At 64.1% G+C, this 111,787-nt stretch carries 105 protein-coding genes (1 of these 105 cut by a window edge); 48 read left to right on the top strand and 57 right to left on the bottom strand.

The genetic code is table 11. The features are described from left to right. Both ACQ4WR_RS09765 and ACQ4WR_RS09760 read right to left on the bottom strand, forming a co-directional pair. On the bottom strand, positions 1–1,018 hold the 5' portion of the coding sequence (locus tag ACQ4WR_RS09765) for a LacI family DNA-binding transcriptional regulator (RefSeq protein WP_102294066.1). Its footprint begins 77 nt before the window's first position; 1,018 of the gene's 1,095 nt are visible here — the first part of the coding sequence; it begins with the start codon at positions 1,016–1,018; its stop codon lies beyond the left edge, outside the window. Then, positions 1,002–2,915, bottom strand: a complete 1,914-nt coding sequence (locus ACQ4WR_RS09760) for a glucokinase (RefSeq protein WP_436486911.1) — start codon at positions 2,913–2,915, stop codon at positions 1,002–1,004. The genes ACQ4WR_RS09765 and ACQ4WR_RS09760 overlap by 17 nt, the downstream gene beginning before the upstream one ends. 345 nt (positions 2,916–3,260) lie before the next feature. Here ACQ4WR_RS09760 and ACQ4WR_RS09755 point away from each other — a divergent pair, with 345 nt between their 5' ends. From ACQ4WR_RS09755 to ACQ4WR_RS09735, 5 genes are all read left to right on the top strand, one after another. Further along, complete coding sequence (locus ACQ4WR_RS09755) at positions 3,261–4,559, top strand: maltoporin (RefSeq protein WP_436486909.1); 1,299 nt, start codon at positions 3,261–3,263, stop codon at positions 4,557–4,559. Positions 4,560–4,928: 369 nt separating this feature from the next. Beyond that, positions 4,929–6,182 (top strand): ABC transporter substrate-binding protein, encoded by a 1,254-nt coding sequence (locus tag ACQ4WR_RS09750; RefSeq protein WP_102293991.1) that lies wholly within the window; start codon positions 4,929–4,931, stop codon positions 6,180–6,182. Between the two features lie 138 nt (positions 6,183–6,320). After that, positions 6,321–7,205 (top strand): carbohydrate ABC transporter permease, encoded by an 885-nt coding sequence (locus ACQ4WR_RS09745; RefSeq protein ID WP_102293992.1) that lies wholly within the window; start codon positions 6,321–6,323, stop codon positions 7,203–7,205. Then, positions 7,202–8,071: a carbohydrate ABC transporter permease gene (locus ACQ4WR_RS09740; RefSeq protein ID WP_436486907.1), complete on the top strand. Its 870-nt coding sequence runs from the start codon at positions 7,202–7,204 to the stop codon at positions 8,069–8,071. Before ACQ4WR_RS09745 ends, ACQ4WR_RS09740 begins: the two co-directional genes overlap by 4 nt. A 9-nt stretch (positions 8,072–8,080) precedes the next feature. Beyond that, positions 8,081–9,190, top strand: coding sequence for an ABC transporter ATP-binding protein (locus ACQ4WR_RS09735; RefSeq protein ID WP_102293994.1), 1,110 nt, complete (start codon positions 8,081–8,083; stop codon positions 9,188–9,190). A gap of 66 nt (positions 9,191–9,256) precedes the next feature. On the opposite strand, the gene ACQ4WR_RS09730 is transcribed toward ACQ4WR_RS09735, so the two are convergent. From ACQ4WR_RS09730 to ACQ4WR_RS09720, 3 genes are all read right to left on the bottom strand, one after another. Further along, a complete protein-coding gene (locus ACQ4WR_RS09730) occupies positions 9,257–10,915 on the bottom strand; it encodes a ParB-like protein (RefSeq protein WP_436486905.1) in 1,659 nt (552 codons plus the stop codon). A gap of 80 nt (positions 10,916–10,995) precedes the next feature. Further along, on the bottom strand, positions 10,996–12,033 hold the full coding sequence (locus ACQ4WR_RS09725) for a ParB/Srx family N-terminal domain-containing protein (protein ID WP_436486903.1): 1,038 nt from the start codon (positions 12,031–12,033) through the stop codon (positions 10,996–10,998). An 89-nt stretch (positions 12,034–12,122) separates the two neighbouring features. Next, a complete protein-coding gene (locus ACQ4WR_RS09720; protein WP_436486901.1) occupies positions 12,123–12,767 on the bottom strand; it encodes a TetR/AcrR family transcriptional regulator in 645 nt (214 codons plus the stop codon). Between the two features lie 121 nt (positions 12,768–12,888). Between ACQ4WR_RS09720 and ACQ4WR_RS09715 the strand changes: the two genes are divergently transcribed. Further along, positions 12,889–14,256, top strand: coding sequence for an MFS transporter (locus tag ACQ4WR_RS09715; RefSeq protein ID WP_436486899.1), 1,368 nt, complete (start codon positions 12,889–12,891; stop codon positions 14,254–14,256). Between the two features lie 2 nt (positions 14,257–14,258). Here ACQ4WR_RS09715 and ACQ4WR_RS09710 read toward each other — a convergent pair whose 3' ends face one another. Continuing rightward, a complete protein-coding gene (locus ACQ4WR_RS09710; protein ID WP_436486897.1) occupies positions 14,259–15,476 on the bottom strand; it encodes a hypothetical protein in 1,218 nt (405 codons plus the stop codon). A 245-nt stretch (positions 15,477–15,721) separates the two neighbouring features. On the opposite strand from ACQ4WR_RS09710, the gene ACQ4WR_RS09705 reads away from it, so the two are divergent. Both ACQ4WR_RS09705 and ACQ4WR_RS09700 read left to right on the top strand, forming a co-directional pair. Beyond that, on the top strand, positions 15,722–16,060 hold the full coding sequence (locus ACQ4WR_RS09705; protein WP_374755236.1) for a type II toxin-antitoxin system RelE/ParE family toxin: 339 nt from the start codon (positions 15,722–15,724) through the stop codon (positions 16,058–16,060). Continuing rightward, positions 16,057–16,404 (top strand): helix-turn-helix domain-containing transcriptional regulator, encoded by a 348-nt coding sequence (locus ACQ4WR_RS09700; protein WP_102293999.1) that lies wholly within the window; start codon positions 16,057–16,059, stop codon positions 16,402–16,404. The genes ACQ4WR_RS09705 and ACQ4WR_RS09700 overlap by 4 nt, the downstream gene beginning before the upstream one ends. A 15-nt stretch (positions 16,405–16,419) precedes the next feature. On the opposite strand, the gene ACQ4WR_RS09695 is transcribed toward ACQ4WR_RS09700, so the two are convergent. The 3 genes from ACQ4WR_RS09695 to ACQ4WR_RS09685 are packed head-to-tail and all read right to left on the bottom strand — an operon-like array spanning position 16,420 to position 19,316. Next, a complete protein-coding gene (locus tag ACQ4WR_RS09695) occupies positions 16,420–17,442 on the bottom strand; it encodes a Gfo/Idh/MocA family oxidoreductase (RefSeq protein ID WP_436486894.1) in 1,023 nt (340 codons plus the stop codon). Between the two features lie 28 nt (positions 17,443–17,470). Further along, positions 17,471–18,457, bottom strand: a complete 987-nt coding sequence (iolG, locus tag ACQ4WR_RS09690) for an inositol 2-dehydrogenase (protein ID WP_436487318.1) — start codon at positions 18,455–18,457, stop codon at positions 17,471–17,473. After that, positions 18,450–19,316 carry a MurR/RpiR family transcriptional regulator gene (locus ACQ4WR_RS09685; protein ID WP_034757651.1) on the bottom strand — a complete coding sequence of 289 codons (867 nt, stop codon included), beginning with the start codon at positions 19,314–19,316 and terminating at the stop codon, positions 18,450–18,452. The genes iolG and ACQ4WR_RS09685 overlap by 8 nt, the downstream gene beginning before the upstream one ends. 248 nt (positions 19,317–19,564) lie before the next feature. Between ACQ4WR_RS09685 and ACQ4WR_RS09680 the strand changes: the two genes are divergently transcribed. The 15 genes from ACQ4WR_RS09680 to recD all read left to right on the top strand — a co-directional run bounded on the left by ACQ4WR_RS09680 (position 19,565) and on the right by recD (position 45,010). Then, positions 19,565–20,614, top strand: a complete 1,050-nt coding sequence (locus ACQ4WR_RS09680; protein WP_102294003.1) for a sugar ABC transporter substrate-binding protein — start codon at positions 19,565–19,567, stop codon at positions 20,612–20,614. 166 nt (positions 20,615–20,780) lie between these two features. Beyond that, positions 20,781–21,914 (top strand): ABC transporter permease, encoded by a 1,134-nt coding sequence (locus tag ACQ4WR_RS09675; RefSeq protein ID WP_436487316.1) that lies wholly within the window; start codon positions 20,781–20,783, stop codon positions 21,912–21,914. A gap of 3 nt (positions 21,915–21,917) precedes the next feature. Continuing rightward, positions 21,918–22,703 (top strand): ATP-binding cassette domain-containing protein, encoded by a 786-nt coding sequence (locus ACQ4WR_RS09670; RefSeq protein ID WP_436486892.1) that lies wholly within the window; start codon positions 21,918–21,920, stop codon positions 22,701–22,703. Between the two features lie 8 nt (positions 22,704–22,711). Continuing rightward, on the top strand, positions 22,712–24,658 hold the full coding sequence (locus ACQ4WR_RS09665) for a bifunctional 5-dehydro-2-deoxygluconokinase/5-dehydro-2-deoxyphosphogluconate aldolase (RefSeq protein WP_436486890.1): 1,947 nt from the start codon (positions 22,712–22,714) through the stop codon (positions 24,656–24,658). Then, on the top strand, positions 24,655–26,496 hold the full coding sequence (gene iolD, locus ACQ4WR_RS09660) for a 3D-(3,5/4)-trihydroxycyclohexane-1,2-dione acylhydrolase (decyclizing) (protein ID WP_436486889.1): 1,842 nt from the start codon (positions 24,655–24,657) through the stop codon (positions 26,494–26,496). The genes ACQ4WR_RS09665 and iolD overlap by 4 nt, the downstream gene beginning before the upstream one ends. After that, positions 26,493–27,413 carry a myo-inosose-2 dehydratase gene (gene iolE, locus ACQ4WR_RS09655; RefSeq protein WP_102294008.1) on the top strand — a complete coding sequence of 307 codons (921 nt, stop codon included), beginning with the start codon at positions 26,493–26,495 and terminating at the stop codon, positions 27,411–27,413. Before iolD ends, iolE begins: the two co-directional genes overlap by 4 nt. After that, positions 27,410–28,210, top strand: a complete 801-nt coding sequence (gene iolB, locus ACQ4WR_RS09650; protein ID WP_436486886.1) for a 5-deoxy-glucuronate isomerase — start codon at positions 27,410–27,412, stop codon at positions 28,208–28,210. The genes iolE and iolB overlap by 4 nt, the downstream gene beginning before the upstream one ends. Positions 28,211–28,220: 10 nt before the next feature. Beyond that, positions 28,221–29,720: a CoA-acylating methylmalonate-semialdehyde dehydrogenase gene (locus tag ACQ4WR_RS09645; protein ID WP_436486884.1), complete on the top strand. Its 1,500-nt coding sequence runs from the start codon at positions 28,221–28,223 to the stop codon at positions 29,718–29,720. Positions 29,721–29,808: 88 nt separating this feature from the next. After that, entirely contained in the window at positions 29,809–30,447 is a 639-nt protein-coding gene (locus ACQ4WR_RS09640; protein WP_436486882.1) for an ANTAR domain-containing response regulator, read from the top strand. A gap of 96 nt (positions 30,448–30,543) precedes the next feature. Beyond that, positions 30,544–31,734 (top strand): CmpA/NrtA family ABC transporter substrate-binding protein, encoded by a 1,191-nt coding sequence (locus ACQ4WR_RS09635; RefSeq protein ID WP_436486880.1) that lies wholly within the window; start codon positions 30,544–30,546, stop codon positions 31,732–31,734. Between the two features lie 24 nt (positions 31,735–31,758). Beyond that, the gene (gene cobA / locus ACQ4WR_RS09630) at positions 31,759–32,529 is read left to right on the top strand and encodes a uroporphyrinogen-III C-methyltransferase (RefSeq protein WP_436486878.1); all 771 of its coding nucleotides are present in this window, start codon (positions 31,759–31,761) and stop codon (positions 32,527–32,529) included. A 307-nt stretch (positions 32,530–32,836) separates the two neighbouring features. Continuing rightward, positions 32,837–35,878: a CHASE domain-containing protein gene (locus tag ACQ4WR_RS09625; RefSeq protein WP_436486876.1), complete on the top strand. Its 3,042-nt coding sequence runs from the start codon at positions 32,837–32,839 to the stop codon at positions 35,876–35,878. Positions 35,879–35,953: 75 nt separating this feature from the next. Next, positions 35,954–39,370: an exodeoxyribonuclease V subunit gamma gene (recC, locus tag ACQ4WR_RS09620; RefSeq protein WP_436486874.1), complete on the top strand. Its 3,417-nt coding sequence runs from the start codon at positions 35,954–35,956 to the stop codon at positions 39,368–39,370. Further along, positions 39,367–43,038: an exodeoxyribonuclease V subunit beta gene (gene recB / locus ACQ4WR_RS09615; RefSeq protein WP_436486872.1), complete on the top strand. Its 3,672-nt coding sequence runs from the start codon at positions 39,367–39,369 to the stop codon at positions 43,036–43,038. The genes recC and recB overlap by 4 nt, the downstream gene beginning before the upstream one ends. Continuing rightward, the gene (gene recD / locus ACQ4WR_RS09610) at positions 43,028–45,010 is read left to right on the top strand and encodes an exodeoxyribonuclease V subunit alpha (protein WP_436486870.1); all 1,983 of its coding nucleotides are present in this window, start codon (positions 43,028–43,030) and stop codon (positions 45,008–45,010) included. Before recB ends, recD begins: the two co-directional genes overlap by 11 nt. A gap of 9 nt (positions 45,011–45,019) precedes the next feature. Here recD and ACQ4WR_RS09605 read toward each other — a convergent pair whose 3' ends face one another. After that, entirely contained in the window at positions 45,020–45,448 is a 429-nt protein-coding gene (locus ACQ4WR_RS09605) for a DoxX family protein (protein WP_436486868.1), read from the bottom strand. 274 nt (positions 45,449–45,722) lie between these two features. Here ACQ4WR_RS09605 and ACQ4WR_RS09600 point away from each other — a divergent pair, with 274 nt between their 5' ends. Further along, a complete protein-coding gene (locus tag ACQ4WR_RS09600) occupies positions 45,723–47,657 on the top strand; it encodes a methyl-accepting chemotaxis protein (protein ID WP_436486867.1) in 1,935 nt (644 codons plus the stop codon). Between the two features lie 26 nt (positions 47,658–47,683). On the opposite strand, the gene ACQ4WR_RS09595 is transcribed toward ACQ4WR_RS09600, so the two are convergent. After that, positions 47,684–48,607, bottom strand: a complete 924-nt coding sequence (locus tag ACQ4WR_RS09595; RefSeq protein ID WP_436486865.1) for a LysR family transcriptional regulator — start codon at positions 48,605–48,607, stop codon at positions 47,684–47,686. Between the two features lie 110 nt (positions 48,608–48,717). Here ACQ4WR_RS09595 and ACQ4WR_RS09590 point away from each other — a divergent pair, with 110 nt between their 5' ends. Continuing rightward, on the top strand, positions 48,718–49,650 hold the full coding sequence (locus tag ACQ4WR_RS09590; protein ID WP_436486863.1) for a DMT family transporter: 933 nt from the start codon (positions 48,718–48,720) through the stop codon (positions 49,648–49,650). Positions 49,651–49,715: 65 nt separating this feature from the next. Here the strand turns inward: ACQ4WR_RS09590 and ACQ4WR_RS09585 are convergent, their stop codons facing one another. Then, positions 49,716–50,594 carry a serine hydrolase gene (locus ACQ4WR_RS09585; RefSeq protein ID WP_102294032.1) on the bottom strand — a complete coding sequence of 293 codons (879 nt, stop codon included), beginning with the start codon at positions 50,592–50,594 and terminating at the stop codon, positions 49,716–49,718. Here ACQ4WR_RS09585 and ACQ4WR_RS09580 point away from each other — a divergent pair. The 4 genes from ACQ4WR_RS09580 (at position 50,542) to ACQ4WR_RS09565 (ending at position 53,529) form a co-directional block, all read left to right on the top strand. Next, on the top strand, positions 50,542–50,853 hold the full coding sequence (locus tag ACQ4WR_RS09580) for a hypothetical protein (RefSeq protein ID WP_180979364.1): 312 nt from the start codon (positions 50,542–50,544) through the stop codon (positions 50,851–50,853). The genes ACQ4WR_RS09585 and ACQ4WR_RS09580 overlap by 53 nt on opposite strands. Positions 50,854–51,041: 188 nt before the next feature. Next, complete coding sequence (locus ACQ4WR_RS09575) at positions 51,042–52,316, top strand: sensor histidine kinase (RefSeq protein ID WP_102294021.1); 1,275 nt, start codon at positions 51,042–51,044, stop codon at positions 52,314–52,316. Beyond that, positions 52,313–53,062, top strand: a complete 750-nt coding sequence (locus ACQ4WR_RS09570; protein WP_102294022.1) for a LytR/AlgR family response regulator transcription factor — start codon at positions 52,313–52,315, stop codon at positions 53,060–53,062. The genes ACQ4WR_RS09575 and ACQ4WR_RS09570 overlap by 4 nt, the downstream gene beginning before the upstream one ends. Positions 53,063–53,100: 38 nt before the next feature. Further along, entirely contained in the window at positions 53,101–53,529 is a 429-nt protein-coding gene (locus ACQ4WR_RS09565) for a DsrE family protein (protein WP_436486860.1), read from the top strand. Positions 53,530–53,588: 59 nt separating this feature from the next. Here the strand turns inward: ACQ4WR_RS09565 and ACQ4WR_RS09560 are convergent, their stop codons facing one another. Continuing rightward, positions 53,589–53,807, bottom strand: a complete 219-nt coding sequence (locus tag ACQ4WR_RS09560) for a TOBE domain-containing protein (RefSeq protein WP_034757699.1) — start codon at positions 53,805–53,807, stop codon at positions 53,589–53,591. A 172-nt stretch (positions 53,808–53,979) separates the two neighbouring features. Between ACQ4WR_RS09560 and ACQ4WR_RS09555 the strand changes: the two genes are divergently transcribed. From ACQ4WR_RS09555 to ACQ4WR_RS09545, 3 genes are all read left to right on the top strand, one after another. Beyond that, on the top strand, positions 53,980–54,471 hold the full coding sequence (locus tag ACQ4WR_RS09555) for a hypothetical protein (RefSeq protein WP_436486858.1): 492 nt from the start codon (positions 53,980–53,982) through the stop codon (positions 54,469–54,471). Positions 54,472–54,678: 207 nt separating this feature from the next. Then, entirely contained in the window at positions 54,679–55,473 is a 795-nt protein-coding gene (locus ACQ4WR_RS09550) for a hypothetical protein (RefSeq protein WP_436486856.1), read from the top strand. A gap of 75 nt (positions 55,474–55,548) precedes the next feature. Next, positions 55,549–55,872, top strand: coding sequence for a hypothetical protein (locus ACQ4WR_RS09545; protein WP_436486854.1), 324 nt, complete (start codon positions 55,549–55,551; stop codon positions 55,870–55,872). A gap of 43 nt (positions 55,873–55,915) precedes the next feature. Here ACQ4WR_RS09545 and ACQ4WR_RS09540 read toward each other — a convergent pair whose 3' ends face one another. Next, positions 55,916–56,872 (bottom strand): sulfate ABC transporter substrate-binding protein, encoded by a 957-nt coding sequence (locus ACQ4WR_RS09540; protein ID WP_436487315.1) that lies wholly within the window; start codon positions 56,870–56,872, stop codon positions 55,916–55,918. A gap of 400 nt (positions 56,873–57,272) precedes the next feature. On the opposite strand from ACQ4WR_RS09540, the gene ACQ4WR_RS09535 reads away from it, so the two are divergent. Then, positions 57,273–57,803: a GNAT family N-acetyltransferase gene (locus tag ACQ4WR_RS09535; RefSeq protein ID WP_102296919.1), complete on the top strand. Its 531-nt coding sequence runs from the start codon at positions 57,273–57,275 to the stop codon at positions 57,801–57,803. A 66-nt stretch (positions 57,804–57,869) separates the two neighbouring features. Here ACQ4WR_RS09535 and ACQ4WR_RS09530 read toward each other — a convergent pair whose 3' ends face one another. Continuing rightward, the gene (locus ACQ4WR_RS09530) at positions 57,870–58,682 is read right to left on the bottom strand and encodes a class II glutamine amidotransferase (RefSeq protein ID WP_436486852.1); all 813 of its coding nucleotides are present in this window, start codon (positions 58,680–58,682) and stop codon (positions 57,870–57,872) included. A gap of 233 nt (positions 58,683–58,915) precedes the next feature. Between ACQ4WR_RS09530 and ACQ4WR_RS09525 the strand changes: the two genes are divergently transcribed. Together ACQ4WR_RS09525 and ACQ4WR_RS09520 are read left to right on the top strand one after the other, a co-directional pair. Next, positions 58,916–59,752 carry an EAL domain-containing protein gene (locus ACQ4WR_RS09525; protein ID WP_102296924.1) on the top strand — a complete coding sequence of 279 codons (837 nt, stop codon included), beginning with the start codon at positions 58,916–58,918 and terminating at the stop codon, positions 59,750–59,752. Positions 59,753–59,862: 110 nt separating this feature from the next. Beyond that, positions 59,863–60,612: a YcbK family protein gene (locus ACQ4WR_RS09520; protein WP_436486850.1), complete on the top strand. Its 750-nt coding sequence runs from the start codon at positions 59,863–59,865 to the stop codon at positions 60,610–60,612. Positions 60,613–60,756: 144 nt separating this feature from the next. Here ACQ4WR_RS09520 and ACQ4WR_RS09515 read toward each other — a convergent pair whose 3' ends face one another. Continuing rightward, positions 60,757–60,960: a DUF3460 family protein gene (locus tag ACQ4WR_RS09515; RefSeq protein ID WP_436486848.1), complete on the bottom strand. Its 204-nt coding sequence runs from the start codon at positions 60,958–60,960 to the stop codon at positions 60,757–60,759. Between the two features lie 80 nt (positions 60,961–61,040). Between ACQ4WR_RS09515 and ACQ4WR_RS09510 the strand changes: the two genes are divergently transcribed. Beyond that, the gene (locus tag ACQ4WR_RS09510) at positions 61,041–61,934 is read left to right on the top strand and encodes a LysR family transcriptional regulator (protein ID WP_102296931.1); all 894 of its coding nucleotides are present in this window, start codon (positions 61,041–61,043) and stop codon (positions 61,932–61,934) included. Here the strand turns inward: ACQ4WR_RS09510 and ACQ4WR_RS09505 are convergent. Further along, positions 61,898–62,377: a PACE efflux transporter gene (locus ACQ4WR_RS09505; RefSeq protein WP_436486846.1), complete on the bottom strand. Its 480-nt coding sequence runs from the start codon at positions 62,375–62,377 to the stop codon at positions 61,898–61,900. The genes ACQ4WR_RS09510 and ACQ4WR_RS09505 overlap by 37 nt on opposite strands. 182 nt (positions 62,378–62,559) lie before the next feature. Between ACQ4WR_RS09505 and ACQ4WR_RS09500 the strand changes: the two genes are divergently transcribed. Beyond that, positions 62,560–63,012, top strand: a complete 453-nt coding sequence (locus ACQ4WR_RS09500; RefSeq protein ID WP_102296936.1) for a hypothetical protein — start codon at positions 62,560–62,562, stop codon at positions 63,010–63,012. A gap of 116 nt (positions 63,013–63,128) precedes the next feature. After that, complete coding sequence (locus ACQ4WR_RS09495) at positions 63,129–65,294, top strand: putative bifunctional diguanylate cyclase/phosphodiesterase (protein ID WP_436486844.1); 2,166 nt, start codon at positions 63,129–63,131, stop codon at positions 65,292–65,294. On the opposite strand, the gene ACQ4WR_RS09490 is transcribed toward ACQ4WR_RS09495, so the two are convergent. The 13 genes from ACQ4WR_RS09490 to flgB all read right to left on the bottom strand — a co-directional run bounded on the left by ACQ4WR_RS09490 (position 65,279) and on the right by flgB (position 76,487). Then, positions 65,279–66,370, bottom strand: coding sequence for a glycosyltransferase family 9 protein (locus ACQ4WR_RS09490; protein ID WP_436486842.1), 1,092 nt, complete (start codon positions 66,368–66,370; stop codon positions 65,279–65,281). The two genes, ACQ4WR_RS09495 and ACQ4WR_RS09490, sit on opposite strands and share 16 nt — an antisense overlap. 111 nt (positions 66,371–66,481) lie before the next feature. After that, complete coding sequence (locus ACQ4WR_RS09485; RefSeq protein ID WP_102296941.1) at positions 66,482–67,531, bottom strand: hypothetical protein; 1,050 nt, start codon at positions 67,529–67,531, stop codon at positions 66,482–66,484. A gap of 5 nt (positions 67,532–67,536) precedes the next feature. Continuing rightward, positions 67,537–68,448 (bottom strand): flagellar hook-associated protein FlgL, encoded by a 912-nt coding sequence (gene flgL, locus ACQ4WR_RS09480; protein ID WP_102296943.1) that lies wholly within the window; start codon positions 68,446–68,448, stop codon positions 67,537–67,539. A 10-nt stretch (positions 68,449–68,458) separates the two neighbouring features. Then, the gene (flgK, locus tag ACQ4WR_RS09475; RefSeq protein WP_436486840.1) at positions 68,459–69,820 is read right to left on the bottom strand and encodes a flagellar hook-associated protein FlgK; all 1,362 of its coding nucleotides are present in this window, start codon (positions 69,818–69,820) and stop codon (positions 68,459–68,461) included. 81 nt (positions 69,821–69,901) lie between these two features. Continuing rightward, positions 69,902–70,309: a rod-binding protein gene (locus ACQ4WR_RS09470; RefSeq protein WP_436486838.1), complete on the bottom strand. Its 408-nt coding sequence runs from the start codon at positions 70,307–70,309 to the stop codon at positions 69,902–69,904. 108 nt (positions 70,310–70,417) lie between these two features. After that, positions 70,418–71,530: a flagellar basal body P-ring protein FlgI gene (locus tag ACQ4WR_RS09465; RefSeq protein WP_436486836.1), complete on the bottom strand. Its 1,113-nt coding sequence runs from the start codon at positions 71,528–71,530 to the stop codon at positions 70,418–70,420. Between the two features lie 9 nt (positions 71,531–71,539). Continuing rightward, a complete protein-coding gene (gene flgH, locus ACQ4WR_RS09460; protein WP_102296950.1) occupies positions 71,540–72,214 on the bottom strand; it encodes a flagellar basal body L-ring protein FlgH in 675 nt (224 codons plus the stop codon). Then, complete coding sequence (gene flgG / locus ACQ4WR_RS09455; protein WP_167468652.1) at positions 72,214–73,002, bottom strand: flagellar basal-body rod protein FlgG; 789 nt, start codon at positions 73,000–73,002, stop codon at positions 72,214–72,216. The genes flgH and flgG overlap by 1 nt, the downstream gene beginning before the upstream one ends. A gap of 32 nt (positions 73,003–73,034) precedes the next feature. Further along, positions 73,035–73,763 carry a flagellar basal body rod protein FlgF gene (locus ACQ4WR_RS09450; protein WP_102296951.1) on the bottom strand — a complete coding sequence of 243 codons (729 nt, stop codon included), beginning with the start codon at positions 73,761–73,763 and terminating at the stop codon, positions 73,035–73,037. 26 nt (positions 73,764–73,789) lie between these two features. Further along, positions 73,790–74,986: a flagellar hook protein FlgE gene (locus ACQ4WR_RS09445; protein ID WP_102296953.1), complete on the bottom strand. Its 1,197-nt coding sequence runs from the start codon at positions 74,984–74,986 to the stop codon at positions 73,790–73,792. Between the two features lie 56 nt (positions 74,987–75,042). Further along, complete coding sequence (locus ACQ4WR_RS09440; RefSeq protein ID WP_436486833.1) at positions 75,043–75,696, bottom strand: flagellar hook capping FlgD N-terminal domain-containing protein; 654 nt, start codon at positions 75,694–75,696, stop codon at positions 75,043–75,045. A 3-nt stretch (positions 75,697–75,699) separates the two neighbouring features. Beyond that, complete coding sequence (gene flgC, locus ACQ4WR_RS09435; protein ID WP_102296958.1) at positions 75,700–76,116, bottom strand: flagellar basal body rod protein FlgC; 417 nt, start codon at positions 76,114–76,116, stop codon at positions 75,700–75,702. A gap of 8 nt (positions 76,117–76,124) precedes the next feature. Next, a complete protein-coding gene (gene flgB / locus ACQ4WR_RS09430) occupies positions 76,125–76,487 on the bottom strand; it encodes a flagellar basal body rod protein FlgB (protein WP_102296986.1) in 363 nt (120 codons plus the stop codon). A gap of 308 nt (positions 76,488–76,795) precedes the next feature. Between flgB and flgA the strand changes: the two genes are divergently transcribed. Then, the gene (gene flgA / locus ACQ4WR_RS09425) at positions 76,796–77,389 is read left to right on the top strand and encodes a flagellar basal body P-ring formation chaperone FlgA (protein WP_436486830.1); all 594 of its coding nucleotides are present in this window, start codon (positions 76,796–76,798) and stop codon (positions 77,387–77,389) included. Between the two features lie 18 nt (positions 77,390–77,407). Here the strand turns inward: flgA and ACQ4WR_RS09420 are convergent, their stop codons facing one another. The 17 genes from ACQ4WR_RS09420 to fliE form a co-directional block, all read right to left on the bottom strand. Then, positions 77,408–78,169, bottom strand: coding sequence for a glycoside hydrolase family 73 protein (locus ACQ4WR_RS09420; protein ID WP_436486828.1), 762 nt, complete (start codon positions 78,167–78,169; stop codon positions 77,408–77,410). Beyond that, positions 78,156–78,596, bottom strand: coding sequence for a flagellar export chaperone FlgN (gene flgN, locus ACQ4WR_RS09415; RefSeq protein ID WP_436486826.1), 441 nt, complete (start codon positions 78,594–78,596; stop codon positions 78,156–78,158). Before flgN ends, ACQ4WR_RS09420 begins: the two co-directional genes overlap by 14 nt. After that, complete coding sequence (gene flgM, locus ACQ4WR_RS09410; RefSeq protein ID WP_102296968.1) at positions 78,593–78,883, bottom strand: flagellar biosynthesis anti-sigma factor FlgM; 291 nt, start codon at positions 78,881–78,883, stop codon at positions 78,593–78,595. Before flgM ends, flgN begins: the two co-directional genes overlap by 4 nt. A 16-nt stretch (positions 78,884–78,899) precedes the next feature. Then, positions 78,900–79,904 (bottom strand): flagellar motor protein MotB, encoded by a 1,005-nt coding sequence (locus tag ACQ4WR_RS09405; RefSeq protein ID WP_258003108.1) that lies wholly within the window; start codon positions 79,902–79,904, stop codon positions 78,900–78,902. After that, positions 79,888–80,802: a flagellar motor stator protein MotA gene (gene motA, locus ACQ4WR_RS09400; RefSeq protein WP_034757817.1), complete on the bottom strand. Its 915-nt coding sequence runs from the start codon at positions 80,800–80,802 to the stop codon at positions 79,888–79,890. The genes ACQ4WR_RS09405 and motA overlap by 17 nt, the downstream gene beginning before the upstream one ends. Positions 80,803–80,881: 79 nt before the next feature. Next, positions 80,882–81,625, bottom strand: coding sequence for a FliA/WhiG family RNA polymerase sigma factor (locus tag ACQ4WR_RS09395; RefSeq protein ID WP_102296988.1), 744 nt, complete (start codon positions 81,623–81,625; stop codon positions 80,882–80,884). A gap of 39 nt (positions 81,626–81,664) precedes the next feature. Continuing rightward, entirely contained in the window at positions 81,665–82,129 is a 465-nt protein-coding gene (locus ACQ4WR_RS09390; protein ID WP_436486823.1) for a flagellar basal body-associated FliL family protein, read from the bottom strand. 11 nt (positions 82,130–82,140) lie between these two features. Continuing rightward, entirely contained in the window at positions 82,141–83,337 is a 1,197-nt protein-coding gene (locus ACQ4WR_RS09385; protein ID WP_436486821.1) for a flagellar hook-length control protein FliK, read from the bottom strand. After that, positions 83,334–83,600 (bottom strand): hypothetical protein, encoded by a 267-nt coding sequence (locus tag ACQ4WR_RS09380; protein WP_258002985.1) that lies wholly within the window; start codon positions 83,598–83,600, stop codon positions 83,334–83,336. The genes ACQ4WR_RS09385 and ACQ4WR_RS09380 overlap by 4 nt, the downstream gene beginning before the upstream one ends. A gap of 43 nt (positions 83,601–83,643) precedes the next feature. Then, a complete protein-coding gene (gene fliS / locus ACQ4WR_RS09375; protein WP_102294770.1) occupies positions 83,644–84,033 on the bottom strand; it encodes a flagellar export chaperone FliS in 390 nt (129 codons plus the stop codon). 50 nt (positions 84,034–84,083) lie between these two features. Continuing rightward, on the bottom strand, positions 84,084–85,493 hold the full coding sequence (fliD, locus tag ACQ4WR_RS09370; protein WP_102294768.1) for a flagellar filament capping protein FliD: 1,410 nt from the start codon (positions 85,491–85,493) through the stop codon (positions 84,084–84,086). 89 nt (positions 85,494–85,582) lie between these two features. Next, complete coding sequence (fliJ, locus tag ACQ4WR_RS09365; RefSeq protein WP_102294766.1) at positions 85,583–86,020, bottom strand: flagellar export protein FliJ; 438 nt, start codon at positions 86,018–86,020, stop codon at positions 85,583–85,585. Positions 86,021–86,028: 8 nt separating this feature from the next. Beyond that, positions 86,029–87,339, bottom strand: a complete 1,311-nt coding sequence (gene fliI / locus ACQ4WR_RS09360) for a flagellar protein export ATPase FliI (RefSeq protein ID WP_102294764.1) — start codon at positions 87,337–87,339, stop codon at positions 86,029–86,031. Next, the gene (gene fliH, locus ACQ4WR_RS09355; RefSeq protein ID WP_102294762.1) at positions 87,336–88,025 is read right to left on the bottom strand and encodes a flagellar assembly protein FliH; all 690 of its coding nucleotides are present in this window, start codon (positions 88,023–88,025) and stop codon (positions 87,336–87,338) included. Before fliH ends, fliI begins: the two co-directional genes overlap by 4 nt. After that, entirely contained in the window at positions 88,022–89,062 is a 1,041-nt protein-coding gene (locus ACQ4WR_RS09350) for a flagellar motor switch protein FliG (RefSeq protein WP_102294761.1), read from the bottom strand. Before ACQ4WR_RS09350 ends, fliH begins: the two co-directional genes overlap by 4 nt. Next, positions 89,040–90,773 (bottom strand): flagellar basal-body MS-ring/collar protein FliF, encoded by a 1,734-nt coding sequence (gene fliF, locus ACQ4WR_RS09345; RefSeq protein WP_102294759.1) that lies wholly within the window; start codon positions 90,771–90,773, stop codon positions 89,040–89,042. Before fliF ends, ACQ4WR_RS09350 begins: the two co-directional genes overlap by 23 nt. A 60-nt stretch (positions 90,774–90,833) precedes the next feature. Beyond that, positions 90,834–91,172 carry a flagellar hook-basal body complex protein FliE gene (fliE, locus tag ACQ4WR_RS09340; protein ID WP_436486817.1) on the bottom strand — a complete coding sequence of 113 codons (339 nt, stop codon included), beginning with the start codon at positions 91,170–91,172 and terminating at the stop codon, positions 90,834–90,836. A gap of 571 nt (positions 91,173–91,743) precedes the next feature. Here fliE and ACQ4WR_RS09335 point away from each other — a divergent pair. The 7 genes from ACQ4WR_RS09335 to ACQ4WR_RS09305 are packed head-to-tail and all read left to right on the top strand — an operon-like array spanning position 91,744 to position 98,028. Further along, on the top strand, positions 91,744–92,592 hold the full coding sequence (locus ACQ4WR_RS09335; protein ID WP_436486815.1) for a FliM/FliN family flagellar motor switch protein: 849 nt from the start codon (positions 91,744–91,746) through the stop codon (positions 92,590–92,592). A gap of 1 nt (position 92,593) precedes the next feature. Further along, positions 92,594–92,959, top strand: coding sequence for a FliM/FliN family flagellar motor switch protein (locus ACQ4WR_RS09330; protein WP_102294755.1), 366 nt, complete (start codon positions 92,594–92,596; stop codon positions 92,957–92,959). Then, positions 92,956–93,726 (top strand): flagellar type III secretion system pore protein FliP, encoded by a 771-nt coding sequence (gene fliP / locus ACQ4WR_RS09325; RefSeq protein ID WP_102294753.1) that lies wholly within the window; start codon positions 92,956–92,958, stop codon positions 93,724–93,726. Before ACQ4WR_RS09330 ends, fliP begins: the two co-directional genes overlap by 4 nt. Before the next feature lie 3 nt (positions 93,727–93,729). Further along, positions 93,730–94,002, top strand: a complete 273-nt coding sequence (locus tag ACQ4WR_RS09320; protein WP_102294752.1) for a flagellar biosynthetic protein FliQ — start codon at positions 93,730–93,732, stop codon at positions 94,000–94,002. Between the two features lie 12 nt (positions 94,003–94,014). After that, entirely contained in the window at positions 94,015–94,815 is an 801-nt protein-coding gene (locus ACQ4WR_RS09315) for a flagellar biosynthetic protein FliR (RefSeq protein ID WP_102294750.1), read from the top strand. Next, positions 94,805–95,944 carry an EscU/YscU/HrcU family type III secretion system export apparatus switch protein gene (locus ACQ4WR_RS09310; protein ID WP_102294748.1) on the top strand — a complete coding sequence of 380 codons (1,140 nt, stop codon included), beginning with the start codon at positions 94,805–94,807 and terminating at the stop codon, positions 95,942–95,944. Before ACQ4WR_RS09315 ends, ACQ4WR_RS09310 begins: the two co-directional genes overlap by 11 nt. Further along, positions 95,941–98,028: a flagellar biosynthesis protein FlhA gene (locus ACQ4WR_RS09305; RefSeq protein ID WP_102294747.1), complete on the top strand. Its 2,088-nt coding sequence runs from the start codon at positions 95,941–95,943 to the stop codon at positions 98,026–98,028. The genes ACQ4WR_RS09310 and ACQ4WR_RS09305 overlap by 4 nt, the downstream gene beginning before the upstream one ends. Positions 98,029–98,091: 63 nt before the next feature. Here ACQ4WR_RS09305 and ACQ4WR_RS09300 read toward each other — a convergent pair whose 3' ends face one another. The 6 genes from ACQ4WR_RS09300 to ACQ4WR_RS09275 all read right to left on the bottom strand — a co-directional run bounded on the left by ACQ4WR_RS09300 (position 98,092) and on the right by ACQ4WR_RS09275 (position 104,343). Continuing rightward, the gene (locus tag ACQ4WR_RS09300; RefSeq protein ID WP_102294745.1) at positions 98,092–99,192 is read right to left on the bottom strand and encodes a hypothetical protein; all 1,101 of its coding nucleotides are present in this window, start codon (positions 99,190–99,192) and stop codon (positions 98,092–98,094) included. Between the two features lie 59 nt (positions 99,193–99,251). Beyond that, the gene (locus ACQ4WR_RS09295; RefSeq protein WP_102294743.1) at positions 99,252–100,130 is read right to left on the bottom strand and encodes a flagellin N-terminal helical domain-containing protein; all 879 of its coding nucleotides are present in this window, start codon (positions 100,128–100,130) and stop codon (positions 99,252–99,254) included. Between the two features lie 180 nt (positions 100,131–100,310). Beyond that, entirely contained in the window at positions 100,311–101,189 is an 879-nt protein-coding gene (locus ACQ4WR_RS09290; RefSeq protein WP_102294741.1) for a flagellin N-terminal helical domain-containing protein, read from the bottom strand. A gap of 199 nt (positions 101,190–101,388) precedes the next feature. After that, positions 101,389–102,240 (bottom strand): flagellin N-terminal helical domain-containing protein, encoded by an 852-nt coding sequence (locus ACQ4WR_RS09285; RefSeq protein WP_102294740.1) that lies wholly within the window; start codon positions 102,238–102,240, stop codon positions 101,389–101,391. 220 nt (positions 102,241–102,460) lie between these two features. Beyond that, positions 102,461–103,312, bottom strand: coding sequence for a flagellin N-terminal helical domain-containing protein (locus tag ACQ4WR_RS09280; protein ID WP_436486810.1), 852 nt, complete (start codon positions 103,310–103,312; stop codon positions 102,461–102,463). A 179-nt stretch (positions 103,313–103,491) separates the two neighbouring features. Beyond that, entirely contained in the window at positions 103,492–104,343 is an 852-nt protein-coding gene (locus ACQ4WR_RS09275; RefSeq protein WP_102294736.1) for a flagellin N-terminal helical domain-containing protein, read from the bottom strand. 256 nt (positions 104,344–104,599) lie between these two features. Here ACQ4WR_RS09275 and ACQ4WR_RS09270 point away from each other — a divergent pair, with 256 nt between their 5' ends. Beyond that, complete coding sequence (locus ACQ4WR_RS09270; RefSeq protein WP_102294734.1) at positions 104,600–105,259, top strand: NeuD/PglB/VioB family sugar acetyltransferase; 660 nt, start codon at positions 104,600–104,602, stop codon at positions 105,257–105,259. 19 nt (positions 105,260–105,278) lie between these two features. Here ACQ4WR_RS09270 and ACQ4WR_RS09265 read toward each other — a convergent pair whose 3' ends face one another. From ACQ4WR_RS09265 to ACQ4WR_RS09255, 3 genes are all read right to left on the bottom strand, one after another. Next, entirely contained in the window at positions 105,279–105,989 is a 711-nt protein-coding gene (locus tag ACQ4WR_RS09265) for an LbetaH domain-containing protein (RefSeq protein WP_436486808.1), read from the bottom strand. A gap of 88 nt (positions 105,990–106,077) precedes the next feature. After that, a complete protein-coding gene (locus tag ACQ4WR_RS09260) occupies positions 106,078–108,687 on the bottom strand; it encodes an O-linked N-acetylglucosamine transferase family protein (RefSeq protein ID WP_436486807.1) in 2,610 nt (869 codons plus the stop codon). A 233-nt stretch (positions 108,688–108,920) separates the two neighbouring features. Further along, positions 108,921–110,597 (bottom strand): electron transfer flavoprotein-ubiquinone oxidoreductase, encoded by a 1,677-nt coding sequence (locus tag ACQ4WR_RS09255; RefSeq protein WP_436486805.1) that lies wholly within the window; start codon positions 110,595–110,597, stop codon positions 108,921–108,923. A 264-nt stretch (positions 110,598–110,861) separates the two neighbouring features. Between ACQ4WR_RS09255 and ACQ4WR_RS09250 the strand changes: the two genes are divergently transcribed. After that, positions 110,862–111,638 (top strand): SDR family oxidoreductase, encoded by a 777-nt coding sequence (locus ACQ4WR_RS09250; RefSeq protein WP_436486803.1) that lies wholly within the window; start codon positions 110,862–110,864, stop codon positions 111,636–111,638. On the opposite strand, the gene ACQ4WR_RS09245 is transcribed toward ACQ4WR_RS09250, so the two are convergent. Next, positions 111,604–111,787: hypothetical protein (locus ACQ4WR_RS09245; RefSeq protein ID WP_436486801.1), on the bottom strand; the 184-nt coding region annotated here is incomplete at its 5' end. The two genes, ACQ4WR_RS09250 and ACQ4WR_RS09245, sit on opposite strands and share 35 nt — an antisense overlap.

Raw genomic sequence — 111,787 nt, 5'->3', positions numbered from 1 at the left:
GATGGTGCGTGGCGGGCGCCGTTTCTCCCGCGCGGCGCTGGCGGATCTCGTCGATCACCAGGGTGACGGCGGCGCGCGCCATGTCGGCGATGGGCTGGTGGATGGTGCTCAGTTCCGGCCACACGGTGGTGGCGACGGGTGTGTCGTCGAAGCCGCACACGCTGATATCCTGCGGTACCTGCAAACCCATGCCATGCGCCACGGCCAGGGTGGCGGCCGCCATGTCGTCATTGCTGGCGAAGATGGCGCTGGGGCGCGGATCGGCGGCCAGCAGCTGGCGTGCCGCGTCGAGGCCCGAGCGGTAAGTAAAATAGCCTTGCGCCACGCGCTGCGGCGGCACGGGCAAGCCCGCCTCGCGCATGGCGTCTTCGAAGGCCTGGCGGCGCAGCAGGGCGGGCGTGTGCTCCGGATCGCCTTCGATGAAGCCGATGTCGCGGTGGCCCAGGGCGATCAGGTGGCGCGTCATGGCCAGCGCGCCTTCGTAGTCGTCGATGCGCACGGCCGACACGTCGGGCGAAGGCCGCGCCGTGGCCACGGCGATGGCGGGGATGCCCATCTGATTCAGTTGCGCCAGCACCTGCGGCGAGTCGCACAGGGGCGGCGGCACGAGGATGCCGTCCACGCCGGCCGCCACCAGGCAGTCGATAGCGGCGCGCTGGCTGGCCAGGTCGCCGCAGCGTTCCAGCAGCAGCTGGCCGCCGCCCTGGCGGCACTGGTCCATGGCGCCGACGAGGAATTCGCTGAGGAAGGCCGCGCTGGGGTTGCTGTACAACAGGCCGATGCGCAGGGTGCCCGTGCGCGCCGCCCTGGCCGCCAGGTTTGGCTGGTAGTGCAGGCTGGCGATCGCCGCCTCGACCTTGCCGCGCGTGGCGGCGCTGACGCTGGCGCGCCCGTTGATCACGCGCGACACTGTCATGGCCGACACGCCGGCCACGCGCGCCACGTCGTGCACGGTGGCGCCGCTGCTGCTGTCGATGGTGGCGGGCGCGCCTGGCGCCGCCTTATTCGAGGTGGCCACCGAATTTCAGCTTGCCGCTGATGCGCATGCCGTGCAACTGGCCTTCGTCCAGTTCGGCGGGGCTGGTGCGCTGCGCCGTGTCGCGCCGCGCCAGTCCCACCGACAGGATATCGAGCATCATCAGCTGCAGCAGGCGCACGATCATGGGCACGAAATTGAGGTTGCCTTCCGGATGGTTCAGGGTCAGCAGCACGTCGGCCAGCTTGGCCAGCGGCGAGCCACTGGCCGTGATCGCCAGCACGCGCGCGCCGCAGCCCTGCGCCACCTTGACGGTGCGCAGCAGCTCGGGCAGGGCGCCGGAACGGGAAATGACCAGCGCCACGTCGCCTGGTTTGAGCATGGCGGCGCTCATTTCCTGTGCCTGCTGGTCGGCAAAGAAGCTGCTGACGATGCCCAGGTTGAGCAGCTTGTGCTGCATGTCGTCGGCCACCACGCGGGCGCTGCCCACGGCCAGCAGTTCCACGCGCTGCGCGCCGCGCAGCAGCTCGATGGCGGCCGTCAGCGCTTTCACGTCGAGCATGTCGCGCAGGGCCAGCGCGGCCGAGGCGTTATTGCCCAGCACCTTGCGCGCCAGCTCCGCGTCGGAATCCGATATCTCCACGTGGCAGTGCGCCACCGTGATGGCGCCGCCCGTCAGGCCGGAAGCCAGCTTGAGCTTGAAATCGGCCAGGCCCTGCACGCCGATCGAGCGGCAAAAGCGCATCACCGTGGGCTGGCTCACGCCGACCCGCTGGGCGATTTCCGCGATCGGCAGGGTCAGCATGGCGTTCGGTTCCTTCAGCACCCAGTCGGCCACCTTGCATTCGGATGGGCTCATGCGCCCGCGCGCCTGGCGCACGGATTCGAGCACGGGCGCGCCGGAATGCGCGCGCTTGAGTTTTTGCGCCAGGATGGCGGCGATGCCAAGGAATGTCGGCAGTTCGGCCGTGATCAGAAAGGTGGGAATCTGTGCCAGGTATTCGTTCAGGCGGCCCTTCTGCTCGAAACGCGCGCGGAACTGCGACTGCTCGAACAGGGGGCCCAGGCGCGGCACGATGCCGCCGCCGATATAGATGCCGCCCAGCGCGCCCAGGGTCATGGCGACGTTGCCGGCGATGGAGCCGAGGATGGCGCAGAAGCAGTCCACCGCCTCGAGGCAGACGTCGCATTCGTTGTTCAGGGCGCGGCTGGTGATTTCCGCCGCCAGCAGGGGCAGGGCGTCGGGCTGGCCGGCGCGCTCGGACAGGGCGCGGAAGATCAGTTCCAGGCCCCGTCCCGAAGCGAGGCGTTCGGCCGAGACGTGCGACAGTTCGCGCCAGGCGAAGGACAGCACGTCCATCTCGCGCTGGTCGCACGGTGCGAAGCTGACATGGCCGCCTTCGCTGCCCAGCGCGATCCAGCGGTCTTCGGCCGGGATCATGCCGGACACGCCCAGGCCCGTGCCCGAGCCGAGCAAGCCGATGACGCTGTCGGCGCGCGCCATGCCGCCGCCGATCTGCAGGCGCTGGTCGGGCCGCAGATAGGGCAGGGCCATGGCCAGCGCCGTGAAGTCGTTTACCACCAGCAGGGTGTCGAGGCCCAGCGCTGCGCGCATCGCCTCGATCGAGAAGAACCAGTGGTGGTTCATCATGCGGATATTGTCGTCGTCGATGGGGTTGGCGATGGCGATGGCCGCATGGCGCACGCGCGCCGAACCGGCGGCGCGCGCTTCGGCGCTATCCATATAGGCGGTGATGGCGTCGAGCAGCGAAGCGTAGTCGTCGCAGGGCAGCACGGCCACGGCTTCCAGGTGGCCCTGGCGGGTCTCGAGCACGAAACGGGCATTGGTGCCGCCGATGTCGGCCAGCAGGCGCGGCCCGTCGCTGAAGCGTTCCGCCGGATCGCTGCCTGCTACTTCCATTTTTTCATCAATTTTCATGGCGCTGCTTAGTCTCGTCTGCGTGCGCTGTCGTGGCGGCGCACTGTCGTTATGGGCAAAAACCAAGGATTTTAATTCGTATACGTCCCGCGTGCCGAAAAATGCGGGGCCGCCTTTCAAATGCTTGCCTGCGGCCGCAGAAACCGCGGATGCGGGTTAAAAAACGCTGCGATAAAACGGCAAATGCGGGTGCAAATAAAGTGTCGCAGAGTAGTCGTAGGATTACAACATAATATGTTGATATTTGTTCGTAGTATAGTTACTATGTCTCTGCTGGAAAGAATTCTGGCCAGTACATTCGGCCACGAATGACTAGATAAAAACAAATTACTGAGGAGACTTACCATGCTGCATCGCACCATGTTGAAGGCCGTGTTGAAGACACTGCCAGCTGCCATCGTCTTGGCCATCGCCAGCGGTTCCGCTATTGCCGACCCGATGTACCCCTCCGACGCCGAAGGCTTCCACGGCTACCTGCGCGCCGGCGCCGGCAGCAATACCTCCGGCGACGGCGGTTCGCAAGGCTGCTTCGGCCTGGGCGGCAACACCATGAAATACCGTCTGGGCAATGAGTGCGACGCCTACACGGAATTCGGCTACACCAAATCCATCGCCAAGTCCGGCGGCGTGAACTACCTGGCCACCATCTGGGTCAATGCCTACGCACCGAACTCCGATTTCGGCGACAACAAGCTGGGCATCGTCAAAGCCTACGTCGAAGCACAGGGACTCGATTTCCTGGGCGGCGGCACGGCCTGGGTCGGTAAACGTTTCTACTACCGTCCCGACATCCACATGCTGGATCTGCAATACATCAACATGAATGGTACCGGTGCCGGCCTGGACCGCATTCCTGTCGGCCCGGGTAAATTCTCGTATGCCTTCTTCAAGGATAACGACATCAATGCCCGCGATCCGAACACGGGCGCCATCCTTGGCACCCGTTCGGCCGTGCGCCAGAACTTCATCTACGGCGAAATTCCCGTCAACACCAACGGTACCCTGGACCTGGCCGCCACCATCATCACGGCAGAAGGCAAGGACACCGATATCTACGGCCCGAAACATAACGGCTGGCAACTGTCGGCCTTCCACCGTCAAGGCAAGGTCTTTGGCGGCGGCAACACCTTCGGCGTGCAGTACGGCGTCGGCCCAGGTGTCGGCGGCGACGGCAACGGCCAGTTCGGTGCTTCGGGCAACACGGCCTTCGGTTCGGACCGCAAGCGCACGCGCGTCTTCAATGACATGGCGATCCAGCCGATGGAAAACTTCGGCATGGAATTTGTCGCCCTGTGGCAAAAAGACGAGTCGAACGCCACCGGTTCCTCGACCTGGACCTCGGTCGGCGTGCGTCCTGTGTACGCGTTCACCAACAACTTCAAGCTGGTGGGCGAGCTGGGTACGGACCGCGTGACGCAAGCGGGCGGCCTGCCGGCCAAGCGCCTGACCAAGCTGACCATCGCGCCGACGATCTCGGCCGGCCCTGGCCTGTGGTCGCGTCCAGAACTGCGCGCTTTCGTGACGTACGGCAAATGGAACGATGCGGCCACCGCTTCGGTCAATGCGTCGAACAACGGCGGCCCGATCTACAACAACAATACCAGCGGCACGTCGTATGGTTTCCAAGTAGAAACCTGGTTCTAAACACAGGGACTTGAACTGTCGCGCGCCATGTGTGCGGCCGGCCATGCGCACCGACTGGGTACCCCCTTGTCCAGTACGGTTGCTCTGGCGGCCACCCACCGCTGCCGCTCGCGACGGTTTTGTCCGGTGTTGATGTTGCCAAGTGCAGATCAACCTGGCGCATCCTTCGCGGATGCGTTTTTGGCGCCGTCCCGTGATATAAATGCAATGTAGTCATGTCATGGATCACGGCGCCGTCTTTATACCAAGATGATGCCCGTTCGCAAGCGGGTCTGAGCACAAGAGCGCCGGTACAGGCGCAGATTTCACCTTTTTCGGCCCCCGTATGCCGAAGCCCCCTAAAAGCTTGATCAAAAAAGGAATGTGGAGATGAAACTGAAATTCAAGATTACCCAACTGGCCGCATTGACCACCCTGGCATTCGCCGGCAGCGCATTCGCGACCGACGTGGAAGTGCTGCACTACTGGACGTCCGGCGGCGAAGCCAAGTCCGTGGGCCAGTTGCAGCAAATTGTGAAAGAAAGCGGCTTTGGCTGGAAAGACTTCGCCGTGGCTGGTGGCGCTGGCGAAAACGCCGCGACCGCACTGAAGACCCGCGTCATTTCCGGCAATCCGCCAACGGCCGCCCAGATCAAGGGCCCGTCGATCCAGGAGTGGGGCGCGGAAGGCGTGCTGGCGAATATCGATGATGCCGCCATTCCAGGCAAATGGGATGCCGTGCTGCCGAAAGTCGTCGCCGACATCATGAAATACAAGGGCCACTACGTTGCCGCGCCAGTCAACGTCCACCGCGTCAACTGGATGTGGGTCAACCCGGAAGTGCTGAAAAAAGCCGGCGTGACGACCACGCCAACGACCTGGCCTGCCTTCTTCGAAGCGGCCGAGAAGATCAAGAAATCGGGCGGCATCGCGATCGCCCACGGCGGCCAGCCATGGCAGGACGCCACCGTGTTTGAATCCGTCGCGCTGGGCGTGGGCGGCACGGAGTTCTACAAGAAAGCCATCCTCAAGCTGGACCAGAAGGAATTGACCGGTCCGACCATGATCAAGGTGTTCGACACCCTGGGCAAGGTCAAGACCTACATCGACAAGGATGCTGCCGGCCGCGACTGGAATTTGGCGACCGCCATGGTCATCAACAACAAGGCCGGCTTCCAGTTCATGGGTGACTGGGCCAAGGGCGAATTCACGGCCGCCGGCAAAGTGCCGGGCAAGGATTACCTGTGCGTCGCCGCGCCAGGCACGGAAAAAGCCTACACCTTCAACATCGATTCGTTTGCCATGTTCACGCAAAAGGATGCGAATGCGAAGAAAGGGCAGATCGCCCTGGCCAACGCCATCATGAATCCGAAGTTCCAGTCGATCTTTAACCTGAACAAGGGTTCCATCCCTGTGCGTTCCGGCGTATCGAAGGACAAGTTCGACGCTTGCGCCCTGAAATCGATGGAAGACATGGACGCCACCAACAAGACGGGCGGCCTGCTGCCATCGTTCGCGCACGGCATGGCGCTGCCATCGGCCACGCAAGGCGCCGTGTTTGACGTCGTCGCCAAGTTCATGAACACCAACATGAGCTCGAAAGACGCGGTTGCCGAACTGGCCAAAGCGGCAAAAGTGAAGTAATCGGCACGGGCGCCCGCTGGCGCGCGCAGGGGAAACTGTCGCAGCTTCCCCTGCGCGCGCCAGCGCGGCGCCTTGCTGCAGCTTGGCGGTCGCCGGTTACGCCGGCGCCACTCACCGTTCTACTTCTACGGCTGTCCTATGTCCTTACGCAAGCATTTCGACCGATGGATACCACAGATGGTACTGGGCCCCACGCTCATCGCCAGCCTGATCTTCGTCTATGGTTTTATCTTTTTGACCGGTTGGCTCTCGCTGACCGAATCGCGGCTGATGCCGAACTACGAGTTCGCCGGCCTGGTGCAATACGTCGAGCTGTTCGACAATGAGCGCTGGTGGACCTCGCTCAAGAACCTCGGCATCTTCGGTGTCCTGTTCATCGGTTGCAGCATCGCCATCGGCCTGTTCCTGGCGATCCTGCTGGACCAGAAAATCCGCGCCGAAGGCGCGCTGCGCGCCATCTACCTGTATCCGATGGCGCTGTCCTTTATCGTCACCGGCACGGCCTGGAAATGGATGCTCAATCCCAGCCTGGGGCTGGAAAAAGTCATGCATGACTGGGGCTGGACCTCGTTTACCTTCGACTGGCTGGTCAATTCCGACATGGCCATCTACACGGTGGTGATCGCCGGCGTATGGCAATCGTCGGGCTTCGTCATGGCCCTGTTCCTGGCCGGCCTGCGCGGCATCGATGATGAAATCATCAAGGCGGCGCAAGTCGACGGCGCGTCCCTGCCGACGATCTACTGGCGCATCGTGATTCCCGCCATGCGGCCCGTGTTCTTCAGCGTGCTGCTGATCCTTGCGCATATCGCCATCAAGAGCTTCGACCTGGTCATCGCACTGACGGCTGGCGGACCTGGCAACTCGTCGTCCGTGCCGGCCATCTTCATGTACCAGTTTTCCTTCACCCGCGGCCAGCTGGGCCTGGGCTCGGCATCGGCAATGATGATGCTGGCCACCATCGTGGCCGTGCTCGTGCCGCTGATGTACCTGGAAACGCGCAGCGCAAAGGCGATGAGATGACACACACACGCAACAACCGCCTCACCCTCGGACGGGTGGTTTTATACCTGCTGCTGATTCTGTTCGCGGTGTATTACATCGTACCGCTGTACGTGACCCTGTCGACGTCGTTCAAGTCGCTCGACGAGATCCGCAGCGGCAACCTGCTGGCACTGCCGCACGTGTGGCAGTTCGATTCCTGGTCCAAGGCCTGGTCGTCGGCCTGTACCGGCGTCACCTGCGACGGCATGCAGCCGTTCTTCTGGAACTCGATCAAGATGGTGATTCCCGCCGTGCTGATCTCGACCTTCCTGGGCGCCTTCAACGGCTATGTGTTCGCGCACTGGCGTTTCCGCGGCTCCGAAGCGCTGTTCGCCGCCTTGCTGGTGGGCTGCTTCATCCCGTTCCAGGTGGTGATCCTGCCAATGGCGCGTTTGCTGGGCGAATTCGGCCTGGCCAACACCACCACCGGCCTGGTCTTCGTCCACGTGGTGTACGGCACGGCTTTCACGACTCTGTTCTTCCGTAACTACTACATCGGCGTGCCGGAAGAGCTGATCAAGGCGGCGCGTATCGACGGCGCCGGCTTCTTCCTGATCTTCCGCAAGATCGTGCTGCCGATTTCGGGTCCGATTTTCGTCGTCTGCATCATCTGGCAATTCACGCAGATCTGGAACGACTTCCTGTTCGGGATCGTGTTCGCCAGCGGCGATTCGCAGCCGATCACGGTGGGCTTGAACAACCTGGTCAACACGTCCACGGGCGTGAAGGAATACAACGTCAACATGGCCGCCGCGGTGATTGCCGCGCTGCCGACCCTGCTGGTCTATCTGGTCGCAGGCCGTTATTTTGTGCGCGGCCTGACCGCAGGCGCAGTCAAAGGTTAAGGAAAGAATATGTCCAGTTTATCGATACGCAGCATCCGCAAGGTGTACACGAATGGCGTCGAAGTCCTGAAAGGCATCGACATCGACATCAAGGATGGCCAGTTCCTGATCCTCGTCGGCGGCTCCGGCTCCGGCAAATCGACCCTGCTCAACATGGTGGCAGGCCTGGAGAGCGTCACTTCCGGCGAAATCCTCATCGATGGCAAGGTCGTCAACGACCTGCCGCCGAAAGACCGCGACATCGCCATGGTGTTCCAGTCCTACGCGCTGTATCCGTCGATGACGGTGCGCGAAAACATCGCCTTCGGCTTGAACGTGAAAAAAGTGCCGAAGGCGGAGCAGGAAGAAATCGTCGCCCGCGTCGCCGAAACCCTGCAGATCACGCACTTGCTCGACCGCCGTCCGGCGCAGCTGTCCGGTGGCCAGCGCCAGCGCGTGGCCATGGGCCGCGCCATCTCGCGCAAGCCGTCGCTGTTCCTGTTCGACGAACCGCTGTCGAACCTGGACGCCAAGCTGCGCGTGGAAATGCGCGCCGAGATCAAGCTGCTGCACCAGCGCCTGAAAGCGACCATCGTCTATGTCACGCATGACCAGATCGAGGCGATGACCATGGGCGACCTGATCGCCGTCATGAAGGATGGCGTAGTGCAGCAACTGGGCACGCCGCAGGAAATCTACGACAATCCCGCCAACCTGTTCGTGGCCGGCTTCATCGGCTCGCCGTCGATGAACTTCATCACCGTCAAGCCTGTCATCGAAGGCAACGAGGTGTCTGTCGCCATCGAGAACGCGGGCAAGAGCCTGCGCCTGTCCCTGCCATTCGCCGCCGACAAGCTGCGCAGCTATGCGGGCCGCGACGTGATCCTGGGCGTGCGTCCGGAACAGATCACGGACATGAGCAGCGCGCACGGCGACGTGGGCCAGGAACTGGGCTGTCTGATCGACCTGGTCGAGCCGACCGGTCCGGACACCCTGCTGACGACGCGCCTGAACGGCGCCGCCGTCACCTGCCGCACGCACCCGCGCGAAGCCGTACTGCCAGGGCAGACCATGCAGCTGTCGTTCAACCTGTCGAAGGCGGCCATGTTTGATCCGGCCAACGGCGAACGCATCGCGTAAGCGCCGGTGCATAAAAAACGGCCCGCCTGTCAGTTGACAGGCGGGCCGTTGTCGTTTGCGCGGCGCTTATTTGGCCAGCGACTTTTTATACGCGATGGCGTAAGTCAGCTTGCCGGTCGGCGTCACCAGGTCGTCCAGGGCGGCCTGGCTGAAGGTGCCCGTCCAGCCCAGCGTTTGCGCCGTGACGCCGCCGCTGACGATGTCGGCCGCTTTCAGGCCCGCCATCGCCAGCGATGCCGTCCTGATGGTGGCCATGTAGCTGGCCGCATCGCGCGTATCCGTCTTGCTCAGGTCGACCGTGGCCTGCTTGCGCAGCCAGTCGGCCCAGTAAAATTCCAGGAATTCCGTGGAGCTTGACGGCACCACGTAGCCGGCGTCGCGCGTGAAGTAGACGAGCGCGCGGTACGGGTCGTTGCCCAGGGAGGCGAGGCCGATGGACGCCGGCAGCTGGCTGGTGGCGATCGCCTTGTTGCTGCCATCTTTCAGCCAGACCTTGCTGGCCTTCTTCATCTGCGCCCAGAAATCGTATTCATTGAGCTTGCTGAAATTGTCCGTCACCTTGACCCAGACTTTCAATTGATGGTTCTGCCCCTTGTCGGCATCCCGGAAGGCGGAAAACGTGTGGTGGCCATCCGTCAGGTACAGGGTGCCGTTCGGGCCGATGACGACGGTCTTCATGTCGCCCGGCTTGGTACCCACGGCGGACTTGCACTGGAAGGTGGCGGGTGGATTGCTCAGGGTGGCGCCGGCCACGTTGGCCGTTTTGGTGACCACGTCGTCCTGGCCATTGGTTTCGCACAGCTCGGCGAATTTCTTTGGCTTGTTGGTCTTGGCCATGACCAGGTCTTCCGCGCCGTAGCGGCCCAGCTTGTAGTAAATCTGGTCGTAGCCGACGGCCGGCTGGGTGGGATGCAGTTCGTCGAGCGACACTTGCAGGAAGACGGGCGCCGCATCGGTGCCGGCGGCCGTGGCGGCGAGGAGTTGCTGGCGCGCGCTGAGCACGGGCGGGGTTTCCAGCACGCTCTTGCCGGTGGCCAGCGGCACACCGCCATTGACGATTTGCGCGACGATGCCGCCGCTGGCATTGACGATGTCGATATCACTGCCGCTTTGCTTCACTTGCAGGTTGTCCAGCAGCACGTCGGCCGGGTCTTTGCTGTCTGGCGTCAGCGCGCCATTGACAAAGTCGTAGTTGGCTGCCATGCCCAGGGTTTGCATGGGCGCCGCGAGAGCCGTGCCCAGCTGCGTTTGCGCCGCTTGCAGCCTGGCAGCATCGATGGCGGCCAGGCTGGCGGCGGTGGCGCTGGCCGGCGTGTTGCCCAGCAGCTGCACGGCGATGACGGAAGTGAGCGGCGTCAGGTTGACGCTTTTTTCCTGCAGCGAGACGGCGTACAGCACCTCGCCGCTGGCGGTAGTGGTGGTAATCAGGAACGGAGCCTTGGCGCCCGCGCTGATGGCGATGTTGACCTTGCCGCTGGCGTCCGCCGCGCTGGAGCCGACCTTGGTCTTGCTGGCATCGTACACATCGATGACACTGCCGGCGACGGCCTTGCCCGTGGCGGCCACGACGCTGACGATGCGGGCCGGGCCGACCGCTGCATTCTCGCTTGCCGGCGTGTCGCCGCCACCACAGGCGGCCAGGCTGGCGCCCAGTGCGATGGCGATGGCAATCGAGAGTGTGCTGCGGCTGCTGCGGCTGCGCAGGGTGTTGCTGTTCTTGAGCATGTCTGTCCCGTGATGTCGGCTGAAAAGTGCCGACATGCTAGCGGGCGCATGTGTCAGGATGATGACACGCCCAGGCGCCGTCAGCGCCGCAGCGACTTGCGGTAATTGATGGCGTAGTCCAGCTTGCCCTTGTCTTCGGTCAGTTCGTCGAGCGCCTCGCGGTCGATGTCCTGCAGCGCGCCCAGTTCGCGGGCGCGCTTGCCGTTGCTGACCATCGCATCGGGCTGGAGCGCCACCATCGCCTGGGCGGCCAGCAGGATGGCGTTGACATACGCGGCCGGGTCAAGCAGGTCGATCTTCGCCAGGTCAGGCGCGGGCTTGCCGCGTAGCCAGTCGGCCCAATAGAATTCGAGGAATTCCGTGGCGTGTTCGGGCGGCGCGTAGCCGACCCCGCGCGTGAAGTAGACGAGCGAGCGGTACGGATCATCGCCCAGCGCGGCCAGACCGACGGCCGAGGGCAGCTGCCGCGGCGTGATGGGCGCGTTGCGGCCGTTTTTCAGCCACACCTTGTTTTCCGCGCGCATGCGCGCCCAGAAGGCGGCGTCATCGAGCGCGCTGAAATTGTCGCTGACCTTGACCCACACTTTCAGTTGCGCGTTGCGCCCGCCATCGGCATCGCGGAAGGTGGAAAACGTGTGGTGGCCATCGGTCAGGTACACGATGCCACGCGGGCCGATGACGACGGTTTTCATGTCGTCCGGGCGGCTGCCCACGGCCGCCTTGCAGCGGTAGCTGGCTGGCGGGGCACTGAGCGTGGCACCGGCGACATTGGCCGTGCCGGGCAAGACGTCGCCCTGGCCATTGGCTTCGCACAAGTCGGCGAATTTTTTCGGCTTGGCGACGTCGGCGATGTGCTTGTCTTCGGCCGCATAGCGCCCCAGCTTGTAGTACACCTGGTCGTAGCCGACGGCCGGCTGGGTCGGGTGCAGCTCCGCCAGGCTCACTTGCAGGATGCGCGGGTGGGCGGCGCTACCCACCACGGTGGCCATCAGGGCCTGCTGGCGTGCGTTCAGGGCGGACAAGGTGGCGGCATCGCGCGCCAGCGCCGGCGGCAGGATTGCCGCGCCGCAGGCCAGGGCCAGCGGCAGGGCCGGGATACGGAAGAAAAAGCCGTGCATTGCCATCGTCTCCAAAACCATAGTATGAACAGCCCCACCCGGTGGCGTTTGATGCCGCGCAGGCCGGGAGCAAGTCATGCTGCCTGTCGTTAGCGCCCCAGCATGCGCAGGCATGCGTCGGCCACGTCAGCGGCAAAGGCGCTGCTATCCTGCAGCTGCGCCGCGATGGCGTCGTCCGTCACGCCATGCACGGCGGAATAAATCATCAGGGCGGCCAGGCGCGGCTGCGGCAACGGCCATGCGCCCGCCGCCGCGCCGCCCGCCAGGATGGCCCCCAGATGGACCAGGATGGCATTCTTGTCGGGGTTGTCCTCCGCTTCGGTGCCGACGCTGCGCCGGTGGCTCGTGTAGACGATGTCGTGCAGCCGCCAAGTGCGCAGATAGGTGGCGACATTGGCCTGTACCCAGGCGCGCAGCCGGCCTTCCCAGTCGTGCGGCAGGCAACGGTCGACAGACGCTTCCAGGCTGGCCAGGAAGTGGCTGGTGTAGCGGGTGGCCAGCGCCGCCAGCATTTCGTGCTTGGACGGAAAATAATGGTAGAAGGTGCCTTTTGCCACACCCGCCAGGGCGGTGATGTCGCTGACGGTGGTCGCTTCCACGCCCTTGTCCAGGAACAGCCGCTCGGCGGCAGCCATCAATTCATCGAGGCGCACTTCGGCCGGCTTGGTGCGGGGGCGGGCGGGCGCCGGCACGGCGCAGACAGGGACGGGCATGGCAGGAGGAGAAATAGTCATGCAGCCAGTATAAATGAAGCACCGGCCCCGCCCAAGCACAGCGCGCACACGCTTGACCTTAAATTGACTGACGGTCAGTCAATATGTAAGATGCGAGGACATCAACAATGGGAGCGACTCCATGCATCGTTATCGCCGCACGGCCCTGGTGGCCGCCGCCTACCTGGGCACTTTTCTCGCGTCGCTCGACATCAGCATCGTCAACGTTGCCCTGCCCACATTGCAGACGGCGCTGGCGACGGACATGGCCGGCTTGCAGTGGGTGGTCAATGCGTATGCGCTATGCCTGTCGGCCTGCATGCTGTCGGCCGGGCCGCTGGGCGACCGGCATGGGCACAAGCGCATCTGGCTGCTGGGCGTCGCCTTGTTTACCGCCGGTTCGCTGCTGTGCGCGCTGGCCGCCAGCCTGCCGCTGCTGCTGGCGGGGCGCGCCGTGCAGGGCGTGGCGGGCGCTTTGCTGATTCCAGGCGCCATGCCAATACTCAGCCACGCCTTTCCCGATCCGCGCGAACGGGCGCATGTGATCGGCGGCTGGTCGGCCTTCAGCGCGCTGGCGCTGATTCTGGGGCCGTTGCTGGGCGGCATGCTGCTGGAGAGCACGGGATGGCAGAGCATCTTCCTGATCAATTTGCCGCTGGGTTTGCTGGCCATGTCGCTGGGCGCCTGGGGCATCACGGAGCGCCGCTACCGTGAAGAGGCGGCGCTGGACCGGGCCGGACAGGTACTCAGCATCGTCTGGCTGGGCGCGCTCACGTATGGCTTGATCGCGCTGGGTTCAAGCGATGCGCCTGCCTGGCCGCCATTGGCAGTGGCCCTGCTGGCCTTTCTCGCCTTCCTTGCCGTCGAAGCACGCGCGCCGCGCCCCTTGTTGCCGTTGCAGCTGTTTCGCGAGCGAAGCTTTGCACTGGTCAACCTGGCCTCGCTGGTGCTGGGCTTTGCCGGCTACAGCAGCCTGTTCTTTTTCTCGCTGTACCTGCAGCAAATCCAGGGCTGGGCGGCGGGCGCCAGCGGCTGGCGCATGCTGCCGCAGTTCGCTGCCATGGGCATCGTTTCACTGGGTTTTGGGCGTCTCAGCCGCCACGTGCCTTTGCGCCGCCTGATGCTGGGCGGCTACCTGCTGGCGGGACTGGTGCTGCTGGCCACGGCAACGCTGGCGCCGCACACGCCGTATGCCATCGTCGGCACCCTGTTCGGCTTGCTGGGCGTGGCCATGGGACTGGCTGTGCCGGCCACCGGCTTGCTGGCCATGGCCAGCGTGGGCAGCGAGCGCGGTGCCATGGCGTCGGCCATCATGAATGCCCTGCGGCAGGCGGGCATGACCCTGGGCGTGGCCGTGCTGGGCAGCGTGATGAGCATGCGTGCCGCCGCCATGCTGGAGCGGGCGGGACACGTTGCCGCACTGGCCGCCGGCTTCCAGCTGGCCATGCTGCTGGCGGGACTGGCATGCCTGGCGGTGGCCTTGCCGCTGTACTGGCTGCCGTCGAAATAATCCTAGTCGCGCAAACCGCTGGGCACGCGGGGCGAGGACATCAGGTCGCGGAACGCGGCCCAGTGCTCGGCGCGCGTCGTGCCCTGGCGTTCCACATAGGCTTTCGCCATGTCCTGTCCCAGGTTGTAATTGATGACATACGCGCCCATGGCGTCGTAGAACTGCAGCCGCTGCGCGGATTTTTCGGCCGGGTACAGGCGCACGTTGACCAGCCATTCCAGCGCTTCCTCGCGCGTCAGGCTGCCTTCCAGGTACTGGCGCGCGATGTCGTTGTCCGCATAGCTGAGCTTGGCCAGCAGGTGGTTCAGCTGCGTGTAGCGGGGCGCCAGCGCCGGGTCGAGGCCGGCCAGCGGGTACAGCACCCGCTGTTCGAAGTCGAGCCGCTCGGCATCCGTGAAGCTCAGTTCGATGCCGTAATTGGCCGTGCCTTCGGCGATCAGGGATTGCGGCGAGTACAGCGGATAAATGCAGTATTCCATCCAGCCCTTGGCGCGCACCAGGTCGCGCTCCAGCAGCACGTTATACACGTGGTGGCCCGGATAGGCTTCGTGGCAACCGAGATCGACGGCGCGGTCGATATACACGGGCAAGTCCGTATTGATCTGGATCACGCTCTGGTAGTTGCCCTTGTACCAGTTGTAGCCGCTCCACGGCTTGTCGCTGACAAATTCCAGCACGAAATCTTCTTCCACAGGCAAGGCGATGTACTGCAAGGTGCGTTCGCGGCCGGCGCGAATGGCCGCGTCCATGACGGCGCGCAGCTTGTCTGCGGGAATGACGAATTGCGCGCGGAAGGCGTTGACCCGGTCGCTGACCGAGCCGTCGCCCGGCAGCAGGGTGTCGATCTGCGCCACCAGTGCTTCGTAGTAAGCACGGCTGTGATGGGGCGAAACGGCGTCGTACAGGCGCGCGCTTTCCGTATCGAAATCCAGGCGCATTCCCTGCAGCATCTCCGCCTTGGCCAGCACGGCCTGCAACTGCTTGCGCAGGTTGACGGCGCGCAGGCAGTGTTCGTCCGCCAGCAGTGCCAGCGTCTCGTTCGTGGCTGCCTGGATGCCGCTCAGGCTGGCTTGCTGGTCTAGCGCTTCCTGCTGCCAGGCGGGCGGGCCGTAATACGCATCCACATATGCGGCATCGTGCAGGCCCATGGCCAGGACCAGCTTGACGTAGCGTTCGGCCACGTCGGCGAGGAGGGGAGGGTTGCTATCGTCAGGCGTCATGGCGGCAGGGTTCTCACGGTTGGCAGGCGCTTATTGTATAGCGCATTGGCACAGGCGTGAGGCGTGTACGCGCCACATCATTTCGTTACAGTAACTGGGGAAACGCATCTTGATATAGCTCAGTGAACCCGGCATTCACGGCCTGCGCGAGCGGGTTTGGCAGCAAGATGGCGGGGTTTTCTTTTTTTGCGTATCTGCGTGTTTCCCCCCCCCCCCCCTTGATCTTTCTTCGTTTATGGACGAATATGATGTACGAGATCCGGCACTACCTGACGTCATCGGGCAGGGATTTATATACGGAATGGCTGAAACGCCAGCGCGACAATACAGCCCGGGTGGCCATCGTGCGCCGCGTGTTGCGTATGATCCCCGGCAATTTCGGCGACCACAAATTTTGTCACGATGGCGTGTGGGAGTTGCGCATCGACGTGGGGGCCGGGTACCGTATCTACTATGCCATTGCCGGTGAACAGATCATTTTATTGTTATGCGGCGGCGCAAGCGCGTGGCGACAAGCGCACGCAGCCGAAAGATATCGAATACGCCTGTGCCTGCTGGCACGACTGGAAGGAGAGAGGACATGAAAGAGGTACCCGGCAAACCACCGAGCGACCGCTCGCATGACGATGCGATGGCTGAGCTGTACCGCGACGATCCCGCCTTCGCCCTGGAACTCATCAACAACATCCTCGCCGATGGCGAGCATGGCGAACTGCTGGCCGTGCTGCGCCAGCTGACGCGTGCCTTTGGCGGCGTGCCCGCCGTGGCGCGGGCGGCCAGGCTCAATCCTACCCAGCTGTACCGTACCCTGTCGCCCGACGGCAATCCATCGCTCGCCACCTTGACGGCCATCCTCGACGCCATGGGCTTGCGCCTGGCGGTGGAACCCAGGCAGCCCGAACGTCCATTTCCTGCACCGGCTGCCTGAGCGGTTTGCCGGCGGCTAGAATTCCACCGGCCTCCCCTCGCGCATGGCTTGCGTCATGGCCAGGCCGATGCGTGTCGCTTCGGTGGCATCGTGCAAGGTCAGTGACAAGCTGCGATGTCCCAGTGCCGCATCCGTGAACTCCTGCGCCTCGATCAGAAAGGCGTCGGCGAAGCGGGCATAGAAGTCTGGCGTGCATTCATTGCGCACGCCATGCGCATCTGAAATTTCCACCCGGTTCAGGCGCGGATTGCTGCCCACGGCCAGGCGGCCACCCGTGCCGAATACTTCCGTCAGGGTTTCATGGCCATGCGCCATGGTGCGCGACGCCATGAAACTGGCCATGCTGCCATCGCTGAACTCGACGGTTGCCAGGCCATTGTCGACGTCGCCGAACGCCTGCAAGCCCGTGTGGATGGCGTTGGTGCCGCTCGCATACACGCGCTTGGGCACGGGGTTGCCCAGCAGCCAGCGCGCCAGGTCGATATCGTGCACGCTGCAATCGAGAAAGATGCCGCCGCTGGTGGGGGCGAAGCGCATGAAGGCGCCGCTGGGATCGTTCTGGTCGCAGGTTTGCGAACGCACCAGGTAGGGCTTGCCGATGAGTCCTTGGGCGATCTTTTGCTGCGCGTCATGGTAGCTGGCGTCGAAGCGCCGCACGAAGCCGATCATGACCGTCAGCCGTGGGTGGCGCGCCGCTTCCGCTTCCACCTTCAGGCAGTCGGCCAGGTCCAGCGACAGCGGTTTCTCGCAAAACACATGCTTGCCGGCGCGCAGGGCGGCGATGATCTGGTCCGCATGCAGCGAGGTGGGGGTGACGAGGAAGACGGCGTCCAGGCCCGGATGGGCCAGCAGGGCGTCGTAGTCGGCATAGCCGGTGGTGATGCCGAGCTGGCTGGCGGCCCAGTCCAGTTCGGCCTGCACGGGACTGCAGGCGGCGACCACCTGCGCGTTTGGCACGCGCTGCGCCAGGTTGATGGCGTGGCGCTGGCCCAGCCGGCCCAGGCCGACGATGCCGACGTTTAATGTTGGGGATGACATGGTGTCTCCAGATATTTTTATTATTGGTTTATAAAGTGATCACGCGCTGTTCGCGCCACGACAGGGTGGCCGCCTCGGCCAATTCCAGTGCCTTCAAGCCATCGTGCACGGTGGTGCGCAGCGGCGTGCCGTGGCTGAGGGCGTCAAAGAAATGCGCCATTTCCTGCGCGTAGGCCACGCGGTAGCGTTCCAGGAAAAAATCTTCCGGCTTGTCCACGCTGACGTTGATGGCGCCATAGGCCGTCACTTCCGTCGGTTTGTGGTTGCCCGCTTGCAGCATGCCGGCGCTGCCCAGCACCTCGAAGCGCTGGTCGTAGCCGTAGGCGGCGCGGCGCGAGGCATTGATCTGGCACAAGCGTCCCTTCGCCGTGCGGATGGTGACGACGGCCGTGTCCAGGTCGCCCGCCTCGCCGATGGCCGGATCGACGAGGCAGCTGCCCGTCGCATGCACGCTGACGGCTTCATCGTCGAGTATCCAGCGGAAGATGTCGAAATCGTGGATCAGCATATCCTTGAAAATGCCGCCCGAGACCTTGATGTAGCTGACGGGCGGCGGGCCCGGGTCGCGGCTGGTGACGACCAGCAATTCCGGCGTGCCGATCTCGCCCGCTTCAATGCGTGTCTTGACGGCATTGAAAGTGGGGTCGTAGCGGCGCTGGAAACCCAGCATGCACAGCACCTTGGCTTCCTTGACGGCGGCGGCGCAGGCGCGCGCCCGGTCTATCGTCAGGTCGACGGGCTTTTCGCAAAAGATGGCCTTGCCGGCGGCGGCCGAACGCAGGATCAGGTCCGCGTGCGTGTCCGTGCTGGAGGCGATGACGACGGCCTTGATGGCCGGATCGGCCAATGCCGTTTCCACCGTGGCGCTGCTGCCGCCGTGCAAGCCGGCCAAGGCGGCCGCCGCTTCCTGGTTGACGTCGACCACGTACTTGAACTGCACGCCGGGTTGCGCGGCCAGATTGGCCGCATGGATTTTGCCGATACGTCCGGCGCCGAACAACGCTACTTCAATCATCATGTTCTCCTGGGGTGTGGATTTCTTCGATGTCGAGCTCTAGTTTGTAGGCCAGCGCGATGAACAGCGCCTGGCACAGGCAGATGGTGCTGGTCAGCGAGCGGAAGGCGAAGGCGCTGCCCTCGGTGACGGTGAGCAGCGCGTCGGCGGCCCGCGCGAGCGGGGCCAGCTTGCTGTCGGTAATCACCAGGACCTTGGCGCCCTTGTCCTGCGCCGCCTTGATGCACTGCTGGGTTTCCTTGCCGTAAGGCGAGAAACTGATGGCGATCGCCACATCGCGTTCGCGCACGCTGCGCATCTGTTCGCGGTGCATGCCGCCCAGTCCGCTGATCAGGTGCACGCGCTTGTCCGTATGCTCGAGCGCATAGGCGATGTAGGAGGCGATCGGGAAGGACCGGCGCACGCCGATCACATAGATGTTTTCCGCTTTCAGCAGCAGGTTGACGGCCGCTTCCAGCTGCGCGTCATCGAGGCCTGCCGCCAGGTCATCGAGGCCGGCGCGGCTGGCGCCGACGAATTCGCGCGTCAGGTCGCCCGCGCTGAGCGCCGCATCGCGCGTGGAAATGAGCTTGCGGATGCGCTGCTGGTAGTCGGGCGTGGCGCCGGCCTGGTCCGTATAAGCCTGGCGGAACACATCCTGCATTTCGCTAAAGCCCGTATAGCCGAAGCGCTGCGCGAAGCGCACGATGGCCGACGGCTGCACGTCGCAGGCGGCGGCGATATCGCTGATGCGTTCGAGCATCAGGCTGGCCCGGTGCTTCTCGATGTACTGGGCGATGACTTTCAACTGGCGCGACAGGTTGTCGTACTCGGCGGCAATGTGCTGCATCAATTGTTCGATGGGGGCGGTGGCTGCCATGATTTTTTCCTTGGTCTGCTTGCTGGGCCGTGCCATCGGCACGGCTGGTTCTGGCGAGAATTATAGGAGGGAAATCCGAAAATAGAAACGAATTTCTATTTAAATTTAATTTGAAAATTTTATTGCATTTGTCTTTTTTGTGGCCTAAGCTGTGCGCAGTGCATCGGTTTGCATGCCGCAATGGCAAGCCGGTGACACCCTTCATAAAAGCTCGCAACTATAAAAATTAATCCGTCTAGGAGACATTCATGCATAGCAATAAAAGCAAGGGTTTGATGAAGTGCCTGGCCATCGCCAGCCTGGGTCTGAGCCTGGGCTTGAGCACCGGCGCCAGCCACGCTGCCGGCGAGAAATTCGTCATGGTCAGCCACGCGCCCGATTCCGATTCCTGGTGGAACACCATCAAGAACGCCATCAAGCAGGCGGGCGAGGACTTCAATGTCTCCGTCGACTACCGCAATCCACCGAATGGCGACCTGGCCGACATGGCGCGCCTGATCGAGCAATCGGCTGCCCGCAACTACGATGGCTTGATCGCCGACATTGCCGACTTCAGCGTGCTGCAAAAGCCGCTGGGCACGGTGGTGGCCAAGAAGATCATGCTGGTGACCATCAATTCGGGCACCCTGGCGCAGAGTGAACAGCTGAAAGCCATCATGCACGTGGGCCAGCCCGAGTATGACGCGGGCCTGGGCGCCGGCAAGCGCGCCAAGGAAGCGGGCATCAAGTCCTTTGTGTGCGTGAATCACTATGCGATGAATGCCTCGTCGTTCGAACGCTGCCGCGGCTTTGCCGACGCGCTCGGCGTCGACTTCAAGTCGTCCACGCTGGACACCAATGGCGTCGATCCAGGCGTGATCGAAAGCAAGGTCAGCGCCTATCTGCGCAGCAATCCGAAGACCCAGGCCGTGCTGGCGCTGGGTCCGGATTCGGCCCCGCCGGCCATGCGCGCCGTCGAGAAGCTGGGCTTGAAAGGCAAGATGTACTTCGCCAGCTTCGACTTGTCGGAAGAGATCGCCAAGGGCATCAAGGATGGCAGCATCCAGTTCGCCATCGACCAGCAGCCCTACCTGCAAGGCTACATTCCTGTCGCCGTGATGGCCATCATGAAGCAGCAGAAGATCACGGACCTGGCCAAGGTCAAGGAAATCCTGATCGCCAATCCGAAATACCAGGCCCGCCTGGCGGAATACGGCTTGACGCCCATCTATGGCCCGCGCCACATCAGCTCCGGCCCCGGCTTCGTGACCAAGGACAACATCGCCAAGGTCGAAAAGTACGCCGGCCAATACCGCTAATCCACACAGTCGCCACCGGGTTTGCCCAGCGCCGCACCGCCTCCCGCGGGCGGCGCCCGGGAGGCACACGCCTGGCGCCAGCGATGCTGGCGATAAGTAATAGCATCAAGTAACAGTGAAAGGACTTTGTATGACTGCGCTCAAATCCAGCCTGGCCAGCCCCGGCATGAATCCTCCTCCGCCATCCGGCGCCTCCAGCACACCCGCACCAGCCGCCGATGAGCGCGTGGGCACGACAAGCTGGGTCAAACGGTTTTTTGGCCGTCCCGAATTCGCCTCGATTTCCGGCGCCGTGCTCGTGTTCGCCTTCTTCGTCATCACGGCCGGCGATTCCGGCATGTTCAACCTCGATGGCGTCGTCAACTGGATGCAAGTGGCATCCTACCTGGGTATCATCGCCATCGGCGCCTGCCTGTTGATGATCGCCGGTGAATTCGACCTGTCGATCGGCTCCATGATCGGCTTTGCCGGCATGATGATCGCCATCCCGACCATCTATTTCCAGTGGCCATTGTGGGCCGCCATTATTTTCGCTTTCGCCGGTTCCATGGCGCTGGGCTGGCTCAACGGCTATATCGTCATCAAGACGCGCTTGCCATCGTTCATTGTCACCCTGGCTTTCCTCTTCATCCTGCGCGGCCTGACCCTGGCCCTGTCGATCATGTTCGCCAACCGCACCATCGTCAGCGGCGTGGGCGACCTGGCCGCCAACGACTGGCTGGCCAGCCTGCTGTTCCAGGGCAATGTCGCCACCGGCCTGTTCCACTGGATGGGCGCGCATGGCTGGATCGCCGTGCTCGACGATGGCTCGCCGCTCGTGAAAGGCATTCCCAAAGTCATCGCCTGGTGGCTGGTGCTGGCCGCCGGCGCCGCGTTTGTCTTGTCGCGCACGCGCTTCGGCAACTGGATGTTTGCCGTGGGCGGCGATGCCAACGCGGCCAAGAATGTGGGCGTGCCGGTGCGCAAGGTAAAGATTTCCCTGTTTGTCTTCACGGCTTTCTGCGCCTGCCTGTTTGCCACCTTGCAAGTGTGCGATATCGGTTCGGCCGCCGCCGATCGTGGCATGCAAAAGGAATTCGAAGCCATCATCGCGGCCGTCATCGGCGGCGCCTTGCTGACGGGCGGCTACGGTTCCGTCGTCGGCGCCTGCTTCGGCGCGCTGATCTTCGGCGTGGTGCAGATCGGCATCACCTACACCAACATCAATTCGGACTGGTTCCGCGTGTTCCTCGGCGTGATGCTGCTGATCGCCGTGCTGTTCAATAACTTTGTACGCTCACGCGTCACGGAAGCGAGATAAATCATGAGCGAGCATATTCTTGCCCTGGAAAATGTCAGCAAGCGCTTCGGCTCCGTGCTGGCCCTGCAAAACATCACCATGCGGCTGAAGGAAGGGGAGGTGCATTGTTTGCTGGGCGATAACGGCGCCGGCAAGTCGACCCTGATCAAGACCCTGGCCGGCGTGCACAAGCCGACCGACGGGCAATACCTGGTCGATGGCCGGCCCGTCGTCTTCAATTCGCCCAGCGAAGCGCTGGACATGGGCGTGGCCACCGTCTACCAGGACCTGGCGCTGGTGCCATTGCTGTCCGTGGCGCGCAATTTCTTCATGGGCCGCGAGCCGATGAAAAAGCTGCTGGGCCTGGTGCCCGTGATGGATATCGATTATGCGGCCGAGACGGCGCGCGCCAAGCTGGCCGAGATGGGCATCATGGTGCGCGACCCGCACCAGGCCATCGGCACCATGTCCGGCGGCGAAAAGCAGTGCCTGGCCATTGCCCGCGCCATCCACTTCGGCGCCCGCGTGCTGATCCTCGACGAGCCAACGGCCGCGCTGGGCGTGAAGCAGTCGTTCAATGTGCTGAAACTGATCTACAAGGCGCGCGAGCGCGGCATTTCCGTGATCTTTATCACGCACAATGTGCACCATGCGTATCCGGTCGGCGATTCGTTTACCTTGCTGAACCGGGGCAAGTCGCTGGGCACCTTCACCAAGGAAACGGTGAGCAAGGATGCCTTGCTGGACATGATGGCGGGCGGCGCGGAAATGCAAACGCTGATGAGTGAACTCGACGGTGTCACGATTTAAGGATAGCCATGAATAATTCCACACAATTTGCCCAGGGCCGGGCGCTGGATGTCATCTGCCTGGGCCGCCTGGCGGTGGACCTGTACGCGCAGCAGATCGGCAGCCCGCTGGAAGACGTCAGCAGCTTCGCCAAATACCTGGGCGGCTCGTCGGCGAACATCGCCTTCGGCACGGCGCGGCTGGGCTTGAAGTCCGCCATGCTGTCGAAAGTGGGCGACGACCACATGGGCCGCTTCCTGACGGCTACCTTGTCCAGGGAAGGCTGCGATGTCAGCCATGTGGGCATCGACCAGGATCGCCTGACGGCGCTGGTGATGCTCGGCATCAAGGATAAAAATACCTTTCCGCTGATTTTCTACCGTGAAAATTGCGCCGACATGGCCATCGATCCCGCATCGGTGGATGCGGCCTTCATTGCGTCGAGCAAGGCATTGCTGATCACCGGCACGCATTTCTCTACCAGCGCCATGCACGCCGTCAGCACGCAAGCCTTGAAACTGGCCCGCGCCAATAACGTGCGCACCGTGCTCGACATCGATTACCGGCCCGTGCTGTGGGGCTTGTCGGGCAAGGCCGATGGCGAAACGCGTTTCGTTTCCAACGAAGGCGTGACCAGGCACTTGCAAGCCATCCTGCCGCATTTTGATTTGATCGTCGGCACGGAAGAGGAATTCATGATCGCCGGCGGCGGCGCCGACATCATGGCGTCCTTGCGCGCCGTGCGGGCCGCCACCCTGGCCACCCTGGTCGTCAAGCGCGGGCCGCTGGGCAGCGCCGTCATCGACAATGTGGTGCCGGCCAGTCTGGATGACGCGTATAACTACCGCGGCGTGCGCGTCGACGTGCTCAACGTGCTGGGCGCGGGCGACGCGTTTCTGTCCGGCTTCCTGAAAGGCTGGCTGCGCGGCGAAGGCTATGAAGCATGCTGCCGCTACGCGAATGCCTGCGGTGCGCTGGTGGTGTCGCGCCACGCTTGCGCGCCGGCCATGCCGTCGCCCGTCGAGCTCGACTATTTCCTGGCCAACGCAGCCAGGCTGGCGCAGCCGGACCAGGACGCCACCTTGTCGCGCTTGCACCGCACGACGGTGGCGCGCCAGCAGTGGGACGAATTGTGCGTGTTTGCTTTCGACCACCGCACGCAGTTCTTCGAACTGGCGCAGCAGACGGGTGCGCCCGAAGCGCGCATCGCCGCCTTGAAGCAGCTGATGGTGCAAGCCGTGGCGCAGACGGAAACGGCGTTGAAACTGGCCGGCAAGACGGGCGTGCTGATCGATGGCCGCTATGGCGTCGATGCGCTCAATGATGCGACCGGGCGCGGCTGGTGGATCGGCCGTCCCGTGGAATTGCCGGGTTCCAACCCGTTGCAATTCGACTGGGGCCGCTCCATCGGCTCGCACCTGCTCAGCTGGCCGAAGGAGCATGTGATCAAATGCCTGGTGCAGCTGCATCCGGACGACGCCGTGGAAAACCGGCTGGAACAGGAAGCGCAGATCAAGGCCCTGTATGACGCGGCGCAAGTGAGCGGTCACGAACTCTTGCTCGAAGTCATACCGTCGGACGCCTTGCCGCACAGCGACGATACGGTGCTGCGCGCCGTCAAACGCCTGTACAACCTGGGCATCTATCCGGAGTGGTGGAAGCTGGAAAGCATGACGGCCAAGCAATGGCAAGCCATCGACGCGCTGGTGCAGGAGCGCGATCCGTATTGCCGTGGCGTCGTGCTGCTGGGCTTGAATGCGCCCATCGATGCGCTGGCCGCCAGTTTCGAGCAGGCCAGCGCCAGCACCACCTGCCGCGGCTTCATGGTGGGACGCACCATCTTCCAGGAACCGAGCCGCCGCTGGCTGGCGGGCGAACTCGACGATGCGGGCCTGATCGCCGCAGTGCGCGCCAACTTCGAACAACTGATTTCCCTGTGGCAGCGCACCCGCAACCGCCTGGAGCGTGCGGCATGAGCGCCATCCCACACAAAACCGTGCGCTTGACCATGGCGCAGGCGCTGGTGCGCTACCTGGCTGCCTTGCGCACGGAAGAGGGCGAAGCGTTGTTCGGCGGCGCCTTCGCCATCTTTGGCCACGGCAACGTGGCGGGCCTGGGCGAGGCGCTGTACCAGTACAAGGACAGCTTCCCGACCTACCGCGCGCACAACGAACAGGCGATGGCGCATGCGGCCATTGCCTATGCGAAAGCGCACATGCGCCGGCGCATGATGGCCGTCACCAGTTCCATCGGCCCGGGCGCCACCAATTTGCTGACGGCCGCCGCGCTGGCCCACGTGAACCGCTTGCCGGTATTGCTCTTGCCCGGCGACGTGTTTGTCTCGCGCGCGCCGGACCCGGTGCTGCAGCAGCTGGAAGATGCGGGCGACGGCAGCGTGTCCGTCAACGATGCCTTCAAGCCGCTGTCGCGCTATTTCGACCGCATCGTGTATCCGGAGCAATTGCTGACGGCCTTGCCGCGTGCCATTGCCGCCTTGACGGACCCGGCCGCCTGCGGTCCCGTGACCCTGTCCTTGCCGCAAGACGTGCAGACGATGGCGTATGACTACCCTGAAGAATTCTTTGCGCCGAGGACTGTGCGCTTCCGCGCCGTGCCGCCCGTCGAGCAGGAACTGGAAGAGGCGGCAGCGCTGTTGAAAAACGCGAAACAGCCGCTGATCGTCGCCGGTGGCGGCGTGCTGTACGGCAAGGCCAGCGCCGCCTTGCAGGCCTTTGCCGAGCGCCATGGCATTCCCGTGGCCGAGACACAGGCGGGCAAGAGCGCGCTGCCGTGGGACCACCCCTTGCAGCTGGGCGCCATCGGCGTGACGGGTTCGCCTGCGGCAAATGCCCTGGCGGCCGAGGCGGACGTGGTGCTGGCCGTGGGCACGCGCCTGCAGGATTTCACGACGGGGTCGAATTCCCTGTTCGGGCAGGCGCAATTGCTCAGCCTTAATGTGAATGCCTTCGACGCCCTGAAACGCCGTGGCCTGGGCTTGCAGGCGGACGGGACACTAGGCTTGCAAGGCCTGTCGCGCCAGCTGGGCAGCTGGAACAGCGCCGGGCAATGGATGGATCGCGCGCAGCAGGCGGGCCACGCCTGGCGCGCGACGGTGGCAAGCATCACCGGCAAGCGCGAAGTGGCCGGCTTGCCGTATGACGGCGAAGTCATCGGCGCCGTGCAACGCTCCGCAGCGGACTCCGCCACGCGCGATATCGTCGTCTGCGCGGCGGGCACCTTGCCGGCCGAGCTGCACAAGCTGTGGCGCACCAGCACGCCCGGTGGCTACCACATGGAGTACGGCTACTCGTGCATGGGTTATGAAATCGCCGGCGGCCTCGGCGTCAAGATGGCCAAGCCCGATGCCGAGGTCATCGTCATGGTGGGCGATGGCAGCTACCTGATGATGAATTCGGAAATCGCCACTTCCGTGATGCTGGGCAAAAAACTCATCATCGTCGTGCTGGACAACCGGGGCTACGGCTGCATCAACCGCCTGCAGCAAGCGTGCGGCAATCCATCGTTCAACAATATGCTGCCTGACGGCGCGCCGCATATCGATTTTGCCCTGCATGCGCAATCGCTGGGGGCGCTGTCCGAACACGTGGACTCGATTGCCGCGCTGGAGCAAGCCATGCTGCGCGCCCGGGCCGCCACCCGCACGTATCTGATCTGCATCGACACGGATGCGACGCGCACAACAGAAGAGGGCGGTTGCTGGTGGGAAGTGGCCGTACCCGAGGTCTCTACCCAGCCCGGCGTGCAAGCTGCCCGCGCCCGTTATGAACTTGACCGCCAAGGACAACAAAAATGAACGCACCAAGCTGGAATGTGAAGATCGGCATCAACCCGATCTCGTGGATGAACGATGACTTGCCGTCGCTGGGCGGCGAGACGCCTCTGGAAACCGCCTTGAAGGAGGGCGCCGAGATCGGCTACGTGGGCTTTGAACTGGGCAACAAGTTCCCCAAGGATGCACCATCGCTGAATGCCGTGCTGGGAAAATATGGCCTGGCGTGCGTGTCCGGCTGGTATTCGGGACGGCTGGTACACCGGTCGGTCGAGGAAGAAATTGCGGCGGTGCAATCGCATTTACGCTTGCTTGCCGACAGCGGCGCCACCGTCATGGTCTACGGCGAAGTGGCGGACGCCATCCAGGGCGAAGCGCGCCCCCTGTACAAGCGCCCGCGTTTCCAGTCACAGCAGCAATGGCAGCACTACGCCGACAAATTGACGGCCTTTGCCGCGCATCTGCTGGCGCACGGCGTGCGCCTGGCCTACCACCATCACATGGGCGCCTATGTGGAAACCCCTGCCGACGTGGACCAGCTGATGGCCCTGACGGGAGCGGAAGTGGGCTTGCTGTTCGACACGGGCCACATCACCTTTGCGGGCGGCGACGCGCTGGCGGTGCTGAACAAGCATATCGATCGCATCTGCCACGTGCATTGCAAGGACGTGCGTCCCAATGTGGTGAAACTGGCCCGCAATGGCCACTGGAGTTTCCTCCAAGCCGTCATCAATGGCGCTTTCAGCGTGCCAGGCGACGGCAGCATCGACTTTCCGGCGATTTTGACGCGCTTGTATCTGCACGGCTACGAAGGCTGGCTGGTGGTGGAAGCGGAGCAGGACCCGGCCGTCGCGCCCAGCTACGAATACGCGAAGATGGGCCACGATTACCTGGCGCAACTGGTTGACGCCATCCCGCGCCTGGGCCGGGAGGCGGCATGAGCCCGCTATTGGTGAAGGCGGACAAGGGCGGCGGCAAGCTCGTCGAAGTCACGCCCGCGTCGGCCGGCTGGACGCACGTCGGTTTCGCCGCGCACCGGCTGGCCGCCGGCGAAGCGCTGAGCCTGCAGACGGGCAGCCGCGAGCTGTGCATCGTCGTGCTGACGGGCACGGTCAACGTGCAGGCGGGCGGGCAGACGTGGCGCGAGATCGGCGGGCGTGCCAGCGTGTTCGAGGAGCGCTCGCCATATGCCGTATATGTGCCGCTGGAAACGGCGGTCAGCATCACGGCCGTCGGCGACGCCGAGGTGGCGCTGTGCAGCGCGCCAGCCGCCACGCACCGTCCGGCGCGCCTGATCGAGCCCGCCAGCATGACGCGCTCCGTGCGCGGCAAGGGCGCCAATACCCGCTATGTATGCGACATCCTGCCGCAGACGGCCGAGGCCGATGGCTTGCTGGTGGTGGAAGTGGTGACGCCGTCGGGCCACTCGTCCAGTTACCCGCCGCACAAGCACGATGACGACAATATTCCGACCGAGAGTTCGCTGGAAGAAACGTATTACCACCGCTTGAATCCCGAGCAGGGCTTTGCCTTTCAACGCGTCTATACGGATGACCGCAGCATCGACGAAGCCATGGCCGTGGAAAACCACGACGTGGTGATGGTGCCGCGCGGCTACCACCCCGTGACCGTGCCGTATGGCTACGACGGCTATTACCTGAACGTGATGGCCGGCCCGAAACGCGTGTGGCACTTTAAAAACGACCCGGCCCACGAGTGGCTGATGAATACCAAATAAAGGAATCCCAATGACGACGCAACAGATCGGCCACTTTATCGGTGGCAACCCGATGGCTTCGCGCTCCGAGCGCACCAGCGAGGTATTCAATCCCGCCACGGGCGCCGTCACGGCAACAGTGTCGCTGGCCACGCCGTCCGAGCTGAATGCGGCCGTGGCCGCCGCCCATGCGGCGTTTCCCGCCTGGTCGCAAACCTCGCCCCTGCGCCGCGCCCGCGTCATGTTCAAGTTCAAGGAATTGCTGGAAGAACATTCCGACCAGCTGGCGGCCCTGATCACGGCCGAGCATGGCAAAGTGTTTACGGATGCGAAAGGGGAAGTCACGCGCGGCATCGAAGTGGTGGAGTTCGCCTGCGGCATCCCGCAAATGATGAAGGGAGAATATTCGGAGCAGGTGGCCGGCGGCATCGACGCCTGGTCGATCCGCCAGGCGCTCGGTGTCTGCGTCGGCATCACGCCGTTCAACTTTCCCGTCATGGTGCCCATGTGGATGTTTCCGATGGCGATTGCCTGCGGTAACACCTTTGTGCTGAAACCATCGGAGCGCGATCCGTCCGCCAGCCTGCTGCTGGCGCAATTGCTGACGGACGCGGGCTTGCCCGACGGCGTCTTCAACGTGGTGCAGGGCGATAAAGAGGCGGTGGACGGCTTGCTGCACCACCCGGACGTGCGCGCCGTCAGCTTTGTCGGTTCCACGCCGATCGCCGAATACATCTATGCCACCGGCTGCGCCCAGGGCAAGCGCGTGCAGGCCTTGGGTGGCGCGAAGAACCACATGGTGGTCATGCCCGATGCCGACATTCCCCAGACGGTCGATGCCCTGATGGGCGCCGCGTTCGGTTCGGCCGGCGAGCGCTGCATGGCCATTTCCGTGGTGGTGGCGGTGGGCAATGTGGGCGACCAGCTGGTCGAGGCGCTGGTGCCGCGCATCGCCGCGCTGAAAATCACGCAAGGCATGGACCTGGCGGCGGAAATGGGTCCCGTGGTGACGCAAGTGCACAAGCAGAAGATTGCCGGCTACATCGCCAAGGGCGTGGAAGAGGGCGCCAAGCTGGTCAGTGACGGACGCGGCTTCGTGCTGCCCGGCCATGAACAGGGATTTTTCCTCGGTGGCAGCCTGTTCGACCACGTCACGCCCGAGATGACCATCTACAAGGAGGAAATCTTCGGCCCCGTGCTGTGCATCGTGCGCGTGCCGGACTTTGCCACGGCGCTGGACCTGGTCAATGCGCACGAGTACGGCAATGGCACGGCGATTTATACGCGCGACGGCAATACGGCGCGCGAATACACGCACCGCGTGCAAGTCGGCATGGTGGGCGTGAATGTGCCGATTCCCGTGCCGATGGCCTTCCACAGCTTCGGTGGCTGGAAGCGCAGCCTGTTTGGCGACCACCACGCGCATGGTCCGGAATCCGTGCGCTTCTACACGAAGCAGAAGGCTGTCACCCAGCGCTGGCCGGCCTCGACGGCGGCCGGTGCCGAGTTTGCCATGCCTACCCTCAAGTAAAAGCAGTTGTAAAACCCGCTGTAAAATCAGCTGGTTCGCTTCTTGCTTACTGCAATGGCTAATCGTTTAGCCATTGCAGATCGCTCCCATGACGTCCAGCCGTACCCAGCCTTTGCGCATCGTTGTCGTCAATACCATCGTCGAGCACGGCGTGCACGCGGATGCGGCATTGGCGGCGCAAGTGCAGCGCGGCAATGCCTTGCGCATCGGCTTGCTGGAATCGGGCTTTGACATCATCGCCTCCCTGCCTGCCGACCTCTACCTTCCCGAGCGCATCGGCCAACTGCAGCCCGACCTCATCATCATTGACGCCGAATCGGACGCGCGCGACGTGCTCGAACACATCGTCATCGCCACGCGCGACGAGCGCCGTCCCATCGTGCTGTTTACGGAGGACGGCGCCACCTCCAGCATCGACGCGGCCATGGCGGCGGGCGTCTCGGCCTACATCGTGGCCGGCTTGCAGGCGGAACGCATCCTGCCCGTGCTGAACGTGGCCCTGGCGCGCTTTCGCCAGGAAGAAAAACTGCGCGCGGAACTGCACGACACGCGGCATAAATTGTTGGAACGCAAGGTCATCGAGCGGGCCAAGGGCCTCCTGATGACGCATCATGGCTTGACGGAAGAGCAGGCTTACCAGCGCCTGCGCAGCATGGCCATGAACAAGAAGCTGAAACTGGCGGAAATTGCCCAGCGCATCCTCGACGTGGAAGACTTGCTGGGATGAACGGATACGCTAATTTTGATGGCAGCATGACATATTGTGGTGCGATGCACTGTTTTGGTGCGTCGCGGGCGGCAAGGACAGGCAAAGGATGGAAGTATGACTGAACAAGCGGGCAGCCCGGCGGCAGGCAGCGCCCAGGTGATGCGCTCCCTGCATCCGGAAAAACAGACGATACGCATCGGTTACCTGCCGCTGAGCGATTGCGGCTCGCTGGTGATGGCGGCTAAGCTGGGCCTGGATGAAAAATACGGCATCAAGATCGAGCTGAGCCGCGAGATGTCGTGGGCCGGCGTGCGCGACAAGCTGGCAAGTGGCGACCTCGACGCGGCCCACGTGCTGTATGGCCTCGTGTATGGCGTGCAGATGGGCATCGGCGGACAGCAGAGCGACATGGCCGTATTGATGAACCTCAATCACAGCGGCCAGGCCGTGACCCTGTCGGCGGCCCTGGCGCGCGAAGGCGCCCGCGATGGCGCTTCGCTGGCGCGCCACATGCGGGCCGCATCGCGGCCGTTTGCGTTCGCGCATACTTTCCCGACGGGTAACCACGCGATGCTGCTGCAATACTGGCTGGCGGCGCACGGCATCGACCCGCTGCGCGACGCGCGCGTGATGACAGTGCCGCCGTCGCAGATGGTGGCCGCCTTGCGCGCCGGTCAGATGGATGGCTTTTGCGCCGGCGAGCCGTGGGGCTACAAGGCCATCGTCGATGGCGTGGGCGTGACAGCCGCCGCCAGCGGGCAGATCTGGCCCGAGCATCCGGGCAAGGTGCTGGGCACCAGCGCCGCTTTTGCGCGCCAGCACCCGAATACCTGCCGCGCGCTGATCGCCGCCGTGCTCGATGCGGGGCGCTGGATCGATGCCAGCGACGAGAACCGCCTGGCCACGGCCAGCGTGCTGGCCGCGCCAGGCTACCTGAACACGCCGCAGGAAATGCTGGCGCCGCGCATACTCGGCCATTATCAGGATGGACTGGGCAAGACCTGGCACGAGGCGCACGGCCTGGCATTTTATGGCGGCGGCACCGTCAATTTCCCGTACCTGTCCGATGGCATGTGGTTCATGACCCAGCACCGGCGCTGGGGCTTGCTGCGCGACGAGCCCGACTACCTGGCCGTGGCGCGCCAGGTCAACCGCATCGACCTGTACCGCCAGGCGGCGGAAATGACGCACACGCCCTTGCCCATGGCCCCCATGCGCAGCTCGACCCTGTGTGACGGCGTCGTGTGGGATGGCAGTGCGCCGGAAGCGTACGCCGCATCGTTTGCCATCGGCCATTTTTTCTGACACATCGCGAGAAGGAGTTTCAGCATGGCGCAATTTGGCAGCGTGACACTGGTGGGTGCCGGTCCCGGCGACCCGGATTTGCTGACCGTGAAAGCCGTCAGGGCCATCGCGCGGGCGACTGTGCTGCTGATGGACGACCTCGTCAATCCAGCCGTGCTGGCCCACGCGGCACCCGGCGTGCGCGTGGTCGAAGTGGGCAAGCGGGGCGGCTGCGCGTCCACGCCGCAAGCATTCATCGAGCGCCTGATGCTGGCCGAGGCACGCGCCGGCCAGCACGTGGTGCGCCTGAAAGGGGGCGACCCCTACCTGTTCGGGCGGGGCGGCGAGGAGCGCGCCTACCTGCGCAGCCATGGCGTGGAGGTGACGGTGATCCCCGGCATCAGCAGCGGCCTGGCGGCGCCCTCGGCCATCGGCGTGCCGCTCACGCACCGCGCCTGGAGCCAGGGCGCCATCTTTGTCACCGGGCATGGCAAGGAGGGGGCCGCGGAACCGAACTGGGCGGCCCTGGCGCAAAGCCGGCTGACCCTCGTCATCTACATGGGCGTGGCCAGGGTGGCCGCCATCCAGGCCGGCTTGCTGGCCGGCGGCATGGCGCCCGGCACGCCCGTGGCCGTGGTGCAGTCGGCCAGCCTGCCGGCCCAGCGCCAGTTGCTGAGCACCTTGCAAGCCTTGCCGGACGACCTGCAGGCCAGCGGCCTGGCCAGCCCCAGCATCATCGTCGTGGGCGAGGTGGTACGCTGCGCCGACGCCTGGGACGAGCATGGCGCGCAGGGCATGCTGGCCGCCACTGTCTGAACCTGTAACACCCGGGCGCGCAGGCGGTGGCCGTGCACCGCGCGCCAGGGCGCCACTGGGCGCAGGCCTGCTCTGCCGCGTTCCCGCGATTTGCGCTTCTTTCCCGTTTTTTCCCCGTCTCCTGCTTTTCAGCCGCCGCGCAGAGCTTCGTCTGTGCGCCGCAGGCAGGCGGCTTGCTTTCCATGGCAACCGTCGCGCAGGCTTTTTTTCTCGGGCAAGCGCGTGGACAGGGGCCTTTGATAGTATCCTCGTACTTGCGGTGCGGGATTGCGCCCTACATTCGAGGAACCGGAATAAGCGATCGACAATGCACACTTTGAGCAAGGGCGGGACGGTATCAGGCATCATGATCTGGGCGGGGGGCCTGCTGCTGGCGCTGGCGGTGGGCGGCGCCCTGTATGCGGGGGCGGCGCGCACGGTGCATGACGATGCCGAACAGCGCTTCGACAACCTGACCTATGGCGCCCAGAACAGCCTGGCCACGCGGGTGAAAAGCTATTCCGACCTGCTGCGCGGGCTCGAAGCCCTGTTTCGCACGACCGACCAGCTGACCCGCCGCCAGTTCCACGACTACGTGGGCGGACTCGATATCCCGCGCCAGTTTCCCGCCATCGAATCGCTCAATTATGCCGTCGCCGTCACGCCGGCCCGGCGCGCCGCCTACATCGCCGGCGTGCGCGCCGACGCCAGCCTGACGCCGGGCGGCTATCCCGACTTTTCCATCCGCCCGCCCGGCGAGCGGCCCGAGTACACGGTGCTCACCTACCTGGAGCCCGGCGCGCTGCTGGCCGAGCGCATGGGCGTCGACATCGGCGCCAACCCGCTGGTGGCGCAGGCCCTGGCGCAGGCGCGCGACAGCGGCGAAGTCAGCGCGTCGGGACAGGTCATCATGATCAAGGGCCCGCCCGCGCACTTGGGCCTGGGCATGCGCCTGCCCGTGTACCGCAACGGCATGCCGCAGGGCAGCGTGGAAGAGCGCCGCGCCGCCTACCTCGGTTCCGTGGGCATCGGCTTTGGCGTGGCACGCCTCGTGCACAGCGCGCTCGAACGCAGCGCGCTCGAACCGCTGCACCTGACCCTGTATAGCGCCGCCGAACCGCTGCCGGCCGCAGGCGCGCTGCGCATCGCGCCGCAGGACCGCCTGTTGTTCAACGATGACGGCGACCTGGCGGCGGCGCCGCCGCGGCCGGGCAGCGACGCGGATTATTTCGACAGGGTGCTGCCCGTGGTGTACCAGGGCGGTGCGTGGAAGGCGCATTTCCGCGTGCGCAAGACAGAGCTGTACAGCGGCTTTGACCGTTATTTTCCGTGGCTGGCGCTGGCCGTCGGCCTGGCCGGCACCCTGCTGATCTATGGCTACATCTACACCCTGTACCGCTCGCGCCGCAGCGCGGTGGCGCAGCGCACCCTGCTTGACACGGTGCTCGACAGCGTCGACGCCTATGTCTACATGAAGGATGCGGACCTGCGCTACCGCTACGTGAATGCGCGCACGGCGTCCATCCTCGGGCGCTCGGTGCAGCAGGTGATCGGCCGCCAGGACGGCGAATTGATGCTCGGCGATGCGGCCGCCGCCGCGCAGCGCACCGAACGTGAGGTCTTCCACAGCGGCGTCAAGTTCGTCGGCGAGGAGCGCTTCGTCGATGCGCAGGGCCAGGTACACCATTTGTGGAGCGTCAAGGTGCCACTCGGCTTGCCCGGCCCCGTCACGGGCCTGATCGGCCTGTCCACCGACGTGACGGAACTGCACCGGCTCAAGGAGCAGGCCGATGCGGCCAGCCAGGCCAAGAGCGATTTCCTGTCGAACATGAGCCATGAAATCCGCACGCCGATGAACAGCATCATCGGCATGGCGCACCTGGCGCTGAAGTCCGTGGCCGATACGCGCCAGCGCGACTACCTGCAAAAGATCTACCATTCGGGCCAGCATTTGCTGGGACTGATCAACGACATTCTGGATTTTTCCAAGATCGAGGCGGGCAAGCTGGAACTGGAAGTGCTGGACTTCCGTCTCGATACGCTGCTGGCGAACATCGCCAGCCAGCTGGGCGACGCGGCCGCCGTCAAGGGCCTGAGCCTGCAGTTCGACATCGCGCCCGACCTGCCGCAGCGCTGGCGCGGCGATCCGCTGCGCCTGGAGCAAATCCTGCTGAACCTGGCCAGCAACGCCATCAAGTTTTCCGACCATGCCAGCATCTTCGTGCGCGTGCGCCACGCCGAGGAGCGCGGCAGCCACACCTTGCTGCGCTTCGAGGTGCAGGACCGGGGCATCGGCATGAACCAGGAAGAGGTGGCGCAGCTGTTCCGCTCCTTCCACCAGGCCGACCCGTCGACCACGCGCAAATATGGCGGCAGCGGGCTGGGGCTGGTGATCAGCAAGCAGCTGGCCGAACTGATGGGCGGCAAGGTGGGCGTGTACAGCCAGCCGGGGCTGGGCAGCACCTTCTGGTTTACGGCGCGCCTGGAAAAAAGCGCGCAGGCCAGCGACGACGGCATCGCCGAAGTGGAGCCGGAAGTGCTGGACGTGATCCGCGGCGCCTCCATCCTGCTGGTGGAAGACAATATCTTCAGCCAGCAGGTGGGCTGCGAATTGCTGGAAGACGCGGGCGCCACCGTCTGCGTGGCCGGCAATGGCCGCGAAGCGCTGGCGCTGCTGGCGCGCCAGCGCTACGACTGCGTGCTGATGGATGTGCAGATGCCGGAGATGGATGGCTTCGAGACGACGCGCCACATCCGCGCCGATCCGCGGCTGGCCGGCCTGCTGGTGATCGCCATGACGGCCAACGCGGGCAGCGAAGACCGCGCCCGCTGCCTGGAGGCGGGCATGGATGAATTCCTGACCAAGCCGATCGCTCCCAACCTGCTGTTCCACCTGCTGGCGAAATGGTTCCGCCTGCGTGGCGGCATCGGTGGTCCCGGCGGCATGGGCCATGCACAGCAGGCGGGCCGGGCCGGCGCGAAGACGCCGCTGGCGCGCGCCATACCCGAGCGGCGCGACACGGCCATCCTCGACCTGGCCACCCTGGCCCTCACGTTCAGCAATGACGCCGTCAAGATGCGCAAATATGCCCAGCTGTTCCTCGATACGGCGCGCGACGGCATCGCGGAAATGGAACAGGCGCTGGCGCTGGAAGACCTGGGCCGCCTGGCCGACCTGGGCCACCGCAGCAAATCGTCGGCGCTTGCCGTGGGCGCGCATGCGTTTGCCGCGCTGTGCACCTCGATCGAGGCGCTGCGCCTGGGCGGCGAGGTGCCGCAGGCGCGCGCCCTGCTGGCGGCGCTGGGCCCCGCCCTGGCGCAGGTGGCCGAACAAATTTCACTGGAATTTGCCACCAGCGATACCCCCTGAGGCGGGCAGCGGCGATAATACGCGTTTGACGCCTGCGGCTACCCGGCCGCAGGCGCGGCAACCCATCGGAACAGCATGCAATCTACCGTCACGCCCGGCCTCCTCATCCTGCATGGCAACCAGCTGGAACAGCTGCGCGCGGCCGTCTTCCAGTGGCTGCGCAGCCACCCGCTGGCGCCGCTGGAGACCGACATCTTCCTGGTGCAGTCGAATGGCGTGGCCGAGTGGCTGAAGATCGCCCTGGCCGAAGAAATGGGCGTGTGCGCCGCCACGCGCATCGCCTTGCCGGCGCGATTGCTGTGGGAAAGCTACCGGGGCATGCTGGGCCGCGAACGCGTGCCGCGCGTGTCGCCCTTCGATAAATCGCCGCTGACCTGGCGGTTGATGCGTCTTTTGCCGTCGCTGCTGGCCGACCCCGTGTTTGCGCCGCTGCGCTATTTCCTCGCCGATGGCGATTGCGAACGCCGGCTGCAGCTGGCCGAACGCCTGGCCGACCTGTTCGACCAGTACCAGGTCTACCGCGCCGACTGGCTGGCCGACTGGGCGGCCGGGCGCGACCAGCTGCGCACGGCCCGTGGCGAGGCCATCGTGCTGAAGGAAGACCAGTGCTGGCAGGCGCAGTTGTGGCGCGCCGTGGCCGCCGACGTCGAAGCTTTCGAGCGCGATACGGGCCGCGCCGACATCCACGACGCCTTCCTGGCTGCCATCGCCGCCGGCGACGCGCCGGCCGGCAAGCTGCCGCGCAGGGTGGTGCTGTTTGGCGTCTCGGCCCTGCCATACCAGACCTTGCAGGCGCTGGCCGCGCTGGCGCGCCATACGCAGGTGGTGCTGGCCGTGCCCAACCCGTGCCAGTTCTACTGGGGCGACATCATCGACGGGCGCGACCTGCTGCGCGCGCAAAACAAGCGCCAGCGCCAGCGCAACGGCACCGACCTGGCGCAAATCCCGCTGGAAGCGCTGCATGCGCACAGCCACCCGCTCCTGGCGAGCTGGGGGCGGCAAGGGCGCGATTTCATCCGCATGCTCGATGAATTCGACGAGCACGCGCATGCCGAAGGGCGCGATGACAGCCTGCGCATCGACCTGTTCGGCGAGGAGGTGGGCGAGACCCTGCTGCAGCAGGTGCAGGTGGCCATCCGCGAACTTCGCCCGCTGGCCGAACACGAACAAGTACCGCCCGATGCGGCCGACCGCTCGATCGAATTCCACGTGGCGCACAGCGTACAGCGCGAAGTGGAAGTGCTGCACGACCAGCTGCTGGCCATGTTCGCGCGCAGCGCCGAAACGGGCCTGCGCCCGCGCGACGTGGTGGTAATGGTGCCGGACATCGACACCTTCACGGCCGCCATCCACGCCGTCTTCGGCCAGTACCGCCGCAATGACGAGCGTTTCATTCCCTTCGAGATCGGCGACGTCAAGGACCGCAGCGTCAATCCGCTGCTCGTCGCGCTGGAATGGCTGCTGCAGCTGCCGCAGCAGCGCTGCCGCCAGAGCGAGGTGCGCGACCTGCTCGACGTGCCGGCGCTGGCGGCCCGCTTCGGCTTGCAGCCGGACGACCTGGCCACCCTGGGTGCCTGGATCGAGGGCGCCGGCGTGCGCTGGGGTCTGGACCAGGAACACCGCAGCGGCCTGGGTCTGGGCGCGGCAGGGGAGCAGAATGCCTGGATCTTCGGCGTGCGGCGCATGCTGCTTGGCTACGCCAGCGGCAGCGGCGCCAGCTTCCACGGCATCGAGCCGTACGCGGAAGTGGGCGGCCTCGATGCGGCGCTGGCAGGCTCTTTGGCGCAACTGGTCGAAGCGCTGCTGCACTGGCGCACCGTGCTGGCCGGCACGCGCACGCCGGCCGACTGGGGCGCACAGGCGCGCGCGCTGCTGGCCGCCTTCTTTGATGCCGACGACGAGGGCGACCGCCTGACCCTGGCGCAGCTGGAAGGCGCCTTGCAGGGCTGGCTGGAAACCTGCGAACACGCGGGCTTTGTCGAGCAGGTGCCCTTGTCCGTGCTGCGCGTGGCGTGGCTGGGCGCACTGGACGAGCCGACCCTGAACCATCAATTCGTTTCCGGCGGCGTGACCTTCTGCACCCTGATGCCGATGCGCGCCGTGCCCTTCCGCGTCGTGTGCCTGCTGGGCATGAACGATGGCGATTTTCCGCGCCGCGCCCCGAAGGCCGATTTCGACTTGCTGGCGCTGCCCGGCATGGCGCGCCCCGGCGACCGTTCGCGCCGCGACGACGACCGCTACCTGATGCTCGAAGCGTTGCTGGCCGCGCGCGACAAGCTGTACGTAAGCTGGGTGGGGCGCAATGTGCGCGACAATTCCGAGCAGCCGCCGTCCGTGCTGGTGTCGCAGCTGCGCGACTATCTGGCCGCCGGCTGGTCGCTGGACCGGCATCTTGCAAGCCTGACGACCGAGCACGCGCTGCAGCCGTTCAGCCGCCGCTATTTCGAGGCGGGCGGCTTGCTGACGTATGCGCGCGAGTGGCGCGTGGCGCATGCCGATGCACAGACGCTTGAAGAACTGCCGCTGGGGCCTTATGAACTCGATCCCGGCACGCGCCTGAAGCTGGGCGAACTGGCCAGCTTCCTGCGCCAGCCCGTCAAGTATTTCTTCCGCCGCCGCCTCAGCGTGCACTTCGCCGATGCGGCCATGCTGGGCGAGGACGAGGAACCGTTTGGCCTGAACGCGCTTGAACGCTATCTGCTGGAAGACACCATGCTCGACGACGGCGGCGCCGTGGAAGCGCTGGACGATGTGCGCGCGAGCCTGGCCGCGCGCGCCGAGCGCCTGGCACGCGAAGGCGTGCTGCCGATCGGCCTGATCGGCCAGCAGGTGCAGGCGCAGCTGGTCGAAGCGCTGGTGCCCGTGCGCAGCGCGTGGCTATCCTTGCGTGCCTCGTTCCCGCAGGCGGCCGACAAGCGCGCCATCAACCTGCCGTTTGGCGAAGTGCAGATCGATGACTGGCTCGACAGATTGTGCAGCAACGGGACGGACACGGCCTGGCTGATGCAGATTTCCTCGAAGGTGACGGACAAGGGCGGCCTGGCGCGCGGCGACAAGCTGATGCTGATGTGGCTGCGCCAGCTGGCCGCCGCCGCACTGGGCTTTCCCGTCACCGGCTACCTGGTGGCGCGCGACGCCATCGTCAGCATGGCGCCGCTCGACCCGGCCAGTTCGCGCGACGCGCTGGCCACCTTGCTGGCGCTGTGGCGCGAAGGCATGAACCACCCGCTGCCGACGGCCTGCAAGACGGGCCTGGCGCTGGTGCAGGGCGGCGATCCGCGCGCCATCTACGACGGCGGCTTTGACATCTCCGGCGAACGCGAGGAACTGTGCCTGGCCCGCCTGTGGCCCGAATTTTCCGCCCTGGCCGCGGACGAGGCGTGGCAGGACTGCACGCGCGAGCTGTATGGCCCGCTGGCCGACTGGCTGCAACAGCACATCACCATCGACCCGATCAGCGCGCCCAATGACGGCGCCGGAGAAGAACAATGACGAGCCATCTGCTCAACCCCCTGGCATTCCCGCTGCACGGCTCGCGCCTGATCGAGGCCTCGGCCGGCACCGGCAAGACCTGGACCATCGCCGCGCTGTACGTGCGCCTCGTGCTGGGTCACGGCGACGACGACAGCCGCTTTACGCGTCCGCTGCTGCCGGCCGACATCCTGGTGATGACGTTTACCCGCGCCGCCACGCGTGAACTGTCGAACCGCGTGCGCGAGCGCCTGATCGAGGCGGCCGCGTATTTTCGCCATGAATTTGGCATTGAATCCGGCGGCAGCGACCCGTTTCTCGACGCCTTGCTGGAATCCTATCCGGACGAGAGCGAACGGCAAAAGGCGGCGCACCGGTTGATGCTGGCCGCCGAGACGATGGATGAAGCGGCCATTTTCACCATCGACGCCTGGTGCCAGCGCATGTTGCGCGAACATGCGTTTGACAGCGGCAGCCTGTTCGACGAAGAGCTGGTCAGCGACGAGCAGGCGCTGTTCGAGGATGCGGCCCACGATTACTGGCGCCAGCAAGTCTATCCATTGTCGCCGCAGGCGCTCGACGTGCTGCTCGACTGCTGGCCCGACGTCGATGCGCTCAAGAAGGGCGTGCGCGAGCTGGCGCGCCGCGCCGGCAGCATGCAGCTGGCCGGCGATGAGCCGCTGTCGCTGCTGATCGGGCGCGAGCAGCGGGCGCTGGCCGCCCAGCTGGCCACCCTGAAGGCGGGCTGGGTCGAGCGCGTGGACCGGATGGCCGCCTGGATCAACGAGCACCGCGCCGTCAATCCCAAGTGTTTTAACGGCGTCAAGATGAAGCCGGAGAACCTGGCCAAGTGGTTCGACGGCTTGCGCCGCTGGGCGCAAGACCCGTTGCTGCTGCAGCCGGCCATCACGGCCAAGGCGTGGGAGCGCTTGACGCCGTTCGGCATCGAGGATGCATTTGCCAAGAGCTTCACGGCGCAAGTGCCCGAGTGCTTTGAACATACCGACGAACTGGGGCGGGCGCTGGCGGCCTTGACGCCGCTGGCGCACACCCTGCACCTGCATGCGGCGGCGGCCATCGCGCGGCGCATGGACCAGTTAAAACGCCAGTCGCGCCAGTTCGGCTTTGCCGACATGCTGCAGCGCCTGCACGATGCGCTGGCCGGCGAGAATGGCGCGGCCCTGCGCCAGCGCATCATCGACCAGTACCCGCTGGCCATGGTCGATGAATTCCAGGATACGGCCCCGGCGCAATACCAGATCTTCAATTCTCTGTACCGCATCGCCGACAACGACCCGGGACTGGGCCTGTTTTTGATCGGCGACCCGAAACAGTCGATCTACGGCTTTCGCGGCGCCGACATCCAGAGCTACCTGGCGGCGCGGCGCGCCACCACGGGGCGCCACTACCAGCTGGGCACCAACTACCGTTCCACGGCGCCCCTGGTGGCGGCCGTCAACCAGCTGTTCCTGCATGCCGAGCGCGCCGAGGTGCCGCTGGGCGCCTTCCGCTACCGCAAACATGGCGAGAATCCGCTGCCCTTCGAGGCTGTCGACGCCAAGGGCCGCGCCGAGCACCTGGTGACGACGGATGGCGCCATGCCGGCCCTGCTGGCCGCCTGCGCCAGCGATGAAGGGCTGCGCGGCGACAGCTACCGCGAGTATTTCGCGCAGCACTGCGCCGAGCATATCGTCGCCATGCTGGGCGATGCGCAAGCGGGTTTTGCCGGCCCTGACGGTTTTGCACGATTGCAGCCTGCCGATGTGGCCGTGCTGGTGCGCGACCGCAAGGAGGCGGCGGCCATCCGCCGCGCGCTGGCGCGCCGCCGCGTCGCCAGCGTGTATTTGTCCGACAAGGATTCCGTCGTCGACAGCGAGGAAGCGGCCGACGTGCTGCGCTGGCTGGCGGCGCTGGCCAATCCGCTCGACGGCGGACTGGCGCGCGCCGCGTTTGCCACGCGCACCATCGGCCTGTCGCTGGGCGAACTGGCGCGCCTGTCGAGCGACGAACTGGAGTGGGAACGCCGGGTGGAACAGCTGAAGGCCCTGCATCTGATCTGGCAGCGCCAGGGCGTGCTGGCCATGCTGCGCCGTTTCATCCACGAACTGCAATTGCCGGCCATGCTGCTGCAGCAGACGGGTGGCGAGCGGCGTCTGACGAATCTGTTGCACCTGGCCGAACTGCTGCAATCGGCCAGCCGCCAGCTCGATGGCGAACAGGCGCTGATACGCTGGCTGGCCGAGCAGATCGCCGGCGACGGCGAGAGCGGCGACGAGCGCGTGCTGCGCCTGGAAAGCGATGCGGAACTGGTGAAAGTCATCACCGTGCACAAGTCCAAGGGCCTGGAATACCCGCTCGTGTACCTGCCGTTCGCCGTCACGGCGCGCAAGGTGGATAAACGCAACCGCAGCTTCTTCGAGTATGCGGCGGAAAACGGCGAACGCCGGCTCGACCTGTCCTTGTCCGACGAGGCCATGGCGGCCGTGGAAGAGGCGCGCATCGAGGAAGATTTGCGCCTGCTGTACGTGGCACTGACGCGCGCGCGCCACTTCTTGTGGCTGGGCGTGGCCGCGCTGGCGGCGCGCAAGGCGGGCGAAAACACCCTGCATGAATCGGCGCTCGGCTATTTGCTGACGGGCGGCGACAAGCTGCCGGCGGAGCAATTGCTGCTGCGCTGGCAGCAGGTGGCGGGCAGCTGCGACGCCATCCATGTCGGCAGCCTTGCGCAGCCCGATGCCTGCACGGTGCTCGACCGCATCGAGCTGCGTCCCGAGCTGCGTCCGGCGCCCGTGTTCGCGGGGGAGTTCGAGCGCGACTGGTCGGTGGGCAGTTTTACCTCGCTGACGCGGCAGATCGGCACCGTGGCCGGCGCCCACGTGCCGCAGCGGGCGCTGGAAGAAACCCTGCTGGAAGATGCTGCGGGAAGCGGCGTGGCAGTGCCGGCGCAGACGGCCGACGCGCCGTGGCACCGCTTCCCGCGCGGCTCCGTGCCCGGCAATTTCCTGCACGAACAGCTTGAATGGATGGGCGGCGAAGGTTTTGACAGCGTCCACGACGAAAATTTCGATACCCGCCTGGCCGCGCGCTGCGAGCGGGCTGGCTGGGGCCACCGCCAGGAAGACGCCATCGCCTGGCTGCGCGAGATCGCCATCACGCCGCTGCCGCTGCTGGACGCCTCGCTGTCGCAGCTCGACAGCACCCTGTCCGAGATGGAGTTCTGGTTCCCCAGCGAGCATCTGTCGACCGAGGCGCTGGATCAATTGTGCACGCGCCTGCTGCTCGATGGCGCCCCGCGTCCCGTGCTGCCACGGCGCCAGCTGCACGGCATGCTGAAAGGCTTTGCCGACCTGGTCATCGAAAGGGAAGGGCGCTACTGGGTGCTCGACTACAAGTCGAATGCGCTGGGGCCCAATGACGCCGCCTACCACACGCAGGCGCTGGCGGCCGGCATGGCGCAGCACCGCTACGACATCCAGGGCGCCATCTACATGCTGGCCCTGCACCGTTTGCTGAAAAGCCGGCTTGGCGATGCGTATGACCCGGCCGCGCAGCTGGGCGGCGCCATTTTCCTGTTCCTGCGCGGGATCGCGAATGCGGACACGCATGGCTGCTACTGGCTGGCACCGCAGCTGGAACTGCTGGACGGTCTCGATCAACTGTTAGAAGAAACGGAACACCATGCAGCATAACGCGCAGTTCGATACCCTGCGGATGGATGCCTTGTTCAGCCATTTCGACGGCGTCGCCGAGGCGGGCCACCTGCGCCGCCTGAGCGCCGCCTTTGCGCGCTTCATCGCGAGCCTGGAGCCGGGCGCGCCCGCCGGACCCGATGCCGCCGCCGTTGGCGTAGCCTGCGTCGTGCTGTCCGAGCTGGAAGGGCGGGGGCACAGCTGTCTGATGCTGACTGAGCTGGCCGGCGAACCGTCGCAGCTGCTGGGCTGGAGCGAAGAACTATGGCATGCCGTGCTGGCCGTCTCCGGCCCGCTGCCGGTATCGCTGGACAGCTGGCGCGCGCTGCTGGCCGGCGCGCCGCAAGTGTGGCAGGTGGGCGCGCCCGACGTGCGCCAGCCGCTGGTGCTCGATGGCGACCGCCTGTATCTGCGCCGTTACTGGCGCGACGAGACCCTGGTCGGCGAAAAGATCGCCGCGCGCGCGCAGGATTTGACGAATCCGCCGCTGGCGCAGGTGCGGTTATGGCTCGATATCCTGTTCGACCAGCCGACGCACGACGGTGGTCCGGACTGGCAAAAAGTGGCGTGCGCCATCGCCCTGCGCGGCAAGGTGGCCATCATCACGGGCGGCCCGGGCACGGGCAAGACCTACACGGTGGCCAGTCTGCTCACCTTGCTGTTTGCCGTCTCGCCGCAGCCGGAGCAGCTGCGCATCGCGCTGGCCGCGCCGACGGGCAAGGCGGCCGCGCGGCTGAAACAGTCGATCGACAAGGCCCTGCAAGGGTTGGCGGCCAAGGCGGGCGAGGCGCTGCCCCTGATGGAACTGGCGCGCCGCATGGGCGCCGCGCGCACCCTGCATAGCCTGCTGGGCGCGCGGCCCGATACGCGCGCCTTTGCCCATCATGCTGGCAATCCGCTCGACGTCGACGTGCTGATCGTCGATGAAGCGTCGATGGTGCACCTGGAGATGATGGCCTCGGTGCTGGACGCCTTGCCGCCCACGGCGATCCTGATCCTGCTGGGCGACAAGGACCAGCTGGCGTCGGTGGAAGCGGGCGCCGTGCTGGGCGACTTGTGCCACGACGCGCAGGCAGGCGGCTATACGCCCGCCACCATCGCGTATGCGCAGGCCGCCAGCGGCGTGGCCATTCCGCCCGCCTTTGCCGGTGCGGCCGGCGCGCTGGCGCAGCAGACGGTGATGCTGCGCCACAGCCACCGCTTCAGCGGCCCGATCGGCGAACTGGCGCTGGCCGTGAATGCGGGCAAGCCCGACCTGGCCAGGGCCTGCTTCGCCGGCGACAGCGGCGGCCAGCTGGCGTGGAGCGTGACGGCGCAGCCGGACGAGGTGCTGCGCCTGGCCTTGCGCGGACGCGCCGATGCGCCGGGCGGCTATCAGCCCTACCTGGAACTGGTGAACGCAGGTGAAACCGGCTACGCGCAGCACGATGACTGGGTGCGCGCCGTGCTGCACCGATTCGAAGCGTTCCGCATCCTGTGCGCCGTGCGCGAAGGCGAGTGGGGCGTCGCGGGACTGAACACGGCCATCGAGCTGCGGCTGGAAAAGGAAGGCCTGATACGCTGCGGCGAGTGGTATGTGGGACGTCCCGTGATGGTCACGCGCAATGACTATGGCACGGGCGTGTTCAATGGCGACATCGGCCTGACCCTGCGCGATCCGGCGCGGCCGGGTTCCCTGCGCGTGTACTTCCTGGAAGGCGAAAACGTGCGCAGCGTGCTGGCCACGCGCCTGCGCCACGTGGAAACAGCGTTCGCCATGACCGTGCATAAATCGCAGGGCTCGGAATTTCGCCACACGGTGCTGGTGCTGCCGCAGGAGGGCGGCGCCATGCTGGCACGCGAACTGGTCTACACGGGCATCACGCGGGCGCGTGATTTCTTTACCCTCGTCTCGCCCACGCAGGCCGTGCTGTTCGACGCCATCCTGCGCCGCACGCAGCGCGCCAGCGGTTTGCGCGGGCTGATCGGCTAGTTCAGCACACTAGCGGCCCGCTTGCCGGCTGACTTTCCAGATCCACCAGACCAGCGCCGCCTGCAAGGGCAGGCGCGCCAGCAGCAACGCTTGCTGCCAGGCGGGATCGCCCGCCGCGCGCGCGTTCAGCAGCATCTGCACATTTGCCGGCAGCACGGCCAGCGACAGCGCGATCAGACCGATGCCCGCCAGGCGCCGCGTGCGCGCGGGCAGCAAGCCGATGCCGCCTGCCAGTTCGCAGGCGCCGCTCACATACACGAGCAGCAGCGGCGCGGGCAGCCAGGGCGGCATGATGGCGGCGTAGGCGGCGGGGAAAATAAAATGCAGCAGGCCGGCCACGCTGAAGAACAGGGCCAGGGCATAGCGTGACAGTGACAGTGACAGCAGCGGTGATGGGGGCCGACGGTGCTGGCTGTGCTGCCTGCGCGGGCTGGTCATGTGGGAAGGCGATCGCTCGCTGTGCATGTAAAAATTAAATATCCAGCAATATCCGCAGCTTGTCAATGCGCACCGCAGCGCCTGCCTTGTTGTGTTCTCGCCGAATATTCCAAATATTTAATACTTTTGTTCCGATTTTTGTGTAAAACTGCGATATGTAAAATATTGACACGTGGCAATTCTTTCGCCTGCCACCGGCGTTGCTGGCATCGCCGGGCTTGCCGAGGCAAGCGCCGCGTGCCGACACCATCAAAATCGAAACCAGGAGTCCATCATGTTGTCTTCTCTTCGCACGCGGCTGGTGCTGATCTGCGTTGCCATCGTCGTGCTGTCCATGCTGGCCTTGTCGCTTGCCAATTACCTCACCACGCGCAACAGCATGCTGGCCTCGTCGGACCAGCAGATGCAGCAACTGCTGCAAAGCCAGTCCGCCGTGCTGGCGCAATGGGTCGACGGCAAGAAAAAGGTCATGGCGTCCGTCGTCATGTCGGCCGAGACGCCCGAGCCGCTGCGCGCCTTCCAGATCGCGGAAAAGGCCGGCGATTTCGCCGAAGTGTTCATCGGCTATGCCGACAAGCGCTCGGTGTTTACCAAGCCGGGGCGCCCGGCCGATTTCGATCCGACGGCGCGCGCCTGGTACAAGGACACCGTCAAGGCGGGCGTACCCATGCTGACGCCGCCGTATGTGGACGCGGCCAGCCACCAGCTGGTGGTGTCGTTCACGGCACCGGTGGGGCCGAAGGAAGCGCCGACCGGCGTGGCGGGCGCCGACGTGCTGCTCGATACAGTGATCGCCAATGTGGTGGCGATCAAGCCCACGCCGCACAGCTTTGCCTTCCTGATCGACCAGGCTGGCACCGTCATCGCGCATGCCAACAAGGACCTGAGCCTGCAGCCCGTCTCGAAGCTCGACGCCAGCCTGTCGGCCGCGCAGATCAACCGCCTGGAAAGCGCGCGCCAGAGCGAGGCCGTGCGCATCCATGAGCGCGACGGCATGCTGTATGTCACGCGCGTGGCCGGCACCGACTGGCTGCTGGCCGTGGTGCTGGATCAGAAGGAAGCCATGCAAGCCTTGCAGACCATGCTGACGACGGCGACCGTCACGGCCGTGCTGCTGACGGCGCTGGCGGCGGCGCTGTTGTCGCTGCTGGTATTCAGGATGCTCAAGCGCCTGGAACTGGTGCGCGACGCGCTCGAGGATATCGCCTCGGGCGAGGGCGACCTGACGCGCCGCCTCGACTCTTCCGGCGTGGATGAACTGGCGCAGATTGCCGGCGCCTTCAACCGCTTCATCGACAAGATCGCCGCCGTGCTGGTGAAGATCCGCACGGCCAGCGAATCGGTGAAAGTCTCGTCGTCGGAAATCGCCGCCGGCAACCAGGACCTGTCGTCGCGCACGGAGCAGCAGGCCAGTTCGCTGGAAGAGACGGCCGCCTCGATGGAGGAGCTGACCAGTACCGTGAAGCAGAATGCGGACAATGCGCGCCAGGCCAACCAGATGGCGGTGTCCGCGTCGGATGTCGCCAGCAAGGGCGGCATGGTGGTGGCGCAGGTGGTCGACACCATGGCCTCGATCAACGACTCGTCGAAGAAGATCGTCGACATCATCAGCGTGATCGACGGCATCGCCTTCCAGACGAATATCCTGGCGCTGAACGCGGCCGTGGAAGCGGCGCGCGCCGGCGAGCAAGGACGCGGCTTTGCCGTGGTGGCAACAGAGGTGCGCAGTCTGGCGCAGAGGTCAAGCCAAGCGGCGAAGGAAATCAAGCTGCTGATCGATGATTCGGTGGAGAAGGTCGACACGGGGGCGCGCCTGGTCGACGAGGCGGGCGCGACGATGCAGGAAATCGTCGACAGCGTGCGCCGCGTGACCGACATCATGGGAGAGATCACGTCCGCCAGCGTGGAGCAGAGTTCCGGCATCGAACAGGTGAACCAGGCCATCGCGCAAATGGACCAGGTGACGCAGCAGAATGCGGCCCTGGTGGAAGAGGCGGCGGCGGCCGCCGAAAGCCTGCAGGATCAGGCCAGCACCCTGTCGCAGGTGGTGGGCGTGTTCAAGCTCGATGACGGACAGGCGCCGGTGCCGCAACATGCGCCCGTCAAGCCGGTGGTGCGCCCGGCGTCCGCGCTGCGCATCGCCGGCCGCCCGGCAGCCAGGGCGGCCAGCCGCAAGCTGGAGCAGTCCGAGGAGTGGGAAACCTTTTAAGTGGTTTTAGGTGGTTGCAAGTGGTTTCAGGCGGCCTTGCCGGCATGCTGCCAGGCGCGCCTGGGCGCCAGGGTCGGCGCCATCTGTCTGGCCACCTCAAAAAAAGCATTCGTGGCAGGCGTGTTCTGGCGCCGGTCGCGCACGGCCAGGCCCACCTTGCGGCTGACGGGCGGGTTTAACGGCAGGGCCACCAGTTCCGGATACTGCTCGCCCAGGCGCTGCGGCAGCGCCAGTTCGGCAACGATGGACAGGCCGTCGCCGCGGCTGACCATGTCGAGGATGGTGATGACCTGGCTGATGCGGTAGGGCACGTGCGGCTGCAGGCCCGCGTTGGCAAACAGCGGCTCGATCAGGCAGGCGCAGCCCGCTTCCGACATGATGAACGGCCCCTCGCACAGCTGCGCCAGTGTGATGGCCGTTTCGCTGGCCAGCGGGTGGCCGCGCGGCACCAGCGCCATCATCTGGTCTTCCACCAGCGGCGCCGTGTCGAAACGCTCGTCGGGCAGCACGACGAAGCCGACATCGACCCTGCGCTCACGTATCCACTGCACCACTTCATGGTCGGCGCCTTCGTCGATGCGCAGGTCGATGCCCGGATAGCGCAGGCGAAATTGCGCCGTGATGGCCGGCAGCAGGTTCAGGGACGACGTCGGGCCGAAGGAGCCGATGCGCAGGGTGCCCTGGCGCTGGCCCAGCACGTCGGCCGCTTCCTGGCGCATGGCTTCGGACAAGCCGAGGATTTCGCGCGCGCGCACCAGCAGCTGGCGGCCCACGTCCGTCAGTTCGGCCGAGGCCTGGTGGCGTACGATCAGGTCCACGCCCATTTCCTTTTCCAGCGCTTTCAATGCATGCGAGACGGCCGACTGGCTGATGCCCAGCTGCGCGGCGGCAGCGGAAAAGCCGTGCAGTTCGGCCACCAGGGTGAAAATTTCCAGTTGCGTGAAAGTCATGCTGTGGTATTCCTGTGGTATGAGTATTTACTCATTATTTCATGAGTTGATATTAGTATTAATATATACGCATGCCACCCGCCGCACAAGCGGCTTCACAGGAAACTCCCATGCGCTCTTCCGCCGTATCGCCGCCACTGCTTGCCGTGCAGTCTCCGCTCGTCTACATCAAACTGATCTTCGTCGCCCTGTTCTGGGGCGGCACTTTTATCGCCGGCCGCGTGCTGGCGCAGCAGATGCCGCCCATGACGGCCGCCAGCGGGCGCTTCGGCGTGGCCGTGCTGCTGCTTGTCGTGCTGGCCTGGAAGCTGGAAGGGGGCTTGCCGCGCCTGGACCGCAAGCAGCTGGCGACGACAGCCGCGCTGGGCCTGACGGGCATCTTCCTGTACAACCTGTGTTTCCTGGCTGCCCTGTCGCGCATGCCGGCGGGGCGCACGGCTCTGTTCGTTGCCCTGAATCCCATCGTCACGGCGCTGGCCTCGGCCCTGCTGTTCCGCGAGCGACTCGGTTCCTTCAAATGGCTGGGCATCATGCTGGCGTTTTGCGGCACGGCCATCGTCATCACGCGCGGCGACCTGGCCGGAGTGTTGCACGGTAACGGCGGCGGTATCGGCGCCGGCGAGCTCTTCATGTTTTGCGGTATTTCCAGCTGGGCCGCCTACACCCTCATCGGCAGAGTCGCGCTGAAGGGCCTGTCGCCCATCGCCGCCACCACCTACGCGTCGATGTGGGGCCTGGCCTTCCTGCTGGTGGGCGCGGCGGTGGAATTTCCCACGGTGCCATGGCACAGCTTTGGCTGGCAAGTGTGGGCCGCCATCGGCTACCTGGGCGTGTTCGGCACGGTGATCGGCTTTGTCTGGTACTACGAGGGCGTCAAGGCGCTGGGTCCGTCGCGCACGGCCGTCTTCAACAACCTGGTGCCCGTGTTCGGCATCGTGCTGGCGGCGGTGCTGCTGGGCGAACCGGTGCTGGCCTCCATGCTGGTGGGCGGCGCGGTGACGATCGCCGGCGTCATCATGACCAACCGGCAAATCAAGGCTTAACCCTAAGCAAGGACTGGGGTCGGACATTAATGTCCGACCCGGCAGTTCAAGGGCTAACTAAGTAATCAGCGGGCGCGGCGGCGCTTGGACGGCTTGGCCGGCGCCTTTTTATGCCGGCTGACGGACGCGCGCATCACCTTCGGCTCTTCGATGCCGTTCTCGGCCGCCAGCAGGCGGCGGATGTTGACGGCATCCATGGCGCGCACGGAATTGGCGCGCGCGTTGAGCAAGATCATGGTGGCGAACTTGCCGGCCGATTTGATGCGCATGATCAGGCAGCGGCCCGCTTCATTCGTGTAGCCGGTCTTCGACAGGCCGATATCCCAGCCCTTGGCACCCACCAGGCGGTTGGTGTTGTGGTATTCCACGTCGCGGCCCTTGATCTGGATGATGTCCTTCGAGTCGGTGGTGATGCGGCTGATTTCCGGATAGCGCGAGGCGGCCACGGCCATCTTGACCAGGTCCGCTGCCGTCGACTGGTTGTTGGGCGACAGGCCCGTCGGTTCTTCGATGACGGTCTGGCGCATGCCCAGGGCCTTGATCTTGGCGTTGACGGCCACGGCAAACGCGGTGGGGCCGCCAGGGAAGGTGCGCGCCAGCGAAGCGGCGGCGCGGTTGTCGGACGACATCAGCGCCAGTTGCAGCACGTCGTGGCGGCTCAGGGTGGCGCCCACGGGCACGCGCGACGTGCTGTGCTTGAGGGTATCGACGTCTTCACGGTCGATGCTGATTTCTTCTTCCATGTTCGCCTTGGAGTCGAGCACGACCATGGCTGTCATGAGTTTGGTCAGCGAGGCGATGGGCACCACCACGTTGGAATTCTTTTCAAGCAAGACTTTACCTGTGCCATCTTCGACCACCAGTATCGACTGGGAACCGAAAGGCACGGCGATGGCCGCTGTTGAAAGCGTCATCAGCACCGCGGCGAACATTTTTTTGAGCATGGGATTGTATGTGGGAAAGCAGTTTTGGGGCGCCATCGTGGGCGCTGCGCGCAAAGCCGGGAACCGCCGCGTGGGGACGCGGCATGTATCTCGGGGGCAATATTTGCCAAGCGTAGACAATACCATTAAAAATATTGCGATGTCTACGGCACACTGGCCGTGCAAGCCGCTTTGCGGCGCAAAAGGTGAAAAAAAGCGCGATCCGGCATGTAACTATTGCTTGAGTGAAAATTGTCGCCGAATTATTGATTTCATTTAGGAAATCTAATATTCTTTCTGCAATCTTGCTGCCTGATGCACAATTCGTAGGCCGTCAGTCACCGGATGCCGGCTCTCTATCGTCGCTGGTACCCGCAAAATCGTGCCTGGTCGCTAGCCCCTGTGCTGCCGGCCGCCGTGGCCCCACACTGCGTTCATGCATGATGAACTTGCCAAGGAGAATGCAACATGTGGGGAAAAATCAGCCAGTGGCACCAGCAAATGGACGACGACGCCATGCTGGTGCTGGAAACACCGGAGGCCGCCGATAGTTTGCCGGCCGGCATGCGGCGCTATGTCGGCACGCGCCTGGCAACCATGTCGCCCATCGAGCGCCAGCAATTCCGCGCCTTTCTCGTGAAATACCATGGCATCCGCTTCTATGTGGCCGCCGCCAAGCTGCTGCTGCCGTTTACCGCGCTGGGAGCGTTGCAGCAGCTGCTGTGGCCGGGCAAGCTGAGCTGGGCTGAATCGCTGGTGTTGAGCAACCTGATCGGCTTCTCGCTGGCCTGCGGCCTGATGGGCGTGTGGTTCAACTACCGCAAGCTGGTGGCCAACCGCTCCGTCAAGCCCCTGCTGCGCATCTTGCTGGCGTGCGTAGTCGGTTTGCTCTTCGGCATGGGAGCATCCGCCATCTTCAGCGACAAGCCCATGGTGGTCTCGCCGGAAAAGATCGCCGCCAACGTGGGCATCGCACTGCTGGTGGTGAGCCTGCTGTACATCGTGCCGCTGGGCATCGTCGCCATCTGGCGCAACCGCCAGTTCGAAACGATGAGCTTGCAGCTGCAGCAGGAGGCCGAGCGCGAGCGCCTGGCGCGCGAACTGAGCGAATCGCAGCTGCGCTTGCTGCGCGCGCAGATCGAGCCGCATTTCCTCTTCAATACCCTGGGCGCCGTGCAGCAGCTGGCCGAGCAGGGTGCGCCCCGCGCGGCGGCCCTGACGGCCGACCTGATCGCCTTTTTGCGCGCCAGCCTGGCCGAGATGCGCAGCGAGCAAGTGCCGCTGCAAAGCGAGTTCGACATGGTGGCCGCCTACCTGCGCGTGATGCAGGCGCGCATGGGGCAGCGCCTGCGCTTTCGCCTGGACTTGCCGGCGCCCCTGGCGCACGTCATGGTGCCCAGCATGATCGTGCTGACTTTGGCGGAAAACGCCATCAAGCACGGCATCGAGCCGGCCCTGCGCGGCGGCGACATCCATATTTCTGCCGAGCAAGTCGACGGCATGCTGCGCCTGCGCGTGCAGGATACGGGTGTCGGCCTGGGCGGGACAGTGGCCGGGACGCCCGTGCCTGCGCCCGGTGGCGGGCTGGGCCTGGAAAACGTGCGTAGCCGCTTGCAGCTGTCTGCGCAGCAGGGTGGCGGCGCGGCGGGCCGACTGGAATTGCGCGAAGGCGAGGAGGGCGGCGTGGTCGCCGACATCCTGCTGCCCCGATACACGGAAACGAAAAAGGAAGGCAAGGCATGAACACCACGGTAATGATCGCCGAAGACGAGCCGCTGATGCGCGAGCGCCTGCAAACCATGCTGGAACTGTGCTGGCCGGAAGCGCGCATCGTGCTGGTGGCGGAAAACGGCAACGATGCCTGGGATGGTTTCCTCGAGCACGAACCGGAAGTGGTTTTCCTCGATATCCGCATGCCGGGCCTGTCGGGCCTGGAAGTGGCCGAGCGCATCGGCAAGCGCGCCCACGTGGTGTTCGTCACGGCCTACGACCAGTACGCCGTCGATGCGTTTGACGCGGGTGCCGTCGACTACCTGCTGAAACCCGTGCAGGCCGAGCGGCTGCAGCGGGCGCTGGCCCGGCTGCGCGACAAGCTGGGGGCGCAGCCGGCCGACATGGCGAACCTGCTGCAGTCGCTGCGCGCCGCGCTGCCGGCGCCGCCACGCGAAAAACTCAAGTGGATCAAGGCCAGCGTGGGCAAGCAGATCCGCCTGATCGACATCGACGACGTGCTGTTCTTCCAGGCCGATACCAAGTACACGCGCGTGGTGCTGGCAGGCTCGGAAGCGCTGGTGCGCACGCCGCTGAAGGATTTGTTGGGCGGCCTCGATCCGGAACAGTTCTGGCAAATCCACCGCGGCACCATGGTCAGCGTGAAGGCCATCGAGGCGGCCGAGCGCATCGACGCCGAGCGCATGCAGGTGCTGGTACGGGGCAGCACGGAAAAGTTGCCCGTCAGCCGCACGTTTACTTATCTGTTCAGGGATTGATATGATGGCAATATTTCTTGCCACTTAATGGATCTCCCATGACTTTGCTACGCCGCTGTTTCGCTGCCGCTCTCCTCGCCATCCTTGCATGCACCGCCGCCACCGCGGCGGACAAGCCGGAAAAGGTGGTGTACCACCTCAATGACGCCAGCAATGCGGCGGCCGCCCTGCGCAATATCGGCAACCACCTCGATGCCAGTCCGCAGGCGACCATCGTGCTCGTGGCCCACGGCCCCGGCATCGATTTCCTGCTCGACGGCGCCATCGACAAGACGGGCACGCCCTACGACGTGGCCGTGCGCGCGCTGGCCAAACGGGGCGTGAGCTTTCGCGTCTGCAACAACACCTTGCAGGGACGCAATATCGACCGCCAGCGCGTGCTGCCGGAAGCCGTCATCGTGCCTTCGGGCGTGGCGGAACTGAGCCGGCTGCAGGCGCAGGAAGGCTACGTTTACATCAAGCCATAAAAGTAACGCCGCGCCGCTGCCGGATGGCAAGGGCGCGGCGTCGCGTGGAGTGAGGGCGCTTACTGGATCTTGGCGATCGACACTTCCGTCGACTTCACCAGGGCGATGACTTCGCTGCCCACTTTCAGGTCCAGGTCCTTGATCGAGCGCGAGGTGATCACCGAGGTGACGATGCCGTGCGGCGTTTCCACGTCCACTTCCGACACCACGGGGCCAAAGATGATTTCCTTGATCTTGCCGCGAAACTGGTTGCGTACATTTACTTCCGAGATAGCCATGATGTTTCCTTTGTGCCTGGAATACGCCGTGCGGCGCGACATGGCCAGAGTACGGCGCGCGCCCGCTTTTGACCACGAATCGATGCGCATATCGTTATGCGAAAAGCGCGCGCCGGCGCTGCCGCAAGCACATAATTCACCTATACTGGCTGACAACCACCGGAGGTGTGCCATGCGTTCTTTCCTCTTGCCGCTATTGCTGCTGCCAGCGGCCGCCGCGCTGGCCGAACCGCTTGCCGCGCTGCAGCCGATGGCCTTCCTGGCAGGCCATTGCTGGAAGGGAGAATTTCCCGGTGGTCGGCAGACGGACGAGCACTGTTTCCAGTGGCTGTATGACGGCAAGATGCTGCGCGACACGCACACGGTGCGCAGCCCCGGCAAGCCCGACTACGTGGGCGAAACCACGTATTACCACGACCGCGCCGCCGGCACGGTCGCCTTCCTGTATGTGGAAAACAGCGGCGGCTACAGCCGTGGCACGATGCTGCCCGCCGCCGGTAGCCTTGACTTTCCCGCCACGCACTATGTGGGCGCCGATGGCAAGGTGCTCACCTACCGCGTGCGCTGGACGCGCTCGGGCAGCGATGCCTATGAAGCGTTCAGCGAAATGCAGGCGGGCGAGCGCTGGTTGCCCCAATTTAAGTTATTGCTGCGTAAGCAGTAGGCTTGCTGCCGCTGGCGGGGAACTTCTGCCGCTTTCCTTGATCTGACACCAATGGTTCGTGTTTTTCTTGACAGGTGGCACGCTCATGCAGTGTGCCAGTGCCTGTGCCGGCGCCTGTGGCCCTGTCTATGGTGATGCTGCTGGTGCTGGCGGCCGCAGGCGTCGCGTCCGGGGTGTGCCGTGTGCCGCCAGCGTGGGCACGCCCGCATGACGGGCTTTTTTACGGTATGCACGATGGAAGAGGAAGGTGCTGATCCTGTCATAGCCGCTTTTTACCGGGCGGCACTGGAACCTGGCCAGTGGCACGCTGCCCTGCGCGCGTTCGCGCGGCTGGCCGGCGGCGATGTGGCCTGCTGTTTCCTGAAGGCCGAGGCGGGCCTGGCGCCGTCGCGCGCCCACATTTGCGGCCTGGATGAGCAAGCCTGGGAAGACGGTTACCGCCGCTATTACCATGCCATCGATCCCGGCTACACGGTGCTGAAGCAAGGCATGCCGGGCCGCATGTACCTGATGCAGGACTACATCAGCGCGCGTGCCGTGGCGCGCAGCGAATATTTCCAGGATTTTTACTTGCGCGCCGGCGTCCGCTATTCCTGCAGCGGCACCATCCGCGACGGCGGCGGACTGACCATCCTCTCCGCGCACCGGGCGGCGGGTCAGGGCCGCTATGACGGGCGCACGCGGCTGCAGCTGCAGCGCGTGCTGGAGCACTTGCCGAATGTGTTTCGCCTGCGCGATACGGCGCAGCAGGCCCAGGTGCACGGCGCCCTGGCCTGGGCTGCCCTCGACGAGTTGCCGCGTGCCATCTTGCTGGTCGATGCCTGCCTGCAGCTGGTCTTCATGAACCAGGCCGCGCAGCGCCTGCTGTGCGGACCGCCGCTGGCGCCTTCCCTGGCGTCGGCCACGGCGGCAATCGTCCTGCGTGGCGGCAAGGTGGGCGTGCGTGCCACAGCCGTGCAGCAGCGCCTGGCCCAGCGCGTGCGCCAGGTGTGCGCCGGGTAGGCGTGCGGCAACCCCGCGCCCCTCTACCTGGCCGACGGCGCCGGCCGGCCCACCCTGGAAATCGGCATCCTGCCCTTGCCCATCCCGCTGGGGCACGGCATGCGCGGCGACGGCGCGTGCATGGCCATGCTGTCGCTGCGGCCCCTGTTCCGCACGGCGGCGCAGCCGTGGCCGCAGGGCGCGGAGCGGCCTTGCGGTCTGACGGCGGCGCAGTGGGCGCTGGCCCAGGCACTGGCCGACGGCATGGAGCCGGCTGATTATGCACGCCGGCGGGGCATACGCATCAGCACGGTGCGCAGCCAGATCCAGGCCATCCTGGCCAAGACGGGGACGCGCCGCAGCAGCGAAATCGCCAGCCTGTTCAGCGCCCTGGAGTGGCGCGCGGGCGCGCCGCCATAAAAAAACCGGGACATGTCCCGGTTTTCCTGAAGGTCTGGCGTGCTTACTTTTGATAAATCTTGTCGAACTCGCCGCCATCGTCAAAGTGTTTCTTTTGCGCCTGTTTCCAGCCGCCAAACACATCGTCGATGGTGAACAGCGAGATCGGCTTGAAGCTGGCCGCGTATTTCTTCGCCACCGCTGCCGAACGGGGGCGCAGATAATGCTTGGCGACCAGTTCCTGGCCCGGTTCCGAGTACAGGTATTGCAGGTAGGCCGTGGCTTGCTTGCGGATGCCACGGCGGTCGACCACCTTGTCGACGACGGCCACCGGCGACTCCGCCAGGATGGAGATGCTTGGGTACACCACTTCAAAGTTGTCGCCGAACTCGGCGCGCACCAGTTGCACCTCGTTTTCAAACGTCACCAGCACATCGCCGATTTCACGCTGCGTGAAGGTGGTGGTGGCGCCGCGGCCACCGCCGTCCAGCACGGGCACGTTCTTGAACAGCTTGGTCACCAGCTCGCGCGCCTGCGCTTCGCCGCCGCCTTTTTTCAGCGCATAGCCCCAGGCCGCCAGGTAGGTGTAGCGCCCATTGCCCGAGGTTTTCGGGTTCGGCACGATGACCTTGATGCCGGGCTTGGCCAGGTCGTCCCAATCCTTGATCTGTTTCGGGTTGCCTTTGCGCACCAGATATACCATGGTGGAATAGAACGGCGCCGCGTTGTTGGGGAATTTCTTGGCCCAGTCGGCCACCACGAGGCCACGGTCGACGAGGATGTCGATGTCGTTGGCCTGGTTCATGGTCACGACAGACGCTTCCAGGCCATCAGCCACGGAGCGCGCCTGCTTGCTGGAGCCGCCGTGCGATTGCTTGATGGTGATGGTTTCGCCCGTTTTGGCTTTCCAGTCTGCAATAAATGCGGGATTCACGTCCTTGAACAGTTCGCGCATCACGTCGTAGGACGCGTTCAGCAAGACCACCGGTTCGGCGGCGCCGGCTGTCATCGGCAGGCTCATGGCTGCGGCGGAAGCGGCCAGGGCGCTGGCCAGGAACCAGCGGCGCGAGCGTTGGCTGAGCGTCAGGACGGCGGTCGGTACGGCGTTGAATGGGGACATGTTGAACTCTTGTTGTGAGAATAGATAGACATAGTCTAAAATTCCGGCCGGAAAAGAAACGAATTTTTCGTAATATGCTTAGATCACATTCCCGTTTCTGCTAAAAAACAGATATGGATTGGTGAAATGATTCGTGGGAAAGCTGGGCGCCAGGGCTTAGGCTGCCAACTGGGCGCCATAGGTAAAAGCCGCTCTTGACGCGGCGGGAAAAAACCCGAATGCGCCGCTTGGTGTATAGTCGAATCGCGCGATACACGGTGAAACCGTCTGCATCGGCAACTGGAATATTTTGTGAGCGTACATGAGTCTTGAAATTCGTATTGCAACATCGACCGACGCTTTCGAGGCGTGCAGTGTGTTACGACGCTCGATCGTCGAATGCTGCAGCCTCGATCATCGTGACGATCCGGCCATCCTGGAAGCGTGGCTGGGCAATAAAACACCGCAGATGGTGGCGTGCTGGTTTGCGTCGCCCACCAATTTTTCACTCGTTGCAGTAGAGCAAGGCGCCGTCGTGGGCGTGGGCTTGCTGACACGTGCCGGCAAGCTGGCCCTGTGCTACCTGCTGCCCGAGGCGCAGGGACGGGGCGCGGGCAAGGCGCTGGTGGAAGGGCTGGAAGCGCAGGCGCGCGAGTGGGGCATCAAGGCCTTGCAGCTGCACAGCACGGCCAGCAGCCAGGCCTTTTTCGTCAAGCAGGGTTATGTCGAGGCAGGCAATGTGCGCTCGCCATATGGCGTGGAAACGATTTTTTGCTGGAAACAGATTGATCCTGCTGGCATCGCCAGCGGCGACCCCAAGCGCAAACGCTTTTGCAACTGCAATTCGGCCTGACGCTCTTCCGGTACCTCAGCCCGCCCATCCGGCGGCGGGCCCTTTCTTCCCCGTTGAATCATTGCTTCAGTAACTGATCTGGATATACACGCCTTGCGGCGCGGCATCGTGTGCTGGCAGCAAGGTGCCGCCGGCAAACAGTTTCAGTTCGCCGGGCGCGAATGCCAGCCACTCCTCGTTTTGCGTCAGCGGGTGCGTGGCGATGACGGCGATGCGGTCGTCGAGGTGATTGTGCTGGCGAAAGTCGATGCTGCGTTCGCAGTCGATCAGGTGCGCCACGGAAAACGGATACTCGCGGATCACATAGTGCAGGTGCGTGGAGCAGTGCGCGAACAGCACCTCGCCATCGGACAGGATGAAATTGAAGGTGCCGTGGGCAGCGATGTCGCGCGCCACCTCGGCGATGGCGGCGCGCAAGTCGGCGCGCGGCGGTTCGCCCCTGGGAAAGTGCGCGCGCAGGCTGGCCAGCAGGTGGCAAAACGCCTGCTCGCTGTCCGTGTCGCCGCTGGCGCGGTACTGCGCGTCGGGCGCCGCCGACCAGGTTTTCAGGTCGCCGTTGTGGGCGAATGACCAGGTCTTGCCCCACAGTTCGCGGGCGAACGGGTGGGTGTTTTCCGGCGCGATGCGGCCCTGCGTGGCCTTGCGGATGTGGGCGACGATGTTTTTCGCTTTCACCGCTTGCTGCTGCACCGTGGCGGCCAGCGGCGAATCGATGGCGGCCAGGTGGTCCGTCAGCAAGGTGCAGCCGCTGCTCGAATGATAGGCGATGCCCCAGCCGTCGCGGTGCTCGTCCGTGCGGCCGCCCCGCTCGGCAAAGCCGGCAAAGGAAAATCCCAGCGCGGCCGGCTTGCTGCTGTTCATTGCGAGTAACTGGCACATGGCGGCCCTTCCTGAGGATATCGGTACATGCTCACAGTAAAGGCTGGGGCAGGGGGCGGGAAGGAATGTTTCTGACTATCGATATGCGCGCGCCGTTGCCTGGCCATATTTGCTGCACGCATATCAAATGGCGAAACCATTCGTTCTCCTTTGTTCAGGCCTGCCTTAGTCTGCACACTTTGGCGCCCCCGTCCCCAGGAGGGAAGCGGGCGCAGCCCTACGAAGGAGCATGTATGCCATTTCCCGTCCTGCAAAATTACCTGGCCCGCCTGTCGCATCAAACCCAGGCTGGCACCAGCGTCTGGCTCGACGACGAGGGCAGGGCGCTGGGACGCTTTTTCAATTGCACCATGACCAGCGCCTTCCAGCCGCTGCGCGAACTGGAGAGCGGCAAGCTGCTGGCCTTCGAGGGACTGGCGCGCAGCGTGTCGAAGGCGGACGAGGGCCTGTCGCTGTGGCGCTTGCTTGACCATGCGGCCAGCGACGATGAATCCGTCGAGCTGGACCGGCTGTGCCGCATGCTGCACGCGATTAATTTCTTTCGGCAGCCGGAAGCGGAGCAGGCCGATCTGTACCTGAACGTGCACGACCGCCTGCTGAGCGCCGTCAGCAGCAATCACGGCCACGCCTTCCAGCGCATCCTCGACGCGCTGGGCTTGCCGATCGAGCGCATCGTGCTGCAATTGCCTGCCGTGACGGCCAACCAGGGCTGGCTGCTCAATTACGTGGCCGACAATTACCGCCGCAATGGTTTCCGCCTGGCCATCAACGTGGCCAGCGTGCAGGAAGCCACGGGCATGCTGGAGCGTTTGCATCCGCACGCCTTCAAGCTCGATGCGGGCAATCTCAGCGACGAGGCGGCCGCCGCCAGCTTTGTCAGTCTGTGCCATGCGGCGAAGATCCGCGTGGTCTTCAAGCGCCTCGACACGCCCGCCGCGCTGGCCGCCCTGCAGCGCATCGCCGCTGCCACGGGCTTGCCCATCGTCGCGCAAGGTTATCTGCTGGACAAGCCATTGACGGCGCTGGCGCAGGCAAAAGGGCGCATCGCTGCCGCCGAGGCCGCCGCCTGAGGCAAGGCTGGAAGCAAATGCGCTGAAAACAGGGGGACACGATAGGCATTCAGGGTTTTTCTTCGCTGCACAATAGGCTATAGTATTCGTATCGTTATATTGGAATGACTATGGCATCGCGCAGAAATTTTCTACACCACGGTATGGGCCTGGCCGCGCTGGGCCTGGTAGCCACCCCGCTCATTGGCTGCGCCTCGCGCACGGCCGCTCCTCCATCGGCCTCGGCCAGCGCCAAGCCGCGTCCGCCGCGCACGGCAGTGCCGCCCCAGCCGACCCAGCTGGCCAGTGTCGACCGCTCGATCACTTCGCAGTCGCGCCAGGTCATCACCGAGCTGGAACCGCCACCGGACATCTTCGACGCGCAGGCGCTGGACCTGGAATTCTGGCTCAAGCCCCGCACTCTGGAAGTGGTGCGTCCGGCCAGCAATGAAAAAGCCAAGCTGCTGTACTGGAAAGATGGCGAAGTCATCGATTCGGCCTACCAGGAGCTGTGCCACTTGCTGCGCGACGTGAATGGCAAGAAGACGGCCGCCATCGACCCGAAACTGCTGGAAACCCTGTGGGGTACGCAGGCGTTCGTGGCCCGCTACGGCATCGAGCAGCCGCTGGAGATTTTGTCCGGCTACCGCACGGCCGCCTCGAACAGCAAGCTGCGCGAAGCGGGCGTGCCTGCCGCGCGCCAGTCGCTGCACATCTCGGGCCGCGCCGCCGACATCCGCGTGGCCAACCTGAATGCGGAAGTGCTCGGTTCGCTCGTGCGCAGTTTCAAGCAGGGCGGCGTGGGTTTCTATTACCGCAACGGTCCACGTGGCGGCTGGATCCATGCCGATACGGGCCTGCAGCGTACCTGGAAAGGTTAAGCCCAAGGTTACAACGCCTGACCTGAGCTGCTGCGCGGCGCGCCCTGCGGCCTGCGATGCTCGCCGTACCTTCTTGTGGCTGCGCATCTCGGCCACAAATCACTGCCGCTTGCCACGCTGCTGTCAGACGTTTGGCTGGTTTGATCAGTCGTAGTGGTAAGGCGGCTCCGGCACGCTGTCGGCGTGGACCAGTGCCAGTTCGCGCATGCTGGCCGGGCGTTCCCACCAGATGCGCCAGCCGCGGCGCTGGCTTTCCCGCACCTCCGGGTGCGCCTGCAGGTAGCCGTCGATGAAACGGGTAAAGTCTGAAACGTAGCCGCTGCGGCGGACAGTGAATCGGTGGCGCATGTGCGTACTCCCGTGGTTTCCCGTTTGACCGCGCGCGCTCGCAGAAGTGCCGCACTTTCCACCGCACCTTCCATATTCCCATGAAACTCTCCAGCCATAACATCGAACTGTTCCTGGCCGTCGTCGATGGCGGTTCGTTTTCCAGCGCCGCGCGGGCCCTGGGGCGGGCGCCATCGGCCGTCAGCATGGCCATTGCCAACATCGAGGCGGAACTGGGCATCACCCTGTTCGACCGGGGCGCGCGCGAAGCCGTGCCCACGCCGGCCGCGACGGCCCTGATTCCCCATGCGCGCCTGATCGCCGAGCAATTGAAGCAGTTGCACCTGCATGCGCAGGAATTGTCGCAGGGACTGGAAAGCCGCATTTCGCTGGGCATCGCGGCCGAGCTCGACCATGCGCCTTTCCTGCGCGCCGTGCGCGCGCTGTCGCAGCGCCATCCGCTGCTCGACATCGAGGTGCTGACGGCGCCGCAGGATGACGTGCTCGACATGCTGCACCGGGGCCGCATCAGTGCCTGCATGGCCTTCGCCGGCGGGCGCATCAATCACGAGGAGCAGTTCCAGCTGGTGGGCAGCGATGCCCTGCTGGCGATTATTTCTACGCAGCATCCGCCGAGTGTGGCGGGCCGCGCCCTGTATATCGAGGAATTGGTGAATTTGCGCCAGATCATCGTTGCCAGCCGCGAGCTGGACCTGGCCGATGCGCGTCCCGTGGTGGGGCTGTCCTACTGGCGCACGGACAGCCTGCCGATGGCGCTGTCGATGGTCGAGGCGGGGCTGGGCTGGGGCAATTTCGCCGCCTCGGCCATCGCCCATTCGCTGGCGGCGGGACGGGTGCGCCGCGTCGCCTTTAAAAACACGGGCAATGGCCTGGTCGTGCCGATCCACCTGGTGTGGATGAAGGACCGGCCGCTGGGCATGGCGGCGCGGTCCTTTCTTCAGTTGCTGACGGAAGTCGACACGGCCGCGCCCTGAAGTTCTGCAGGCTCTTCCTTGGGCTGCTGCGCCGACAGGGGCACGCCGAACAGGCCGTCGAAGAAATAGTTAAAGATGAAGCTGTAGCAGGGGATGATCAGCATCAGGGCAAAGTCCAGCACGAAGGCTTGCCACAGGCTGATGTCGAGCCACCAGGCGATCAGCGGAATCAGGTAGATGACCAGGGTGATCTGGAAACCGATCGCGTGCAGGATGCGGCGCCAGACGGTGCGCGTGCGCGACACTTGCCGGATTTCCCAGTATTCGAAGGCCGTGTTGTACAGCAGGTTCCAGATCACGGCGATGGTGGTGATCATGATCGCCAGCGGCCCCGTGCTGGTCGGCGATTCGCCCGAGAGCAGGGTCAGCCAGGCCGTGGAAATGGCCATGCCGATGATTTCAAAGGCCGTGACGTAGACGATTTTGCGTTTGATGCCTTGCATGTAAAGCCTGTAAAGAAGAGATGGCGCATATTTTAAGTCAGGTATGTTGATGTTAAAAGTTAATAGCTGTCAGTTTTTCTGATGAATTGCTGCATGCCATACCATGCGCGCCGTGAACGGGGGATAATGACAACTGGCAGGCAACTGGTCCCGCCGTATCACCGCAGAAAAGGTCAACGAGCATGCAAGGCGCAGCAGACAGCAACATCCCCGACGTTCCCGACACCTCCGCCAGCGCGGAAGAACGTCCGCGTTTCCGTCCCCGTCCGTGGGAACACCTGGAAACGCCTTATGACGTGGAAGTGTGGATCGAGGAACATAACCGCAGCATGCAGGACAATATCCGCGCCACGGAAACGGGCGTGGGCATCTGCTTTACCCTGGCCGAAGGCGGCGACATCTATATGCAGACCAGCGCCGACGGCGCCGTCGTGCTCGACGTCACGCCGGACGCGGCCTGGGTATCTCCGCTGATCAGCGCCGCCACGGGCTGCGAGACGCCGGCCTCCTCGCTGTGGATATTGCCTGACGATAAGCTGATCCAGCTGATCGTGGGCTTGTCCAGCCTGGTGGCCAGCACCTTGCTGGTGGTGGGACACGATTTCGGCCTGCGCCGGCGCGGCATGGGCCGCTAGGCGGGCTGTTGCAGAAAGGCCGTGTGCCGCGCGCATGGCTCGACACTGCGCGTGCTAAGTGCTAGTCTCGGTCCTGCTGCCGCCTGAATGCCGGGGCGGCACTGCAAAGGATAGCCATGGACAAACCACCGCACGCGGTACCTGCTCCGGATTCCTCCCCGTACGATGGCGCCGGCCTGCCGCTGCCATCCACGCCCCTGCTCGACGATGGCGTATTCAGCCCCGGCCGCATCAAGCTGGAACGGGAACAGGCGTATTTCAATGACTTGTACCTGCTGGCGCCCGTCGCCTATTTCGTGCTGGGCCTCGATGGCGTGATCGTGCAGCTGAACCTGGTGGCGGCCGAGCTGTTCGGCCTGGCGCGGGGGCGTCCCGGCCATGTGCTGTTCCGTTCCTATGTGCACGAGGCGTTTCGCCACGACTACGACCAGTTTGTCCAGCGCGTGCTCAATAGCAGCGAGCCCGAGCGCATCCAGCTGCAGGTGCGGCCGCACCCCGGCACCCAGGAGGCGGGCTTGCCCGTCAGCCTGCTGGGCAGCGCCGACCCGAACGGCCAGGCGCTGCGCCTGGTGCTGGAGCAGGCCGAAGGCAAGCTGGCCGCGCTGGAACGCAGCGAGGAGCGCTTCCGGCGCATTGTCCACAGCGCGGAAGAGGGCATCTGGGAAATCGATGCGCAGGCGCTGACCAGCTTTGTCAACCCGAAGATGGCGCACATGCTGGGCTGCCAGATCGAGGACATGCTGGGCCAGCCGCTGGCCGCCTTCATGGATGACGAAGGCCGTGCCATTCTCGAGCGCAATATCGCGCGGCGCCAGGATGGCATCGCCGAACGCCACGAGTTCAAGTTCGTGCGCCGCGACGGCAGCGCCCTGTGGGCCACCTTGGCCACCAATCCCATTTTCGACGCGGGCGGCAGCTACCTGGGCGCGCTGGCGCTGGTCGGCGACATCACGGCGCAGCGCGAAGCGTCCGGACGCATCTGGCAGCAAGCCAATTTCGACCAGGTGACGGGCTTGCCGAACCGTCACATGTTTCTCGACCGGCTGCATAACGAGACGCGCCGCGCCAAGCGCGAAGGCACGTGCCTGGCCCTGCTGTTCATCGACCTCGACAACTTCAAGCAGGTAAATGACAGCCTGGGCCACGAGAAAGGCGATACCTTGCTGCGCCAGGCGGCGCGGCGCATCAGCGAGCGCGTGCGCGCCACGGACACCGTGGCGCGCCTGGGCGGCGATGAATTTACCGTCATCCTGGCCGGTGTGGGCCAGCTGGCGGGCATCGAGCGCGTGGTGCAGGACCTGGTCACGGCGCTGGCCATGCCCTTCGCGCTGGACGACGACAGTGCGCAAGTGTCGGCCAGCGTGGGCGTGGCGCTGTACCCGGCCGATGCCGAGGCGGCCGAGATCCTGCTGCGGCATGCCGACCAGGCCATGTACGCGGCCAAGAATGCGGGGCGCAACGGCTACCGCTATTTCACGCCGGCCCTGCAGCAGGCCGCAGAGCTACGCCGCAACACGGTGCGCGAGATGCGCCTGGCGCTGGCGCAGGAACAGTTCGAGGTGCATTACCAGCCCATCGTCAGCCTGCACGATGGCGCCATCGCGCGCGCCGAGGCGCTGCTGCGCTGGCGCCATCCGCTGCGCGGCCTGCTTGCGCCCGCCGAGTTCATCGCCTTCGCCGAAGCGAACGGGCTGATCACCGATATCGGCGACTGGGTCTTCCGCCAGGCCGTACGCCAGGCACAGCAGTGGCAAGCCGCGTATGGCAGCGGCTTCCAGATCAGCATCAACAAGTCGCCCGTTGAGTTTCGCGGCGACGCCGCCCTGTACCAGGGCTGGCCCGACCATTTGCGGCGCGAAGGCCTGCCGCCGGGCGCCATCGTCATCGAGACCACGGAAGGCGTGCTGCTGGACGAGGCGCGCCAGGTGGGCGAGCGCCTGCGCCAGTTCCGCGCCATGGGCCTGGCGCTGGCGCTCGACGATTTCGGCAGCGGCCAGACGTCGCTCGCTTGCCTGCAGAAATTCGATATCGATTTTCTCAAGATCGACCGCTCGCTGGTTGGCGCCCTGGGGCAGGGCGACGCGGGACTGGCCCTGTGCGAGGCCATCATCGCCCTGGCACAGCGCCTGGGCCTGAAAGTCGTTGCCGAAGGCGTGGAGACGGCCCAGCAGCGCGATTTGCTGCGCGCGGCCGGCTGCGACTATGCGCAGGGCTTCCTGTTTGCCGGCGCCTTGCCGGCGCCGCAGATGGAGCGGCTGCTGTCCGCTCAGCCGGCGGCCTGAACGGCCGCTGTTTTGCCATCCATCAGCGCTGCCACGGCGGCCAGGGTCTCGTCGGCGCTGACCTTGTCCAGGGTCAGCCCTGGCGCCAGGATCACGCGGTACTGGCGGCTGGCGGGATAAAACCAGTGGTAGTTGTCGGTGCGGATGTAATAGCCGACGATTTTCCGGTCATAGGCCGAGGCGATATGGATCACCGACGTGTCCGGCGACAGTACCAGTTCGCAGCGGCGTATCAGGGCGGCCAGCTGCAGGATGTGGCCGGTGGGTGGCGCCAGCATCACGTTGGCATGGCCCGCGCCATCGACGATCCCGGCGGCGCGTGCCTCGGTGCCGGGCGCGGCGATCACCAGCAGTGCGTGGCGCGGGTAGCGTGCGGCCAGCGCGGCGCAGCAGCGCTGGGCGTCGGCCACGCTGACCGTGCGTTGCGCATTGCTGCCCTGGAAATTCAGGCAAAACAGGCCTGCGTAGCTGCGCAGCAAGGTATCGCAGGCGTCGTCGATGGGGGCGGCGTGCGCCTCGACGCCGAACAGCTCGTAGCGCATGTCGATGTCGCGCAAGCCAAACGCCGCGAAGGCGGCGAAGTAGCTGTGCAGGATATGGCGGCTGCGGTCGCACGGCACCGTGTGGTCGAACATGCCCAGCTTCGCCGTCGAGGTGCCGTACTTGGGAATGGCAAAGCCCGTCAGGTAGCGCGCGCCCAGCCATTTGATGCGCAGCAACAAGGGGATCGAAAAGCGGTTGTAGGGATTGAAGATGACGTCGTAGCGGCGCCGGCGCAGGTCGGCGATGGTGGTGCGCAAGTCGCGCAGCAGCGGCTGCTTGTCCCAGATGAGGATGTCGCTGACGTGCGGATTGGCGGCGATCACGTCGCGGTTGGCGCTGCTGGCGGCCACGTCGATTTGCCAGTGCGGGTAGTTTTTCTTCAGCTCGCGCAGCAGCGCCGTGGTGACGATCATGTCGCCGATCTTGTCGTTGCGCAAAATCAATACCTTGCGCACACGGGCGATGTCGAGCGGCTGCTTGCCGGATTTGCCCAGCAGGGCATGGCTGATCAGCCTGGCGGCGGTCTTTATCAAGGGAACTCCGGGTGTGGATGGCGCGATGTGCCGGCGTGCCTGGCAATATGCAGGCGCGCCAGCAGCATCTTACGGATTTCCACCGCCCGCCGATAGGGGGCGCGCGCGTTTTTAGCGCAGGCCCAGCAGGGCGACCACGCGCTCGCGGCTGATGCCCACCAGCGCCGAGCTGATCGCCAGCAGCGACTCATAGCCGGGCTGGCTGGCTTTTTCCGTGAAGTTTTCCGCCAGGGTATCCATGCTGACGCTCACTTGCACCGGCTGGGCCTTGGCGACCCGGCCTGTCGCCTGCGCCAGCGCCAGGCTGACGGAGCTGCGTGCCTGCTGCAGGTGCGACAGCGCCTGCACCACTTGCTGCAAGGTGGCGCGCAGGGCTTCCACGTCGCTGGTATTCCATTCTTCCGGCGCGATGGCGGCCGGTTCCGCATCCGTGCGCACGCGGCTCATCTGGCCCGTCGGGTAGCGGATGCCGCTGCCGCGCACGGACAGGCTGTCGCGCACATTGGCCCACGACGCTTCCGGCGTGCTGAACACCAGCTCGCCATTTTCGCCCTGCTTGACGCGGATGCCCGATGGCATCAAGGCCTGGTCGAAGCGGGCGATGATCTGGTCATCGCTCAGGCCCGGCTCGATATTCACCGAACGCAAGGCCTGGTTCGCGCCGCCGACGGAAAAGGCCAGCACTTCCTGCGGGCCTTCCTGCAGGCTGGCCATGGTCAGGCCGCGGATGCTGAAATGCTGCTGCGCCGGTTCCGGGCTGGTATAGCTGAGCTGCGCGTCCAGCGTGCCGCCCGAGGCGCTGGCGCGCTGGCGCCAGGTATTGCTGAACTGGCGTACGCGCGCCTCGACTTGTCCTTCGCGGCCCTGGCGCGCGGCCAGCTTGGCCGCCAGCTCGCTTTTCAGCGCCTGCAGCTGGCTGCTGCTGCGTTCCAGGTAGTCCAGCGTTTGCTGGGCGTTGGAGATTTCTCCCTGCAACTGGTGATCCCAGTTGCTCAGGCCGCGCTGCAGGCTCGCCGTCGAACTCTTCGCCGCCGGCGCTTCGCTGCGCGCTCGGGCGCCGGCACTGCCGTTGATGGCGGCGGACGCGTCATCGACGACGCGGGCCGTGCCGGCGCTTTTGGCGGCAACGCCGGAAGAGGAGGAAGTCTGAGCGATTTGCATGATGGTCAGAGAAGGTCAAACAGGGAAATGGTGCCAACCTTGGCATACGCCTTGTAGGTTGCCTGCAAGGCGGTCTGGTAGCCGGTCAGTTCGATGGCCGCCGCGCCCATGTCGGTCTTTTTCAGGTCCAGCAGCGCCGAATCGTTCGACAGCGACACGTTGGCCAGGTTGCCCGACAGGGTGGACAGGATGTTCTGCGCGCCGCCAAAGATGGCGATCTTGCCCGACAACAAGTCCATGCCATCGTCCGTGCCATCGAGCGCGTCGCCGACGACGGTGCGCACGGCCGGGTCGTTCGGGCTGACGCCCGGCACGCTGAGGGTGGTGATGGCCTGGTCGATCTTGTTCAGCCACACTTCCAGATTTTTCACGTCGACGTTGGCCGCCTGGGTCACGCCATTGCCCACCACCACCGTCTGGGTGTCGGTGTTGCCGATATAGGTGTAGCGCGAACCGGACGCCGCCGCCGGATCGTACTTGATGGCCGGCTGGTCGGTGGCGGTGCCGGAAAACATGTAGCGGCCTTCCTGGTCCTTCAGGTTGGCCGTGTACAGCACGCTGTCGCGCATGGCGGTCAGCGATTGCGTCATGGCATTCAGGTCGTCCGGCGCATTGCCGCCATCGGCCGCCCACACGAGCAGGTCGCGCGCCTGGCCCATGTCGGTGACCATGCTCGACAGGTAATTTTCATTTTTCAGCAGGCGCACCTTCACGGTGGCGATATTGTCCTGGTACTGGGTGACCATGGCCTGTTCGCGCGTCAGGCGCGAAATGCGCACGTTGCCGATCGGATCATCCGATGGCAACTGGATGCGCAGGCCGGAGGCCATTTGCTGGGTCAGGTAATTGATGCGTTCCTGGTTTTGCTGAAGCGAAATATTGATCAGCGATTGGTACTGGCTACTGGCGACACGCATGATCTTCTCCTTAACCCATCATTTGCAAAGTGGCATCAAACAAGGCATTTGCCACGGAAATGACCTTCATGTTGGCTTGATACATATTCTGGAATTCCACCAGGTTCATCGCTTCTTCGTCCTTGTTCACGCCGCTGGTCGATTTCCAGTCGTCCACGGCTTGCGCGCGCACCGTATTGGCCGTCTTCAGCAGGGCCTGGTTCTGCTGGCTGTAGATGCCCAGCTTGCCGACCAGCTGCGTATCCGCGTCGCTCATCAGTACCGAACCCACCCAGCTGACGGTGATCGGCTGATTCTTGATGTCGATCAATTTCTGCAAGTTGCCGCTGTCGCCGGCGGCGCCTGTCAGCGACAGGGCCAGGTCGGTGGCATTGAAGCCGGCGATGATGTTCAGTTTGTCGTTCGCATACACCAGCAGGGGGCCGCCAGTCGCGCCGGCCATGGTTTTCCCCTGTGCCAGCTGCGCGTTGACCTTGGTGGCCAGGCTGCTGGCCATGTCGCGCAGCGACTGCTGCAGCGGTTTCAGGGTATTGCGCTCGAATTCACCGAGGCCGCCCATCTGGCCGCCGATGGCGACGGTATCGAGCGTGTATTGCGACTTGGCGAAATCCAGGCTCAGGGTTTGTTCGCCCGTTGCCGTCATGTTGCTGCTCAGGGTACCGGCCAGGCCGCCGATGACCAGCGGCTGGCCCGATTTCAGCGACACATTGCGCGAACCGTCGGGCTGGTCGAGCACATCGATGCCCATCTGCGAGGCCAGGCCATCGATCAGCTGGTCGCGCGCATCCATCAGCGACGACACGTTCGTGCCCGATGCCGAGGAAGTACTGATGCGCTGGTTCAGCGCGGCGATATTTTGCAGCGTGGTATTGGCTTGCGGCACGATGGCGGCGCGTTGCTGCTGCACCGACAGCAGCTGGTTGCTCATCACCGTGCTGATGCTGTTGAAGCGCTGCGACATGGCGTCGGCCGCCGTGATGATCTGCTGGCGCAGCGGGGTCGACGTCGGGTCGACGGCGGCCGCGTTGAGGGCGGCGAAGAAGCCGTCGATGCCGTTGCTGATGCTCGACGCATCGTCGCCCATCACGCGTTCGAGCTGGGTCAGGTAAGGCTGGGTCTGCGAACGGGCGCCCTGGTCGGACGCGGCGCGCCACATTTGCTGGCTTTTATACGCATCGGCAAAGCGCAGCAGGGCCGACACTTCCACGCCGTTGCCGGCCGAACGTACGCCTGCGCTGGCGCCAAGCGAAGACAGCAGCACGCCCTGGCGGGTGTAGCCTGCCGTTTGCAGGTTGGCGATGTTCTGGCTGGCGGCATTGAGCGCGGCCTGGGCGGCGATGCTGCCTGACAATGCATTGCTGATGATGCTCATTGGGCAAGGTTCTTTCGTGAAAGGTGTGGCGCGGGCTGGCTGGCCAGCCGTGTATCGTTGTTACCTTGTACAGGCGACGCTTCAGGCAGATTTATTAAGCGCTGGTGAAATATTGTCGCTTTGGACAGCGCCCTTGGCTGGGTTGCTGGCGGAAACGGGGGCGCTGGCTGCCGGCAGCAGCTGGCGCAGGATGGCGTCGGCGATGCCGAACGCGCGCTGGCCGGCCATCTTGTCGGCCACCAGGTTGTCGGCCATTTCCAGCATGTCGCTGTTGACGGGGTCCTTGAAGACGCTGTCCTCGCCCGCCATCTCGCGCGTGCCCGACCGCATCTGGCGCAGCATGTGCGAGATGAAGAAGGCTTCGAACTTGACGGCCGCCTCGGTGGCCTTGGCCGCATAGCGCGGGTCGGCCGGCGTGGCCGCCGCGGGGGATTTGTCTTCCAGCGCCGAGGGCAGGGCGCCGCTGCTGTCGTTTACATTCATTTCCATTCAGCTTTCAGTGTTCGTCAAAATGTTCAGGGCAAGGCGCATTGCCGAAGGCAGTACGAATGTACGACGAGGCAGTGCAACGCAGTCCTGGGCTTTTTGACGGGCACGTTAGATCACCACCAGTTCGCCTTCGATGGCGCCAGCCTGGTCGAGTGCCTGCAAAATGGCCATCACATCGTCAGGCGAGGCGCCCAGGCTGTTGACGACGTCGATGATGGCTTGCAGCTTGGCGCCGGCCGGCCATTTGAACATATTGCCATTGCCCTGGTCGACGGAGACTTTTGATTGCGGCGTGACGGTGGTCTGGCCACGGCCGAACGGCGCCGGCTGGCTGACGGCCGAGCTTTCGGAAATGATCACTTTCAGCGAGCCGTGGGTGACGGCCGCCGCCTTGACGCGCAAGCCTTCAGCGATGACGACGGTGCCCGTGCGCGAATTGAAGACCACCTTCGGCGTATCGGTGCCCACGTCGACGCTCAAGGCTTCGAGCTTGGCCATGAAGGCCACGCGCTGGGTCGGGTTTTCCGGCGCCAGCACTTCCACGCTGGTGGCGTCGCTGGTGGTGGCGACGGCACCGAAGCGGCGGTTGACGGCTTCGACGATATTGATGGCCGTCTCGAAGTGCGGGTGGCGCAAGTTCAGGGTGACGGTCGGCTTGGTGGAGAAATCGCTGAGGATTTCACGCTCGATATTCGCGCCGTTGGGAATGCGGCCCGAAGTGGGCGTGTTGACGGTGACGGACGAGCCGCTCTTGCCGGTGGCGTTCAAGCCGCCGACGACGACATTGCCTTGCGCCAGCGCATAGGTTTCATTGTCGGCCGCGCGCAGCTGCGTCAGCAGCAAGGTGCCGCCGCGCAGGCTTTTCGCGTCGCCCAGCGAGGACACGGTAACGTCGATGGCCTGGCCGCGGCGGTAGCCCGGCGGAAACACCGCGCTGACCATCACGGTGGCCACGTTCTTGCTTTTCGATTCGGCGCCGTCCGGCATCTTGACGCCGAACTGCTTGAGCATGTTGACCACGGACTGGCTGGAAAATTTCACCTGGGTGGTGTCGCCGCTGCCGTTCAGGCCGACGACGAGGCCGTAGCCAACCAGCGGGTTGTCGCGCACGCCCTCGATGCTGACCAGGTTGCGCAGCACTTGCGCGGCGGTGGCAGGCAGGGCAATGCCGGAGAGTGCGGCCAGCATGGCTGCCAGGGGCAGGGCGGAGCGAAATTTCATGATGTCACCTTAAAACGGCATCCACGGGCCGACGAAGAAGCGCGTCAGCCAGCCTGGTTTGTTGGCTTCGGCCAGAGTGCCCTGGCCGGAATAGGCGATCTGCGCATTGGCGATGCGCAAGGAAGACACCTGGTTGTTCGAATCGATATCGGCCGAGCGCAGGTAGCCGCGCAGGCGCACGAATTCCTCGCCCTGGTTCAGGGTCAGGGTCTTTTCGCCCTGCACGCGCAGCAAGCCGTTCGGCAGCACTTCCTGCACGATCACGGTGATGGCGCCGGACAGCGCATTTTGCTGCGTGCTGGTCGAGTCGCCGGCGAAGTTGCGGTCGGCAGACAGGTCGATGCCCGTCTTGGGGAAGGTCTTGCCGAGGATATTGGCCGCCTGCACGCCGACGGACGAGCCCTTGTTGAACGAGGTGCCCGCCTTTTTGCTCGCCTGGGTGGTTTCCTGCAGGGCCACGGTGACGACGTCGCCGACGCGGAAGGCGCGGCTGTCGGAAGTCAGGGCCAGGCCCGCGTCGGGATTGAAGACGCCGCCGGCGACGCCGCCGCGCGCTGTGCTGCGCGGCGCCACCGGCAGCGGCGTATCGGAAAAGCTGGGCGCCAGGGGCGCTGCCGGGCGGCTGGCACAACCGGCCGCCAGCACCAGCAGCAGGGCCGCCGAGGCTTTCAATGCGGCCTTCATCAGCGTGCCGCTTGCGCCAGGTATTGCAGCATATTGTCGGCGGCCGACAGCACCTTGGTATTCATCTCATAGGTGCGCTGGGCAGCGATCATGTCGACCATCTCTTCGACCACCTGGACGTTCGAGCCTTCCAGCGCGAATTGCTTGAGCTTGCCCAGGGCGCCTTCGCCGGGACGGCCTTCCGTTGGCGTGCCGCTCGATGCCGTTTCCTGGAACAGGTTTTCACCGAGTGCCAGCAAGCCGGTCGGGTTGACAAAGCTCGAGAGGTTCAGCTGGCCCAGTTCGGTACCGGCAACATTGCCCGGCACGGTGGCCGTGACCATGCCGTTTTCGCCGATGGTGATCGCCGTGGCATTGTTCGGCACGGTGATCTGCGGCACCAGTGGCAAGCCCTGGGCGTTGACCATCACGCCGTTTTCATTGATGCCCAGCTGGCCGGCGCGCGTGTAGGCCGCTTCGCCGTTCGGGCGCAGCACTTGCAGGAAGCCGTTGCCGGTGATGGCGACGTCGAATTCGCGGCTGGTCGTTTGCAGGCTGCCGGTGGTAAACACCTTTTGCGTGCCGACCATGTGCGTGCCGTTACCCAGCTGTACGCCGGAGGGCGACAGGGTGTTGTCGGCGCGCTGCGTGCCCGGCTGCTGCTCGACCTGGTAAAACAGGTCTTCGAACACGACGCGGTCGCGCTTGAAGCCGACCGTATTGACGTTGGCCAGGTTATTCGCGATGGCTTGCAGTTTTGCATCTTGCGCCTGCACGCCGGTCTTGCTGATCCACATTGCTGGATTCATGGTTTGCTCCTAATAATAGATTGACGTCGGACTCAGGCGCCCAGCAGGCGGTTACCGGACTCCGTCATGGAGTCGCTGGCCTTGAAAATTTTCATCTGCATCTCGAAACTGCGGTTCAGGCTCATGGTGGCGACCATTTCCTCGACGGCGGAAACATTGCTGCCTTCCAGGTGGCGGTCGCGCAGGCGCACCGCCGGATCGGCCTGCAAGTCGTCGCCCGTGCGCGACACGATCAGGCCCGCTTCGTTCTTGGTCAGTTCGCCCGCTTCCGCATTGACCAGCTTGAGCTTGTCGACCGTCTGCATCTGCGCCGTGCCCGGAACCTGGATGGAAATGGTGCCATCGCCGCCGATCGACAGGCTGGTGTGCTCTGGAATGGTGATGGGGCCGCCTTCGCCCAGCACGGGCCGGCCATTGATGGTCAGCGCGCCCGTTTCATCGAGATCCATGGCGCCGGCGCGCGTGTAGGCTTCGCCGTTCTGCCATTGCACCGCGAGAAAACCGGGGCCGGTGATGGCCACGTCGAGCTCGCGCCCCGTTTCCTTGATGGCGCCCGTACGCGTGCCGATGGCGCTCGACTGCGTCTGCGTCATGTGGCGGTCGTCGTAGCCGTAGCCGTTTTGCAGCGGCTGGGCGGTGGAGACTTCCAGGTTGGCGCGAAAGCCGCCCGTCTCGATGTTGGCCAGATTGTTGGCGTGTACCTGCTGTGCCCGCAGGGCACGGTCGGCCCCGCTCATGGCGGTATAAATCAGCGCATCCATTGTGCTTTACCCTTGCGTGGTGGCGATTACAACGCTTGCATCAGCGATTGCAGCATGGCGTTCTCGGTCGAGATGACCTTCGAGTTCGCCTGATAGTTACGCTGCGACGTCATCAGGCCCACCAGTTCGGAGGTGATGTCGACGTTCGACTGTTCCAGCGAGCTCGTCACCAGTTTACCGGCCATGCCGACGCCCGGACGGTCATAGATGGCGGTGCCGGACGTGGTCGAGGCGACCCAGCTGGTATCGTTGACGGCCGTCAGCGCGCCTTCGTCAGGGAAGGTGGCCAGGGCGATCACGCCGATGCTTTGCTTCTGGCCGTTGGTGTACTTGGCCACGACGGAACCGTCATCGGCCAGTTCCACGCCCGTGTAGGTGCCCGAGGCATAGCCGTCGGCGCGGTCGGTCGATGTGGTGGATTCGCCAGCGAACTGGGTGGTGCCCGTGTAGTCGATGGCGATCGACAGGGGGGCGGCGCCTGTGGGTGTGCCCAGCGCCAGCGTGACCGGCGCGGTCATTGTCAGCTTGCCGGAGGTGTCGAAGGCCATGTTCGTCACCAGCGGCGCCGGCCCTGGCAATGTCAGATCGACGTTGTCCAGGGTGTAGTGCACGTCGACGCCCGCTGCCGTCTTGACGAAGTACTGGCCCAGCGAGTGCTTGGCGCCCAGCGAATCGTAGATGATCGAGGACTTGGCGCTGTTGTAGCTCAGCTCGTTGGTCTTGTCGAAGGGCACGGCCTTGATAGGCCACTCGGACGACATGTTGGCGGCATATGCCAGCTTGGTCGACGCTTCGGCGGGAATCTGGCCCGTCGGAATTAGCATGTCGCCCATGGTGCCCAGGGTGGTGCTGCCCTTGACCGACGCGTAGCCCTGTACCAGGCGGCCGTTTGCATCGATCAGCTTGCCATCGCTGCTGGCCGAGAAAATGCCGACGCGGCTGTAGTTCATGGTGTTCTGTGCATCGCGCGTGACGAAGTAGCCGCGGCCATCGATGGCCGCGTCAAGCGCGCGGCCCGTGTTCAGCACGCCGCCGTTGAGCGACATGCTTTGCGTGATCGAACCGATTTCCGTACCCGTGGCGCGCGAACCGGCATACATCGCCGAGAAATTGGCGCGGCTGCTCTTGAAACCGTAGGTGCCGGCGTTGGCGATGTTGTTACTGGTGCTGTTCAACTGTTGGTTGATGGACTGGATACCGGACAGGGCGATGTCGAAACTCATGTTGACTTCCTTTAGTGAAGGAGGAGATTAGTGTGTTTGGGGAACCAAGGGCCGGATCAGGCCGTCTTGCCGTTGAAGCCGGTGATCGCGCCAGGGTTGACTTCGCCCAGGTTCGACACGCTCAGGATCATGCTGCCGGAGGACGACAGGCGCACGCTGTTGAGCTTGCCTGCGATGTCGACCGTCGGCTTTTCAGTGCCATTCGTGGTCACTGCCATGCTGTAGGTGCCAGCAGGCAAGCCCAGTGCGACGGGGTCGATGCTGAACGGCACCGTGCCGGCCGACTGCGCGCCCAGTTCGATCTTGTATTCCTTGTCGTCGATGCCTTTCAGGGCCACCGTGGTCTTGGTGGTGCCGGACGCCAGCGCGATGCTGCCGCTGACCTTGCTCTTGTCGAGCTGCACCGTTTCACTGTTGACCATCACTTCGGAACCCACTTGCGCGCCCAGGGCCAGCACCTGCATCGATTGCAGCACGCTGGCATTGGCGCTGGTCAGCGCCGACAGGTTCTGCATCGCTTCCGTCTGCGCCTGCTGCGTCAGCTGGTTGACGAACTGGCTCGGATCGGTCGGCGCGAGCGGGTCCTGGTTCTTGATCTGGGCCACCAGCAGCTTGGTGAACATGTCTTGCGTGGCATTGTTCTGCGACTTGACGGCATTGCTGCCAGTGCTGCCGGCGCTGCTGTTGTTTGTAAAGAGGTTGGTTTCCATGGCTTATGCTTCACCTAATTTGAGGAGCGACTGCTGCATCGACTTGATGCGGCCCAGAACTTCGACATTCGTTTCAAAGGCGCGCGAGGCCGACATCATGTCGGTCATCTCGGCCACCTGGTTGACGTTGGGGTAGAACACCATGCCATCGGCATTGGCCATCGGGTGGCCCGGTTCGTAGACCTTGCGCAGCGGCTCGTCGCTTTGCACCACGTCGAGCACCTGCACCCGGCCGCCCGCGCCACTGGCGCCGGGGCCGTCCATGACGGCGGAAAACACGGGTTTGCGCGCGCGGTAGGTCTCGCCTTCGGACCCGGCGACGGAATCGGCATTGGCCAGGTTGCTGGCGATGGTATTGAGGCGCACGGTTTGCGCCGCCATCGCCGAGCCGGCGATCTTGGAAATATCCTGGAAGCTCATGCTGTTCCTTATTGTCCGGAAATGGCCTTGGACAGACCGCGCAGTTTCATGTTGACGAAACTGAGGCTGGTCTGGAAATCGGTGGCATTCTGCGAGAACGCCGCCTGTTCGACGCCGATTTCGACGGTGTTGCCGTCGCGGCTGGGGTGGTAGGGTACGCGGTACAGGGCGCTGGCATCGTCATCGGTCGACAGCAGGCCGGCTTCGTTGTCCTGCAACTGCTGCAGGGCGCTGCCGAAATCCATGTCCATGGCCTGGAAGCCGGGCGTGTTTTCATTGGCGATGTTGGCTGCCAGCACGCGTGTACGGTCGGCACGCAGCGCGAGTGCATCGGCGTGCACGCCCAGCGCGTCCTTGAAATTGATCCCCATGGTCATCCTTTGTGTTGAATTCGATCGTGCTTTTTGCGGTTCGGACTAGAAAATAGGTGGTGCGGAGGTAAAATCCCAGCCTGGTCATGTTGACGCATGGTAAGGTCATGCCGCTTCAGTATCTTTGATTAAGGTTAGCAATGATTCATTTCAACAGCATTACGATGATCCGAAACAAGGTGCCACATCCTCAAATACTGCTTCCGGGCCTATTTTTACTGACCAGCCTATATAGTAGTGCAGGACGCGCAGAATTGCCAGCCGACAATATATTTTCGCGTGTGGAACAGTTGGCGCGAGAGCAATTGATGCAGCAAGCGGACTCTGCTGGATTGCTGGAACCGCAGTTTCAAGTGGCCGTCGTGAAAAGCACGCGCCCCATGCCAGCCTGTGCGGCGCGGGTCGAAATCGAGCCGGCGGACAGCCGTTCGGCGCAGCGCATGCGCTTCGTGGCAGTGTGTCCTGGAAGCAACGGTTGGCGTTATGAAATGCTGGCGCGCGGCACCATCACGGCCCAGGTAGCCGTCACCAGCGCGCCCGTGACGGCCAATACGCCGCTGCAGGCGGCCGACGTGACGCTGGCGCGGCGCGACGTGACGATGGTGCCGGACAGTATTTCCTCCTTGCCCAGCGTGGTGGGCCTGTCGAGCCGGCGCAGCTTGCGCGCCGGCGAAGTGCTGCGCCAGGCGCAGCTCGCTTCGCCCGTGTTGATCAAGCGGGGCAGTGCGGTCAGCATCGTGGCGCGCAAGGAACAGGTGGAAGTGAGCATGGCGGGCGAGGCGATGGATCCGGGCGCGCTGGGCGAAGTGATCCGCGTGCGCAACGCCACCAGCGGCACGGTGATACGTGCCAGGGTGGTCGGTGCGGGGGTGGTGGAACCGGCCGAACTTGCCGGCCGTTGATGCGCCGAAGGGCGGCGCTTACTCGGCGGCGGCCGTGCGCTGCAGGCGCGTCGCCAGCTGGGTCAGCTTGGCGGCGTAGTTGGGGTCGGTGGCATAGCCGCCGCGCGCCAGGCCTTGCGCGAAGGCGTGCGCGTCGCTGCCCGTGTTCAGGGCGCCGCGGTAGCGTGGATTATCCAGCAATACCTGCGCATAGTCGCGGAAGGCGCTGCCCTGGTCCGGGTAGCTGCGGAAGCGTTCCGTCTTTTTCAGGGCCGTGCCGCTGCCGGCCTCGTATTCGGTGGTCACATTGCTGGCCACCTCGCCCTGCCATTTGCCGCCCGCCTTGATGCCGAACAGATTATTCGTGTCCGCGCCCGTGCCCTGGCGCAGCGGACGCTGGCCCCAGCCCGATTCCAGCGCCGCGTGGGCGGCGACGATTTCCGGCGCCACGCCCAGGCGCGCGCCCGTTTCTTGCGTCCACGGCTTGATCGAGGCGAGGAACTGCTGCTGCACTTCGCCGATCTCGCCGCCCTGGTTGATGCTGCCCAGCACATTCACGGGCTGGCTCTGCTCCAGATAGGCGCGCCCTTGCGGGTTCAGGGTGGTGGCGCTGCCGCCGCCCTGTTCGATGAAGCGGGCCACTTCGCCCTGCACCTGCTGGAACACGCTGCCGAAGCTGCCGCTGCCCGAGGTCGCCGCACTGGCGGAAGTGGCGCGCATATTGCTCTGCACGGCATTGGTGGCGGCCGTCGACGGCGTTGCCGCCGTCGCGCGGGGGGACAGGAAATCAGCCTGGCGCATACGTATCTTCCTCGCCATGCAGCACACGCTGCATGATGCTGTATTGTTCCGTTAAAAATTCGCTGTTGCGGGCATTCAGGCGCTTGCATTCCAGCACCATCTGTTCGAGCGCCGCCCAGTCCTGCTGCGCCTTGGCACGCGCGTCATCTTGCAACAGTGCAAACAATTGCGGCATATCGCCTTGCGGACCCAGCAGGGCGGTGACGAGGCTGACCCGCTGGCGGCGGCGCGCGTCGAGCTGTTCGACAGCCGCGATCACGGGTTCGGCCAGCGACGTCAGCTGCACGCTCTGGTGGCGCAGGGCAGCCTGGAATTGCTCTTCCAATAAAGTTTTCAGGGCGGCGTAGCCGACGCCGTCGTCCGCCATGCCTTGCAGCACGCGGCGCACGGCTTCCTGGCGCGTGATGCCCTTGCGTGGCGCGGTCACGATTCACCGCCGTGGAAGCGCTGGATCAGTCCCGCCAGTTTCGACGGGTCGAACGGCAGTTCGCCCTTGGCCAGCGCATCGCGCAGCATGGCCACCCGCTCGTGGTCGATCTCGGGCATGGCGCGCAGGGCGGCCATGGCCGGCTGCAGCACGGCCGACTGCATCTGTTCGCCAGCGGCCGAGCCAGGCGTCACGGCGCCGGCCGCCGCGTTCTCGGCGATCGCCTCGGCCGGCGCCACGGCGCTGCTGCGCACGGCGGCGCCGGTATTGCCGGAGGAGATTTTCATACGTTGTCCCTTGCCCTTAATTTGCATGCTCGTCCCGTTCTTTCTTCGCGGGCAAGCCCAGCTTGTCACGCAGGCGCTGCAGGGTGCCCGCATCCGGTTCACCCACTTGCAGCTCTTCGCCTTGCGCCTTTTGCCCGGCCATGCCGAACATGGCGGCGATGCTGTCTGCCTGTCCACGCGTCAATATTAACAGTTCGATGCGGCGGTTGATGCCGGCGCTGGCATTTTTCACGTCCAGCGGCGCGCGGTCGGCCATGCCCACCACTTGCAGCACGCTGTCCGGACTCATGCTGCCAATCAATAATTGCGCGCGTGCCGACATGGCGCGGTTGGCCGACAGGGTCCAGTTGGAATAGCCTTCATAGCCGTTATTGGCGTATTGCAGCGAATCCGTGTGGCCGACGATCAGCATCTGGTTCTCCATCTGGGCAAATACGGGACCCATCTGGCGCAGCAATTTGCGGAAGCGGTCGGTCGGCACGGCGCTGCCGCGCACGAACATGCCCTGCTTGTCCGTATCGTGCAGCATGACGCGCAAGCCGTAGGGCGTGATCACCGACTGCAAGTTGCTCTTCAGTCCCGCTTCATCGCTGAGCTTGTCGAGCGCGCGCGACAGGGACAGCAAGTCTTCCGGCGACTGGTAGCTGACCTTGGTCTGGTTCGGCGGGGCGGAGCCAGCCTTGCCATCCTGTGTCTGCTTGCCTTCCGTGCGCGTGTCGCCCGTGCCCTTGCGGGGCATGGGGAAGCGCTCGATCAGGCTGCCGCGGGGGCCGCCTTTCTGCTCCGGCATGACGCCCTGGCCTTCGCCCTGGCGGCTGCCGGCCGACGCATCCATCATGATTTCCTTCATGGCCTGCTGCTCGCGCGCGGCCATCAGCCACAGCACGAGGAACAGCGACAGCAGGGCCAGGCAAAAGTCGGCGAACGCTACTTTCCAGGCGCCGCCATGGCCATCGTCGTCGTGCTTGCGTCCCGCACGCTTGATGATGGCCTGTTCATGTTTCTCATGCGGCTTTAGCACGGCGGCCTCCCCGGCCTTGGCCTTGCTCTTGTTCCGCGCCGCCATCTTCCAGCGCATTGATCCAGCTTTCCAGCTGGGCGAAGCTCGGCTTGATGTTCAGCTGCACCAGGCGGCGGCCCGCATCGATGGCCAGCAGGGGCGGTTTGCCCGCCACGTGCGTGACCAGCACGACTTTCACGCATTCCATGGTCGAGCCTTCTTCGCCGACCAGCTGTTTCATCATGTTGCACATCGGATCGAGCACGCCGTAGCAGAAGAAGATGCCGATGAAGGTACCGACCATGGCGGCGCCCACTTTTTCCGAAATTTCCGCCGCATCGGCGCCGTCGGCCACGGAATTCATGGCCATCACGATGCCCAGAACGGCGGCCAGAATACCGAAGCCAGGCATGGCTTCGGCGATCTTGTGCAAGGACTTCGACGGTTGCAGCAATTCGTCGTGGATGGCTTCCAGTTCCTGCTCCAGCACGCCTTCGAGCTCATGCGCGTTGATCTTGCCCATGGCCATCAGGCGGAAGTTATCGACGATGAACGCCAGCAGTTTTGGTTCTTCCAGCACCAGCGGATAGCGCTGGAACAGGGCGCTTTCGCGCGGTGCCTCGACGTGGGCGTCCAGCGCCTTCAGGCCGCCGGCGGCCGTTTGCAGCAGTTCATACATCAGCAGCAGCAACTGGCGCTGGAATTCCGAACCCTGCTTCTTGTGCGTGACGATCTTGCGCATCTGGTGCAGCATTTCACCGAGTACATGCTTGGGGTTGCCCAGCACCAGGGCGCCGACGGCGGCGCCGATGATGATGATCAACTCCACCGGTTGCCAGATCGCGTGGACGGTGCCGCCCATCAGGGCGAAGCCTCCGAATACACACCCCATCACGATTAAGATACCGATAATTACCATGTCAACTGCCTTTCTGCGTCATTGTGCTGCATCAATTTGATGGGTTTTGCTGAAACTATTGCTAAAACATTGCTGAAACTTATGCGTCTTGCAGCATGGCTTTCATCTTGCCCAGTGCCGTCTTGTTCAGCTGGCAGACGCGGGCGTCGCTCAGGTCCAGCACGGCGGCAATTTCTTTATAGCTCAGTTCGAATTCGTAATACATCTGGATCACGCGCTGTTCGCGCTCGTCCAGCGCGCGCAGGGCCTGTTCCAGGCTGCGCCGCACCATCAATTGCTCTTCCGGGCTCGGTGCGCTGTCCGCTTGCCCCAGGCTTTCCTGCAGCACTTCGTCAAAGCTGGCGATGAGCTCGGCGTTTTCCGCCAGCTGGTACTCCTGGAAGGCTTCCGGTGTCAGCTTCAGCGCGGCCATGATTTCCGCGTCCTGCGGCTCGCGCCCCAGGCGCCGGGTGAGGGCGCGCACGCTGTCGCGCAGGCGGTGGCTTTCCTGGCGCACGGCGCGCGGACGCCAGTCCTGGCGCCGCAGTTCATCGAGGATGGCGCCGCGGATGCGCAGGCTGGCATAGCTGCCGAAGGACTGGTCCGGCACGCCATAGCGGCGTAGCGCTTCGAGCAATCCCATCAGGCCAATCTGCTCCATGTCGTCGCGGTCGATGGCGCCCGATACCTGCGAATTGAGCTGGCGCACGATGCGTTTTACCAACGGCGCGTACGCCACCAGATGTTGTTGCTCTTCAGCAACGCTGAGCATGGCCGCGCAAGCGCCGGCGGCGGCATATTCGCCGGCGCCATACGCTTCCTGGTATTGCTCTACATAGGCCACGGGATCTCCCACTGGGTCGGCTGGCGTGTTGGTGCCGGTTTATTCAATGATCAGCTTGCCGACCATGACTTCCGTGAACGGCTTTTCCATCTGCTCGCGTTCATAGCTGACATTGAAGGCCTTGTTGATCTGTTCCGCGTACTGTTCCACGGTCATGGTCTGCGCCTTGTCCATGGGAAAGCTCGACAGGGTGCTGACGGCGATCGAACGCATCAGCGGCAAGTGGTCCTTGGTCAGCTTTTCCTTTTCCTCGGTGGTGGCGATCACCAGGTCGGCCGACAGGTAGTGCGTTTCGCCTTCGCCAGGGCCGCGGCGCAGCATCACGATGACTTTGTCGAGCGTGATGAACTTGCGCGCCTTCTTGCCCGTGGCGGGCGGCGGCGGGGCTTTCGCGTCGGCGACATCGGCGTGGCCGGCAACCGGCTTGGCCAGGTACCACATGGCACCACCGGCCGCGCCGGCGGCCAGCACGGCCACGGCAACGAAGCCGGCTATCACTTTCATTTTCATATTCATCAGGTCATCTCTCGCTCATGCATGGCGTAAGTGGTAGCGGCAGTGCCGTCGTCCGACAGGGCGCGGCCCGGTTCAGCCTCATCGTGCTGGCGGCCGGGTTGACGCTGGCCGCGCGCATCGCCTTCGGCAAACGCCTGGGCGGCCGGGCTGCGCGGGGTGGCGCTGATATTCACGGCCACCTCGGTGTACTGGCGCTGCGCCAGGTCGCTGCGCATGTTCTCGCCGATGCCTTGCAGCTGGCGCAGCACTTCCGTGTTCGATGCCGTCACGTTCACCTGCAGCGCGCCGGCCGTGTGGCGGATGGAAATTTCAATGCGTCCCAGCATGGGCGGGTCGAGGCGGATGGTCGCGTGTTCGCTGTTGCGCCCGATCTGCGTCTGCAGGCGTTCGCCCAGCGCTTCGCGCAGCGGTTCCTGCCATTGCTGGGCCGGCCCGTTGAGTTTGATGGTGTCGCCGGCCGGCGCCGCCGTGGCGCTATTCGCCACCGCAGCCGTCAAGCCCAGGTTGGGCGCCGCTGGCGTGGCAGCCCGTTCAGCGTCGCGTGCGACGGGTGCCGCGCCTGCCGCGACGGCTGCCGTGGCGGGGGCAGGGGCGGACTGGGCCAGCACGCTGTCAAAGGCGGTGGCGGGGAGGGCGCCCGTGCCACCCTTGGCCGAAGGCAAGGGATTGGCGGCCGCTACCGGCTCGCGCATGTCGCGGCCCGCCGGCTGTGGCGTGGCCATGGCGGTGAGGGTGACGGCGGCCGGGTGCAGGCTGATATTGAGTGCGGGATTGGCTTGCGCCACGTTGGCCTGCGCCTGAGTCTGGCCTTGCGTCTGCAGCTGCGACGCCTGGGCGGCGGCGCGCACTTCGGCGGCGGCCGCGTCAACGGGCGGCAGCAGGTTCACGGGCACGCCGATGACGGGCGCGGCCATGGCCGGCAGGCTGGCATCGGTGTGTTCATCCGTCGCGCGCGTGTCGCTGTCGCCTTCCTTGGCAGGTGCGGCGGGTTCGGCGTCCTGCGTGCCGACCACGGCGACGTCGAGCACCTGTGCAAACAGGGGCAGGGCGGATCCCACGGCAGAGGGGGCCGCGGCCGCGCCATAGCCGGGCGCGCCGGGCGGCAGGGGCGGTTGTGCCGGTGCCGTCGCCGCCGCAGGCGCTGCCGTGGTTGCCGCCGCGGGGGCGGCAGGTGCTGTATTGAAGTTCATGATCATGCTTGATTCCCGTCCGAGTCGAATTCGCCGAGCGCGGCGTAGGCGACCCAACCTTCCTTATTTGCCTGTAATGCACCCAGGTGCAAACCCAGGCGTTCTTTTTCCTCAGAGCAAATTTTAACCGCTTGTGCGTGAATTTTGCGCAATTGCAACAATTCTGTTTGTTCCAGCGCATTCCAGGCGCCGCGTTCGGCCAGCAAGGGAATGTTCTTCGCCAGGCTGGCCGTGAGTTTTTCCAGCGCTTCCCAGTCCGAGCGCGCCACGGCGGCGCCCAGTTGACGGTTCAGCTGCTGCAGCGCGGGGCGCCTAGGCATTGTTTGCCTGGACACCCACCCAGCCGCGCTTGATGGTGGTCATCAAGGTCGTCACTTCATCGATCAGGCTCGGATCGAGCTTGATGCCGGCCGTGTACAGGCGCGCCACGCAGTAGTCGTACAGGCGCGCCAGGTTGACCACCACCTCGCCGCCATTGTCGAAATCGAGCGAACTCGACAAACCGTTGATGATCTGCGTGCATTTATCCAGGCTGATCGCCTTCTGTTCGTAGCGCTTGCCCACGATATGCCCGCGCGCGCGCGCCAGTTCTTCCAGCAGGCCATCCGTCAGGACCAGCACCAGTTCCACGGGCGAGGCGCGCGAGGTCTGGGCATCCAGGTTGACTGCATGATAGTTGCCGTAAGCTTCATTGTTTAACATGTCTATTTCTCACTGTCTAAACTTGCGGCGGCGCGGCAGGCACGCTCGCCTTAGGATTTGTCGTTGCCAAACATGGCGTCGAACATGTCGACGTTCTTGTTCATCTGTTCCTGCAGGATCTGCAGGCGCGTAAATTGGTCGAGGTAGCGCTTGTACGAGTTGTCATACTGCGTATTCAGGCGGTCCATGCTCTTGTTCAGGTTTTTCTGCAGGGTATCGGTCGCTTCCAGGCGCTGCTTGATCTGGCCCTTGGTGATGTTGCTCCACTGGCCCAGGACCTTGTCCAGGCCTCCCAGCACACCGGCCGGCGCGGACAGGCTGTTGTTGCCGAACAGCTGGTCCAGGCCCGTCGGGTTGGTGGCCAGCTTGGCCGTCAGCTTGGCGCTGTTCAGGCTGATCGAGCCATCGCGCTGTGCCGTGATGCCGTACGACACCAGCGAATCGCCGCCGATGCTCAGGCGCAGGGCATTGCCCATGCTGGTGCGCAGCGCGTTCAGGCCCGAATCGTGGGCGAAGATGCCAGCGGCCACATCCTTGGCCGGATCGCCGGGGCTGGCCAGGCCGTCCAGCAGGCTTTTCAGCTTGTTGTAGGCGTCGACGAAGGTTTGCACGTTGGCGATGGTGCCGGCGCTGTCGGTGGCCACGGTCAGCGTGACGGGCGATTCGGCCGCCGACATGGCGCGCGTGAAGGTCACTTTCACGTCCTGGATGTTGGTGAAGGTGTTCGACGCTTGCGTGATGGCCGTGCCACCCGGTTTCCCGCCCAGCCAGACGATGGCGTCGTCCGCCTTCACCACTTCCTTGATGTTGGCCGGTGCGATCAGCGCGCCTTTCAGCGCGACGTTGGTCACGCCGCTGGCGTCGAGCGTGGCGGCGTTGGCAACACCCGTCACATTCGAGGTCAGGACCATTTGCGCGGTGCCGTTGATGGTCACGATGGAGGCGGTGACACGGCCGTTGTTCTTGCTGTTGCTATTGATGGCAGCGGCGATTTCCTGCGGCGTCAGGCTGGCGTTGCCATCCTTGTTGGCGGCCGCCAGGTCGATGTCGAGGGTGTTGTCGCCCACGCCATCGCCGATCTTCACTTTCAGCACGCCCGTGCCGTCAGCCGGGTCGACCGGCGTTATGCCGCCATACGACACCTGGCTGGCCGTGGCCAGTTTTTCGACGAAGAAGGTGTACGTGCCGGGCGCGGCATTCACGCCGGCGGTGGCCGAACCGAAGCCCGCGGCCGGGAAGGTGGCCGACTGGCTCAGCACCGATTTGCTGCTGGTCATCGACGACATCGCCAGCTGGAAAGTCGAAATGGCCGACTTCAGGTTGTTCAGCGCCGTGCTGGTGTTGTTGGCCAGCGTATTTTTCGCCGTCAATGCTGCCTGCTGCGCCGCAATTTCCTTGGTGGCCAGATTTTTTGCGGTGGTGATCGGATCGTAGACCGGTGAAGTAATTACGCTTGCCATGCCAGACTCCTGAATAAAGGGATATACCGGTACAAGGCGACCCCCATTCCCGTTTTGTGAAGTTTTCCTGAAAGAAACTTACACAAGTTTCATTTTACCTGCCCGCGGAACCAGAATTGCGTTGCCAGCTCGTCCTGGCGCTTGGCATCGGTACGTTGTTGCTCATTTGCAACACGCTTCTGTTTTTGCGTCAGCACCTGGTCCAGCACTTCGCGTTTGGCCCACGCCGTGTTCAGGGCCCGCTGCGAAATGGCCATGGTGGCTTCATGCAAGTGCAAGTCGGTACGGTGCTGGTCGGCCATCTGCATGACGGCCTGCTTGAAGTCGCCGCAATTGACGGACAGGGCCAGGGGCAGGGCGCCGCTGGGGCCGCTATCCGTGTACAGGCCCGTCAGGCGCTCCAGGTTTTTCTGGTAGCGTTCGCGCACGGCCGTCTGCGCCGCCATTTCGCCTTGCAGGCGTTCCACCTCGGTGCTGCGCAGGCCGACCAGGGTGGTCAGGTTGCGTATCGTATGCGCGTCGCTCACAAATGCTCCTAGGCCATGATCTGTTCAAGTTGTTCGATACAAGGCGCCATCGGCGCCTCTTCCTTGGTGCCCTGGCACAGGAATGCCTCGATCGGTCCGTGCAGTTGCACGGCGCGGTCGGTGATGGGGTCGGCGCCGGGCACGTAGGCGCCCAGGGGGATCAGGTCGCGCACGCGCGCATGGCGCGCCATCGACGCTTTCAGCGCGCGCGCCGCCAGCATGTGTCCGGGCGTGATCACCTGCGCCATGCAGCGGCTGATCGAGGCGGCGATGTCGATGGCGGGGTAGTGTCCCCGTTCGGCCAGTTCGCGCGTGAGCACGATGTGGCCGTCGAGAATCGCGCGCGCCGTGTCGACGACAGGGTCTTGCTGGTCATCGCCTTCGGCCAGCACCGTGTAGATGGCGCTCATGCTGCCCTCGGCGTGGGCGCCATTGCCGGCGCTCTCGACCAGTTGCGGCAGATTCGAGAAGACGGACGGCGGATAGCCGCGCGTGGCCGGCGGCTCGCCCAGGGCCAGCGCCACTTCGCGCAAGGCCATGGCGTAGCGCGTCAGCGAGTCGACCAGCAGCAGCACGTGCTTGCCCTGGTCGCGGAAATGCGCGGCGATGGAATGGCACAGTTCGGTGGCCATGATGCGCATCAGCGGCGACTCGTCGGCCGGCGCGATCACCAGCACGGCCTTTTTCAAGCCTTCGGCGCCCAGCGACTTTTCGACGAATTCGCGCACTTCGCGGCCCCGTTCGCCGATCAGGCCGACGACGACCACATCGGCCACCGTCTGGCGCGTGATCAGGCCCAGCAGCACGCTCTTGCCGACGCCGGAACCGGCCATCAGGCCCACGCGCTGCCCCTTGCCCAGGGTCAGCATGCTGTTGATGGCGCGTACGCCCACGTCCAGCGGCTCGGCTACCGGTTGTTTCTTGAGGGGATTGACCTTCGGTGGCGTCACTTCCAGGATGTGTTCGCCACCGAGGCGGCCCAGGTCGTCGATCGGCTCGCCCAGGCCATTGACCATGCGGCCCAGCCACGACGGGCCGATCTGCAGGCTGGCCTTGTCGGGCAGGGGCAGCACGCGCGCGCCCGTGGTCAGGCCCGTGGCTTTCTTGAAGGGCATCAGGTAGGACAGTTTTTCGCGGAAACCGACGACTTGCGCGTCCAGCCATTCGCCATTCACAGTTTCAATCTGACAACGCTGGCCCGTGTGCAGGCGGCAGCCGGCGCTTTCCAGCAGCAAGCCGGAAGCGCCGACCAGGCGGCCGGTGGGTGTCGCGACCGGAATATCGCCGATCTCGAAACTGCGCAGCGTGTCGGCGATCATGCAGGCGCGCCCTGGTCGGCGTGTTCGGCGGCCAGCGCCAGGTGGCTGCTGACTTGCTCCATGCAGGCCGACAGGCGCTGATGGCAGCCGGCATCGACTTCATTGTCACCCGCCTTGATGCGGCATTCACCCGCGTCGAGGCGGGCGTCGGCGATCAGGTTCCAGCGCTTGGCGCGCTTCGGATCGAGTTCGCTGATGCGTTTCAATTCCTCCGGATTGAGGAAGACGTCGATTTCCTCGCGCGTCGGCGGCATCGAGGCCAGGGTCTCGTCGACCAGGGCCAGCAATTGCACGGGCTGCAGCGCCAGTTCGGCGCGGATCACCTGGCGCGCCACCTTGGCCACCAGGTCGACCACTTCCTTGCGCTGCGCTGCGCGGTAGTCGGCGCGCACTTTTTTCAGGTCGCGCAGGATCGCATCGACAGGGCGCGCCAGGCGGTCCAGCGCCACCAGGGTTTCATTGCGGCCTTCTTCGCGGCCATGCGCGATGCCATCGCTGCGCCCGGCGTCGTAGCCATCCTGCTGGCCTTGCACCAGGCCCACTTCATAGCCGTCGCGCTGGCCCTGCTCGAAGCCTTCCGAGACGGACGCCTGCCATTGGCCATCCGTGTCTTCGCTGGCGGCACGCTGGCCGGCGGCGATGAATTGCGACAGCGGCGGAAAACGGTATGAGCGGAAGTGCTTCATTCGATCACCGCTTCGGCAAACAGTTGCACTTCGATCTCGCCCGCATCGGCGAGGCCCTTGACGGTGGCCATGATTTCCTGGCGCGTCTGTTCGATGCGCGACAGCGGCACGGGGCCGGAACGGCGCATCATGTCTTCGAAGCTCTGGGCCTGGCGGCGCGGCATGGTTTTCAGCACGGCATCGCGGATCGACGGTTCCGCGCCCTTCAGGGCGATGGCCCACTGTTCCATCGGCACGTCTTCCAGGATGCGCGTGAGCGTGACATCGCTCTGCGTGGCGAGGATCAGGAAGTCGTACATGCTCAGTTCGATTTCCGACACCACTTCCGGATCGTGGGCGCGCAGCAGTTCGACCAGCGCGGCGCGGTTGCCCGGCATGCGGTTGAGGATCTCGGCGGCCTGGCGGATGCCTTCCACGCTGGTGCTTTGCGTGTCGAGCGTGCCCAGGCAGCGGCCCACCAGTTCATCAAGCTCGACCAGCAGGTCGCGGTCGATTTCGTCCAGGCGCGCCAGGTTTAGCAAGACCAGGTCGCGGCCTTCGACGGGCAGGGCGTCGAGGATCTGGCCGGCCAGCGCGGGCGGCAAAAAGGCCAGGAACACGGCTTGCATCTGCACGTGTTCGTTGACGATGTATTCGGCCAGCCATTTTGGCGAGGCCCACTGCAGGCGCGCCATTTTCGGACGGATGGCATCGCCGTAAATGTTGTTCAGCACGCTATTTGCGATATCGCTGCCCAGCGCCATGTCCAGCGAGCGCTTCAGGTAGCTGCGCGAAGCGCCGTGCACGCCGCTTTGCTGGCGGTAGTCGTCGAAGAAGGTTTGCATGGCCGTTTTCACGGCTTCGACCTTGATGCCGCTCATGCGCGACATCACTTGCGTGACTTCCAGCAACTCTTCGCGCGACAGGCAGCGCAGCACGTTGGCCGCCTGCTCTTCGCCTATGCTCAGCAGCACGATGGCGGCCTGCTCCACGGGGTTCAGGCTGACGCTCTCGATGTCTGCGTCGTCAGGGAAATTATTGTTGTTGAGTTCGGCCATTTTTCTGCATCCATTGTTTGACGACTTCGGCGACACGCTCGGGTTCTTTTTCTGCCAGTACTTTCAGGTGGTCGACCATCACGTCGACGGCCGAGCCAGGTGGTGGCAGGTCGTAATTTTCCAGCAGCGGCACGACCGGCATGCTGGCGCCCGTGGCGGCGGCTGCGCCTTCCAGGGCCGGCAAGCCATTCACGCCCAGCGCCGGCGCGCCGGCGGCGGTGACGCCATTTGCCGCTGCCGTGCTGCCGCCGGCCAGGGCCATGGCGGGATCGATCTGCTTGAGCGTTGGCGGCGCCAGGCGCGCCGTCAGCAGGCGCATCAGGGGGCGCAGGATCAGGAAGTAGCCGAGCACGGCACCCAACGCATACAGCAGCCAGCTGCTGAAATCGACAACGGTGTCGCGCTCTTCCCACCATTGCGCCACAGGCGGCTTGGCGGGGAAGGGCAGGGCCGTCAGGCTCAGGCTGTCGCCGCGCTGGGCGTTGATGCCCAGGCCGCTATTGAGCATTTTTTCAATATTGCCCAGTTCGGCAGGAGTCCAGCCGGTTTTCGGATTCGGTGCGGCGGCGCTGTTGAGGACGACAGCGACGCTGAGTTTTTCCAGGCGGCCACGGCTGCGCTTGATCTGCGTGATGCTGCGGTCATACGCGTACTGGCGCGTGGTGGCGTTCTTGCGGGCCGTGCCATCGTCCGATGGCTTCGGTGCGCCATCGGCAGGCGCGGCGCCGGCGGCGTCGGCCGGTGCGGGCACGGCGGCGGCGGGCGGACGGTTCGACAGGCTGCCGGGAATGCCGGCCACGGTGCGGTTGCGTTCCTGCTCTTCACGCATGGCTTCGCTCGTCACTTTCGGGGCTTCGCCGTATTTTTCCAGCGTTTCGTCGACGCGGTCGTTGTTCACGGCGGCCGTCACGCTGAGCTTGAAGTTGTCTTCGCCGATGACCGGACCCAGCAGGCCCATGACGTTGTGGCGGATCTCATCCTGGAAGCGCTTGGCGCCTTCGTTGCCGGCCGCCGAGGCGTCGAAGCCATCCGTCAGGTCGACATGCGCGGACAGCAGGTTGCCGCCCTGGTCGACCAGGCTCACGCGCGTTGGCGCCAGGCTGGCCACGCTGCCGGCCACCATGTTGATGACGGCGGCGATCTGTTCCGGCGCCAGGGTGCGGCCCGGCTTCAGGGCCACGACCACCGAGGCCGAGGATTTGTCGCCATCGCTGGCAACAAACGAAGTCGACTTGGCAATCGACAAATGGACGCGGGCCGAAGCGATCGCGTCCATCGTCATGATGCTTTGCGCCAGCTCGCCTTCCAGGCCACGGCGGAAGCGCACGTCCTGCACGAACTGGGACACGCCCAGCGGGTCGTTCTTGTCCATCAGCTCCAGGCCGGCCGGCAGCTGCGCCGTCACGCCTTTCGAGGCCAGCAGCATGCGCACCTTGCCCAGCATGGCGTCGGGCACCAGCACCTGGCCGCTGTCAGGATGCAGGCGGTAGGGGATGTGTTCGGCGTCCAGGGTTGCCATCATGTCCGTCACGGCCACTTTTTCGCGCGCGCCGAAGACGGGCTTGTAGTTGGCCTGGTCGCGCCAGAAATACATGGTGACCATGGCGGTGATGCCGATGGCCAGCACGACGATGGGAACCAGGTTTTTCAGCAGGGCGGGCGGGATGGCGGGCTGGGCGCCAAGGCGCCAGCGCGCAAATGCGGACTTCATGGTGGTAATCACTTGGGGTAACTTTCGCTGGGAGGCTGGGCGTGGATCTGGGCGTAGGGCTTACAAAGGCAGTTTGATCAGTTCGTCGACGGCGCCCATGACCTTATTGCGCACTTGCATCAACATGGAGAAGGACAGGCTGGCTTCCTGGCTGGCCAGCATGGCGCCGACCAGGTCGTCGCTCTTGCCGCTGTCGACGTCGCTCATTTTCTGCGCGGCCAGGCGGTCGTCGCTGTTGACCTTGCCGACGGCGTCTTTCATGCTTTGCGCAAACGAGAAGCCGGATTGTTCCGGCGCGCCGAATTGGGCGGCCGGCATGATGCTGGCGCCCAGGGCGCGCGCGTCGTTGCTCAGTGCTGCCAGATCGGCCTTGATCAGACCTGCGAGTTCGTTGCTCATCTTGCCCTCTACTTTCAATATGCGGTGACGTATCAATCAGAAATACTGGTGTTGCCATGCCGGCGCGGCAGCATCATAATGCCCGCGCCCCGGCCCGATTCCCAGGGCCCATCAGTTTTATCAGTTGCCACACCATCCGCTGCAAGCAGACTTAAACAAACCCAGCAAATCACGCTTCGATTTACACGGCCATGACAACCAATATATAGCTGATAAAAGTTTCTAGTGGCGGCAATATGAGGGACTGGACACTGCCATAAAAACCGGAATCAGGTAAGCGGAATGGCGCACTGCAAATCTGAATTTTGTCGCTATAAGCTTACCTCGCGGCAACTATAAAGTAAAGAGAGGAATGGCTCAAGGAATATTGATACATGGCAATATTTAGGTTTTTCATGTATTGTTCAGCACCGTAGTCATCTAGCATGCGATACGATGCGCAATCGTTTGCTTGCGTACCTGTCGGCAAGATCAAGATGATGCTGTATTTAATTTCGGGCGATCCGTATAATTTGTTCTGCCACCGCAATACGACATGACTCACATGATAACCACTAAGACAGATCAAACTGTGCGCCATCAAGTCCTCGATTCCTGTCTGCTCGGACGTCCCGTCCACCTGCTGCATGTGTTCGGCGCGCAGCTGCGCGACGACCTGGCCGTGGCCTTGCGTCAACCGATGAGCCGGCGCTACTGGGGTAACTTTCAGGTCGATGCCGTCACCTTGTCGCGCGTCGAGAACGAAGATGGCGTGAACCGCTGGCTGAGCTTTTCCACGCCCGCCGGCCAGAGCGGATTCGCCCTCGAGCGCCAGATACTTTTAAGCGTACTGAACTATCGCTATGGTAGTGCGGGCGCCAAGGGCGTCCTGCCGGATCCGGCGCAAGTGCGCGTGACGGCAACGGAAGAACGTCTCGCTGTGGTGCTGGGACAACAGTTGGTTAACAGTTTGTTCACGCGCATCCACAAAAACCTGCAAACCCTGGGCAAGACCAGTGCCATCGACACGGCCGCCGAGGTGGCCGTGCAGTCGGGCGTGCACCCGGCGCGCGGCAGCTGGATCGTCACGGTCGCGCTGAGCGATGTCGAGGCTGGCCAGAGCGGCAACTTCTGGTTCTCGCTGGACAAGCGTCTGATGGCCGATGTGCTGCGCGGTCTGCTGCCGGAACGGGCGCAAGCCAAGAAAGCCCTGCGCGGCAGCGTGCGCCCGCTGGCCTCGCGCCTGCAGGTCACTCTGGAAGGCCGCCTGGTCAGCAAGCAAGTCCAGCTCGGTGCCCTGTTCGACTTGCGCGTGGGCGACGTGATTCCCGTCAGCCTGAGCCGCACCGACGTCATGCTCGACGATTCCCGTTTATTTACAGCAGCCGTTTCCGAACACAAGGGCAAGCTCTGTTTAACCTCATTTGAAGATGTCGAATAATATGAATATGACCGATACCAACCAGAGCGAAACCCTGCTGGAAGACCTGGGCGACGATATGATCATCGACCAGGGCGACGTTGCCGACGTCTCCAGCACCCGCGCGCGCCGCGATATTCCGCAAATGATGCGCAAGATCCCCGTCACCCTGACCCTGGAAGTGGGCTCGGCCCGCATTTCGCTGGAAGAGTTGATGGCCATCGGCCCGGAAAGCGTGATCGAACTCGACATGCTGGCCGGCGAACCGCTGGTGATCAAGGTCAACGGCACCCCGATCGGCCGCGCCGAAGTAGTGGTGGCTGGCGAGAATTACGGCTTGAAGGTCATCGACCTCGACGGCCTCAATCTCGACCTGATGACAGCATGAAGCTGGCGGTACCCGGTGTAGGCCGGCGTCGCGGTACGCTGGCCGCCGCGCTGGCCGTTCCAGTTCTGATGCTGTGCTGCAGCGCCGCCGGCGCGCAGGATTTGCTGTCCGGCGTGGTGCCGGGCGCGAAGACCGACCTGTCGGTCAAGATGCAGATCCTGGTCGTCATGACCCTGCTCGGGCTGCTGCCCGTGATGGTCATGATGATGACCAGCTTTACCCGTTTCGTCATCGTGCTGTCGCTGCTGCGCCAGGCCCTGGGCCTGCAGCAGGGCTTGCCCAACCGTATCGTCACCGGCATCGCCCTCATCCTGACCCTGCTGGTCATGCGTCCCATCGGCGACCAGGTGTGGAAGGAGGCGTTCGTGCCCTATGACCGCGACCAGATCGGCATGCAGGAAGCGCTGAAGATCGCCGAAGTGCCGATTTCGCGCTTCATGCTGGCGCAGACCAGCAAGGCGGCGCTGGCGCAGATCGCCCACCTGGCCGGCGAACCGACGACCACGCGCCCGCAAGACCACAGTTTCACCGTCAAGCTGGCGGCGTTCGTGTTGTCCGAACTCAAGACGGCGTTCCAGATCGGCTGCATGCTGTTCATACCGTTTCTCATCATCGATCTGGTGGTGGCGTCCGTGCTGATGGCCATGGGCATGATGATGCTCTCGCCGCTGGTCATTTCCTTGCCGTTCAAGCTGCTGCTGTTCGTGCTCGTCGACGGCTGGACCCTGACCGTCAACACCCTAGTAACCAGCATACAGGGCTACTGACCGATGTTTACCCCTGAAGTCGCCGTCGACCTGATCATCGAAGCGCTGCATATCGTCATGCTGCTGGTGGTGATCCTGGTCGTGCCGGGCCTGCTCATGGGCCTGGTGGTGGCGCTGGTGCAGGCCGCCACGCAGATCAATGAGCAGACGCTGAGCTTCCTGCCGCGTTTGCTGGTCACCTTGCTGGCCCTGATCCTGGCCGGGCGCTGGATGTCGGGCTACCTGATGGATTATTGCGTTTCCATTTTTCAGCGCGCGGCCACCCTGGTCGGATAGCGCCGCGCGCCCATGGATCAGATTTTCAATCAGGTGCTGCCGTTTCTGCTGGCCGTGTGGTGGCCGTTCTGCCGCATCCTGGCCATGCTCAGCGCCTCGCCCGTGATTGGCGACGCCATGGTGCCGCCGCCCGTGCGCATCCTGCTGTCGCTGATCCTGGCCATCCTCATGCTGCCCGTCATGCAAGCGTCGGGCGCGTCGCAGGAATTGCTGAAGATCGATCCCTTTTCGCTGCACGCCATCGTCGCCACCCTGGAGCAGGCCGTCGTCGGCTTCGTGCTGGGCCTGGCGTTTCACTTTGCCATGTCGGTGATGTCGGTGCTCGGCTACCTGATCTCCAGCCAGGCGGGCTTTTCCATGGCCGTCATGAATGACCCGCTCAACGGCACCTCCTCGGACGTGGTCTCGGGCTTGCTCACCATCATGTGCATGATCGTGTTTTTCGCCGTCGACGGCCACCTGGTGCTGACAGGCGTGATCGGCGCCAGCTTCAAGGCCTGGCCCGTGGGGCAGGGCTACGGCCCGCTGCTGCTGCAGACGGTGGCCTACAACGTGGCGTGGATTTTCGCCGCCGCCATGCTGCTGGCCATGCCGATCGTCTTTTCCACCATGGTGGTGCAGCTGGGCTTTGGCTTCCTGAACCGGGTGGCGCCGTCGCTGAACCTGTTTTCGCTGGGTTTTTCCATGATTACCGTGTTCGGCCTGCTGATGCTGACGCAGATCGTGCGTTTCGTGCCGGAACACTATATCGCCATGACCAACCGCGTGCTGGACATGATCGCCGAACAGATGCGGGTGGCCCATGGCGGATAGCAGCAATGGCGACAAAACAGAAAAGGCGTCACAGCAAAAGCTGAAGAAGTCGCGCCAGGAAGGGCAGGTGGTGCGCTCGCGCGACCTGTCGACGGCGCTGGGCATCCTGATCAGCATGAAGGTCTTCATCTACCTGCTGCCCGGCTACCTGGAATCGTTCCGCGAACTGTTCGCCATGGCCTTCATGCCGCTCGACAGCAAGGGCGCGCTGGAAAATGCCATGTCGATGGCGTTTACCACCTCGGTCAGCCTGCTGATCAAGATGGTCGTGCCGCTGTTCTGCGTGCCCCTGTTCGTCGTGCTCGGCTCGCTGGTGCCCGGCGGCTGGGTCATCAGCACGAAAAACTGGATGCCGAAAATGGAGCGCCTGAGCCCGGCCAAGAACCTTGGGCGCCTGTTCGCGCCCAAGCATGCGTTCGAGTTTGTCATCTCGATTGCCAAGGCCGTGGTGCTGTGCATGGTGCTGGTGCATGTCAGCCGCTCCAGCCTGGCGCAATACGTGGATTTGCAGCACCGCCCGCTGACCCAGGCCATGCTCGACGGCTCGTCGCTGATGCTCGACGGCCTGATGGCCCTGATTTCCGTCTTCATCCTGTTCGCCATCATCGACGTGCCGGCGCAGGCGTTTTTCTTTGCCCGCAACCAGCGCATGAGCAAGCAGGATGTCAAGGAAGAACATAAAAGCAGCGAAGGGCGCCCGGAAGTGCGCCAGCGCATCCGCCAGCTGCAGCAGCAGATCGGCCGGCGCAGCGTGCGCAAGACCGTGCCCGGCGCCGACGTGGTGATCGTCAATCCCGAGCATTACGCCGTCGCATTGAAGTATGACCAGGACCGCGCCGAGGCGCCGTTTGTCGTCGCCAAGGGCGTCGACGAGATGGCGCTGTACATCCGGCAAGTGGCGAAGGAGCACCATATCGAGACGCTGGAACTGCCGCCGCTGGCGCGCGCCATCTACAACACCAGCCAGGTGCAGCAGCAGATTCCCGTGCAGCTGTACCAGGCCGTGTCGCAGGTGCTCAATTACATACTGCAGCTGAAAGCATTCCGTTCTGGGCAGCGTGCCGCCCAGCCCCCATTCCCCACCGAGGTGGTCGTGCCATCTCATTTGAGCGAGGTAGTACCTTCATGAATTTCCTGAACCGACTGGTTGCCGAAATGCGCCGCCACAAGTTCGCCACGCCGCTGTTCCTGCTGGTGATCCTGGCGATGATCATCTTGCCGCTGCCGCCGGTGCTGCTCGATATCTTGTTCACCTTCAATATCGTGCTGGCCCTGATCATCATCCTGGTCAGCGTCTCGGCCAAGCGGCCGCTCGACTTCTCCGTCTTCCCGACGGTGATCCTGGCCACCACCATGCTCAGGCTGACGCTCAACGTGGCGTCCACGCGCGTGGTGCTGCTGCACGGCCATACGGGCGCGGACGCGGCCGGTAAGGTGATCGAGGCCTTCGGTAACGTGGTCATCGGTGGCAACTTCGTTGTCGGTATCGTGGTCTTCGTGATCTTGATGATCATCAACTTCGCCGTCGTCACCAAGGGCGCCGAGCGTATTTCCGAAGTGTCCGCGCGCTTCACGCTGGATGCCTTGCCGGGCAAGCAGATGGCGATCGACGCCGACCTGAACGCCGGCCTGATCAACCAGGAAAAAGCCCAGATCCGCCGCAAGGACGTGGCCGCCGAAGCGGATTTCTACGGCGCCATGGACGGTGCCTCGAAGTTCGTGCGCGGCGATGCTGTCGCCAGTATTTTGATTTTGATCATCAACATGGTCGGCGGCGTGGCCATCGGCTCGCTGATGCACGACCTGTCGTTCGGCGATGCTTTCCGCCAGTACGCACTGCTGACCATCGGTGATGGCCTGGTGGCGCAGATCCCCGCGCTGCTGCTGTCGGCCGCCGCCGCGATCCTGGTCACGCGTATCAGCGATTCGGGCGATTTCGAGCAGCAGGTGGCAGGCCAGGTGCTGACCTCGCCGACGGTGATTTTCAGCGCGGCCGGCATGATGGTGGCGCTGGCCCTGATCCCGGGCATGCCGTGGTTCATGTTCATGACCTTTGCGGGCGTGCTGGCCTTTGTGGCCTGGCGATTGACCAAGCGCGTGAAAGGGCCGGACGCGGCCGGCATCGCGGCCATCGAGGCGGCCTTGCGCGACGACAAGCCGGCCGAACTGGAGTGGCAGCAATTGCCTGCCGTGCAGCCCCTGATGGTGATGCTCGGCTACAAGCTGGTCGGCATGGTCGACAAGACGCAAGGCGAACCGCTGACCAAGCGCGTCAAGGGCGTACGCCAGAGCCTGTCCGAAGCCATGGGCTTGCTGCTGCCGAATATCGGCGTGCGCGACGACCTGTCGCTGAAGCCGTCGCAATACGCGATCGTGCTGTCGGGCACCGTGGTGGCGCAGGCGGAAGTGCAGGCCGAGCGCCTGATGGCGATCCCGTCGCCGAACGTGTATGGCCAGCTTGACGGCATTCCCGGCATCGAACCCGCGTATGGCATGCCCGTCACCTGGATCGAGCCGAGCGAGAAGGCGCATGCGCTGGGCCTGGGCTACCAGGTTATCGAGGCGCCCAGCGTGATCGCCACGCACTTGTCGAAGATGGTGCGCGAGTACCTGCCGGAACTGTTCCGCCACGAAGACGTCACCAACATGATGGAACGCCTGACGGCCCTGTCGCCGAAGCTGGCGGGCGCGCTGGACAAGGCCCTGACGCACACGCAGATGCTGCGCGTGTTCCGCGTCTTGCTGGCCGAGAACGTGTCCTTGAAGGATATCGTGCCGATCGCCACCACCTTGCTCGACAGTTCGGAGACCACCAAGGACCCGATCCTGCTGGCGGCCGAAGTGCGCTGCGCGCTGCGGCGCCAGATCGTCAGCGGCCTGTTCGGCCAGAAGATGGAAATGCAGGCGTTTAACCTGGGCGGCGAGCTGGAAAACATGCTGCTCGGTTCCCTGAACCAGGCGCGCCAGTCGGGCAAGGTGACCTTGGATAACTATCCGATCGACCCGCACCTGCTGTCGCAGCTGCAAGTGAACATGCCGGTGGCGCGCGAGCAGATGAAGCAGCAGGCCACGCCGCCGCTGCTGCTGGTGCTGCCGCAGATCCGTCCGCTGCTGGCCCGCTACGCGCGCCTGTTCGCGCCGGGCCTGCACGTGCTGTCGTATAACGAGATCCCGGAAAACCGTGAAGTGAGCATCATCGGCACGGTGGGGTAAACCGGCAAAATGAAAAAACGGCGCTGCGGGCGCCGTTTTTTTTGCTGCATCAAACCTGCTGCATCAATCCTGCTCGTCGATCGGCGGCAGCAGCGCGTGTTCCTGGCCGTCAGCCAGCAGCAGCACGCTGGCGCCTGGCGCCGTTTCATCGTCCTCGTCTCCATAGTCGTAATCGAGCGGCGCCGCCACTTCCTTCGAGACGATAATCTCTTCTTCCGCCTCGGCGGCCGGCTGGGCGGGCTCGTCGGGTGCGGCGGCCGTTTCCGCTTCCGGCTGCGTCAGCAGCAGCGCCACTTCGGCCATGGCGCGGAACAGCGGCAGCGACAGCGCGGCGGCGGCCGCCTGCATCGGGTAGTTGCCGTGCACGCGCTGGGCGTGCAGCTGGCGGTTCAGGCGGCAGCGCACCACGCGCAGGCCGGCGCGCCGCACGGCGTCGGCGATCTCGGGCAGGGCCATTCGCAGGTGGTGCAGGGCGCTTTCCTCGTCGGCGGCCAGTTCCAGCAGCACGCCGTCGCCGGCCGGTTCCATCTGGATGACGACCCTGCCGATGCCGATGATGATCAGTTCCACGCGCAGCGCCACCTTGCCGCGGCGCTTGGGCTGCGATGCTTGCTCGTCCTCGTCGCTGGCCAGCACGCGCAGCAGCAGGCGCTGGCCGCCCCAGCCGTACACGGCAAAGCGCCAGGCTTCGCTGTCGACCGTCAATGGCGGACGCGGGCCTTCGCGCAGCAGGGCCGGCTGCTGGTCGGCCATGAACAGGTTGCCCGGCACATGCTGGCCGCGCGCCTGCTCCTGCAGGGCGGCATACTGCTCGCCATAGGTCTTGACCATCACGCGCCAGGAGGCTGCCAGCTGGGCCGCGTCGGGCGGCTGCCACACGAGCTGGCGCGTAAAGAACAGTTGATTGACCTGCATGGCGCTGCTGTCGCGCGGCGTGGCACCCAAGCCATCGGCGTTCGGCTTGATCAGGGCCGCCAGGCTGTCCTGGCCTTTTTGCTGCAGCTGGGCGGGCAGGGTGCCCGCATCGGGGGCGGGCGCCATGTAGGGGCCGACGGGCACCAGCGGCTGCACCACGCCCGGCACCATCGGCGTGGCCGGGCTGACGTCGAAGCGCTGGGTAATCAGGGGAACCGGGTTGCCCGAGGAAATGCGGTCTATCGCCATGCCACTGCTTCCAGGTGAAAGTCTATCAATAAAGCTGGCCGCTCAGGCCATGCCAGCCTTTACGGTTGCAGCAGAGACAGTATCATTTTCTGCATGCTCTGGCTTTGCTTGATCATGGCCGTGCTGGCCTGTAACTGCATCTGCGCCGACGCCATGTTGGCGCTTTCGGCCGCATAGTCAACATCCATGATGCGGCCGATGGCGGCCTTGGTATTGGTGACCATGTTGGCCAGGTTGCTGTGCACGTGTTCGAGGCGGTTGGCCGTGGCGCCCAGGGCCGAGCGCACGCCGCCCACCTGGTCGAGCGCCTTGGACAGCAGGTCGATCATGCTGTTGGCGCTGCTGTTGCTGCCAAATTCCGTGCCTGCCGTGCCTGTAGGCGCAAAGTTGGCCGACAGCGCTTTCAGGGCGATGTCGAGGTCGCTCATCTTGCCTTCCACGCTCATCTGCATCGTTTCGCTGCTGCTGGCGCCAATTTGGAAGGTCAGTGTCTGCGACAGGGTGCCTTTGCCGGCCGTGCCATTACCCAGCAACAAGCTGCCGCCGTAGGTCGTGTTGGTCATGACGTTGTACAGTTCCAAGCCCAGCGCGTCGTATTCGGCCTGCATGGCATCGCGGTCGAGCTGGTTGGAGGATGCGTCCGCCGCCTGCGTCGCCATGTCCTTCATGCGCATCAGCATGTCCGTCACTTCGCCGAACGCGCCTTCGGCCGTTTGCAGCAGCGAGGTGCTGTTCTGCGTGTTGCGCATGGCTACCGTCATGCCGCTCACCTGCGCGCTCAGGCGCGTGGCGATCTGCAGGCCCGCCGCGTCATCCATGGCCGAGTTGATGCGAAAGCCCGTGCTCAGGCGTGTCATCGACGTCGACAGCCGGCTTTGCGCGCTGGAAGCGGCGCTCTGGGCGTACAGTGCGGCGAGGTTGGTATGGATGCTCAGCACGTGGCGGCTTTCGTCTAGGGTTGAATGGCGTTCTACCTTGTATAGGCGACCATCGCGGCAACATTGTTAAGTACGATGAAAATATAGTTAAAAAAATATGTTTGCCAAAAAAAAGCCAGACCGCGGTCTGGCTTCGTGCCGCCGGCCGCAAGCGGCCAGGCTGAGCTGTGTACGGCAATATTATTGCAGCAGGGACATGACCATCGAGGACATGCTGTTGCTTTGCTTTAGCATCGCGGTACCCGCTTGCAGCAGCATTTGCGACGACGTCATGTTCGAGCTTTCGGTGGCGAAGTCAACGTCCATGATGCGGCCGGTGGCGGCCTTGGTGTTGGTGGCGATGTTCGACAGGTTGCTGTTGACGTGGTCAAGGCGGTTGGCGGCGGCGCCCAGTGCGGAACGCACGGTGCTGACATTGCCGATGGCGGTGGCCAGCTTGTCGATGGTGGCGTTGGCCGCGGCGTTGGTGGTCAGTTCCGCGCCGCCCGGGGCGGTGGCGGCGAAGTTGGCGGAAACACCGGTCAGCGTGGTGTTTAGCGTACCCATGTCGGTTGCCACCGTGAAGCCCATTTTTTCCGACGCGCTGGCGCCGATCTGGAACGTCATCGCTGCCGACAGCGTGCCTTTGGCAGCGGCCGAGCCATCGCCCAGCAGCAGGCTGCCGCCGTAGGTGGTGTTGGTCATGACGTTGTACAGCTCGGTGCCCAGCGCATCGTATTCGGCTTGCATGGCCGTACGGTCAGCCTGGTTCGAGGAAGCATCGGCCGCTTGCGTGGCCAGGTCTTTCATGCGCACCAGCATGTTGGTGACTTCGGCGAAAGCGCCTTCGGCCGTTTGCAGCATCGAGGTGCTGTTTTGTGTGTTGCTCATGGCAACGGCCATGCCGCTGGTTTGTGCTTTCAGGCGCGTGGCGATCTGCAGGCCGGCTGCGTCATCCATGGCCGAATTGATGCGGTAGCCTGTGGACAAGCGTGTCATCGAGGTCGACAGTTGCGATTGGGTCTTGGCGATCGAGTTCTGTGCGGACAGCGATGCGTTGTTGGTGTGTAGGCTCAGCATGTGGTAACTCCTGTTGGTAAATGCATTGCAGGACGCGGTATTTTTCGTCCTCATACATGCCAGGCGACCGGCAGGCTGGAAATGTTAAATTCTTCGTGGAAATAATTTAAACAAATAATGCGGCGAAAAAAAAGCCAGACCTCGGTCTGGCTTCGTGCCGCCGGCCGCAAGCGGCCAGGCTAAGCTGGGTACGGCAATATTATTGCAGCAAGGACATGACCATCGAGGACATGCTGTTGCTTTGTTTCAGCATCGCGGTGCCAGCTTGCAGCAGCATTTGCGACGACGTCATGTTCGAGCTTTCGGTGGCGAAGTCAACGTCCATGATGCGGCCGGTCGCGGCCTTGGTGTTGGTGGCGATGTTCGACAGGTTGCTGTTGACGTGGTCAAGGCGGTTGGCGGCGGCGCCCAGTGCCGAGCGCACGGTGCTGATGCTGTCGATGGCCGAAATCAGGCTGCCGATGGCCGTGTTGGCCAGTGTTTTCAGTTCCGTGCCGCCTGCGGTGCCGGCGAAGTTGGCGGTAGCCGAACCCAGGGCCGTGGCCACGCTGGTCATCGACGTGCCCAGGTTGATGGTCATGGTTTCCGATTGCGCGGCACCGATCTGGAAGGTCATCGCGCTGGCGATGGTGCCGCCCGTCAGCAGTTTCTGGCCGCCGAAGGTCGAGTTGTTCATGACGTTGGCCAGTTCCAGGCCCAGTGCGTCGTATTCGGCTTGCATGGCGTCTTTGTCGGCGGTGTTCGACGAGGCATCGGCAGCTTGCGTGGCCAGATCCTTCATGCGCACCAGCATGTTGGTGACTTCGGCGAACGCGCCTTCAGCCGTTTGCAGCAGCGAGGTGCTGTTTTGCGTGTTGCTCATGGCAACGGTCATGCCGCTGGTCTGCGCTTTCAGGCGCGTGGCGATCTGCAGGCCGGCTGCGTCGTCCATGGCCGAATTGATGCGGTAGCCGGTGCTCAGGCGGGTCATCGAGGTCGACAGTTGCGATTGGGTCTTCGAGATCGAATTCTGTGCGGACAGCGATGCGTTGTTGGTGTGAAGGCTCAGCATGGTGTTGCTCCTGTTTAGGTAGGTTCGTCGAGGGGCAGCGATTTCTTGCCCTCATCAGTACAAGACGACTATTTCTTGCCTGTTATTAAATGCCGTATGGAAATTTTCTTATTTACTTATGCGCACACGATACAAACAGGCGGGCATAAAAAAAGCCAGACCGCGGTCTGGCTTCGTGCCGCCGGCCGCAAGCGGCCAGGCTAAGCTGGGTACGGCAATATTATTGCAGCAAGGACATGACCATCGAGGACATGCTGTTGCTTTGTTTCAGCATCGCGGTGCCGGCTTGCAGCAGCATTTGCGACGACGTCATGTTCGAGCTTTCGGTGGCGAAGTCAACGTCCATGATGCGGCCGGTAGCGGCTTTGGTGTTGGTGGCGATGTTCGACAGGTTGCTGTTGACGTGGTCAAGGCGGTTGGCGGCGGCGCCCAGTGCCGAACGCACGGTGCTGATGCTGTCGATGGCCGATACCAGGCTGCCGATGGCGGCGTTGGCGTTGGCCGTCAGTTCGGTGCCGGCGGTTGCCGCGCTGAAGTTGGCGGCGGCCGCGCTCAGTGCCGAGCCGACGCTGCTCATGGCGGTCGACAGGTTGATGCTCATGGTTTCCGATTTGGCGGCGCCGATCTGGAAGGTCATCGAGGTGGCGATGGTGCCGCCGGTCAGCAGCTTCTGGCCGCCGAAGGTGGTGTTGTTCATGACGTTGGACAGTTCCAGGCCCAGTGCGTCATATTCCGCCTGCATGGCGGTCTTGTCGGCGGTGTTCGACGAGGCATCGGCAGCTTGCGTGGCCAGATCCTTCATGCGCACCAGCATGTTGGTGACTTCGGCGAACGCGCCTTCAGCCGTTTGCAGCAGCGAGGTGCTGTTTTGCGTGTTGCTCATGGCAACGGTCATGCCGCTGGTTTGCGCTTTCAGGCGGGTGGCGATCTGCAGGCCGGCTGCGTCATCCATGGCCGAGTTGATGCGGTAGCCGGTGCTCAGGCGGGTCATCGAGGTCGACAGTTGCGATTGGGTCTTGGCGATCGAGTTCTGTGCGGACAGCGATGCGTTGTTGGTGTGAAGGCTCAGCATGGTATTGCTCCTGTTAGGTAAATTCGTCGAGGGGCAGTGATTTCATGCCCTCAGCACTACAAGGCGACCCTGCTGAGTGCTTCATTAAATGCCGCAAGGAAATTTTTTCGTCTGGCCATAAAAAAGCCCCGGCAATCGCTTGCCGGGGCTGTCTGGCGGGCGCGTGGCGCCGTTCAGTATTATTGCAGCAAGGACATGACCATCGAGGACATGCTGTTGCTTTGTTTCAGCATCGCGGTGCCGGCTTGCAGCAGCATTTGCGACGACGTCATGTTCGAGCTTTCGGTGGCGAAGTCAACGTCCATGATGCGGCCGGTGGCGGCCTTGGTGTTGGTGGCGATGTTCGACAGGTTGCTGTTGACGTGGTCAAGGCGGTTGGCGGCGGCGCCCAGTGCGGAACGCACGGTGCTGATGCTGTCGATGGCCGATACCAGGCTGCCGATGGCGGCGTTGGCGTTCGACGTCAGTTCCGTGCCGACGGCGGCGGCGTTGAAGTTGGCGGCAGCCGAGCTCAGTGCCGAACCGACGGCGCTCATGGCCGACGACAGGTTGATGCTCATGGTTTCCGATTTGGCGGCGCCGATCTGGAAGGTCATCGAGCTGGCGATGGTGCCGCCGGTCAGCAGTTTCTGGCCGCCGAAAGTGGTGTTGTTCATGACGTTGGACAGTTCCAGGCCCAGTGCGTCGTATTCCGCCTGCATGGCGGTCTTGTCGGCGCTGTTCGACGAGGCATCGGCAGCTTGCGTGGCCAGATCCTTCATGCGTACCAGCATGTTGGTGACTTCGGCGAACGCGCCTTCAGCCGTTTGCAGCAGCGAGGTGCTGTTTTGCGTGTTGCTCATGGCAACGGTCATGCCGCTGGTTTGTGCTTTCAGGCGGGTGGCGATCTGCAGGCCGGCTGCGTCATCCATGGCCGAGTTGATGCGGTAGCCGGTGCTCAGGCGGGTCATCGAGGTCGACAGTTGCGACTGGGTCTTGGCGATCGAGTTCTGTGCGGACAGCGATGCGTTGTTGGTGTGAAGGCTCAGCATAGGGTAACTCCAGTGGTATTGGTTCGGAGCGACCGACAGGTGCTCTCCCCATGACAAGGCGACGCCATGCAGGCCGAAATTAAATGCTTTTGAGAAATTCTTTTATCTTTATGCGTTTTTTTTATGATTGCCCCGTAGCCGGCACCGGGAAACGGCCTTTTTTTGCGCGCCGGGGCTGGTAAGGGGCCGGTGAAATGCCGCATACTCCACACGCGTGCCCTTGTCGAACGGACCACGCCTTACTCGGGGTAGTGATATGAATATTGTAATTGTTGGCTCGTCGGGCCATGCGAAGGTGGTCATTGACGTGGTCGAACGCGAGGGATTGCACACGATCGTGGGCCTGATCGACGCGTTCCGCGCCGTTGGCGAAGAAACGCTCGCTTATCGCGTGCTGGGCGCCGAGGCGGATCTGCCGGCGCTGGCGGACCAGCATGCCCTGGGTGGCGTGCTGGTGGCCATCGGTGACAACCACGTGCGCGCCAGGGTGACGGCGGTGGTGGCGGCCTTGTGCCCGCAGCTGCAGTTCGTCACGGCGGTGCATCCGCAGGCGAGCATCGGCAAGGCGGTGCGCCTGGGAGCCGGCAGCGTGGTGATGGCCGGCGCGGTGATCAATCCGCAGTGCGAAGTGGGGCAGGGCTGCATCGTCAATACGCGCGCCTCGCTGGACCATGATTCGGTGATGGCCGCTTTTTCCAGCCTGGCGCCGGCGGCGGCCACCGGCGGCAATGCCTCGCTGGGCAGCTGCAGCGCGCTCGGCATGGGCGCCTTGCTGCTGCAGCGCATGCGGGTGGGCGAACACAGTGTGGTCGGCGCCGGCGCCGTGGTGACGCGGCCCGTGGGCGACTTGTGCGTCAGTTATGGCGCACCGGCACGTACCATCCGCAGCCGCGTCATCGGCGAAAAGTACCTGTAAATCCCGTCTATGGCGCCGCTTACGCGGCAGCCGCCTGCTTGCGGCTGGCGAGCAGTTGCGCCAGCGTGGCCAGGGCGGCGGGTTCATCGGCCGTCAGGTCTTGCAGGAAGGCGGTGTTGTTGTCGCGTATCCAGCTCAAGGGCATGTCCCACCAGGCCAGTTCCAGCAGGGCGGCGCGCACGGCTTCCGAAAAACGGAAGCGCACGAGCTTTGCCGGCGCGCCGGCGTAGATGCCATACGGCTCGGAGCGGAAGTTCGGCGGCAGTACGGAGCGGGCGGCGATGATGCAGCCGTTTTCAATGATGCCGCCGCCCAGCATCATGACTTCGTCGCCGATCCAGACGTCGTTCTTGATGATGCTGTCGCCATACTGCGGCGGATTCGGATGGACAAGGTCCTTGCCGGCGATGGTGAACATATACGTGGAGATGGTGCGTGTCTCGTGCTGGCCATTGAGGATGAAGCGCAGGCGCGAGCCACCCGAGACAAAGCGCCCGATGCGCAGCGACTGTGTCGTGCCGTCATATTTGGCGATGGAATCGACGCCCAGCGCCGAGCAGCGGCCGATCTGGAAGTGGCAGTGCTCGACGGGAAGGTCGAGCCAGTCGCGGAAGAAGCGCAGGGGGATCAGGCTGTAGCCGCCGCCAGCATAGGTGAGCACGGTAAATTGCGCCGCCCAGGGGTGGCTGTCGCTGGTGCCGGCAAAATCGAGATCAGTTGAAATGTCCATCGGGATGATGTTCTTCTGGTAAATGGGAAAGCAAGGGCAGCCAGGCGCGTGCTGCGCCTGGCCGGTATCCGGTGTGCCGCGGCGCTGCTTACTTCATGGCATCCGGCGCGCCGCCCGCCAGGCGTTCGATTTCGAACGTCTGCGCCGGCAGACCGTCGCACCAGCGCTGCCACATGGCCCGCAGGGCTTGCTCGAACCCTTCCGCGATCAGTGCCGGCTGGCCAATGGCCGACTCTTCCAGGCGCTGGCGCATGGTGGCGCGCAAGGCGGCCAGTTGCACGATGTTATTTGCAAGGAATTTCCCCTTGTTCACGAAATCGTCGTCATCGGTGGCGACAAACGAGCCCAGGCCGACGTGTTCGAGGATGCAGGCACCGGCCCGGCTGGCAACCGTGTCGCCGGCCAAGGTCAGCGTTGGCACGCCCATCCACAGCGCATGCATGGTGGTGGTGCCGCCCGTGTACGGGTAGGTGTCGAGGCACACGTCGATCTGCTGGTGCAGTGCCAGGTAATTGCCCAGGTGCGTGCGCTGGTGGAAACTCAGCCGCTCCAACGGAATGCCGTCTTCGGCGAACCATTGCGCCAGGATATCGTGGTCGCTTTGCTTGTGCATGGCGCCCAGCAGCATTTTGGCGGTCGGCAAGGCATGCAGCAGCTTGGCCCAGCGCCTGACGACACCGCGATTGAGCTTGCTCAAGCGATTGAAGCTGCCGAACGTGAGGTAGCCGTTCGACAGTGCCGGCGCCTGCTCGATGGCCGGCGACAGCGCCGACGGCAGGAACGGCAGGCAGGCGGGCAGCAGCGCCAGCTTTTCCGTCATGTAGGGGCCGACGATGTCCGGCGGCGTGAAGTAGCGGTCGGCAATGTAGTAATCCATGGCTTGCAGGCCAGTCGAGCCCGGATAGCCGATCCAGCTGGCCTGGATCGGCGCCGGTTTCATGGCAAACAGCATCAGGCGGTTGAACGCCGTGTGGCCCGACAGGTCGATGAGGATATCGATTTCATCTTCGCGTATGCGGGCGAAGGCTTCCTGATCCGACATTTCCACGATGTCGTTCCAATGTACGAGGTATTGCTTCAGGCGCTCGGTGGCGCTGTCGAAGCGCGAATTGTTATAGTAGCCATACAGCGACAGCTGAGCGCTTTCTGCCAGTTTCGAGATGACGGGCACGACGAAATTGGCCACCACGTGTTCATTGAAGTCGCCCGAGACAAAACCGACCCGCAGGCGGCGCTGCGGATCGCGCGTGTTGCCATGCTCGGGCCAGTGCGGCTGCAATGCGGGTTCGAACTCCTCGCCGAACTGGCGGTGTTCGGCAAACAGCGCCGCCGCGTCCAGCTCGTCACTGTGGCTGAGGCAAAACAGCAGGCTGGTATGGCCGGTGGGGTGCTTCGGGCCGATCTTGCGCGCGCGGTAGGCGCTGGCGATGGCGTCTTCCAGCGCGCCGTGGATCTGCAGCATCGAGCACAGGTTGATTTCCGCCGAGATAAAGTCCTCTTTCAGCGCCAGCGCCTGGCGAAAGCTCGCCATGGCTTTTTCCGGCTGTGTCGTGTTTCTCAGCGCATTGCCCAGATAAAAGTGCAGCTCATGGTTGTCCGGCTCGTTTTCAACCGCCTTGCCCAGGGCGACGACGGCCTCGGCGTCGCGCTGCGCGGCCAGCATGGTGGTGCCCAGGTTGAAATGCGCGTCGGCATAATCGGGCTTCAAGGCCACGGCCTGCGCGAAGCAGTCGATGGCTTCGTCATAGGCCTTGTCCATGCGCAAGGCACTGCCCAGGCTATTCTGGATTTCCGCGTCGTCCGGCAGCAACAGGCTGGCGGCGCGGTATTCTTCCACGGCCTGCGCATACTGTTTCGCGTCTTTCAGCACATTGCCCAGGTTGAAGCGGGCTTTGGTATAGTCGGGCCGCAGCGCGATCGCCTTGCGGAAGCTGTCCTGCGCTTCCTCCGGACGGTCCAGCACGCGCAGCACGCTGCCCAGATTGTTGTGCGCTTCCGGGAAATCCGGATCGATTTCCAGTGCCCGCAGATAGCTGGCCATTGCTTCATCGAGCTTGCCGGCCGTCTGCCAGGCGTTGCCCAGGTTGCCATGCGCCTGGGCATCGTGCGGCGCCAGTTCCACCGTGCGCTTCAGTACGGCGAACGCATCCTTGCCTTGTGCCTGCAGGGCAGTGCCCAGCACGCTCCACACCCATGGCGCTTGCGGATATTGCAGCAGCAGCGTGCGGCTGGCATCTTCCATCTGCGCAAATTCGCCGCTCTGGTACAGGGCCACGATGGGCGCCGCTTCCTCCTGCGTGGGCGACAGCGCCGCCAGCGCGATGGCATCGCGCGCCTGCTGGCGCAGCGCTTGCGAGGCGGCGTTGTCGAGCCCGCGGCCTATCGCCGTCTCGACAATCTCCAGCGCCTCGTCGGGCCGCTCCGCCTGCAGCAAGCCATTCGCGTACGACAGCCAGAACTGCCCTTCGTCGGGATTGACCGACAGTGCCTTGTGCAGATATGGCAAGCCGGCAGCGGGCTGGCCCAGCTGGCCCGCCAGCAAACCGAGATTGTGATTGGCAATCGCGTGGTAGGGCTGCGCCTGCAGAATGGCCAGGTACAGCGCTTCGGCTTCGGCGTACTGGCCAGCCTGGTGCGCGGCAAGCGCTTGCTGCAATTCGGTATCGAGGGGGACTTCTGGAGGAACGTTGGCGTTCATGGCGGGGGTGTGGAAATGTTTAGCAACGGGAATTGTAACTGCTGAAAGTGCCCATGGGAAACTTTGTGGGCGGTTTTTGATGGCGAATAGCGTTGCGTTGCGTGTGCGGTGTTGCTGGAGCACCAAAGTACGGCGGAAAGCATGGTGCTTATGTCAAAAAAAACAGCGCGCTGCCAGGGGCGAGCGCGCTGTGGTGCGTGGCAGTCAGCGCGCACGGCGCTGCCTGCGGCCCGTTACATGTTCGGATAGTTGGGACCGCCGCCGCCTTCCGGCGTGACCCAGACGATGTTTTGCGTCGGGTCCTTGATGTCGCAGGTTTTACAGTGCACGCAGTTCTGTGCATTGATCTGCAGGCGTTCGGCGCCGTCGTCGTTCTTCACGAACTCGTACACGCCGGCGGGACAGTAACGCGCTTCCGGACCCGCATACGTGGCCAGGTTGACGTCGACGGGCACGCTGGCGTTCTTCAAAGTCAGGTGGATGGGCTGGTCTTCCGCGTGATTCGTGTTCGAGATGAAGACGGAGGACATCTTGTCGAACGTCAGCTTGCCATCGGGTTTCGGATACACGATCTTTTTCGACTGGGTCGCCGGCTTCAGGCATTCGTGGTCGCCATGCGAGTGGTGCAGGGTCCACGGCGCCTTGCCGCGGAAGATCAGTTGGTCGATGCCTGTCATCAGGCTGCCCAGGTACAAGCCCTTCGACAGCCATGGCTTGACGTTGCGCGCCACGTGCAATTCTTCATGCAGCCAGGATTTCTCGAAGGCGGCAGGGTAGCTCGCCAGTTCGTCGTGCTGGCGCGATTCCCCCAGCGCGCCGAAGGCCGCGTCAGCCGCCAGCATGCCGCTCTTGATGGCCGCGTGGCTGCCCTTGATGCGGCTCATGTTGAGGAAGCCCGCATCGCAGCCGATCAGCGCGCCGCCGGCGAATACCAGTTTCGGCAACGATTGCAGGCCGCCGGCCGCGATCGCGCGCGCGCCGTACGAGATGCGCTTGCCGCCTTCGAAGAACTTGCGGATTTCCGGATGCGTCTTGTAGCGCTGGAATTCCTCGTACGGCGACAGGTAAGGGTTCTCGTAGTTCAGGCCCACGACGTAGCCGACCATCACCTGGTTGTTTTCCAGGTGGTACAGGAAGGAGCCGCCGTAGGTTTTCGTGTCCAGCGGCCAGCCGCTCGAGTGAATCACCAGGCCCGGCTTGTGCTGCGCCGGGTCGATTTCCCACAATTCCTTGATGCCGATGCCGTACGATTGCGGGTCCTTGCCGGCGTTCAAGTCATACTTGGCCATCAATTGCTTGCCCAGGTGACCGCGCGCGCCTTCGGCGAACAAGGTGTACTTGGCGTGCAATTCCATGCCCAGCTGGAAGTCGGGGCCCGGCTCGCCGTCGCGCTTGACGCCCATGTTGCCGGTCGCCACGCCCTTTACGGAGCCGTCGTAGTTGTAGAGGATTTCCGCGGCAGGGAAGCCGGGGAAGATTTCCACGCCCAGGTTTTCCGCCTGCTGGCCCATCCAGCGCACCACATTGCCCAGCGAGACAATATAGTTGCCATGGTTTTCAAAGCAGGCCGGCACGGCGAAGTTCGGCGTTTTATAGGCTTTCGTTTCGGTCAGGAACAGGATGCGGTCTTCCGTCACTTCCGTGTTCAGCGGCGCGCCCAGTTCTTTCCAGTTCGGGATCAGTTCGGTCAGGGCTTTCGGGTCCATGATGGCGCCCGACAGGATATGCGCGCCCAGTTCGCCGCCTTTTTCCAGCACGCAGACGGACACTTCCTGGCTTTTTTCAGCGGCCAGCTGCTTCAGGCGGATCGCCGCCGCCAGACCTGCGGGGCCGCCGCCCACGATCACCACGTCATACTCCATGGTGTCGCGCGGTCCGTACTGTTCAACTAAGTTATTAGGCTGTGTCATGGTCTCGATTGTTAGTCACTCAATTAGGTAGCAAGGATAGGGATTAAAGCATCATCGGGGAAATTTAAGCACGAGTGTGCTTGTTTTTGGCGAGGATTGCAACTTTGGCGCCATTTTGCGTGACATTGCCCCACGCCGCAATCTAAATCCAGCCATTTTGTGTAATGATGGCGTTTACTTTTGCTCAAGTGCGCCGCGGGCGATTTTGCCCCTGTGCCATAGGCGCGGCGTAAAGTATTGTCTAAAATAAAACAGGAGTAGCTCGTGGGCATAGAAGTCAATTTCGAGGGCAAGATTGCCCTGATTACCGGCGCATCGAGCGGCCTCGGCGCGCGCTTTGCGAAAGTGCTGGCCCAGGCGGGCGCCCAGGTCGTGCTGGCTTCGCGCCGCACTGAACGCCTGAAGGAGTTGCGCGCCGAGATCGAAGCCGATGGCGGCGCCGCGCACGTGGTGTCGCTCGACGTGACAGACTTCGCCAGCATCAAGTCGGCCATCGCGCATGCGGAAACGGAAGCGGGCCCCATCGATATCCTCGTCAACAATTCCGGTGTGTCCACCACGCAACGCCTGGTCGACGTCACGCCCGAAGATTACTCGTTCGTGATGGACACCAACCTGCGCGGATCGTTCTTCGTGGCCCAGCAAACGGCCAAGCGCATGATCGCGCGCGCCAAGGGCGACCCGAAAAAACAGCACCGCATCATCAATATCGCCTCGATGGCGGGTTTGCAGGTGCTGCCGCAGATCGGCGTGTACTGCATGAGCAAGGCGGGCATGGTGCACATGACGCGCGCCATGGCGGTGGAGTGGGGCAAATACGGCATCAATACCAACGCCATCTGCCCCGGCTATATTTCCACGGAAATCAACGAGGATTATTTCGCCACCGAGCAGGGCAAGAAGCTGATCGAAATGCTGCCGAATAAACGTCCGGGCAAGCCGGAGGACCTCGACGGCCTGCTGTTGCTGCTGGCGGGCGAGGATTCGCATTTCATCAATGGCGCCATCATTTCAGCGGACGGCGGCATGAGCTCGTTTTAAGCCAGGCAGTCACTGCGGCAGCTGCGCCTAGCTGTGATGTTTCAATAGGTTGTTGTGGTTCATTCGGATTGGATTTGAGACACTGGAAATCGCCAAACCCCCAGTTCTCAAGGAAACCAACCGAATGAACATCCATAAGAATGCCCGAT

Origin of the sequence: Janthinobacterium amylolyticum (assembly GCF_051380655.1) — a bacterium.
In the GTDB taxonomy this organism is placed as follows: Bacteria; Pseudomonadota; Gammaproteobacteria; order Burkholderiales; family Burkholderiaceae_D; genus Janthinobacterium.
This window is presented reverse-complemented; position numbering and strand designations above follow the sequence as displayed.

What these genes read in the sequence shown, in the direction of transcription:
- ACQ4WR_RS09760 (WP_436486911.1), bottom strand. Translation starts at nt 2,915, where the DNA reads ATGAAAATTGATGAAAAAATGGAAGTAGCAGGCAGCGATCCGGCGGAA.
- ACQ4WR_RS09755 (WP_436486909.1), top strand. Translation starts at nt 3,261, where the DNA reads ATGCTGCATCGCACCATGTTGAAGGCCGTGTTGAAGACACTGCCAGCT.
- ACQ4WR_RS09750 (WP_102293991.1), top strand. Translation starts at nt 4,929, where the DNA reads ATGAAACTGAAATTCAAGATTACCCAACTGGCCGCATTGACCACCCTG.
- ACQ4WR_RS09745 (WP_102293992.1), top strand. Translation starts at nt 6,321, where the DNA reads ATGTCCTTACGCAAGCATTTCGACCGATGGATACCACAGATGGTACTG.
- ACQ4WR_RS09740 (WP_436486907.1), top strand. Translation starts at nt 7,202, where the DNA reads ATGACACACACACGCAACAACCGCCTCACCCTCGGACGGGTGGTTTTA.
- ACQ4WR_RS09735 (WP_102293994.1), top strand. Translation starts at nt 8,081, where the DNA reads ATGTCCAGTTTATCGATACGCAGCATCCGCAAGGTGTACACGAATGGC.
- ACQ4WR_RS09730 (WP_436486905.1), bottom strand. Translation starts at nt 10,915, where the DNA reads ATGCTCAAGAACAGCAACACCCTGCGCAGCCGCAGCAGCCGCAGCACA.
- ACQ4WR_RS09725 (WP_436486903.1), bottom strand. Translation starts at nt 12,033, where the DNA reads ATGCACGGCTTTTTCTTCCGTATCCCGGCCCTGCCGCTGGCCCTGGCC.
- ACQ4WR_RS09720 (WP_436486901.1), bottom strand. Translation starts at nt 12,767, where the DNA reads ATGACTATTTCTCCTCCTGCCATGCCCGTCCCTGTCTGCGCCGTGCCG.
- ACQ4WR_RS09715 (WP_436486899.1), top strand. Translation starts at nt 12,889, where the DNA reads ATGCATCGTTATCGCCGCACGGCCCTGGTGGCCGCCGCCTACCTGGGC.
- ACQ4WR_RS09710 (WP_436486897.1), bottom strand. Translation starts at nt 15,476, where the DNA reads ATGACGCCTGACGATAGCAACCCTCCCCTCCTCGCCGACGTGGCCGAA.
- ACQ4WR_RS09705 (WP_374755236.1), top strand. Translation starts at nt 15,722, where the DNA reads ATGATGTACGAGATCCGGCACTACCTGACGTCATCGGGCAGGGATTTA.
- ACQ4WR_RS09700 (WP_102293999.1), top strand. Translation starts at nt 16,057, where the DNA reads ATGAAAGAGGTACCCGGCAAACCACCGAGCGACCGCTCGCATGACGAT.
- ACQ4WR_RS09695 (WP_436486894.1), bottom strand. Translation starts at nt 17,442, where the DNA reads ATGTCATCCCCAACATTAAACGTCGGCATCGTCGGCCTGGGCCGGCTG.
- iolG (WP_436487318.1), bottom strand. Translation starts at nt 18,457, where the DNA reads ATGATTGAAGTAGCGTTGTTCGGCGCCGGACGTATCGGCAAAATCCAT.
- ACQ4WR_RS09685 (WP_034757651.1), bottom strand. Translation starts at nt 19,316, where the DNA reads ATGGCAGCCACCGCCCCCATCGAACAATTGATGCAGCACATTGCCGCC.
- ACQ4WR_RS09680 (WP_102294003.1), top strand. Translation starts at nt 19,565, where the DNA reads ATGCATAGCAATAAAAGCAAGGGTTTGATGAAGTGCCTGGCCATCGCC.
- ACQ4WR_RS09675 (WP_436487316.1), top strand. Translation starts at nt 20,781, where the DNA reads ATGAATCCTCCTCCGCCATCCGGCGCCTCCAGCACACCCGCACCAGCC.
- ACQ4WR_RS09670 (WP_436486892.1), top strand. Translation starts at nt 21,918, where the DNA reads ATGAGCGAGCATATTCTTGCCCTGGAAAATGTCAGCAAGCGCTTCGGC.
- ACQ4WR_RS09665 (WP_436486890.1), top strand. Translation starts at nt 22,712, where the DNA reads ATGAATAATTCCACACAATTTGCCCAGGGCCGGGCGCTGGATGTCATC.
- iolD (WP_436486889.1), top strand. Translation starts at nt 24,655, where the DNA reads ATGAGCGCCATCCCACACAAAACCGTGCGCTTGACCATGGCGCAGGCG.
- iolE (WP_102294008.1), top strand. Translation starts at nt 26,493, where the DNA reads ATGAACGCACCAAGCTGGAATGTGAAGATCGGCATCAACCCGATCTCG.
- iolB (WP_436486886.1), top strand. Translation starts at nt 27,410, where the DNA reads ATGAGCCCGCTATTGGTGAAGGCGGACAAGGGCGGCGGCAAGCTCGTC.
- ACQ4WR_RS09645 (WP_436486884.1), top strand. Translation starts at nt 28,221, where the DNA reads ATGACGACGCAACAGATCGGCCACTTTATCGGTGGCAACCCGATGGCT.
- ACQ4WR_RS09640 (WP_436486882.1), top strand. Translation starts at nt 29,809, where the DNA reads ATGACGTCCAGCCGTACCCAGCCTTTGCGCATCGTTGTCGTCAATACC.
- ACQ4WR_RS09635 (WP_436486880.1), top strand. Translation starts at nt 30,544, where the DNA reads ATGACTGAACAAGCGGGCAGCCCGGCGGCAGGCAGCGCCCAGGTGATG.
- cobA (WP_436486878.1), top strand. Translation starts at nt 31,759, where the DNA reads ATGGCGCAATTTGGCAGCGTGACACTGGTGGGTGCCGGTCCCGGCGAC.
- ACQ4WR_RS09625 (WP_436486876.1), top strand. Translation starts at nt 32,837, where the DNA reads ATGCACACTTTGAGCAAGGGCGGGACGGTATCAGGCATCATGATCTGG.
- recC (WP_436486874.1), top strand. Translation starts at nt 35,954, where the DNA reads ATGCAATCTACCGTCACGCCCGGCCTCCTCATCCTGCATGGCAACCAG.
- recB (WP_436486872.1), top strand. Translation starts at nt 39,367, where the DNA reads ATGACGAGCCATCTGCTCAACCCCCTGGCATTCCCGCTGCACGGCTCG.
- recD (WP_436486870.1), top strand. Translation starts at nt 43,028, where the DNA reads ATGCAGCATAACGCGCAGTTCGATACCCTGCGGATGGATGCCTTGTTC.
- ACQ4WR_RS09605 (WP_436486868.1), bottom strand. Translation starts at nt 45,448, where the DNA reads ATGACCAGCCCGCGCAGGCAGCACAGCCAGCACCGTCGGCCCCCATCA.
- ACQ4WR_RS09600 (WP_436486867.1), top strand. Translation starts at nt 45,723, where the DNA reads ATGTTGTCTTCTCTTCGCACGCGGCTGGTGCTGATCTGCGTTGCCATC.
- ACQ4WR_RS09595 (WP_436486865.1), bottom strand. Translation starts at nt 48,607, where the DNA reads ATGACTTTCACGCAACTGGAAATTTTCACCCTGGTGGCCGAACTGCAC.
- ACQ4WR_RS09590 (WP_436486863.1), top strand. Translation starts at nt 48,718, where the DNA reads ATGCGCTCTTCCGCCGTATCGCCGCCACTGCTTGCCGTGCAGTCTCCG.
- ACQ4WR_RS09580 (WP_180979364.1), top strand. Translation starts at nt 50,542, where the DNA reads ATGGCCGCTGTTGAAAGCGTCATCAGCACCGCGGCGAACATTTTTTTG.
- ACQ4WR_RS09585 (WP_102294032.1), bottom strand. Translation starts at nt 50,594, where the DNA reads ATGCTCAAAAAAATGTTCGCCGCGGTGCTGATGACGCTTTCAACAGCG.
- ACQ4WR_RS09575 (WP_102294021.1), top strand. Translation starts at nt 51,042, where the DNA reads ATGTGGGGAAAAATCAGCCAGTGGCACCAGCAAATGGACGACGACGCC.
- ACQ4WR_RS09570 (WP_102294022.1), top strand. Translation starts at nt 52,313, where the DNA reads ATGAACACCACGGTAATGATCGCCGAAGACGAGCCGCTGATGCGCGAG.
- ACQ4WR_RS09565 (WP_436486860.1), top strand. Translation starts at nt 53,101, where the DNA reads ATGACTTTGCTACGCCGCTGTTTCGCTGCCGCTCTCCTCGCCATCCTT.
- ACQ4WR_RS09560 (WP_034757699.1), bottom strand. Translation starts at nt 53,807, where the DNA reads ATGGCTATCTCGGAAGTAAATGTACGCAACCAGTTTCGCGGCAAGATC.
- ACQ4WR_RS09555 (WP_436486858.1), top strand. Translation starts at nt 53,980, where the DNA reads ATGCGTTCTTTCCTCTTGCCGCTATTGCTGCTGCCAGCGGCCGCCGCG.
- ACQ4WR_RS09550 (WP_436486856.1), top strand. Translation starts at nt 54,679, where the DNA reads ATGACGGGCTTTTTTACGGTATGCACGATGGAAGAGGAAGGTGCTGAT.
- ACQ4WR_RS09540 (WP_436487315.1), bottom strand. Translation starts at nt 56,872, where the DNA reads ATGAGCCTGCCGATGACAGCCGGCGCCGCCGAACCGGTGGTCTTGCTG.
- ACQ4WR_RS09535 (WP_102296919.1), top strand. Translation starts at nt 57,273, where the DNA reads ATGAGTCTTGAAATTCGTATTGCAACATCGACCGACGCTTTCGAGGCG.
- ACQ4WR_RS09530 (WP_436486852.1), bottom strand. Translation starts at nt 58,682, where the DNA reads ATGTGCCAGTTACTCGCAATGAACAGCAGCAAGCCGGCCGCGCTGGGA.
- ACQ4WR_RS09525 (WP_102296924.1), top strand. Translation starts at nt 58,916, where the DNA reads ATGCCATTTCCCGTCCTGCAAAATTACCTGGCCCGCCTGTCGCATCAA.
- ACQ4WR_RS09520 (WP_436486850.1), top strand. Translation starts at nt 59,863, where the DNA reads ATGGCATCGCGCAGAAATTTTCTACACCACGGTATGGGCCTGGCCGCG.
- ACQ4WR_RS09515 (WP_436486848.1), bottom strand. Translation starts at nt 60,960, where the DNA reads ATGCGCCACCGATTCACTGTCCGCCGCAGCGGCTACGTTTCAGACTTT.
- ACQ4WR_RS09510 (WP_102296931.1), top strand. Translation starts at nt 61,041, where the DNA reads ATGAAACTCTCCAGCCATAACATCGAACTGTTCCTGGCCGTCGTCGAT.
- ACQ4WR_RS09505 (WP_436486846.1), bottom strand. Translation starts at nt 62,377, where the DNA reads ATGCAAGGCATCAAACGCAAAATCGTCTACGTCACGGCCTTTGAAATC.
- ACQ4WR_RS09500 (WP_102296936.1), top strand. Translation starts at nt 62,560, where the DNA reads ATGCAAGGCGCAGCAGACAGCAACATCCCCGACGTTCCCGACACCTCC.
- ACQ4WR_RS09495 (WP_436486844.1), top strand. Translation starts at nt 63,129, where the DNA reads ATGGACAAACCACCGCACGCGGTACCTGCTCCGGATTCCTCCCCGTAC.
- ACQ4WR_RS09485 (WP_102296941.1), bottom strand. Translation starts at nt 67,531, where the DNA reads ATGCAAATCGCTCAGACTTCCTCCTCTTCCGGCGTTGCCGCCAAAAGC.
- flgL (WP_102296943.1), bottom strand. Translation starts at nt 68,448, where the DNA reads ATGCGTGTCGCCAGTAGCCAGTACCAATCGCTGATCAATATTTCGCTT.
- flgK (WP_436486840.1), bottom strand. Translation starts at nt 69,820, where the DNA reads ATGAGCATCATCAGCAATGCATTGTCAGGCAGCATCGCCGCCCAGGCC.
- ACQ4WR_RS09470 (WP_436486838.1), bottom strand. Translation starts at nt 70,309, where the DNA reads ATGGAAATGAATGTAAACGACAGCAGCGGCGCCCTGCCCTCGGCGCTG.
- ACQ4WR_RS09465 (WP_436486836.1), bottom strand. Translation starts at nt 71,530, where the DNA reads ATGAAATTTCGCTCCGCCCTGCCCCTGGCAGCCATGCTGGCCGCACTC.
- flgH (WP_102296950.1), bottom strand. Translation starts at nt 72,214, where the DNA reads ATGAAGGCCGCATTGAAAGCCTCGGCGGCCCTGCTGCTGGTGCTGGCG.
- flgG (WP_167468652.1), bottom strand. Translation starts at nt 73,002, where the DNA reads ATGAATCCAGCAATGTGGATCAGCAAGACCGGCGTGCAGGCGCAAGAT.
- ACQ4WR_RS09450 (WP_102296951.1), bottom strand. Translation starts at nt 73,763, where the DNA reads ATGGATGCGCTGATTTATACCGCCATGAGCGGGGCCGACCGTGCCCTG.
- ACQ4WR_RS09445 (WP_102296953.1), bottom strand. Translation starts at nt 74,986, where the DNA reads ATGAGTTTCGACATCGCCCTGTCCGGTATCCAGTCCATCAACCAACAG.
- ACQ4WR_RS09440 (WP_436486833.1), bottom strand. Translation starts at nt 75,696, where the DNA reads ATGGAAACCAACCTCTTTACAAACAACAGCAGCGCCGGCAGCACTGGC.
- flgC (WP_102296958.1), bottom strand. Translation starts at nt 76,116, where the DNA reads ATGAGCTTCCAGGATATTTCCAAGATCGCCGGCTCGGCGATGGCGGCG.
- flgB (WP_102296986.1), bottom strand. Translation starts at nt 76,487, where the DNA reads ATGGGGATCAATTTCAAGGACGCGCTGGGCGTGCACGCCGATGCACTC.
- flgA (WP_436486830.1), top strand. Translation starts at nt 76,796, where the DNA reads ATGCAGCAAGCGGACTCTGCTGGATTGCTGGAACCGCAGTTTCAAGTG.
- ACQ4WR_RS09420 (WP_436486828.1), bottom strand. Translation starts at nt 78,169, where the DNA reads ATGCGCCAGGCTGATTTCCTGTCCCCCCGCGCGACGGCGGCAACGCCG.
- flgM (WP_102296968.1), bottom strand. Translation starts at nt 78,883, where the DNA reads ATGAAAATCTCCTCCGGCAATACCGGCGCCGCCGTGCGCAGCAGCGCC.
- motA (WP_034757817.1), bottom strand. Translation starts at nt 80,802, where the DNA reads ATGGTAATTATCGGTATCTTAATCGTGATGGGGTGTGTATTCGGAGGC.
- ACQ4WR_RS09390 (WP_436486823.1), bottom strand. Translation starts at nt 82,129, where the DNA reads ATGAAAGTGATAGCCGGCTTCGTTGCCGTGGCCGTGCTGGCCGCCGGC.
- ACQ4WR_RS09385 (WP_436486821.1), bottom strand. Translation starts at nt 83,337, where the DNA reads ATGATCATGAACTTCAATACAGCACCTGCCGCCCCCGCGGCGGCAACC.
- fliS (WP_102294770.1), bottom strand. Translation starts at nt 84,033, where the DNA reads ATGTTAAACAATGAAGCTTACGGCAACTATCATGCAGTCAACCTGGAT.
- fliD (WP_102294768.1), bottom strand. Translation starts at nt 85,493, where the DNA reads ATGGCAAGCGTAATTACTTCACCGGTCTACGATCCGATCACCACCGCA.
- fliI (WP_102294764.1), bottom strand. Translation starts at nt 87,339, where the DNA reads ATGATCGCCGACACGCTGCGCAGTTTCGAGATCGGCGATATTCCGGTC.
- fliH (WP_102294762.1), bottom strand. Translation starts at nt 88,025, where the DNA reads ATGAAGCACTTCCGCTCATACCGTTTTCCGCCGCTGTCGCAATTCATC.
- ACQ4WR_RS09350 (WP_102294761.1), bottom strand. Translation starts at nt 89,062, where the DNA reads ATGGCCGAACTCAACAACAATAATTTCCCTGACGACGCAGACATCGAG.
- fliF (WP_102294759.1), bottom strand. Translation starts at nt 90,773, where the DNA reads ATGAAGTCCGCATTTGCGCGCTGGCGCCTTGGCGCCCAGCCCGCCATC.
- fliE (WP_436486817.1), bottom strand. Translation starts at nt 91,172, where the DNA reads ATGAGCAACGAACTCGCAGGTCTGATCAAGGCCGATCTGGCAGCACTG.
- ACQ4WR_RS09330 (WP_102294755.1), top strand. Translation starts at nt 92,594, where the DNA reads ATGAATATGACCGATACCAACCAGAGCGAAACCCTGCTGGAAGACCTG.
- fliP (WP_102294753.1), top strand. Translation starts at nt 92,956, where the DNA reads ATGAAGCTGGCGGTACCCGGTGTAGGCCGGCGTCGCGGTACGCTGGCC.
- ACQ4WR_RS09320 (WP_102294752.1), top strand. Translation starts at nt 93,730, where the DNA reads ATGTTTACCCCTGAAGTCGCCGTCGACCTGATCATCGAAGCGCTGCAT.
- ACQ4WR_RS09315 (WP_102294750.1), top strand. Translation starts at nt 94,015, where the DNA reads ATGGATCAGATTTTCAATCAGGTGCTGCCGTTTCTGCTGGCCGTGTGG.
- ACQ4WR_RS09310 (WP_102294748.1), top strand. Translation starts at nt 94,805, where the DNA reads ATGGCGGATAGCAGCAATGGCGACAAAACAGAAAAGGCGTCACAGCAA.
- ACQ4WR_RS09305 (WP_102294747.1), top strand. Translation starts at nt 95,941, where the DNA reads ATGAATTTCCTGAACCGACTGGTTGCCGAAATGCGCCGCCACAAGTTC.
- ACQ4WR_RS09300 (WP_102294745.1), bottom strand. Translation starts at nt 99,192, where the DNA reads ATGGCGATAGACCGCATTTCCTCGGGCAACCCGGTTCCCCTGATTACC.
- ACQ4WR_RS09290 (WP_102294741.1), bottom strand. Translation starts at nt 101,189, where the DNA reads ATGCTGAGCCTACACACCAACAACGCATCGCTGTCCGCACAGAACTCG.
- ACQ4WR_RS09285 (WP_102294740.1), bottom strand. Translation starts at nt 102,240, where the DNA reads ATGCTGAGCCTTCACACCAACAACGCATCGCTGTCCGCACAGAATTCG.
- ACQ4WR_RS09280 (WP_436486810.1), bottom strand. Translation starts at nt 103,312, where the DNA reads ATGCTGAGCCTTCACACCAACAACGCATCGCTGTCCGCACAGAACTCG.
- ACQ4WR_RS09275 (WP_102294736.1), bottom strand. Translation starts at nt 104,343, where the DNA reads ATGCTGAGCCTTCACACCAACAACGCATCGCTGTCCGCACAGAACTCG.
- ACQ4WR_RS09270 (WP_102294734.1), top strand. Translation starts at nt 104,600, where the DNA reads ATGAATATTGTAATTGTTGGCTCGTCGGGCCATGCGAAGGTGGTCATT.
- ACQ4WR_RS09265 (WP_436486808.1), bottom strand. Translation starts at nt 105,989, where the DNA reads ATGGACATTTCAACTGATCTCGATTTTGCCGGCACCAGCGACAGCCAC.
- ACQ4WR_RS09260 (WP_436486807.1), bottom strand. Translation starts at nt 108,687, where the DNA reads ATGAACGCCAACGTTCCTCCAGAAGTCCCCCTCGATACCGAATTGCAG.
- ACQ4WR_RS09255 (WP_436486805.1), bottom strand. Translation starts at nt 110,597, where the DNA reads ATGACACAGCCTAATAACTTAGTTGAACAGTACGGACCGCGCGACACC.